Raw genomic sequence first — 115,343 nt, forward strand, 5'->3', positions numbered from 1 at the left:
CTGTCGTACGAAACTTACGTCGACGGAACAGATCCCGCGCCGACCCCCGTAGTCGCCGCCGAGGACGAACACCGATCGGCCGGGCAGCCATGACCCGAGCGTCGACGAGTGAGACATCGACCCAGCCCGCCCCGGCGCCCGAGGGAACGGAGCGTCAGCGCGACGGAATCATGGCGCTCCTGCGCCGCGTCCCTCTCGACGTGTGGTTCGAGCCGCTCATCATTCTGGTCATCGGCATCGGCTATTTCCTGTGGTACCGGTCGACGACGCTGACCCCGACCGAGCAGGCCTCGCTCGGCTGGGACAATCTGCAGACCACGATTCTCGAACACATCCGGCTGACCGTGGTGGCCACGCTGATCGTCGTGGTGGTGGCGATTCCGCTCGGCATCGCGCTGACCAGGCCCGCAGTGAAGCGGTTCGAACCCATCGCCGTCAATCTCGCCAACATCGGCCAGGCCGCGCCAGCGGTCGGCCTTCTCGTACTGTTCACCTTCTGGCTCGGCACCGGATTCCGCACCGCGATAGTCGGACTCGTCGTCTACGCGATCCTGCCGATTCTGCAGAACACCATCGTCGGGCTGCGGCAGGTGGATCAGCGAACGATCGAGGCTTCGCGTGGCATCGGTTACTCGGCGGCCAGGACACTGTTCCTGGTCGAGTTGCCGCTTGCGGTTCCGGTGATCCTCAACGGGGTACGTACCGCGCTTGTCATTCTGGTCGGCACCGCGACGCTGAGTACGTTCATCGGTGCGACCAGTCTCGGCACGCTGATCACCACCGGCGTCACCCTCTTCCTGCCGAAACTGCTCATCTCCGGCGCGATCCTGGTCGGGCTGCTGGCATTGATCATCGACTGGCTCGGCAGGCTCGTCGAGCTCGCTGCGACCCCGCGAGGTATCTCATGAGTTCGCCACGAACCCGTCTGGCCATCCTGGTTTGCGCACTCGCCGTCACGCTGTCGATGCTCGCGGGCTGCGGCCTGGTGAGTTCATCGGGCACCTTCCACGACGCCCGGCTACCCGACGGCGCACAACCGTTGGACGGCGCGGCAATCGTCGTCACCTCCAAGAGCTTCACCGAGGGCGTGTTGCTCGGCAAGATCACCGCGACCTATCTCGCCGCAGCGGGCGCTGATGTCACCGATCTCACCGGGGCGCCGGGTTCCGCCTCCTCACGTCAGGCCCAGCTCAACGACGATGCCGACGTGCTCTGGGAATACACCGGCACGGGTTGGGTCACTTACCACAACCAGACCGAGACGATCGCCGATCCCGACGAACTCTGGCAGCGCGTCCACGATATCGAGAAGCGCGAACACGATCTCGTGTGGCTGCCGCCTGCCAATTTCAACGACACCTATGCCTTCGGCGCATCGGCTCCGAATGCCGAACAGCTGCGGGTGAAGTCGCTGTCCGAGGTGGCTGCCCTCCCCGTCGAAGACCGAACCTTCTGTGTCGACGACGAATTCTTCAGCCGCTCCGATGGTTTCCTTCCGATGCTGGAGAAATACGGTATCCCCTACAACGATCCGAACGGTGTGCCTTCCGCCAACGTCACCCGAATGGATGCAGGCGTGGTCTACACCGCGACAGCCAACGGTGCCCCCTGCAACTTCGGAATGATCTACACGACCGACGGCCGGGTCAAGAACCTGAACCTGGTGGTCCTCGACGACGACAAGAAGTTCTTCCTGCCCTATAGCGGCACGGCTGTCGTGCGCGGCCCCGTCATCGAGCAGAACCCGGAGTTGCCCGCGCTGCTCGCCACCATCTCCGAGCGCCTCACCGACGAGCTGATGCAGGAACTCAACGGCCGCGTCGATATCGATGGTGAGGACCCCGCCGACGTCGCCTTTGACTGGCTGAAGAGCGAGAACCTGATCGAGCAGCCATGATCTGATCGGCGATCGGGCTCGATCACCGCGCGATTATTGCCGAGATCGGCGAAAAGAGAATTGTGGATACCTACGATCAATTCGCGCTGCGCGGTTGAAGAATCAAAATTCGCCTGGATGGTGCGCTGCCCTCCACGAGCCGTGGTCTTATCGTTTCCGTCCCGAACCCGGAGATCAACAATAACTGATACCCGGGATCACACTGACATTTCTGGGTTGATCGCCGACCCACGAAAAGAAGGACGGCTTACCAGTGCTGCGCACCCGAGGATCGCGGACCGCTCTATCCGCACTCGCATTGGCGGCGAGTATGTCACTCGCCGCACCGACGTCGACCATGGCCGCGCCGCGGCCCGCGGACGAGCCGATTGTTCCGTCGATCGCGGAAGGTGTTCCCTCCGAGATGCTCGCCGCACTGACCCCGACGATCGTCAGCGCGATCTCCGCCCCTGGCGGCATAGCGGGCGGAGGTTCCAGCGCGATTGTGGCCCAGGCACGGGCTCTGCTCGCCATCCCGGCCATCCCCGCGCAGGTCAAGGCGACTCTGGAGAAGGTCATCACTTTCCTGGACGGTAGCGGTGGCGGTGGTCCCGACCTGCCGCCGTCGGACGGTCCGCGGATCGCCCAGTTCCTCTACCCGACCATCGGCAAGGGCTGCATCGGCCCCACCTCCGATTCGATCGGCACCGCGCTCGCCGTCCCCGGACCGGCCGACCTGCCGCCGCCGGGGCCCCGGGCTGGACAGACCGCCTTCGTTCTCACCGCCCTCGGCACCAAAACCCCTACGGCCGTGCAGAATGCGCCGCTGACCGTGCAGTGGGTCAACCTCGACAACCGCCGGTCCGGTGTGCAGACGTTGACCACCGCGGCCGAGATCAACGCCGATGGCCCCGCCACTCTGACGACCATCTCCGAGACCGGGTCGGGTCGTGTCGCTGCGGTGATCTCCGGCTCGCTCACCACCACCGCCGCTGATTCCACTGTCCGGACCTGCACGTTCGCCCCGACCGTCGGGTTCTTCTCCGTCGCTTGAGCCGACACCACCCCTTTGGAGTTGTTCGACCTATGAAGTTTGCCGTTTCCGGCATGGCCAGTAGCCTGGCCGGCGCGACCCTCGGGGGGATTGCCGTGCTCGGCATCACCGCTGGTGTGCAACAGAATTCGATCCCGGAGCCCGAGACGGTTGCCGATCCCGGCTCATCGCAGCTGGGCGATGTCGCCTATGGCAGCCGATGAGCAACGCGCGCAGGACCATCGCCTGCCTGCTCATCGGCGTCGGCGCGCTACTGCTCGCCGCGGCGGTCATGGTCCCGACCTACACCGTCGGCAAGGTGGCCAAAACACCGCTGGACCTACAGGTCACCACGATCGCCAAGAGCGTGCCCGGCGAGGAAAGCCGTGTCCTGGACGCTAGATCACTCACCTCGCCCGAGGGATCAGCGAGGATCGACACCGACGTGCCGATCGTCTCGCAACGTTTTCTCACCGTCGAAGAACCGTCGGGTGCCGATCAGATGACGTTGCAGGCTGGCCAGACGTTGCGCCGCGACGACCGCGACGGCGACACCGGCCTGCTCACCGCCTCCGTTGACCGCGTCACCATCGACCGCAGGACGGGCGAGCCGATCCCGGTGTCCCCCAACGGTTCCATCGCCCTCACCGTCGACAGATCGGGCGATTCGGTCGCCGACCCATCGCAGCGCGCGGGACTCCAATACCGCTTCCCGATCGGCACCGAGAAGAAGTCCTACCCGTACTTCGACCTCAATGCCCGCGCCACCTACGACATCGACTACATCGACGAGTCCGAGGTCAACGGCGTGCCTGTCTACCACTTCCGCCAGACCATCCCGGTCACGAACATGTGGGATGTTTTCCCCGCGGCGACCAACAAACTCACTCTGCCCGCCGCCAAGTGGGGCCTCGAGGGCGACGAGCAGGTCACGATGACCCGCTTCTACACCAACACCCGCGATGTGTGGGTCGAGCCGAGAACGGGCGCCATCCTCAAAGGCGGCGAGCAGCTCCATTTGTACTACGGTCGCAGCGCCGAGCGGGTCGATGTGACCGCGCTGAAGGCCCATCTCGTCTTCGACGAGGACACCATCGACGCCCAGATGGCCGTCACCCGGGACAGTCTCGACAGACTCACCCTGTTCGGACGAACCCTGCCGATCGGTGTGGCAGTCGTCGGTGGCACAGCCCTCCTCACCGGCATCATTCTCGGTGTCCGCAGCGGTATATCTCGCCGCCGTCGCGGAGTGCGGTAAGGCGGCGGTCTCAATAGCTGCGCCGGTCCCAGGCCGCGACGAACCCGGCCCTTGGGCCGGTCCGCGGCCTACCGGGAGACGCTGGCGCGGCCGCGGAGGGCGCGCTGACGGTCTTCCAGAATCGTGCTGCGACGCTGGACCATTGCCTCGGCGGGGCTGCTTCCCGAGGTGAGTGCGCGGTAGACGGCGGCGGCATCTTCGAGCGCGTCGCGGGCACCGACACCGGCGGCCGGGGTGATCGCGTGGTCGGCGTCGCCGATGAGCAGGATCGGTAGCGTCGGCTGCGCGGCGTTGTCGAGAGGAACATTGCGCGCATTGCTGACGTGGACGTCATCGGTCTGTGCGAGCAGGGTGCCGACCGGGTCGGTGATCGACGGTGTGGCCCGCACAACGGTGTCCGCCCATTCTCTTATGGGGCGAACGCCGAGGTCGTCCGGGCCGTCCAGCGGATCACTCGCTATCCGGATGAACCAGTGGGCGGGGTGGCCGGGTCGCCAGATGTGGCCGAAGGTGCTGGCTGCCGCGCCGGTGGCGTCTTGCTCGGCGAAGAAGTGCAGTTTGTCGGGCTCGCTGTCCAATTCGGCTGGGCTGGTGGTCATTCCGTACAGCACGATGTCGCCGGCATGGACCGGGGGCCGATCGGGCTCGAGGCGGGACCGGATTACGGAATCTATCCCGTCGGCGGCAATGACGATGTCGTCGGTGGTGCTCGTCGCGCCGTCGCCGTGCCGGATCAGGCATCCGCCGGATTCGTCGACGGACACGTCGGTAACGGTGTGCTCGTACCGGAGATCAGCGCCCGAGGTGTCGAGGAACTCGTTGAGCACCGTCATCAGCGAGCTGCGCAGCCAGAAGCGGTGACCGCGGCTCATGGCGGCGCGGCGGCCATCGCTCCCGACGTATTCGAGTGCATGGACCGGGGCGGAGGCTTGCTGCACTGCGTCGTCGGCGACGCCCAGATCGTGCAGGACCGAATGACCGCGTTCGTCGATGAACAGGAACGCGCCGCCCATCGCATCGCGTGGCCGCCGCTCGTACACCGTGACCGGGGTACCGCTGCGGGCGAGGGCACCGCCGAGGACCGTCCCGGCGATACCTCCGCCGATGATGGTGACCATTCGAATCTCCTAGCCGGGGTTGAGTCGAGCGTCGAAGAGAGAGCCAGAAAGGGCGAATGTGCTCGATCACTGTGGTTCCGAGCTCGATTCGCACGTAGCTGTCACAGTAGCTGGCCCGTCCGCTGGTCGCGGCGGATCAGCAGCCACCGCGGCCGCCGTCTGCGATCGGTGCGGGCACAGACCGCCCCCCTTGCTCGGCTCCGCTCATCGGCTGCGGTTCGCGACGGCCTGCGGGGTCGCGGGAGCATTCGGGCCGGAAACACCGAAAACAGTCCCCGAGGCTGCCCCGGAATCGAACCTGCCGCCCCTGCGCGAATATTGGTTCACATGTGGCGACCGCCGGTGACCTCCGCGACCGTCCCGGTCATGTAGGAGGAGAGGTTGCTGGCATAGAACAGGGCAACCGAGGCAACCTCACTGGGCTCACCCGCACGCTCCATGGGGATCTCGGCCATCTTCGCCTCCCACGCCTTGGCGGGCATTGCTTCGGTCATCGCGGTGCGAATGAGCCCTGGCGCAATGACATTGACGCGGACACCGAGGTGCGCCACTTCCTTCGCGGCGGCCTTGGACAGTCCGACGATGCCCGCCTTGGCCGCGGAGTAATTGGTCTGGCCGACGAATCCGACCTTTCCAGAGATGGACGAGAGGTTGATGATGGAGCCGCCGCCGCTCTCGCGCATGATGCCCGCGGCCAGCCGGGTGCCGTTCCAGCAGCCGCGCAGGTGGACCTGAACGACATCGTCGAACTGCTGCTCGGTCATTGTGCGCATGGTCGCGTCACGCGTGATGCCCGCGTTGTTCACCATGACGTCGAGCGATCCGAAGGATTCGGTAGCCGCCGCCAGCAGAGCCGCAACATCGTCGGCGGAGGTGACATCGCATCGCATTCCGATCGCGCGAGTTGGCAGTGACGCGGCGGCCGCCTCGGCTCCGGCCTCATCGAGATCGCCCATGACGACGCGTGCACCGTGTTCGGCGAAGGTGCGGGCGATCGCCAGGCCGATGCCCTTGGCTGCTCCGGTGATCACGGCGGTGCGGTCGACAAGCATGATGGTCCTTTCCTTGGCGGACAACGATGTCGAAGTGCTCAGCGCGAATCTCGGCGGATCACGAGGCTCCCCGCTGCTGGGCGCGGACCAGACCACCACCGATGATGAGACGCTGGATTTCGCTCGTGCCTTCGTACAACCGCAACAGCCGGACGTCGCGGTAGATCCGCTCGACCGCCACGCCACGCATGTATCCCGATCCGCCGTGCACCTGCACCGCGAGATCGGCCACCTTTCCGGCCATCTCCGTACAGAACAGCTTCGCCGCGGAGGGCGCGATGCGTCGGTCGCGGCCGCTGACCCACGCCCGCGCCGCCTCCCGGACCATCGCCCGACCTGCCGCCACTCCGGTGTATTGATCGGCGAGCATCGCTTGGACGAGCTGGAATTCGCCGATCGGCACCCCGCCCTGGGAAACGTTCGCGGCGTAGGCGACCGATTCATCGAGTGCCCGCTGGGCTTGGCCCACCGCGAGCGCTGCGATGTGGACTCGACCGCGCGCGAGCGACGTCATCGCCGCCCGGTACCCGGCTTCGGCGTCGGCACCGACCAGCGCATCCGGGCCGACGCGAACGCCATCGAACGTGACGTCGGCGGTGCCTGCACCCTGCTGTCCCATCTTGGCGTCCTTGTCCCCAACGCTGACCCCCGCCGTGTCCGCGGGGACCAGGAACACCGCGATACCGTTGCCCGCTTCGGGCGTGGGGCGGACGCGGGCGAAGACGACGAACAGATCCGCCACCGGCGCATTGGTGATGAAGCATTTGGAGCCGTCGATCACCCAGTGGTCGCCATCCGCGCGAGCGACGGTGCGCAGACCTGCCGGGTTCGATCCCGCCCCCGGTTCGGTCAACGCGAAGGCGGCGGTGATCTGCCCTGCGGCCATGCCGGGCAGCCAGCGAGCCTGCTGCTCGGCGGTGCCGAAACCGACCAGGACCTGGCCGGCAATACCGTTGTTCGTCCCGAACATCGAGCGGAACGCCAGCGAGGTATACCCCAACTCCATTGCGATCTCGACATCCTGGACCAGGTCCAACCCCAGCCCACCCCACTGCTGCGGCAGGGCATAGCCGAACAAGCCCATCTCGGCCGCCCGCGCCCGCAGGTCCTCGGGGATCGCGTCGGCCGCCTGGATGTCCGACTCACGGGGTGCCACGCGCGTGCGGACGAAGTCAATGACCTGGGCGAGAACGTCGGCGAAGACATCGTCCGGTACGTCGGGATTCATGACCACCACTATCGCCTCGGCGATTACCTTCGGTCCAATACTTGATCGACCAGCCAGTGATACCTCATCTGTAATAATGACCGTGAGATGGACATAGGTCAGATACGCGCGTTCCTCGCCGTCGCCGAAGAATTGCACTTCGGACGCGCGGCCGAACGCCTGCATATCGCTCAACCACCGCTCAGCCGCACGATCAAGCGGCTCGAACGGGAACTCGGCACCACGTTGTTCGATCGCAACACTCGTTCGGTCACCTTGACCGACAGCGGCAAGGCCTTGATCAGCCCCGCAAACGATGTACTCGACGCGGCGCGCAGGGCGCAGGCCGCGGTGCGGTCCGCCGACGACGGTGACGTGGGCCTGGTGCGCATTGCCTTCGCCGGAGTATCGACCCACCGTCTTCTGGCACGGCTGGCCCGCGTGGTCCGGTCCGAGCGCCCGGGTATCGAGCTGGAATTGTCCAGCCAGAACTTCGCCCAACCCGCGATGAGGAAACTCCTCGACGGCGAGACCGATCTCGCCCTTGGCCGATGGGACATCGTGCCGCCCGAAGTCTCCGCCCGAGTCGTCATGCCGGATTCGCTCGTCTTAGCGGTGGCCGACACGCACACGTCGGCCGCTGCCGGCCGGATCTCCATCGCCGATGTCGCCACGGAGCCGTTCGTGGCCTTGCCACCACATGAGGGTTCGGTCCTGTCGGACCGGCTACGGCGCCTGGCGGGTGAACACGGCTTCGTCGCCGACATCGTCCAGATCGCACCCGACACCCAGACCGCGCTGGCCCTCGTCAGCGCGGAGGTCGGCTGCCACCTGACGCTCGCGTCGGTGGCGGGCAATGTCACCGATCCACACGTGGTCTTCCTCCCTCTCATCGACAGCACGCCCGATGTCGACCTCCGCGTCGCCTGGCGCACCGCCGACACCAGTCCGGCCCTGCGCGCAGTCCTGCAGGAGGTCATGAACCTGGACCCGGGCCTCGTCGCCGATGTTGGTTGACATCCCGAAGTCGCGACGCGAATATTCGGCTCACAGAAGCACATATCCGCATCGCAACGACAGCCGAGGAGTCTGGTGACCGAAAGCACGGGCGGATCCGCGACGTCACCGCCGACCGATCGCGTCGTCGGGATCATAGAGTTGCTGGCGTCCCTCGATTCCCCGGCGACCTCCGCCGATATCGCCGACACACTCGGCCTGAGCCGATCGACCGCGGGCGCGATCCTCACCTCACTGCGCGAGCACGGCTGGGTCAGCAGGCTCCCGGACCTCCGGTACACCGCGGGTCCGGCCCTCATTGCCGCGGCCGATAAGGTCCGCGACGGATTCAGCGCACCGAGCGGTATGGCCGGTCATCTCGAAGCACTCGCCGCCCGCGTCGGTTGCGGGGCGGCGATGAGTCTCGTCGAGGCAGATCAGCTGACGTTCATCGCCGTCACCAGGGGAATCGGCCATATCCCGGCCGGTGTCGAAGTCGGACTGCGGTTGCCGTTGCAGGCGCCGGCCGGCGCGACCGTTGTCGCGCTGTCGGACAGCACCGTTCAGCGTCAGTGGCTCGCCGCCACGGCACCCGGGCGTCGAGAGGGCTTGGCGGCGGCGCTCGACCAGATCGCCGACACCGGATTCGCCGCATGGGGCGCCGATGCCGCCGATCTGCATCGGATCGACGTCCTCGGTCGCGTGGTGGCGCATCTATCCACGAACGCCTCGAACCAGCCATTGCGGGAAGAGGTCCACGCCTTGATGGGCGAGACCGGCGGCCACCTCTACACCACCGATACCTGGCATTCCGAGCGCGATCTGCCGGTCAGCTACATGGCCGCAGCCGTGCACGATCGCGCGGGAAAGCCATTGTGGGAGATTCAGATCAGCCCATTGCGCACCTCGGTGTCCCTCGCCGAGCGGCACCGCTACGTCGAGGAACTCAGCGCAACGGCTCGCGCGCTCAGCGACTGGTCGCCACATTCCGGACACGCTCGATGAGGTCTTGCCCGCAGCCCACCCGGTCTTCTACCGTGTAGCTCCATGCGACTAATCGGATCGTTCGATTCGAATATTCGCATCCGCGCGGTTTCGTGGATGGCGAACCCACGCAATGACACTCAGGGAGTACCCATGTTCGACAGACTGGGCCGCGCCGCCGCGAACGCCGCGCTCGCCATGACCGCATTACTCACCATCTCCACCGGATCGGCCACCGCGGCTTTCGGTTCGCTACCACCCGCCAACCCGCACCTCGGCCCACTGGGTACGGCGACCATGCACGGCGACGCCGAATCCTCCGATGCCACACCGTTCGCCGGACCGGGCCCGGTCAGAGTCGACAGCGACTTCCGCGAACTCGCCGCCGCCTGCCCGACGATCCTGCAGGGCGCCGACGGCATGCCGCAGGCGTTGTGCACGAAGATTCTCGGCCGGTCACCGAAGGTCTTCCTGCTCAATCCGAACAATGGCCAGCCGCTCGCGTCGCTGGATCTGGAGAAGGGCAGCCTGCTCGGCGGGGTCTATGCCTACCTCGACAACCACGACCGCATGGTCACCGTCGACGGCAGCGGTCAACTGCTGCGGATCGCGCACCGCAAGGAGGGCCTGTTCTGGAAGGTCTTCGTCGAATCGAGAACCGATATCGCCCAGGCGGTCACCGGCCACTGCGGTGGTGGCGACTGCGATGCGGTCAGCTCGGTCATGCCCGATTTCGACGGCCGGGTCTGGTTCGCCACCGATAACGCCGCCGCCGGATTCTCCGACCCGGCAACAGGTACGGCCCGTTCGATCGTCCTCGGGCCCGGGGAAAAAGTCGCCAACAGCATCTCCAGCGCACCCGAGGGCGTGGCGATCGCCACCACACACGCGTTATATCTGGTCGATGTCGACGCCGCAGGAAGTCCGCGAGTGGTGTGGCGCAAGGCCTACGATCGCGGACCCGCGCGCAAACCCGGCCAGTTGAGTTGGGGCACAGGAGCCACTCCCACATTCTTCGGCCCCGGCCGTGGCACCGAATATCTGGCGATCACCGACAATGCCGTGCCCAAGGAGAATCTGCTGGTATTCGACACCGACACCGGCAACCAGGTGTGTTCGGTGCCCACCGTCGACGGCACCGAGAACTCGCCGATCGGCTCGGGTAACAGCCTGTTCGTCGCCAGCACGTACGGCTACCCGTACCCGGCAGTCCCCGAAGGTGCGGGTCCAAGTCAACCTGCCGACGCGAAGTTCACCGGCGGTATGGTGCGCGTCGACGTGTCGGGTTCGGGATGCACGGTGGTGTGGACCAACGACACCAAGTCCGCGGCAGTCCCCCGCCTGTCGGTGGCCGACGGCAAGATCTACACGATCGCGCGGCGACCGACTCTGCCCAACAACAGTTCCGATATCGGCGACAGCTACCACTACACCGTCATCGACGCCGCCACCGGAAATGTCGACCACCGCGAGCTCATCGGCGCGACCCCCCTCCATGACACGCTGCAAATGGTCGGCACGATCTCACCCGACCGAACCCTCTACCAGGGCACCATGACCGGACTGTTCCGCATCGCCCCCCGCTGAAACCAGGCCGGCCGCCTCCCGAACATCGTTACCTGGGCGCGGGCTGGAAGAGCTCGACGAGATTGCCGGCAGGGTCGGCCAGCAGGATCTGACGCCCACCCGGCCCGCTGACGAGTTCGCTACGGAAGGTGAGGCCCGCGGTGCGTAGCCGGCCGATCTCGGCGTCGAGGTCGTCGACGACGAGTTGGATGCGGTTGCGGCCCGCGACGCGTGCCTCAGCAGGAGTTGCGCGAGCACCGGAACTGGACGGCCCCGACAGCAGCAGTTCCAATTGCCCGCGAGCGACGGCAGCGAATGCGGGCGCGGCGTCCAGTTCGACGGTGAAGCCGAGATGAGTGGTGTAGAACTCGACGGCCGCGCCGACGTCGTCGATCAGGTAGCGAAAGCGGGCGCGGTCGGTGGGGGCGGCGGTCATGATCGTTCTCCTCGGACAGTCGTTGCAGCGATTGGAATCCGATGTGTGAGTCGAGTTCGGTTGCCAGGCGGCGGAACTCCGGAAGCGGGACCGGCCGTCGAACGAGATGGCTTTTCACGACCTCGGGACGGCGGACTGGGAACACGAGCCGCGTAGCGGCGTATTCGGAGCCAGGGACGCTGCTGATCAGCGAGTGCCGCCGGAAGTGGCCGCCTGCTGTACATCTGCTCACCCTGAGTCTAGCGGCTCCTCAGCCCATCGACGCCGTACGGAGACCCCTGGCCGAGGACCATCAACGGGGGTCGCGCGTGGTCAGCAGATGAGGTTGACCACTGAGCCAGGGGCGAAGGATACGTGCACGTGGTCGTAGTGGTTCGCGGTCGGGCTGCCGCGGTTTTCCATGTAGGACCAACCGTTACCGTCGTTGTAGCGCTGCTGCCAGATCACGTAGGTCACGCCGAAGCGCTCGCGGTTGGCCAGGACGAATTCCGCGATCGCATCGCCGTGCGCGGCGTCGGTGGTCATGAAGTCCAGGGCGAGGCCTGCGCCGTGGTCGTCGTTGCCGCGGCCGATGGCACCGCCGATGTCGGCGACCGCGAAGGTCTTCCCGATCAGGTTGCCGACCTGAGCAACGTGGGGGCGGGCGCCAACGAGATCTGTCGAACATTGGACGTGCTGGGTGGCCACTTTGGCCAACAAAGGCGGTTGATCGGCGGCAACCGCTGGCAGCGCAGGTCGCGGCTCGGGTGGCGGCGGCGCGGTCGTCGGTGCGGGGGCGGCGGCCACGGCGGCCGCCTGTTGCGCATCGACCGCCCCGGCCGCCTGAGTACCCGGGGTCGGCCCCATGGTCGCCCAGAGGACCGCCATGCCTGCCGTCGCAGCGCTTCCCGCAACCAAGGGAGCAAACTTTCGGGTTGCGGTCGGTTTGCGATGTTGACCACGCATGAACTCGACCACCGCCTACTCTCGGGAACAGATCACGGATACATTACGAAATGGTCGCGCAAATGTCACGCCGACGGTTCTGATGGGTTTCAGCGGTCGGCCTCGTTCGTTTCCGGCGGGTCGTGTCCTACCTGGGAGTACGCTCACACGCGTCTGCGTGGCGGTGACCGTATGGAGGTCGGCGATGGAGGTTTTGCTCGGAATCGGGACGCGCAAAGGGTTGTTCCTGGCGCGCAGCAAGGACGGTCGGTCGAGCTGGGACGTGAGCCCGCCGCAGTTTGCTGTGGCCGATGTGAAGGCCCTGGCGATCGACACTCGACGGGAGACGCCGCGCCTACTCGCGGGCGTGCTGAACAGCCATTTCGGGCCGACCATGGTGGTCAGCGACGACCTCGGTGAGACATGGACCGAGCCGGACGACGCACCGCTGGCCTTCCCCGAGGACACCGGAGCCGCACTGGAGGGCGTGTGGCAGATCGCTCCTGCGACAGACGCCGAACCGGACGTGGTGTACGCCGGCGCCGAACCGGCGGCGTTGTTCCGCTCCACCGATGGCGGCAGGACATTCGAGCTGATCAGGGGACTCTGGGACCATCCGCACCGTCCGCAATGGGAGCCGGGCGGCGGCGGGCTGGCCTTGCACACGGTCCTCCCACATCCGACGGATAGGCAGCGGATCGCGGTCGCCATCTCCACCGGCGGGGTGTATCAGAGTTCCGATGCCGGGGCCTCGTGGACACCGACGAACAAGGGTGTCACCGCCGACTTCATGCCGGGCGAGCTGCCGGAATGGGGACAGTGCGTGCACAAGGTCGCAGTGGACGCCGAGACCCCGAGCACCATGTACCTGCAGAACCACGGTGGCGTCTTCCGGACGACCGACGACGGCGTGAGCTGGCAGCACATCGACGGCGGGTTGCCGCCGTCCAACTTCGGCTTCCCGATCGTCGCGCACCCGCGCCGCGCCGGCGTCATCTACACCTTCCCCCTGGTCGCGGATATGGAGCGATTCCGATTCCCGCCGGACGCAACCTGCGCGGTCTACCGCAGCGAGGACGGCGGCGAGACCTGGTCGGCAAAGACCGAAGGGCTCCCGCAGGTGCCGTTCTGGGCTGCGGTCATGCGCGATGCCATGTGCGCCGACAACGCCGACCCGACCGGCATCTACTTCGGAACCCGAAACGGCGAGGTCTATTGCAGCGCCGACGAAGGCGAGCACTGGCAGCTCGTGGCCGGCGAGCTGCCGGACGTGTTGTGCGTGCGCGCGGCAGTCATCGGATAGAACGCCATGGCCCGCGTGCACCTGCCGTCCATGCTGCGTCCGTACGTCGACGGCGAAAAGGAACTCGACGTCGACGCGACGACGCTGCGCACCGTCTTGGATGCCCTGCGCGACCGCTCCCCCGCGCTGGAACGCCGCCTGCGTGACGAGACCGGCCGATTGCGCCGCTACGTGAACTTCTATATCGGCGACGAGGAATGCCGAACGCTCGACGGCCTGGATACACCGGTCGACGCGGGCACCGAGGTCATGATCATCCCCGCTGTCGCGGGCGGTTAGCACGGATCAGATCAGTCGCGCAGCAAGGCGTTCGGCGTTTATGTAGGCGATGGCCTCGATCGTCACCATGGGGTTGACACCGGAGGACGTCGGGAAACAGGAGGCATCGGCGACTACGATATTGGGCACTTCCCAGGTGGTGCCCTCGGGATCGGTTGCGGCAGTCTCGCGGGAACCACCCATCCGGGCCGATCCCATGATGTGCAGCGCAGCCATCGAACATTGGCCGGGCCCGTACCCGGCGCCATCGCCGGCCGCGACGAAATCGGCGTGCGAGCCGCGAGTCCCGGGTTCGTACGAAACGCCCGCCTGGTGACCGGAGAAGATTCGCCGCGCACCGGCGGCCTCGAGAATCTGTGCCGCACCGCCGATTCCGGTGCGTAGATGCGCTCGGTCGCGGGCCGACAACGTGTAATGGACGACCGGTTCACCGCTACGGTCGACGGCGACGATGCCGTGGTCGCGGTCGCGGGTGATGACGCCGACCACGCCGGTGTGGGCGAGTTCGAGCATCGTGGCGCGATGCGCCTCGGCACCGCGCCAGTTCATGAATCCGACCGCGAGCCCGGGCTGGACCGGCCCGGTCTCGTAGATGACGCCGTACCCGTCACCGTCCAGGTTCTGGTGGTGGCGGCAGATGCGTGCCTGTAGCCCACCTTCCCATGGTCTGATCTCCTCGGCGAACACTCCGTACACCGCGGCGGCCGGATGCAGACGCAGATACCGCCCGATGTTCTTGTTGCGTAGACCCGAGCGCCGCAGCAGCGCCGGAGTCTGAACCGCACCGGCGCACACCACGACCGCGCGGGCACGAACATCAATCCGCACGCCCTGCGACGTGACTGCCGTAACTCCTTCCGCGTGACCGTTTCTCACGTCGATCCTGCGGACGTTCGCGTCGACGACTATTCGTGCGCCGCGACCTGCGGCATCGTGGAGCCACGTCTTGGTAACCGATTGCTTGGCACCCAGTCGACAGCCGTACCCGCAGCTGCCGCAGTCGGCACCGGCATCGCAGGCATCGGATACATTGCGCGACAGGGTGTCCATTTCCCAGCCAAGCGCGGTGGCGCCGCGTTCGAGGACGGCGTCACGAGCCGACAAGGGTGATTTGTCCCGGTTCACACCCAGCCGCTGTTGTACGGCGGCAAGGGCCTGATCGAATTCAGGTGCGGTGAACTGGGGTACGCCCAGATCGGCCCATTCCGCGCGCACATCATCGGGGGTGGGCAGTGAGGTGCTCCAGTTCACGACCGTGCCGCCGCCGAGACAGGTGCCGGCCGCAAGAGTGAGTTGCCCTTCAGCCGTGGTTTGCGGTCCGGGCGCGTAAAGGCGCAGCAGCCCGTCCAGCTCGCCGGCGCCGAAATCGGCGTCGTCGTAGTAGTCGCCGCGTTCGAGGACCACGACATCCAGTCCCGCCTCGGCCAGCACCGCGGCCGCGGTTCCGCCGCCTGCACCAGAACCGACGATCACTACATCACAGCTGAGGGTCGACGGTTCGGTTGTCCGCAGCGGCGTGAGTGCGGCCGGCGGAGCAGTCGGCAGCGGGCCGGGCGGGGCGGGATAGCCCATCTGCTTCCACAGCGGATTCACCCCTGTGGGGCCGGGGGTGACGTTGTAGGAGAGCAACGCCGCCGACTTGAGTGCCTGGAACAGCGTGCGCTTGGCTGCGATCCGGGAATCGCCCAGCCGCAGTAGTGCCTGTTCCCGTTCGGCGGGCGACAGGGCCGAGAACCGCCTCGGCCCGCTACCCGAGAGCATGCCGAAAAGCCGTGAGTCCCACAGGTTCAACAGCATGGCCAGTTGCTTGGTCTCAGCCTCGCGCGGGTTGCGGTCGAGCATCCGAAAGACCGTGTCGACCGCACCCAGCTCGGTCGCCGACGGCAGCGCCGACCCATCTCCCGGCGCGAACGTATCGCAGATCATGCCGAGCGCCGCGCGCTGTGTTGCTGTCGGCTTCACACAAGTCCCTTCGTCACGATGGGTGAGTTCTACCACCTGACTAGAATTCTCGCTAACTTATCGCGGGACGGCGCCCGGCTGCCTGTATTTCGCGAGTTCGATGCGGGCGACGACGCCGCGATGCACTTCGTCGGGGCCGTCGGCGAACCTGATCGCCCGACGGCGCCCGGGCCTTGTGTCGTGCTGCCAAGGACCACTCGCACGGGACCGGCGACCGCCTCTCGCGAAATCTCATCTATGGCACCTGGCTCGACCGCGTCTACGCCGCGACCGGCGGCCGTACCCACGCACCGCTGCTCCCCCTCGTATCCCGCGTACTGCGCACCCTGCCGCTGCGCAATGCCTATGACGCCGTGCTCGTCAGCCATCATGCCTTCGCCACCCAGGTGGTCTTCGCGACCGACGCCCCCGTGATCGCCTACGTGCACAGCCCCGCTCGCTGGGCGTGGGACCGCGCATTCCGCGCGCAGGAGGCGGGTGGCCGGGCAGGCCAGTTGGCCTTGGCCGCCCTCGGCAGGCTGGCTCGGCACGCGGAAACGCGGGCAGCACCGCGCCTGACCCTGGTGCTCGCCAACTCGCGCGCGGTGGCCGATCGCATCCGCGACTGGTGGGGCCTACCCGTCATCGTCATCAACCCACCTGTCCGGCTCGACCGCTTCTCACCCGCCACCGACATCCCCCGCGAAGACTTCTTCCTCTTCGCGGGCCGACTGGTTCCCTACAAACGCCCCGACCTCGCCATCCGCGCCGCCCAGGATGCCGGCTGCCGGCTGGTCGTCCTCGGCGACGGCCGTGCGCGCTACTACCTCGAGACCATCGCGGGCCCCGAAACCACCTTCCTCGGCGCAGCACCCGACGAGATCCTGCTCGATATGTATCGCCGCTGCCGGGCACTCATCATGCCCGGAGTCGAAGACTTCGGCATCGTCCCGGTCGAAGCGATGGCCTGCGGTACCCCCGTCCTCGCCATCGGCGCGGGTGGCGCGCTCGACACCGTCGTTCCTGGGGTCACCGGCGAACATCTGGATCTCGGCTCGGATTCCGCCGTTGTCGCCCGACTGGCCAGGGCCATGCGGGACTTCGACCCGACCCGCTATGACCCTCCCGCGATCACGGCACACGCAATGATGTTCTCTCCCCATACCTTCCGCGCGAAGATCTCCGCAGCAGTCACAGGCCAGTGCCCCGATTCTTTCGATAGCTCTGTGGACGACCTGCAGTCGCCGCCATTGCGAGAAACAGGATCCTGACCACCACAGACGGCCGGCGACTCGGCGGGAGGACCCCGCTCACGGTTGGGTGCGGTCACTCGATGGGTCGATGAGGATCTTCGCGTGCCGTTCGGGGTCACCGAGCGCGTCGAAGGCATTGGCCACGCCGTCCAGCCCGACCGTGCCGGTGACGAACGGCGCGACATTGATCTTGCCGTCGGCGATCCAGTGCAGGGTCTGCCGGAATTCGGCGGGGTCGTAGCCGAAGACGAACCGTAGGTCGACCTCCTTGTTGATCGCCACCGATGGCCGGAACGAGTCGGGCGTCATGCAGACGCCGACCACAACGACGCGGGTCAGCAGTGGTGCCGCGGTGACGATCTGCTCGATCATGCCTGGCACGCCGACGCACTCGAAAACGACCGGTCCTCGTGGAGTCGCGCCGAGTTTCCCCGCGGCCCGCAGGACATGCCACCACGGCAGATACGGCACGCGGCGCAGCTTGTCCATCGCGGTGATCCCGCGATCTGCCAGGCCGATCGACTCGGTGAGGTAGCGGCTGCTCTGGGCGAACGACGACCAGGGCGACTCGGTCGCAGGATCGACCACGATATCGGCACCGCAGGCCTTGGCGAGTGCACGGCGTCCGGCCGAGAAGTCGCTGGCGATCACGGTGCGGACGCCGGTCGCCTTCAGCATCGCGATCACCCCGAGTCCGATCGGTCCGCAGCCGATCACCACCGCTGTATCCTTCGCGCCGACCTCACCTCGTCGCACGGCATGCAATGCGACCGCGAGTGGTTCGGTCAGCACGGCGGCGTCGGCCTCGACGCCGTCGGGCACCCGCATCGACATCGACTCGGTCGCGAGCACCTGCTGTGCGTAGCCGCCGGACGCCTTCTCCGAGAGGCCGGTCAGCTGGATCTCGCCGTCGCGCCTGATGATCGGCAGTGCGACCACTCGGGTGCCGAGCGGCCATTTCTCGCGACAGCCCGGCCCATATCGGGCGACCGTGCCGCAGAACTCGTGGCCCAACACCACGGTGTGGCTGCTGCGCATGAAGTCGTGGTAGCCGACCGCCGCGACGTCGTCGGCGGTCAGGTCGGCATGGACCCTGGCATGCAGGTCCGAACCGCAGATCCCGCACCGCTCGACGTCCAGCAGTACCTGCCCCGGTCCGGGCACCGGATCGGGTACCTCGGCGACCTCCAGCTGCGATTCATGACACGTGACGGCGCGCATGAGGTGAGCGTAGGGGAATTCCGGCTGCCGAGGCACTCATCGACCGCAACGCGATTTCGGCGGATCCGGTATCGACCGTTTGTGCAAGTGACCAAACTGATGAACGGGAGTTCGTCGGATTTCGGATACCGGACGGGGATGGTCGCGTTATCTACTGGGCACCCGCGTGATCGCAGCGGCGCGATCGGCCGGCCGAAACGAGGGTAGATGTTCGAAGATTCCAGGGTGGTTCGGTTCACCGCCGTATCGTTGGCGGCGTTGTGCGTCACGGCCGCCGGGGCAGGCGCCGCGGATCCGCTTCCGCCGTTTCCGCCGGATCAGAACCAGTTGCCGTCGCTGCCCACCGAGCCGCAGCTCTACGACATGCTGCCGATTCCGGTACCCGCCGAGGACCCCTGGTACAACGATCCGCCGAACCTCGCGGACTACGCGCCCGGCGAGATCATCCGGTCCCGAACCGTACAGACCCGACTACTCGGCATTCCCTTCCCGGTCGATACCCGACAGCTGCTCTACCGAAGCAATGACGTCCACGACAACCCCATCGCCACGGCCACCTCGGTGATCACCCCCGGGATCCCGTGGCACGGCAGCCCCCGCCCGGTGATGTCGTTCCAGGAGGCGATCGATGCCACCGACTCCGCCTGCAACCCGTCCTACACCTTGCAAACCGGGACGATGAAGGAGGCTGCGCTGGCGCAATTCTGGCTGGCGCAGGGGTTCGCGATCAACGTGCCCGACTTCGACGGAAAGTTCAACACCTTCAACACCTACGATGAGGGCAAGATGGTGTTGGACGCCCTCCGGGCGATGAAAAACGAACCGACACTGGGTCTTACCGATTCCGGAATCGCGCTGTACGGGTATTCCGGTGGCGGTTCGGGCTCGCTGCGCGCGGCAGAGCTCCGCGAAACCTATGCACCCGGTGTCCGGCTGCTCGGCACCGCGGTCGGAGGCATGCCCGCCGATCTGATGGCGCAGGCGCGTTACGCCGTCGAACAGCAGCCGGGGCTCACGGGAATCAGCAACTTCACCATGTGGCTGGGATTCGCCGCCCTGTCCCGGGAGTTTCCCGACGCGTTCGATGCCGAGGAACTGCTGACCGAAGACGGTCAGCGCATTCTGCAGGAATTCCAGAGCCGCTGCGTCTACACGGTGGCATTGACCGGCATGTATCGCCCGATCAGCGACTACTTCCAGCCCGGGAAATCTCTCGAGACGTCCCCCGAAGTCCAGGCCGTCCTCGCCTCACAAAGCCTCGGCAAACATATCCCGGACACCCCGGTCTTCTGGTGGCACGGCATCTGGGACGAACTGATCCCGCCCGCCGCCGTTCTCCCTGTGGTCGATGACTATTGGCGCCGTGGCGCCGATCTGCGGTTCTACACCATGCCGCTGCCCGAACACATCGTGAACGCCGGTGCTGGCTGGCCGCCTGCGGTCGCATGGACGAGTGCCGTCCTGCGCGGGCTGCCACCCGGTCCCCGCCTCAAGGCCGACTTCGAGCTGCCCGGGAACTAGCACCGCATCCGACAGTGTCGGTGCACCTGGCACGACACTCCCGATGCCCCACTGCTCAGCATTCCTTCAGGCTGCCGGTCGGCGCAGACCGCGGTTCGGTCGCTGCGTCGTGGACCGGCAGACCGGGCTGATGGTCGGCGACGGGTTGGCGGCCGTCCGCACCGGATGCTTCGTATTGACGAGGCGGAGGTCACCGCCGTAATGAGCCAGAACCCGATGGTCCATGACCGCCCGCCACACGGGCGGCACCGCTGCCAGAATGATCATGCTCGCGTATCCGGCCGGCAATTGCGGCGCCTGATCAGAGCTGCGCAAGGTCTGGTATCGGCGTCCCGGATTCGCATGATGGTCGCTGTGCCGTTGCAGATGGAACAGGAAGATATTGGTGACGAGGCGGTCGCTGTTCCAGCTGTCGCGCGGCGAGCATCGAACATAGCGGCCGTCCTCGCGGCGTGCGCGCAGCAGACCGTAATGTTCGACGTAGTTCACCGTCTCCAGCAATCCGGCACCGATCACCGCCTGCAATATCAGAAACGGAACGATCTGCGGACCGTAGAGCAGGACCAAGGTCGCGAACAAAATAACGCTCATCAGCCACGCCTGCACCAGGTGATTTCCCGGGCTGAACCAACGTTTTCCCTTGCGGGACAGACGTTCCCCTTCCAGGGCGAGCGCCGATCGGAATCCGCCGATCATGCTGCGCGGCAGAAATTCCCATAGCGACTCGCCGAATCGTGCACTGGCTGGGTCCTGCGGCGTCGCCACGCGCACATGGTGTCCGCGATTGTGCTCGACAAAGAAGTGCCCGTATCCGGACTGGGCCAGTGCGATTTTCGCCAGCCATCGCTCGAGATGCTCGGCCCGATGGCCGAGTTCGTGGGCGGCATTGATCCCGATACCCGACACCAGCCCCAGTGTGCAGGCGAGGCCGAGCTTGTCGATGACACCGAGTTGCGCACTCGACCACAGATACCCGGCGATGAACAGCCCGCAGAATTGGATGGGCAGGAACAGGTAGGTGCACCATCGGTAGTAGCGATCACTCGACAGCGCATCGTAGTCGTCGTCCCGCGGATTGCTCCCATCGTCTCCCACCATCACATCCAGCAGCGGAATCACCACGAGCACGATGATCGGGCCCAGCCACCAGAACAACCGCAGGCCCGTCAGGGTCACGAGCACGACCGGAAGGACAGCACACCCGGGGGCGATCAGCCCGAGCAACCACAGATACCGCTTCGGGTCACTGACCCCTGTGTTCGTGAAGATCTTTCTAGCAGGAGACAAACGACTTACCCATCGTGAACATGGCCATCAAGAACAGCGCCCCCGCTCGGGCGATGGGTCAGGGCAGATTCCCGCAGTTGTTCGGCGCGGGAGCACCCGCCAGCCGGTCGATGACCCACTGATGCGACGAGCTCAAGGCGGGGAAGAACGACAGCACGTGGGTCCCGGCGATCCCCGACAACGGCGACGTCGCCGGATCCGCGTTCAGCTCCACGATGGCGCCCTTGCCGCACCAGTCGGCCGCCGTCGCGCGAACCGGCCCGAACGGCGCTCCTTCGTCGTTGACCGCCTGCGAAATACGCACCGGCACCGATGGACTCATTCCCCCGACGCGCTGTTCGGCGAACGCTGCTCGGAGCGCCGGCGAACGATCGATCACCGCGGTGAGCGGTTGACCGCTCGTCGTCCACTGGGACGTGTGTGGGTGATTCTGAGCAATACCGAAGGCTACGGCGCATTTGACCGATGAATCCCGAAGAATCGACTTACCGGTCTCGTTCAGTTCGGCGTCGAGTACCGGTCGAGTATCGGGGTAGTCGGCGGCGATTCCGTTGAGAATCCAGGCGAACGCGGGGGCGAAGGCCGGCCGCCCGTCGTTGTGCGCGATCACCGACACGTCATCGACCACCGCGCCGCCGACATAGGCACCCTTCACGTTCAGCTCGGGGGCATAGCTGCGCTGCAGCTCGGCGGCGGCCGCCGACGCCATGCCACCTTGGGAATATCCGTAGAGCACGACCGGCGAGCCGCCGTGCAGGCTGGTTCCGGGCAAACGCAGGGCCGCGCGTGCGGCATCCAGCAGCGTGTGGGCCTGCGACTTCCGGTTGAGGAAGTCGTGCACCGCCGGGGTGCCCAAGCCGAGGTAATCGGTGACGACGACCGCCATCCCTCGTCCGAGCAGAGAGTAGATGGCGAGGACGTCGTACTCGACGCTCGCGTCGAAAGGTGCTTGGAACTGAACTAGATTCGACAGCCCCTTCGATGTTGCGCACTGGTCGCCCTGCCCCTTCGACCCGCCGGCGTAGGCGATCAGCGGCCGCTCACCAGGACCGGTCCACGGCTGGGACGGCTCGAGGTAGGTCGCCACCGCAGCTGCGGGGTTGCCGTGGGTATCCGAGCTCACATGCATGATTCGCGTTGCGTTCGCCGGAATCGGGCCGGCCCCTCCCGGGACCGACACGGCAAGGTTCGCGTGTTCGGCCCGGACGATCGTGCCCGCCCCACCCGGCAGCGGAGCAGGAGGCACATAGAAATCGGCTGCGGCCACCGGCGCGGGATCGGCCGAGACGGCGGGCGCGGCGAGCACCCCACCCCCGGCCATCATCATGGGTCCGGTCAATACCGCAGCGAACTTGAGTACTCGGCTCCGCACGATCGATCCTTCCGTCAACTGGGGAAGTTCACACATCGAGAAAATCGGATACAGCATCGAGATCAGCAACTATAGATAGCAGATCCCGATGTGAGGTGGACAACAGGGGTTATTGATCGGCAAGACCTCCTCGTACCGCGTGTTGCCGCGCTCCGGTGTTGCCGCGCCACAACCATGACACGTCAGACATCTCGCCCTCGCGTTCTGTTCGAATAGGGTTGCCGACTACCGCGCGCCGCGGAATCGAAGAACGGCACCGGTGTCGAGATCGGTCAATGTCAGCACGTCCCGGTCGACATCGGCTCGGGCCGCGCCTTGCATCAACGCCCACAGCTCGGAGTGATCCCGATACGGCAGCCCCGCACCATCGGAGTCGCCGTGCGCCCACTCCCACCGCCGGTCCGAGAACATCAGAATCCGTTGTGCGGCAGTCTGTTCGATTGCAACGATCGCACTCCCTTCATCCCACTCGCAATCGAGATGGAATCCGCTCACCCCGGCGGCACCTTCGGGATCAATCCGCAATATCGTCTTCGCCGCGATCTCCCGACCCGCACCGCTCGCGGGTTCGATCCGGTATAGCGCCCAGTCCGTGCCACGGAGCGAGACCTCCGATTCCGATGTCACGTCCGGCCATGGATCGTTCGCCGGTACGGCGGCCGCGACCCCTGGTTCGATTACACTTGCGGCGATACCTGCCGCGAATATCCCACCGACAACCATGGATATCGGTTTCATGCGAAGAACCTATAACACACCCACCCCGAAATTGGTGAAGACGCCCCGCCAGATCGCGCTTGTCGGGGTTCACCAGCCGCGGTGGCGGACCTTACGTCGACGGTGGTAGAAGACCTCCTCGAGCGAGACCGGGTCGAGCACCTCGGTGATCCGCGCCAGGCGGGTGTCGTACCGATGCTCGTGAATGTGGCGGTGCAATCCGCCGCGACGCTCGGGCGGCAGTTGTGCCCAGATCGCGCCGATCCGGTCCTGCTGCTCGGTGGAGGATTCGGCGATCAATTTCAGTAGTGCGGGCCAGCAGTGTGCGTCGGTGGCGCTGGCCGGTAGCGACGCGACCGTCTCCTCGGACAGCCCTGCCAACAACCCGGCAATGTAGCGTCGCGAGGGTTCATTCAGCCGGGTGGACAGCGCGAACAGGCCCCGCCAGCTGTGCGGGTCGTGGCGCCGGTCCAGAGCCCGGACCACAGTGGCGAGCACAGCGGCGTCGGCGAATACCGGATTCCCGGCCAAGGCCCAGTGCGCGAACGGTGTGAGGCGCCCGAAGATCGTCAGCAGCTCCGGCACGGCCCGCCCGGACAGAGCCGTGCGAATGAACCTGCCGACCGCGGGCGCGGAGCCGTGCCCGAAAAAGATGTCGCCGACGTTCTCGACGACGTCGGGCTCCCAGCGACAGAACACTGCAAGCATCGCGTGCTGCAACGCCGGCGGGCCGGCCAGGACCGTCTGCATCATCCGTGGCACCCGCTGTCGGGGACCGGCGAGCAGTTGACGGACGATCGCGCTGAGGGTGTCCGCGGAGTACGCGAAGGCAGCGGTGAAGATCAACCCCGCGTCGTCGTCCACCAGCTCCTCTACCGCCGAGACCATCGGTGGAGTTGCCGCGGCCAGGAAGCCCGCGGCGGTCACATAGTCACCGCGGCGCAGAATTTCGTTGAGGATACTCATTGCCGGGCCCGGTGGCGCGACATCGACGAGCTCGGCGAACACCCGTGGATCCAGGTAGGGAGCGCAGTCGGCAGCGTAGGTGGCGTCGAGCATGGACACCGCTTCGGCCGCCTTCTTCAGGTGGTCGACGCCGATCGCGCCGGCCAGGCGACCGGCAACCATAGGCGGCACCAGCCGCTGTACCAGCGGGATTCCGATGCTCAACGGCACGATCGGGACGAGCAAACTGGCACGGCGGAAGGTTTCGGTGTGCTGGTCGAACAGGACCCGCATCATTCGGTCCTGTAGGTGATGCAGCTGGTCTGCGCCGAGCCGAGCCAACGGCGCCAGATGCTGTGGCGGCACCTGCAATGTGCGGGCCAGGACCACGAGTTGGGTACGGGTGACAAGGTCGGTCTCAGACATCGTCCTAGATGTCCCCGAACATGATCTTTCTGGTGATGGCACGCAGCGGACGCGGCAGCGCGCTGAGCGTCGTATCGATCGACCGGCTCAGTGCGACGACCTCACGAGACTTGGCCTCCCGGAACAGCATCAGCAGGTCCCGGGTTTCGGCGTCGGTCAACAGGTCGAGCGGGGGCAGCGGCCCGTCGAGTTCACGTGCGAGGTCGTGTCGGGGCGTCATGGATACTCCTCGCGGTGAACGATTGCCAGACCCATGACAATGCAGTCTCGGGTCGTACGCGTCTCGGGGTTTCGCGAATTTTGTGTATTCCCACGAACTGTGGGCGCCGGTTGGTGTTCCATCGCCTGGGCGGGCCGCGTCGCCGCGCACCGCGACTGCCAGGACCTCGACCGGACTACTTCCCCGAACCCGCAGCGCCTTCTCCCCCGCCGCTGCCGTCCACGACCGGATAGTCCTCCACCTGCGCAACACCGGCTCCGCGCCCTCCAAAGCGTAATTACGGTCAATAAATGTGCCATTGACAACTGGCACATAAGACAGTGACACTCACTGCATGGCAACAACAAGGTCAACGGCGACCTCACAGTTGGCGACAGCAGTACCGACAGCACCTACACTGCGGTCGCGGCTGGCGCTGGTGTCAGGGCGCTACCTCATACGCCCGATCAACTGCGCTCTGCCGCACAACCGATGGGGAATCCACGCGGCACGCGGGTTGGTTGCCGCGATCATGGCCGTCGGCGGGCCCACGCCGCCGGGCACACAGGTGACGCAGGTACGTTCCGGGCAGGTGCGGGGTGAGTGGGTCTGCGCCGCAGGAGTCGAGTTCGGTGACCGGGCGATCTACTTCGTGCACGGCAGCGGCTATGTGATCTGCTCCGCGCGCACACATCGAGGACTGGCGGCGCGGTTGTCGCATGAGACAGGACTGCCGGTGTTCGTCATCGACTACCGGCTCGCACCGGAGCATCTCTTCCCCGCAGCCGCCGACGATGTCGCCGCCGGATACCGCTGGTTGCTCGGAAACGGTTACCGGGCAGCGGACGTGGTCATCGCGGGCGACTCCGCGGGTGGACATCTGACGATGGACCTGCTGCTCGAGAATGCCCGAACCAGCATTGCCCAACCGGCCGGAGCCGTACTGTTCTCGCCGCTCATCGACCTGTCGTTCCAGCTCGCCGAGCACCACCAGCGCCGCGGCACCGAAGCCATGGCATCGGCTCGGGTGGGCCGGAGGGCGGCCGAACTGTATATCGCGGAGTCGGCGGCCGATTCGCCGCGATTGCAGTTGACGATCCCGCCCGGCACGGCGCTACCGCCGCTGTTCGTGCAGGCCAGTGACGCGGAAATGCTGGTCGGTGACGCGATACGGCTACGGGATATGGCGGTGGCCGCCGGTGTGCCCTGTGAGCTCGAGTTGTGGCCAGGGCAGATCCATGTCTTCCAGGCGCTGCCGTTGATAGTGCCCGAGGCCGCGCCCGCGCTGCACCGGGCTGCACATTTCGTCACCGACTCGCTGGCCGGATCCGCGGCCTCGACCCGGGAGCGAGTGAGCTGATCATGTGGGGATGGAGTGATCTGCTCGGCGGCGGAAGTCGCCGCACTCATGGCACGAAAGCCGTGGTCACCGGAGCTGGGAGCGGTATAGGGCGGGCCTTCGCCCTCGAACTCGCCGCACGCGGCGGCCAGGTGGTGTGTGCCGACATCGATAAGGAACGCGCTGATCAGACGGTGCGGTTGATCGAACGTATCCACGGCGGGACTGCGCATGCGATCTTCTGCGATGTCTCCGATCGCGCCGATATGGAAAGCCTTGCGCTGCATTCCGAACTGCTGTTCCAGGGACCGCCGACGCTGGTGATCAACAACGCCGGCGTCGGAATCGGCGGTAGTCCGGTGGGCGAGATCGGTCTCGACGACTGGCAGTGGGCGCTGGCCATCAACCTGTGGGGTGTGGTGCACGGCTGTGAGTTGTTCGCACCGCAACTGCGGGCGGCAGGGCGTGGCGGCATCATCAATGTCGCCTCGGCGGCGGGTTTTGCCGCCGCGCCGACCATGGCCGCCTACAACGTCTCCAAGGCGGCGGTCATGTCGCTGTCGGAAACGTTGGCCGCCGAGATGTCGGGCAGCGATGTCGCGGTCACCGTGTTGTGCCCGACCTTCGTCAAGACGAACGTGGCGCGCGACGGTCACATCAGCGCCGCGTCGATGGCTCTGGCCGAATCTCTCATGCGCTGGACGGGTTTCTCACCCGAACACGTCGCCAGGATGACCCTCGACGCGCACGACCGCGGGCGGCTTTATGTACTGCCCCAACTGGACGCGCAGCTGATCTGGCTGCTCAAGCGACAGTTTCCCACCCTCTACACCCGCGGTCTCGGCGCACTCACTCGCCTGCTCCCGCAGCAGGATTCGCCCTCCGGCGCCACCGCGACCACCGACACCGAAAAGACTGGAGTCTGAGATGGCTTTCAACTTCGACGATATGCTGGCCAAGATCAAGTCCCGGCAATGGGCGCTGGCCGATATCGACTGGGAGGCCCCTGGCGCCGAACTCATCGACCCCGAACTGCACGCCAAGCTCGAGCCGTTCATGGCCGATCTGATGTGGATCGAGAACGTCGGTGCCCGCGGGTTCGCCGCCATGGCGAAAAAGGCACCAACGGAGACACTGCGGGAGATCTACCGCTACTTCCACGCCGAGGAGCAGCGGCACGCCAACGCGGAGCTGGCGCTGATGCGCCGGTGGGGCATGCTCGACGGCGACGAGATCCCCGAGCCGAATATCAACGTCAAGTTGGTGATCGACTTCCTCGACAAGCACGCCGACGGCATGTCTCTGTCGTTTCTCGGCACAGTCATCCCGATGCTGGAGGTCGCCCTCGATGGCGCGCTGATCAAGTTCGTCACCGACGAAATCGACGACCCGGTCGCGCAGGAGGTGTTCAAGAAGATCAATGCCGACGAATCCCGGCATCTGGCTACCGATTACGCTGTCATGGAGCTGCTCGGCCACTCCACCGCGCGCACACTGCTCATCGACCTGGTCGGCGGCTGGATCAAGCCGTCGCTGCTCATCGGGCTGCTCAGCTATGTGCCGCTATTGAACAAGATGCGTGACAATATCGTCGAGATGGGTGTGGACGAGGAACGCCTGTATGCGGCCATGCGGCGATTCAAGGCCGTCGGTGAACGCACTCCGATCGCCAACCGCGTCCCCATGTACCGGATCGTCAAGATGCACAGCGACTGGGTGATCAACCGGGACCACCCCTACCATCTGGTGGCCGATGCCCTGGTCAAAGTGACCGCACGCATTCCCGATCGTCTCCTCGGACCACAGCCGACGTGGTCCAAGGAACTCACCTACGAGCCGGTCGCATGAGCGCCACCACGCCACTGGATGTGGCGATCATCGGCGCCGGCTTCGCGGGTATCGGCACCGCGATCCGTCTGCGCCAGAAGGGCATCACCGACTTCGCGATCTTCGAACGCGACACGAAAGTCGGCGGTACCTGGCGCGACAACACCTATCCCGGCGCGGCCTGTGATATTCCGTCGCGGTTGTACTCCTACAGCTTCGCGCCCAACCCGTACTGGTCGCACACCTACTCCGGAAGTCCCGAGATCCTCGACTACATCGAGTCGATGGTCGACGAGTTCGGCCTGCGGCCCCGGATCAGGTTCGGGCACACCGTCACCGGGGTGACATTCGACGAGACGAGCGCCCTGTGGAATATCACCTTCTCGGGTCGGCGGCGCACGGTCCGAGCGCGCACCATCGTCATCGCGTCCGGCCCGTTGTCCAATGCGAGCTTCCCCGCAATTCCGGGGATCGAGGACTACCAGGGACACAAGATCCACAGTGCCCGCTGGGATCACGACTACGACTTCACCGGTAAGCGGGTCGCCGTGGTTGGCACCGGGGCCAGTGCCGTGCAGATCGTTCCCGAACTCGTACACCGGGCCGAGACGGTAAAGGTTTTTCAGCGGACGCCAGGCTGGGTGTTGCCGCGGGTGAACCGTTCGACGAACGAGCTCACCAAACAGCTCTACCGTCGACTGCCGGTGACCGAATCGCTTGCCCGCCAGGGGTGGTTCTGGGGGCATGAATCGGTAGCGCTCGGGGTTGTCTGGAACACGCCGCTGACGCGGGTCGTGGAATCGGTGGCCAAGCTGCATCTGCGCACCCAGGTGCGGGACCCATGGCTACGCCGCCAGCTGACGCCGGACTTCCGGGCCGGATGCAAACGTCTGCTGATGACCAGCGATTTCTACCCGGCGTTACAGCGCGCGAACTGCACCCTGGTGACCTGGCCGATTGCCCGCATCAGCGAGCACGGTATCCGTACCGCCGAGGGCATCGAGCATCGCTTCGACTGCATCGTCTTCGCCACTGGTTTCGATGTGTCCAAAGCCGGCAGTCCCATCCCGGTCACCGGGCGCGACGGGCGGGTGCTCGACGAGGAATGGAGTAACGGCGCTTACGCGTACAAGAGTGTCGCGGTCGCCGGGTATCCGAATCTGTTCCTCACCTTCGGTCCCAACTCGGGGCCAGGCCACAATTCGGCGCTGGTGTACATGGAGGCGCAGATCAACTATCTGACCGACGCCATCGGCATGATTGTGCAGCAGAACCTGCGCACGCTCGAAGTGCGCCGCGATACACAGGACCGCCACAATGCGCGCCTCCAGAAGCGACTGTCCGCCACCACGTGGAACTCCGGATGCCGCAGCTGGTATCTGACCGAGGACGGTTTCAACGCCACCATGTTCCCCGGTTTCGGCACCCAGTACGTCCGGCAACTGGCCGCCGTCGATACCGACGACTACATCCTCACCTCGGCGGCCACGTCATCGGCGATCCCCAGAGACGATCATGCCGTGGTGCCGCTCGGTTAGTTCCGATGTGGGTCGTCGCGTCCATGCCCCGTCGCAATGGGCATGGACGCACCGGGCAGTCGGGCACCCGCTCCTCCGCACAACGCCTCGTCGAACATCGACCACGACTTTGTACAGGTCCTCTTGCCAGTAGAGCGTTCATTCCAACAATCCACTATTAACTGAATACAGATATGGCTGTACTATCGGAGCCATGGAGACCGTCCTGCACACCGACGCGCTGTCCCGTTTCGGACACGCCCTGTCCGACACCACCCGCACCCGCGTCCTACTCGAACTCCGCGATGGTCCGGCCTATCCGGCGGAGCTGGCCGACAAGATCGGCGTCACACGCCAGATTCTGTCCAACCACCTGGCCTGTCTGCGCGGATGCGGCCTGGTCGTCGCGGTCCCGGAGGGTCGGCGTTCCCGCTACGAGCTCGCCGACGTCCGGATCGCCGCCGCCCTTGGCGATTTGCTGGGGCTGGTCCTCGCGGTCGACCCGGCTTGCTGCCCGGACTCCGACACCGAGGGGTGCTGCTGATGACCTCGATCGGCGTGCCCCAGGGGCGGCCTTCCGCAGTCCGGACCGGGCCGGACCCCGCCCGTAAGGCATTGCTGGCGCGCCGGATTCAATGGTTTGTCGCCGCCACCATCACCTACAACGTGATCGAGGCGATGATCGCCCTCGCCGAGGGCACGCGGGTGTCGTCCACCGCATTGATCGGGTTCGGCCTGGATTCGGTGATCGAGGTGTCCTCCGCCGCCGCGGTCGCCTGGCAATTCGCCGGGCGCGATCCGCAGAAGCGGGAAAAGATCGCGCTGCGGATCATCGCGTTCTCCTTCTTCGCCCTCGCCGCCTATGTCACCGTCGACTCGATCCGGGCGCTGCTCGGCGTCGGCGAAGCCGAGCACTCCACCGTCGGCATCGCCCTGGCCGCCGCCAGCCTGGTCATCATGCCGGTCCTGTCGGCCGCGCAGCGCCGGGCCGGGCGCGAACTCGGATCTGTTTCGGCAGTGGCCGATTCCAAGCAGACCCTGCTGTGCACATACCTTTCGGCGGTGCTACTGGTCGGATTGCTGCTCAACAGCCTGTTCGGCTTGGCGTGGGCTGATCCGATCGCAGCCCTGGTGATCGCGGTGATCGCGGTCAAGGAGGGCCTCAACGCCTGGAAGGGCGACACCTGCTGCCCGGCACCACCGATCAGCCTCGACACCGCGCCCGCCGACTGCGGTGACGACTGCTGCACCACCGGGAAGGACCGCTGATGTCACGTATCCCCGCACCCGCCCGTACCCGCTACCACCAAGAGATGCGGGCTGCGAAGACCGCCATCGCGACAGAGGAACGGTGGTCGCACCTCGAGCGCGCACACATACTGTCCCAGCCCGACCCGTGGCTGCACACCCGTAACCACGTCGCCATGTTCGCCCTCGCGGTGCGCCAACGCGACCGTCGCGAAGCCCTCGGCCAGATAGTCCGGATCGTGGTCGCCGCACCGGGTTCCCTGTCCGGCCACTCCCCGGCGGGCAACACCGGCCGAGCCGACGCCGGTTTGCGGCAGGTCATGCCGATACCGACCGACCTCGACGCCCTGCTCCACCCGACAACTACGGCGCGGCACCGGTAGCGCCGCTCATTCCGCCCACTCGGGTGAGATCAGGTAGCGTGGTTGCCGAACCAGCGGGCGAGGTGGCCGTTCAGGCCCTGTTGACGTTCGCCGATCCAGGCGACGTGACCGTCGGGACGGAGCAGCACGGCCGGAACATCCAGTGCCACAGTGGGATCCGCTATGAGATCGACTCGGTCCGACCACCCTTCGACGGTCAGGCGTCCGGTGCGGTCGAGTACCAGGCCGCGGCCCTTACGCAACCGGTCGTATAGCCGGCCCTGTTTCAGGTCGATATCGTGCATGCGCCGGCCGAGCAGATCGGGTCCCTCACCGAAGTCGTAACGGATATCGATTGCGGTGATCTTCTCGATCAGATAGCGGTTCACCTGCTCGAAGACCATGAGTTCGGTGAGCAGCCTACGCACGGCCCGCGGGCCAGGTTCGGTGGACAGCAGTTGCGTCTGGGCGCGGGTGTTGTCCAGGACTGCTTCGGCGACCGGACGACGTTCGGCTTGGTAGCTGTCCAGCAACGTCTGCGGCGCCCGGCCGTGGATCTGTCCGGCCAGTTTCCAACCGAGATTGACCGCGTCCTGGATCCCGAGATTGAGGCCTTGGCCGCCGATGGGCGGATGAATATGGGCCGCATCGCCTGCCAGCAGCACCCTGCCGACTCGATAGCATTCGGCCAGCCGGGTCGCATCGCCGAAGCGCGACAACCAGCGCGGGGAATGCACACCGAAATCGGTTCCGGCGATGGCGCACAATGCTTGTCGGAAATCTTCGATGGTGGGATGTTCCGCGCGCGCTTCGTCGACTCCCACGGCCGGCACCACGACGCTGTAGACCCCTGCTTCGAACGGCCGCACACTGAGTCGCCTATCGGTCGCGCCGAGGTCGGCCACCATGGCGGCGATCCGCTCCTGCGGCACACTCACTTCCATCTCACCCATGAGCGTGTCGTTTCGCGACGGCTCTCCGGGGAAGCCGACGCCGAGCAGTTTGCGCACCGAACTACGCGCGCCGTCACAGCCGACCAGATACCGCGAACGCAGCCGCTCCCCATCGGCCAGTTCGACGGATACGCCCTCGTCGTCCTGATCGACACCGACCACCGCGCAACCGCGCCGGACCTGTGCACCCAATGCGATCGCATGGTCTTCGAGCAGCTGGTCGATGACCGGCTGCGGGATGCCGAGCAGATACGCGTATGCGGAATCCAGGCCTTCCGGCGGAGGTGCCGGGATGGCGGCGAAGATACCGCCGACCGGACGTTGTCGCCCGCGTTCGAGGAGGCGATCCAGCAGTCCGCGCATCGCCATCAGTTCGAGGCTGCGGATGTGCAGACTGACTACGCGGACCATCGACGACGCGGGCTCGGTTTCCTTCTCCAGCACGAGTACCCGCACATCGTGCAGCCGTAGTTCGGCCGCCAGCATCGCACCGGTCGGCCCGCAGCCGGCAATGATCACATCGAACATGAACCATCCATTCGCCCGGTTTCGCCGGGGGTACTTGTCGTCGGGCACGGCGGCGTGTGCACGCCTCCACATACTTCCGGATTTCCGCAGGTCCTGGCACTGGACGCCTATTGTGCGGCGCACTCGGACCGTGCCGCAAGCGATATATGGTGACAGGGGTATCCGCCCTGATCCGATGCAGTGACCACCCGCACCAGCTGTCACAAGCGACGCTCATGCGGCGTCTCATGCCGACCTGAACATCTCAGCGACATCGAAGGAGGGTTATGACACTGTCTGTTGTGGTCGGCGCGGGAGGTGTCGGGACGATCACCTCGCAGCTGCTCGCCGACGCCGGGCATGAAGTCCGCCTGATCACCCGCAGCGGAAGCGGCCCCGAGGACTCACAGATCCGCTGTATCGCCGCGGACGCCACCGACACCGGGCGGCTGATCGAACTCACCTCCGGAGCCCTGACGCTGTTCAACTGCGCCGCCCCGCCGTACAACCGCTGGCGGACCGATCTGCCACCGCTGTTCCGGGCACTGCTGCGGACCGCCGAAGCGACCGGTGCCGGCTACGTCATGCTCGGCAACGTCTACGGGTACGGCGCCCCCGATAAGCCGATGACCGAGGACCTGCCGATGGCGCCCAATTCGGTCAAGGGTGAGCTGCGGGCCCAGGCCTGGCAGGAGGCCGTGGCAGCACACGATGCGGGCCGGGCGCGTGTCACCGAGGTCCGGGCCAGTGATTTCCTCGGCCGAGGAGCGCAATCGAACTTCGGGATCATGGTGGCGCCCAAGGTTATTGAAGGAAAGACTGCCTTGTTTCCGGCAGACCTGGATGCCGAGCACAGCTGGACCGGCACCGCCGACGCGGCCCGTGCTCTCATCGCGGTCAGCGAAGACGACCGCGCGTGGGGCCGAGCGTGGCATGTTCCCACCAACCCGCCGATAACTCCGCGTCACCTGGCGGAGCGGCTCGCCCTGATCGCCGGTGCTCCCCCGGCGAAAGTGCGCCGCATGCCGGGCTGGATGCTCCGGGCGGCCGGTCTGGTCTCACCGATCGCCCGGGAGCTACCCGAGGTGCAGTATCAACTCCAGCGCCCGTTCGTCCTCGACTCGGCCCTCACCGAGCAGACGTTCGGACTACGCCCGTCCCCGCTCGCCGAAATCCTGGGCGAAATGACGATCAACGAATAATCCGCAGTGATCAGCGTGAAGGTGACCGAGCCGGGTATCCGCGCAGCATGAAGCAACGACCCGAGGAGGCAACTCATGGCTAGTCAGCTCATCCGGCTCGGCGCGGCGGCGGCGATCGCGTCCGCGGCGGTCATCGCGAGCGCAGGGCAGGCCGCCGCCCAACCGACCAGTGTGACGATCAACGGCAATATGCAGGTCATGGGCATGAACGTGCTCCATGTCGACGCACAGGGCGCACCGGGCAACCCCACAACCGGCACGTATGTCGCGACCGCCAAGTTGGGGAACATGACGCTGCCGGTCCGTGTCACCGGACCGGTCACCTGTATGACGGTCAAGGACAACACCGTCTCGCTGATCTACCCCATCACCACCACCGAACCGGTCATGCTGTTCGCGCCGGATTCGATGGCCATCCAGATCACCGTCACCAAGGGCCAGGACGGTGAGCCGAACCGGATCGGTTACGGCGTCCCGATGCCGACGAACTCCTTCCGCGGCTGCGAACCAGGTCAGACGCCGTTGATCTTCGACGGGACCATAGACATCCGCTGATTCAGCACCCGCGTCCAGGAGCCCTGGACCGTGCTCAGCACCGGTCGACGTGACCCGGTGACAGCCATCCGCGTCGATTCGAACCGGCCGAGTGGGCGGCGAACCGATCTCGGACACGACGCCGATGTTGCCTTCTACCTCGCACATACCGGACTAGCGTCCTTCATATGAGTGGCGTCAGCGATCCACCGGGCAGCGACAACACCGAACACGAGCCGACTGTCGACGCCGGCGCGACCGACCACTCCGCCCATCCATCACATCCGCAGGCGGGCCGCGGGTCGGTCAACACACCTGTCTTCCTCGTCGCCGCCGGCCTGGTCCTCGCTTTCGCGATCTGGGCGCTGGCCGCACCCGGCAGTGCCGAGACCGTCGTCGGTGAGGTCAAAACCTTCATCTCCACGTGGTTCGGCTGGTGGTACTTCATCCTCGCGACCGGCATCGTCGTACTGGTCGCGTTCCTCGGCATCAGCAAGTACGGGCGCTACCGGCTGGGACCGGAGGAATCGCGGCCGGAATACAGCCTGTTCACCTGGACAGCGATGCTGTTCGCCGCAGGCATCGGTATCGACCTGATGTTCTTCTCGGTCGCGGAGCCGGTCTACAACTACCTCTACCCGCCCCTGGGCCCCGCCCAGACCAATGAGGCGGCCCGCGCGGCGACGACCTGGACGATCTTCCACTACGGGGTCAGCGGCTGGGCGATGTATGCCCTCATGGGTGCCGCACTCGCCTATTTCGCGTTCCGGCACAATCTGCCGCTCACCATCCGCGCCGCCCTCTACCCCATCTTCGGCCAGCGGGTGCACGGCCGGTGGGGCGATGCCATCGACGTCGCCGCGGTACTCGGCACCATCTTCGGCATCGCCACCTCCCTCGGCATCGGCATCGTGCAGCTCAACTACGGTCTCAACGAAATGTTCGGCATCTCCCAGGGCAAGGCCGCCCAGATCGGGCTGATCGCGCTGTCGGTGATCGTCGCGACGATCTCGGCGACCTCGGGCGTGGACCGCGGCATCCGGCGATTGTCGGAACTCAACGTCATCATGGCGATCGCTCTGCTGATCTACATCCTGGTGGCGGGCCGCACGGACTTCCTGCTCAACGCGCTCACCCAGAACGCCGGTGATTACGCAGCTACCTTCCTTGACCGAACCCTGGACACCTTCGCTTGGGAACGCAATCCGGAAACGGCCAATGAGCCGACCGCCTGGCTGGACGCCTGGACGCTGTTCTTCTGGGCATGGTGGGTGGCGTGGGCGCCGTTCGTCGGACTGTTCCTCGCCCGCATCTCGCGTGGCCGCACGCTGCGCCAGTTCGTCTTCGGCGTCCTGGTGGTGCCGTTCAGCTTCATCCTGTTGTGGATCTCGATCTTCGGCAACAGCGCACTCGACGTCGCGCGCGACGACCCCGAGTTCGCCGCCACGACGGCCGAAAAAGCAGAGGTCGGTTTCTACTCACTGCTCGAGCAGTACCCCGGCGCCCCACTGCTACTCGGTATCGCGACCATCACCGGCCTGTTGTTCTATACGACCAGCGCCGATTCCGGTGCGCTCGTGATGGGCAACTTCACTTCGAGACTGCCCAACCCGATGGCCGACTGCGCAACGGGCACCCGCATCTTCTGGGCGGTGGCCATCGGCCTGCTCACCCTGTCGATGTTGTTCGCAGGCGCGGGCGGATCCATCACGACACTCCAGAACGCCACCATCATCATGGGACTGCCGTTCTCGTTCATTCTCGCCCTGATCGGCATCGCCTTGCTGCGCTCGGTGCGCAACGAGTCCTACAAGCTCGACAGCTACCGCACCTCGCTGCCGAATGCCATCGCGGCCGGGCGTGGTCCCTCCGATCTCGGCAGCTGGCGTCGTCGGCTGCTCGCCACAATCAGCTACCCCGGACCTGCGGCGACACGCAGATTCATGGCCAATTCGGTGAGTCCCGCTATGCGCGAGGTCTGCGACGAGTTCACCCGCGCGGGCGTGGCCGCGACCCTCGACGAATCGGAGCGCACCGAGGGCATGCCCACCTCGCGGCTGGTCGTCGACCAAGCCAACGAGCCCCGCTTCGAGTACTGCGTATGGCCGGTGTCGGCGCCGACACCGACGTATGCGGTACGCGCACAACGTTTCGAGGACCGATATTTCCGCTGCGAGGTGTACCTTGCGGAGGGTTCACAGGGCTATTCGCTCAACGGCTACACGCGCGAGCAGATCATCGGCGACATTCTCGACCAGTACGAACGCCATCTCGGCTATCTGCATCTGCGGCGCTCGGCGACCGAACATCATGAGCCGAATCCCGGCGGCGCCGACACCGACAGCGATCCGGAAGGGAGATCCACCGCATGAGTTCCACCCTCTATATCGACGGCGCCTGGACCGCCGCCGCATCCGGTGAAACACGCGAAATACGTTGTCCAGCAGACAATTCCCTTGTCGGTGTGGTCGCGGAGGCCGGGGCCGCCGATACCGAGGCAGCCATTGCCGCCGCGCGCCGCGCGTTCGACGACGGACCCTGGCGTCAGACGTCGGCCGCCGAGCGCGGCGACCTCTTGTTGAGGGTCGCCGACGTGATCGACGCCCGGCGCGACGAATTCGTCCGCGCCGAGACCCTCGACACCGGTAAGCGGCCGTACGAGTCCGATATCGACATGTCCGATATCGCGAACTGCTTCCGGTACTTCGGCAAACTGGCAGCCGACGATGCCGGGCGCGTGGTCGATGCGGGTTCTCCGGACGTCGATTCCCGGATCATCTACGAGCCCGTCGGGGTGTGCGGGCTGATCACACCGTGGAACTATCCACTGCTCCAGGTGGCGTGGAAGGTGGCGCCCGCATTGGCCGCTGGCAACACGTTCGTCCTGAAACCGGCGGAGTTGACACCACACACGTCCATCCTGTTGATGTCGGTCCTGCACGAACTCGGTGTGCCGCAGGGCGTGGCCAATCTCGTACTCGGCGCCGGCGGCACTGCCGGCGCACCGCTGTCCGCACACCCGGATGTGGATCTCGTTTCCTTCACCGGTGGCCTGATCACCGGCAGAGTCATTGCCCGCGAGGCGGCGGCGACGGTCAAGAAGGTGGCGCTCGAACTCGGTGGCAAGAACCCGAATGTGGTCTTCGCCGACGCCTGTGACACCGACGAGCGGCTGGCTGCCGCAGTCGACAATGCGCTCAATGCGGCGTTCCTGCATTCCGGTCAGGTGTGTTCGGCGGGTGCGCGGCTGGTCATCGAGGAGAGCGCGCACGACCGTTTCGTCGACGAGCTGGTGCGCCGCGCCGAGCAGATCCGGCTCGGGCTGCCGTTCGATCCGGGGACCGAGACCGGCCCGCTCATCTCCGCCGCCCATCGCGACAAGGTGCATGCCTATGTCGAGCAGGCCCGCGCCGAGGGCGCCGTCATCCGCACCGGCGGCGCCTTCGCCACCGGCGACCAGGGTTCGGGCAACCTCGATGACGGCTACTTCTACCCACCGACCGTCATCGACCGCGCCACCCGTGAGATGGCGTGCGTGCACGATGAGGCGTTCGGGCCGACGGTCACCGTCGAGACGTTCACCACCGAAGACGAGGCCGTCGCGATCGGCAACGACACCGACTACGGCCTGGCCGGCGCGGTGTGGTCCTCTGATGCCGCACGCGCACGCCGTGTCGCCGCCCGGCTGCGACACGGCACCGTATGGGTCAACGACTTCGGACCGTATCTGCCGCAGGCCGAATGGGGCGGGTACGGGCATTCGGGGATCGGCCGCGAGCTGGGGCCGTCCGGGCTGCACGAGTACCGCGAAGCCAAGCATGTCTACGAGAACCTCCGGCCTGGCGTCACCGGCTGGTTCGCCGACCGGAAGGAGCAGTAGTGAACGAATACGATTACGTGGTCGTCGGCGGCGGGTCCGCCGGGGCGGCGGTCGCGGCCAGGCTCTCCGAGAACTCGTCGGTGACGGTCTGCCTGCTCGAGGCCGGTCCGAGCGACGTCGGCGACGAGGCGATCCTGCGGCTTGACCGCTGGATGGAACTGCTCGAATCGGGCTACGACTGGGACTACCCCATCGAGCCGCAGGAGAACGGCAATTCGTTCATGCGGCATGCCCGTGCGAAGGTGCTCGGCGGATGTTCCTCGCACAACAGCTGTATCGCCTTTTGGGCGCCGCGCGAAGATCTGGATTCCTGGGAGCGCGACCACGGTTGCGCCGGGTGGGGTTCGGAGTCGGTGTATCGGCTCTATCCGCGGATCGAGACCAACGACGCGCCCGGCGACCATCACGGACGCAGCGGTCCGGTGCACATCATGACGGTCCCGCCCAACGATCCGTGCGGGGTCGCCGTGCTCGATGCCTGCGAGGCAGTCGGCATCCCGCGCGCCGAGTTCAACTCGGGTACGACCGTCATCAACGGGGCCAATTTCTTCCAGATCAACTGCCGATCCGATGGAACACGTGCGTCCTCGTCGGTCAGCTATCTGCACCCGAATCTGGACCGGCCGAATCTCACTGTCCTGACCGGTTCGTGGGCGAAGAAGATCGTGATCGAGGGCGGGCGGGCCATCGGGGTCGACATCACCGACAACGCCTTCGGCCGCACCACCCGGATCTCGGCGGACCGCGAGGTCATCGTCTGCGCCGGTGCGATCGACTCGCCGAAACTGCTCATGCTGTCGGGTATCGGACCCGCGGATCACCTGCGTGAGAACGGGATCCCCGTGCTGGCCGACTCCCCCGGTGTCGGTGCGCATCTCCAGGACCATCCCGAGGGTGTGATCGGTTTCGAGACGACGCGGCCGATGGTGCGTAGCTCGACCCAATGGTGGGAGGCGGGCATCTTCACTCCGACCGTCGACGGACTCGACCGCCCGGATCTGATGATGCACTACGGCAGTGTGCCGTTCGACATGCATACGCTGCGGCAGGGATACCCGACCGCCGAGAACACCTTTTGTCTCACGCCGAATGTCACCCACGCCCGTTCACGTGGCACCGTCCGGCTGCGCTCCTGCGATTTCCGCGACAAACCGCGCGTCGACCCTCGCTATTTCACCGATCCCGACGGTCACGACCTGCGCGTGATGATCGCGGGCCTGCGCAAGGCCCGCGAGATCGCCGCGGCCGCACCGCTGGCGGAGTGGGTGGCACGCGAGCTGTACCCGGGCCCTGGCACCGAATCCGACGCAGAGCTGGCCGACTACATCCGCCGCACCCACAACACCGTCTATCACCCGGCCGGGACGGTGCGGATGGGCGCCGCCGACGACGCGATGAGCCCCGTGGATCCGCAGTTGCGGGTGAAGGGCGTCGAGGGCTTGCGGGTCGCCGACGCCTCGGTGTTCCCTGAGCACACGACGGTGAACCCGAATATCACCGTCATGCTCGTCGGGGAACGCTGCGCCGAACTCGTTGCCGACGCCCGGTAGCGGTCGGTGGGACGGCCGTTCGCCTACGTGTGGTGGCCGCCTCCGACGAGGTCGGCGAGCACCGCGGCCTCGCTGATCTCGATGTCCTTGGTCGCGGTGAGCAGGGTGAGCATCCGGCGTGCGGCGAGATCTCGGAGATGATCGAGTTCCGCCGCACACTCGGAGTCGGAGAGTTCGGCCCGGTAGCGGCGGCTGAACTCGTTGAAGCGCGCCGGTTCGTGGTCGTACCATTTCCGCAGCTCGGTCGAGGGGGCGATCTGTTTGCACCATTCGTCGAGGTGGGCACGTTCCTTGCTCATACCTCGGGGCCAGAGCCGGTCGACCAGGACGCGGGTGCCGTCATCGGGTGCGGGATCGTCGTAGATCCGCCGGATCTGGACATGCGGTGGCGTGTTTTGCATCGCCAGTTCTCCCTTCAGGCGGCTGACGGTGGTTCCCTGGTATCGCCGAAAGGTGTGGTCCGGTACGCCGAACCTGCGCGCTGTGCGTCCCTCAGCCTAGCGACCCCCGCAGGCCCGGCTCAATAGCTCACTGTCGCATCGCTCCATTCGAAGCAGCCGGTGGCATGCCTGGTCGTCGTGGTGCCCCGCCGCAGTTCGGCCGTGACCCTTCCCTGTGCGCCATTGGTGAAATGTCCATCGCCGCTGCCGGATTCATATCTCATCGGGTCGATCATGACGGTCTTCCGGCGAGATACCGTGTCACAGATGATGTCGTAGGCGTAGCCGGGACCGTGCGGCGGCCCACCGGGGTGCTCGCTCGGCGATTGCGCGCCTTCGTAGGCGTATACGTGCAGGGTGTCGGCTTCACCGTCGGCGCAGCTGTAGGTCACGGTGACCGCGAGGGTCCCTGCGCTGTCGTCCGCACCGTCCGGAGCGTGCACGAAGGTGACATCGTCGATGGCTAGTAGCCCGCCGTAATCGGCAGCGGCCGGGCTCGACCCGGCCTGCGCAGCGACGCCGGACAATATCGCGATCATGGCAGCGGTCCACGCGACGCCGCGCAAGCCAAACATGTGATGCCCTCCACGAGTACCAACGATGTGGTCCGCACCTCGACGGCACGAACCTGCTACGACATTCGTCGCCGATACCTCGATGGATCGGTCTGCGCCTACCTTCTCCCCAACAGCCGCCCCCATAGCGCGGCAGCGCCCTTGCGGCCCTTGTCAACCGGGTCCACGTCCGCGGCGGCCACAACTTCCGGTGCCGGCATCTCCTCCGCGGTCGGCGCCGCCGGCCGTTTCACCGCCGACCACCCCATGGGTTCGGTGGGGACATCAATGAGGATGGGCAGCACCACTGTCGGTTCATCGTCGAGATCGGCACGCAGCTGGGTGAAGAACGCCTCCAGTGAGCCGTATCGGCCCGTCACATCGTCGACGAAATCCAGCACCGCCGACCGTGAACGCATCATTTGCATCGCTATCCCTCCATTCGACTCCACCACACCCACCGGCCTCGTCACATCGTCGGAACGAGGCAATACACGAATACGCAAGCAGGACAACAGTTCTCAGTAAGGCCCGCTGATGTCACATCGATACCGCAGAGGACGACCAGATCTCCGCCCCCTGGATGCCGCGCAGCGGCTGATCCCACTGTAGCCACATATCAGCAAATTCGCCTCGTCGCCGCGAGAGTGTCGACTCGATCCGGTCGACACAACGGCCGAATCGGTGCACCACAAGAAGACTATCCAGCCGTAGCGACGGCACTGCCGGTATCGTCGAAGTTCACAGGCCCACCGCCGAAGCCGTCTGGCGATCATTCAGCAATCAGGCTCGCGAACTCGCGCCGACCACGCGTCACCGGATCGCACCCCGGGATGTCCGGAAGTCGGCCAGGCACTTTCGCCGTGGGGTCGACTCTACCGACGTGTCCCGGCCAATGACGTCCCCGATCTCGTTCGATTGTGAGATCGTTGGTTCGACCACCCGATGGGCGGTGCGACACTCCGGACACGTGGAACCACTTTTCAGGAGGAGCAAGCATGGTGAGCGCAGGTGGATACGACCCTCGGTTCGAATCGGCCGCCGGAGTCAAACCCGGCGGACTCGGCAAACGCGCCGCAGCCCGGTTCGTCGACTGGATCCTCGCGGCGATCATCGGCGCGATCTTCTTCTGGCTACTGAACAAGGCCTGGGACACTCCGGACTGGGTTTCCATTCTGCCCGGCGCCGGATTCGGATTCTTGTACTTCCTCGGCTTCGAGGTGGCTACCGGATCCACCCCCGGCAAGAAGCTGCTCGGACTGCACGTCAATGGTTCGGGGGGCGCACCGAAACCGAGCCTCAAGGATTCGGCGGTCCGCAACGCCTACATGCTGCTCAACCTGATTCCCTGCATCGGCCCGGTGCTGTGGTTCATCGCCGCAATAGCGATCGCCACCACGATCAGTTCGAGCCCAACCAAACAAGGCTGGCACGACCGGATGGCCGGCACACAGGTCATCGACGTGTGAGACCGAGGTGAGCCGGATCAGGCGATTGACTGTCGGTGACGGGTGATAGAAACACGGATATGGCTTTGAACTGGAAACTCGTCATCGACAGTCGCAATGCGGCAACACTTGCCGACTTCTGGGCGGCCGCCCTGGAGTACGAGGTCGAAGATCCCAGCGCGCTCATCGACCACCTGCTTGCCGCCGGTCAGCTCGGTGAAGACGCGGTACTCGAACATCGCGGACGCAAGACCTTCCGCGGTTACGCCGCGATCCGGCACCCCGACGATCCGTTCGACGAGCTCAGCGGCGTCGGCCGCGGGCGTCGGCTGCTCTTCCAAGACGTACCGGAGGACAAAACCGTCAAGAACCGGCTACACATCGACGTGCACAGCGAGCCGGACGGCCTCGACGCGCTGGTGGCCCGACTCGAAGGGCTCGGCGCGACCCGCGTGCGCGAGTTCGACCGCGGTCCCGCCGGGCACTGGTGGGTGATGCAGGACCCGGAAGGGAACGAGTTCTGCGCGGCATAGTCCGTCGAGCAGCTGCCGGATTCGGCCCCACCGGGGTGGCCGGGTGCGCTTATATCGAGGGATGGATCTGCAGACGATCGCGGACCGGATCGCCATCGGCGATCTGCTGACCCGCTATGCCCACGCCGTCGATACCAAGGACTGGCAGCTGTACCGCACCGTGTTCACCCCGGACGCCCATATCGACTACACGACGGCCGGCGGTCCGGTCGGCGACCTGGACACCGTGGTGACGCAGCTGTCGGTGGCGCTCGAATTATTCTCCCGCACGCAACATTTCGTCTCGAATATCGACGTGACGCTTCGCGGCGACAGCGCCACGGTGCGGGCGATGTTCTTCAATCCGATGATCGTCTCCACGGGCAAACAGTTCTTCTGCGGCGGCTGGTACAACCATGAGCTGGTCCGTACCGATGATGGCTGGCGCAGCAACCGGCTGATCGAGGATTCCGCGTGGTTCGACCGGCTGGAGCAGGCCTTCAGCTGACCACAGGCCAGGCAACGATGGCACGAGGACGATTCGGCAAAACTAGAATTCGTTCTTGTCATCCGCGGCAGGTCGTGCCACGCTCGGCCGATGGACCTGGTCGCACTCGAAGCCCTCCGCGCACTCAAATACCGGTACTTTCGCACGCTCGATCTGAAACTGTGGGACGAGTTCGCCGATACCCTCGCCCACGACGTCGAAGGCCGGTACGGCACCCATGCGCTCGGCGAGCCGCTGGCTCTGAACGGCCGTGCGGCCGTGGTGGGATTCCTGCGCGACAATATGGGCGTTGGCATCGTGACCACCCATGTGGCCAACCACCCCGAAATCACGGTCGACGGCGACGAAGCCACCGGCAGCTGGTTGTTCGAAGACACCGTCATCGCGACCGACTACGGCGTGCTCATCCGGGGCTCCGGCTACTACACCGACCGCTACCGCCGCGATCCCGACGGAGCGTGGCGCATCACCGCCACCGGGTATGTCCGCATCTACGAATCTTCCCAGTCGCTCGCGGATACCCCGAGCCACCGGCTGCTGTCCAATATGTGGGCGCCGTCCGGGTCATCCTGAAGTCCACTGCGAATGGCCCGCTCGACATCGCCGCCGTTGGCGATCTCAACGTCGTATTCAGCGACGATCCTGGACCGCCCTAGCACCCGGAAGCTACCGTCGATCTCCTCACCCGATAGACAGGAGACGACCGTGACCCGGGTGTTCACCTCCCTCGACGATGTCCGTGCCGCGCTGAGCGAGCCGATCGGGCCCAGCGACCCCCTCATGGTGGATCAGGCGCGCATCACCGCGTTCGCTCAGGCAACCGACGACCTTCAGTGGATTCATGTGGATCCGGAGCGCGCGGCCAACGGGCCCTACGGTGCCACGATCGCCCATGGCTATCTCACCCTGTCCCTGCTTCCGCACTTCAGCCGGTCACTGTTGTCGTTCGAGTTCGGTTCCGCTCGAATCAACTATGGCGTGAACAAGGTTCGCTTCCCAGCTCCGGTGCGGGTGGGGACAGAACTCCGGGCGACGGTCACCGTTATCGATGTCGGCGAGTCCCCCATGGGTGCCCTGGTGACGACGAAGTATGTGATCGACGGCGGCGCGAGCAAGCCCGCATGTGTGGCGGAAACACTGGCCCTCATTGTCGCCTGATCGGCACCATGACTCGCACACCGGCCACAGACGCCCGCCTCGCTGTTTCCGGCTCGCACCGATAACCGTTCAACGGCGCTATTGTCGACATTGCACCACCGAGCGAGTGCGCACCTGATTCGTACAGAATCGAGGCCGGGAATGGCCGATATACAACCGACGCAGCGAAGCCCGTCCGCAGGAATAATCGCGGAACTGAATGCCGAGGGCTTCGAACAGGCCGAAGAAATCGGGCGGGGTGGCTTCGGTGTGGTGTATCGGTGCGCCCAACCCGACCTCAACCGCATCGTCGCGGTGAAGGTGCTGACCTCGGATCTGGATCCGGAGAGCCTGCAACGGTTCCTGCGGGAGCAACGTGCCATGGGCCAGCTCTCGGGGCATCCGCATATCGTCGACGTCTTCCAGGTCGGCACGACCCGCGGTGGTCACCCCTATCTGGTGATGCCGTATCACGCTCACGGGTCCCTCGAGCAGCGCATCCGTGATTCGGGTCCGCTCGATTGGGTCGAAACCCTTACGCTCGGTGTGAAGATTGCCGGTGCGCTCGAGGCGGCCCACCGTGCATCCACCCTGCATCGCGACGTGAAGCCCGGCAATATCCTGCTCACCGACTACGGCGAACCGCAACTGTCGGATTTCGGAATCGCACGCACCCTCGGAGATTTCCAGACCGCGGCAGGCATCATCACCGGCTCACCCGCGTTCACCGCACCGGAAATCCTGGAGGGTGACGCCCCCACCGTCGCTTCCGATGTCTATGGCCTCGGCGCGACGCTGTTCTGCGCACTGACCGGGCATGTGGCCTATGAGCGTCGGGCGGGTGAGCAGGTGCTTGCGCATTTTCTGCGGGTGGCAGCGCAGCCGGTCCCCGACCTGCGGCGCGAGGGCCTGCCCGATGACGTGTGCGCCGCGATCGAGCAGGCTATGGCCCGGGTTCCAGCCGAGCGCTACGAATCCGCCGCCGCGCTGGGTGAGCAACTCCGCGCTGCCCAACGTCACCATGGTCTGCCGGTCGATGAGCTGCTGCTGCCCGCCGATTCGACGCCACGGATCTCCGCCACCTCGCGGTCGACCCGGCCCCGTGGACGAAGCACCGCTCCCCCGACGCCGGGGACGAAATATCGACCACCGACCGCGGCCCGGACTCTCGTCTCCAGGAAACGGCTGCTGGATCAGCTCCGTTCGGGCGCGGGCAAGCGTATGACGCTCATCCACGCGCCCAGTGGGTTCGGCAAGACCACCCTGGCAGCACGGTGGCGCGATGAAATCTGCGAGGCGGGCGGCGCGGTCGCCTGGCTGACCGTCGACAGCGACGACGACAATGTGGTGTGGTTCCTCGAGCATCTCGTCGAGGCCGTCCGCGTGCCTCGGCCAGTGCTCGCGGCCGAGCTCGAGCAGACGCTCGAGGCCCATCCGGAGGAGCCGACCCGCTACGTCCTCACCACTCTCGTCAACGAACTCCACAGCGCCGATGACCATCTGACGGTCGTGCTCGACGACTGGCAGCGGATTACCGGGCCTGATTCGGTGGCTGCGGTCCGATTCCTGCTCGACCACGGCTGCCACCATCTGCCCCTTGTCGTCACCAGCACATCCACCGCCGACCTGCCGCTGAGCCGATTGCGCATCAACGGCGAACTCGTCGATATCGATGTCGACGCATTGCGTTTCGATGCCGACGAAGTTCGATCGTTCCTGGCCGAAGCAGGCTGCCTGCGGCCCGCGGTCGATATCGACGCCCTGACCCACACCACCGATGGATGGGCGGTCGCCTTGCAGTTGGCGGTCCTGTCCTTGCGCGCGGGCGAGGACCCGGCTCGACTGGTCGCCGACCTGTCCGAGCGCGCCGATATCGGCGACTATCTCGCCGAGAACGTCCTCGAAACACTCGATCAGGACACCCTGGACTTCCTGACCACGACCTCCATCTGTGGCAGGCTCTGTGGCGGCCTTGCCACCGCGCTCACCGGATCCGAGCATGCGCCGGCGACACTCGACGAAATCGAGCATCGCGGACTCTTCCTTGAACGCGTGGGCCCGGACCGCCAGTGGTTCCGATATCACCAGATCTTCGCCGGGTATCTGCGCCGCCGCCTCGAACGGGATCGGCCCCCGCCGGAGATCGACGCGCTGCACCTTCGCGCCGCGGCGTGGTTCGCGCGCCACGATCTGCTCAATGAAGCCGTCGATCACGCGCTCGCCGCCGGAGACCCGGACCACGCGATCGATCTCGTCGAGCAGGGCGCCTCCTATCTGCTCGAGCACGCCAATATGAGCATGCTGCTCGGCATATTGGCCAAGCTACCTGCGCTGTCGATCCAGTCGAGGCCGCGTATTCAACTCTGGGTGGCGTGGGTGAATCTGGTGCTGCGCCGCCCGAGCGCACCGGCCAGGGTCGTGCTGTCGCGCTTGACGGCCGCCCTCGACGAGGCAGCGGTGACCAGTGCCGAACTCGCCGACCTGCGCGCCGAGGCCGATGTCATCGACAGCGTCGCCGAGGTCTTCAACGACCGGATCGACAAGGTCGACCAACTGGTCGGGGACGTCCTGTCGCGGCCCGACGACTTTCCGCCTCGGGTCACCGGGGTGGCGGGCAATATCGACTCCTTCGCCGCGATCCACCGTTTCGAATTCGACGCCGCGCGGCGCAGACAGCGGTGGACAACGCCCTATCATGAGGCGACGGGTCCTTTTGTCCGCGTGTACGGGCGCTGTTTCGCCGGCATCGCGGCCCGCGAACTGTTGGACATTCCTGCCGCGTATGCGTCGTTCGATTCGGCATACGAACTTGCCGCCGAGACCATGGGCCAGCGAGCTCATGCGGCACGGCTGGCCGGCGCCCTGCTCAGCGAACTCCGTTATCTGACCGGCGATCTCACCGGCGCCGCGGAACTTCTGCCCGACAGCCGCGAGTTGGCCGCCGAAGGCGGCGGCCTCGTCGATGTCATGATCGCGACCTACGCAACCGCGGCGCGCATCGAGGCGGCGAACGGCGACACCGACGCGGCGGCGAAGCGGCTGGCGGAGGGCATGGACCTCGCCGAGCACCACGGGCTCGCCCGCCTGGCGGCCCGCCTGCGCAACGAGCGGATCCGGCTGGGGCACGGCGTCTCGGAGATGACGGTGCGGCAGTTGCTGCGCCCACGATCACTCGGTGGCGCCGACGGCATCGCTATCGTCACCGCCGAACTCGACGAAGACTCCGCCATCCGCCTGCTGTTGATTCGACACCAGCAGGACGAGGCACTCGACCGCGCGCGGACGCTGGCGGACGCCATCGATCCGGACCGTCGTCCGATGGCGGCGGCGGCGGCGACGCTGCTGCTCAGCGCCGCACTGCGCGCAGCGGGTGAGGTGGAAGAGGCCGAGCGGATCCGGGAGCCCGCCGCGGCCCGCTGCGTCGAGGTGGGACTATCCCAATTCCTGCTGGACTCGACACTCGGCCTGCCCGGAGACTGACCGACCGAACCAGGTCGAGTCCGCTCAACCATCGGTAGCCGTGCACATCCCTCGATTCCGATGTGAGGCTCCACCGTGCCAGGACAGCTCGACGTGCCCACCGGCCCATGCCGCTCGCATGAGCGTCCCGGGCAGCGGGACGGGACACGCGATTCTGGGTAACACTTGATTAGCGTCGCTAAATTATTGGTGCCTTATCCACAAAACGGAGGAGAGGTGTGGCGGCGACGCGAGAACGGACCGGTCGAATGACGTGGTGGAATCCGCGACTCGCGGGCGCCTATCGGGGACGCGTGCTGGTCACGGTGCTCGCCTTCGCCGGGATCCTCGCCGCCCTGATGCAGACCATCGTGATCCCCCTCGCGGCCCAGCTGCCCGATATGCTCGGCGTCGGCGCCGACAGCGCGTCCTGGGTGATCACCGCGACCCTGCTGACCGCCGCCGTGGTGACGCCGATCAGCGGGCGACTCGGGGACATGTACGGAAAGCGCCGGGTCCTGCTCGTCTGCCTGGCCATCCTCACCCTCGGGTGCGCGATCTGCGCACTGTCGAGCACGCTGTGGGTGGTGCTGCTCGGGCGGGTACTGCAGGGCACCGCAACGAGCGCGATCCCCTTGGGCATGAGCATTCTGCGCGACGAGCTGCGCCCGGTCCGGGTGCCGACCGCGATCGCGTTGATCAGCGCCACCCTCGGCGCGGGCGCCTCGGTAGGGCTTCCGGTCTCGGCCTTCGTCGCCCAGCACTTCGACTGGCATCTGATGTTCTGGTCCGCGGCCGCCATCGGCGTCATCGCCATGGTCGTGGTGCGGATCTTCGTGCCGGAATCTCCGGTGCGCACACCCGGGCGATTCGATTACGTCGGGGCACTCGGTCTGGCTACGGCGCTACTGTGTCTGCTGGTGCCGATCACCAAGGGTGCGGCCTGGGGGTGGTCGAGTGCGGCGGTGATCGTTCCACTGATGCTGTGTCCGGTGCTGGCGACCTGGTGGGTGTGGTACGAGACCCGCGCTGCCAATCCCGTTGTCGATATCGCGATCTCGATGTCACGGCCAGTGCTGCTGACCAATATCGCGGCGGTACTCGCCGGTTTCGCTATGTTCACCCAGCAGGTGCTCACGCCACAATTGCTCCAAGCCGACCCGAGCACCGGATACGGACCCGGCCGCTCGATCATCGTCGCGGCCCTCGCGCTCGCCCCCTCGGGTTTCGCGATGATGCTCGTCTCCCCCATCGCAGGTCGGCTGTCGAACCGCTTCAGCGCCAAGACCACACTCATCGCCGGGTTGTTGATTTCCTGCCTCGGCTACGCATGCGCCACTGTGGTGCCGTTCGGGGTGTGGCAGCTGACCATCGTGTCTGCGATCAACGGCGCTGGAGTCGGCCTGGCTTACGGCACGATGCCCGCCCTGGTCATCAGCGCGGTCCCGGAATCGGAGACGGCGGCGGCCACCGGATTGAACACCCTGATGCGGATGATCGGTTCCTCGAGTGCGAGCGCAGTGCTCGCGATGCTGCTCACCATGATCACCATGCAGACCGCGGACGCCACCGCCCCAGCCGAGATGTCGTTCCGGCTGGGTTTCGGCCTCGGCGGCATGGCAGCGCTCGCGGCCGTGGTCGTCGCCGCATACCTCCGCGCGGGCGGACACGGCAGGCGCACTGTCGACGTGGTCGAGGCCGCCGTGCCCGGATCCATGCCTTCCGAGTACCGGCCCGTTCGGGCATGAGGTGCTGGCACCCACGGCGACGTCGGAGTCAGCGACCCGCTGGTAGCTGCTCGGCCGGATAGACCGGCAGGTCGTCATCCCATGGTTGCCGAGAAACCATGTCCGCGACCCGCACTGTGCCGCTCTCGAATTCGCCGGTCGCCGCGTCGACGAGCCGGTAGCGCTGGGTCTGGGTGTGAATGGGCTGGGCGTCGAGCAGCACCACCCGCACCTCCCCTGGTTCGAATCCGCACCGCTCGTGCAGGGCGGCGATCAGGTGTTCGTTGTGCATGTGGCCGTCGCCGAAGTTCCAGCCGAGCGCGGTGGAGCAGATGCGTTCGCCGTCGGTGATGGTGTAGTCGGACTCGTCCTGGTCGGCCATGGCTCGGTGGGCCAGGGTGAACAGTGCCCTGCCGTGGGTGTTGAACGCGCGGAACGCATACCCCAGATAGAGCGGGATCTGCGCGGCCTCTTTACTGCCGTAATACCGTTCGAGCTGGGCGGCGGGCATGGCGGCGACGGCGATGATGCCCGCCCGGATCTTCGCCTCGGCCGAGGGCTTGACACACCACAGCGTGGTGTCCCAGTTCCCGGCGTAGTACCGCATTCCCGGCAGGAACGAAATCTTGGCCGGGAAGAGATTGCCAAGGATCACCACGCCCGCGATCACAGCGAACGACAGACCGAGCACCGCCGGGTTATTCGCATCGGCCAGACCGAGATCGGCATGGCCGACGAACAACGTCAGCACACCGAAGATCATGAAGACGTTCCACTCCAGCGGCACGCCCATCGGGATAGCCGCCAGGATCGTCAGATGGAAGCAGATCATCACGGTGGCGGCGATGGCTGTCGGCCACCCGCCGTGGCTGAAGAACAGCACCAGCGGCACACACAGTTCCACGACCGTACCGCCGTGCGCCAGTACCCGTGAGGGGCGGCCTGGCCGCAGGTCATCGGGAAAGCGCTCGAAGAACATCCGCTTGACGACCTTCGGACGCAACACCGGGTTGTTCGACATCATCGTCGAGACCACGAACGGAAAGTGCTTGTTCAGCTTGGAGATCGCCGCGCCCATCCAGATGACGACGAACACGATTTTCGCGGCGACGATCATGTCGACACCGGTGAACAGGAAAGTGACCGTGAGCGTCGCGTACACCTCACCGCGCGCGGCCAGGAAGATTACTTTGTCCCGGAGCCCGAGCACGGCGAGCACGGCCAGAATCGCCACGACTTTCCACGTCGGCAGCACACCCACCGTGGTATCGAGTGCCGGGATCGGACCGCTCCCGCCCGAGCACAAGGCCACCACGAGCAGCATCAGCAGCGCCCCGTACAGCGCGGCATCGAATGGGGTGCGTGCCGTACCCGCGGTGAGCGGCACACGACCCGGCCACGGTGGCAGCCGGATGGTGCCAGGCCGCAGCCAGTACAGGATCGAACCCATGGGCGGGAAGAACCGGTTGTTCAGCGGCCCGAAACCGCAGCCGAGCCCGAGCACCTCGAACAACATGGTGAACAGCACGACCTTCTGGAACACGATGGGTTCGGTCCACCACGACCCCACATCGGTGACGCCGTCGATGCCGGTGGTACTCACCGCGATCAGCCATGCGGCGAGGATGTAGAGCGCGATCTTGACGACATAGAACAGGTGCAGCGCGGCGGGCGTACCGAAACCCACCTCCGCCCAGTGCCTGGCCATCGGCCGGATCTTCTCCGACCTGGTGCCCTTACTCCATTCGGCATAGTCGACTACCGGCAGGTTGGGACGAAGAAACCCCATCACACGATCCGTTCTGTCTCCCAGAATAAGAACGTGTTCTACTTTAGCGGCCGTCCTCGCCGCCGTTCGCAGATCAACAAAACGGTCAGCTCTTGACCAGTTCCAGCTCCGGTTCCTCGGGCTCCTCCGAGCCGGGCGGCTCCTCGGTGTCGTCTGCCCGGTTCGGCAGCAACACCGCCACGACGATGATGAGCACCGCCAGCGCCGCGGAGACACCGAAGGCCAGCCGCATTCCGTCGAGGTGAGCGGTCGTCGCATCGACGCCGTCGTCGATCAACGAGCCGCTGCGCGTGGACATCACGGTCACCACGAGCGCGGTGCCGAGCGCGGCCGCGACCTGCTGCAGTGTGCCGAGCATGGAACTGCCGTGCGCGTACAGGTGCTGTGGAAGCGCACCGAGGCCGAGGGTGAAGACCGGAGTGAACGCCGCGGCCAGCGACGCCATCAGCAGGATGTGCAGGCCGAGCAGCTGCCAGTACGGTGTGCTCATCGAGATCTGGGTGAACCCGGCCAACGACACCGTGATGCCGACCGACGCCGGAATCACCAGCGTCCGTCCACCGAACCGGTCGAACAGGCGCCCGATCGTCGGACCGAGCAGGCCCATCGCCATCCCACCCGGCATCACGAGCAGACCGGTGCTCAGCGGACTGAGCTCGCGCAGATTCTGCAGGTACAGCGGCAGCAGGATCATCGACCCGAGCATCGCCAGGAACGCGATGGACATGAAGATCAATGACTTGGTGTAGGTGCCCGACAGCAGAATGCGCAGATCCAGCAGCGGGGTGCCGGTGCGCTGCAGCCGCAGCTGACGCCAGACGAACACGCCGATCAGCGCGATTCCGGCGGCGACGATCAGAGCCGGGGTGGTGACGCTACCGGTTTCGAAGCGGCTCAGGCCGTACACCAGGCTGCCGAATCCGAGGGCGGCGAACGCCACACTTGACCAGTCGATCGCGCCGGCCTCGGGCTCACCCACGTTCTCCAGCCGCCGCAGGCCGAGCCAGGTGACCAGCCCGGCGATCGGCAGCACCAGTACGAACAACCAGCGCCACGAACCGATCTGCAACACCAGTCCGGACAGGACCGGGCCCATGGCGGGCGCGACCGAGATGGCGAGGGTGACATTGCCCATGACCCTGCCGCGGTCGCGTTCGGGCACCACCGTCATCAGCGTGGTCATCAGCAGCGGCATCATCACCGCGGTACCCCCAGCCTGAATGACGCGCCCGATCAGCAGTATCGCGAACGTCGGGGCGACTGCCGACAGCGCCGTGCCCGCGAGGAACACTCCCATCGCGATCGCATAGGCCCGCCGCGTGGTGACCCGCTGCAGGAACCATCCGGTGACCGGGATGACCGCGGCCATGGTGAGCATGAATACGGTGGACACCCATTGCGCCGAGCGCTCGGTGATGTCGAGATCGGTCATCAGCCGCGGAATCGCGTTGATCATGATGGTTTCGTTCAGAATCACCACGAAGGTCGCCAGCACCAGCAGCCGTATCACCGTCGGCGTCCGCTGCCCTTCCTTCCGGCGGGCGGATTGAGCGAGGGGCATCGGGGGTACCTCCGGTAATCGTGAACAGAGCGGTGTGGCCGATAGCAGCCACACCAGATCAGACGAGGACCGCCCGATCGACTCATCGGTCGCGGCCCGATCGATCCCGGCGTCGCCGTCCGCGATTGCTCGTTGTCGGCCTCGCCGCGCCTTCTCGGGCTCACCGACAAGGAAACAAGCTAAACCACACTCGAGGTCAAGTCACTCGATTTTTCGCGGGATCAGCCGCGCGGCTCCCGCAGCATGGCCGCCAGCTGGCGCGGAGTGGCGGTCGGCAGATACGCGCGCGAAATTGCCACTCCGATGCGCGGGAGGTCGGCTTCGTCGCGGAAGCACAGGTATATGCCCACATAGCGCGGGTTGAACTTGGTCTTGAAGTGATGCAGTGAACGGAATCCGTAGAACGGTTCGAGCGCGGCGCCGATGAGGTCGAGCCCCTTGTCGATCCCGCGGATGTCCCCGGAGTCCTCGGCGCGGGCAAGGGGGGCGCCGGACAGCGAAACGAACTCTGCCCCTTCTTCTTTGAATGCCAGCGCTGAACGCGCGATGAGGAATTCGATGGTGTTGTTCGCGTCGGGCGTTGTGCGTTTGCGCATCACATCGAGGGTCCATCCGCGAATCCGCTCCCCCGCGCCGTAGACCGGCAACCAGGACAGCACGGCTTGGACGTTGTCGCCGACGCCGACGGCGAGCGCGACCCGGACCTCGTCGTCGAGGGCTTCCTCGACGGTGCCGAGGGTGAAACCCATTTCGGGCAGGCCCTTCTCACCGACCCATTGTTCGGAGATCTCACGGACCTGGGTGAGTACCCCGCCGGGTTGCTCGGCGAGCCTGCCGAGCACGAAGGTGGTGCCCGCCTTGTCGGCCTTGTTCATCGCCGACCGGATCTTCTGCCATTTCTTACCGGCCAGTTGCAGCTCCGGCAGGTCGATCAGGGTGTCTTCGGCGATCTGCAGGGCCCGCCACCCGAGCTGCCGGGCCACCGTCGCGGTGTCCTCGGAGACGGAGAACAGGCACGGGATCATCGCCTGCGATTCGGAGAAGGCCCGGAAATCGTCGATGACGGCCGCCGATTGCGCGGGTTCGCATACCGGGTCGGCCAACGCGATCACGACACCGGCATGGCGCCGGAACCCGATGACCGCCTCGCGCCCCCGCGGAAAGAAGTAGTCGATACCGTCCCAGGTGATCATCCACGACATGGTGCTGCCGCCGAGTCGGCGAATCAGCGATCGGGCGTGGCCGGCCGGATCGTCGGTCGGCTCGCCGCCACCGACGACCGTCCGGCGCCGCGGCACTGTGAACGCGCTGCGACCGGCGATCAGCAACACCGCTTCGCCCGCCCACAGCAAGCCGGTGCCCGCGGTGACCGCGCCGAGGCTCTCGTAATCCGTGGTGACGACCAGGACCACCACCAGCATCGTTGCGATGACGGCGAACAGCGCGTACAACAGCGTCACCCACCACGCCCATCGCCTGCCGCGGCGTAACTGGTCGGCCAACAGGCCTGCGACGACAACGGTCAGCACCGGCGACCACCACGCGTCGTCGGAGGCGGAGGTGGGACCGAATGGTCCGTCGCCGGGGACCAAATACACCGTCACGTGTACCAGGGCGATGAGCCACAGGCCGATCGAGGCCACCAACCGAGCCTCGCGGTTGGTGCGCGGGCGTATCCCCCGCTCCTGACGCGCATACCACCGCTCCCCCGCGAAGACGAAGACGACGAAGGCGATCAGGTGCGCCACATCGGCGAATCGGCCGAGGAACAGGAACGACACGATGACGTAGCCGTACAGCACCGCGCGTCCCCGCAGCCGCCACGGCGAGGGCACGGTCGCGGTGGCGACCGCGAGAACCGCGATCACTGCCGTTGTGCAGCCGACATCGCGCACTCCCGCCAGCTCGACCGCCCATGGCCAGTTGGTCGCTTCGGCCGCGACGATCAGCCCGCACGCGCCGAGCACGCCGATCAGCTGCCCAGAGACCGCGACAACGAGGGTGGCGCGCGTCCCGAGCCGCCACTCGCCGATGCCGAAGGCCGACGCGACCAGCAGAACCATGGACACGTACTGCCCCGGAGTCGGCCCGAACCACGGCCCGAGCAGGAGAGTGAGCCAGCGGCCGTCCCGGAGGGCGGGGACGCCGTAGGCGACCGAATCGAACCAACCGGCCTCCGAGACTGCCCGCCAGAATCCCTGGGAGACCAGGCCGGTGACGATGAGAACGACACAGACGACAACGGTCAGCGGGAAACGCCTGGCCCCGGCAGCTCCACGGCGCAGAAACCCAATGATCCGATCGCCGCCGGTGCGGCTGGATTCGGCCAACTCAGCTGTCACGGCTGCGCCTCGGTAGCGGGCTTGCTGACCTTCGACACACCGGGCAGCCGTGCCGCATTGCGGCGGATCGTGCGCGCCGAAGCCGATCCGCCCACGAGATAGGCCACCATCGCGACGATCACGCCGATGACCAGAACGATGCTCAGCGTGCTCCACAGGGGTTGAGCAACGGTGTCGAACACTGCCGCGGCCGCATCCGGTGAGCGGACGGCTTCCCCGAGATGATCGAGATACAGCGAGCGAACGAACTGGATGGCGAGCGCGAGCACCGCCATCGCCACTGCGACTGCCACTCCAAGCGTTGCCGTCGCCCGACGGCGAGAGCCGGTGGGCGCGAGGGCGATCGCCGCTGCTGCGGCGAGCAGCGTCACCCACGGCAGGACGCCTGCCGCACGGTCGAGGGCGTCTACTGCACGTCGTGCCTTGGCCAGTTCGGGTGATTGCGCCAGCACGAATTGTGTATCGACCTGCGGGATACGTTCGGCGAACACGAATCCACGCTCCAGCAACCGAGCTTTGGCCTCGTCGATGATCGGGGCCAGCGAGATGCTGATCGTCCCGCTGTCGTCGATGTCGACCGCCGCGATCCGCGTGTCCCCGGTCAATACGGCAACGATGTTACGGTGGGCGGCGCGGTTCGCCCGGCTCCAGAGGTCGGCGAACCGGTCGGAATCGATCAGCGAGGCGACCGTTTCGTGCACGAAATCCTCCGCCTGGTCTGCGATGACGGGCGTCAGGCCTGCGATGACACGTTCACGCCGTTCGCCATCGGCGGCCACATCGGCCAACGCTTGCGAGACCGCCGCCTCGATATCGATTCTGGTGACGATCTCCTCGGTGACCCGATCGGTGAGAGCGGCTGTGACCGCCGGGTCCGTCGCCAGGGGTGCGACGGTGTCGACATAGCTGTCGGTGTCGAGAATCGCGCTGTGCGCGACGCGAGCCAGCACCGTGGCCATCGCCAGGACGCCGGTCACGACGAGGAGCACGATCACGGCGGTCCAGCGCAGGCGGTGCCTGGGCCGAGGGCCAGCGGCCGTGCGCGGCCCGCCGGAATCTGTGCGCGAGTTCGTGCGCTCCGCGCCGTCGTCGGGCACCTGCCCCGCACTGTTATCGGGCGAGGTGCTGCCGGTATCCGCATCCGCCATGACCGATCCTGCCGATTGTCATCGTGTATGGCCGTAGACGTGTCGGTTCACTCTGACACGTCCGCGACCCCCGACAACAGCATCGCGCGCGGCGAGCCGTTGGTCCTCACCCGTGGAGGATGATCGCGGCATCACGACAGCGCGTTGGCCGGCCTGCTAGGTCCTGGCCGCCGGGGACGGTGTGGCCGGGATGCCGAGGATGTCGAGAAAGGCGGTCGCCGCGGGGGTGCGTGTGGTTCGGCCCCAGACGACGTACTCGACGCGTGTCGGCCCGTCGGTGACCTCGATGGTCACCACACCGCTCAGGTGCGGCACCCAGAGCGAGGGAAGCATGGCGATACAGAGGTCCTGGCCGACGAGGCGGGCGATGTAGTCGGCGGAAGTGACTTCGAAGGCGACATCACGTTCCAGCCCGGCCGCCGCGAAGGCGAGGTCGGATTGGGCGCGTCCGGCCGTTCCCGGCGGAAGGTCCACGAAGACCTCCGAGGACAGTGTGCGCATATCGACCTCCGAGGCGTCCGCGAGTCGATGCCCCGGTGCGACGACGGCGACGAGCCGATCGCGGGCGAGTTCGTGCGCGGCGACTCCCTGGGGTTGCGCGGTGGGCGGCAGCCCGAGGAACGCGACGTCGAGGGTTCCCTGTTCGACGTGCTCGGCCAGACCTTCGCTGGCGCCCACGCGCAGGTTGATGCGCACGTGCGGGTACCGCAGCCGGAACTCACGCAGCACCGTGGGCACGTCGACCGCGGCGACCGATGGGATCAGGCCAACGGCGAGCCGTCCACGGATCTCACCGACGGCCGCAGCGACTTCGGCGGCCGCACGGTCGGCGGCATCCAGGCATTGCCGGGCGGCAGGGAGGAACGCTTCGCCCGCGGGTGTCAGCCGCACCCGGCGGCTGGTGCGCTCGAACAGTCGCGCGCCGAGTTCCCTTTCCAGGCGCGCGATCTGATGGCTGAGGGCCGATTGCACGACAAGGCATCGTTCGGCGGCGCGGGTGAAGCTGTTCGTCTCGGCAACGGCGAGGACATAGCGCATCTGCTGAAGCTCCATCCATCAATCGTGAATCACGATCGTTGCAGTGACAAACATGTGTTGGATTCATTGATCGAATCCGGGTGAGATAGTGAGCATGAAAAGCTCAGCAGCGGAGCTGGTTTCCACCGGACCAGCCACCGGCCCAGGCTACGGAAACCTGCCTCTCACCGCACTGACAGCGCTCACCCCTATCACCTGGGGGACGACCTATGTCGTCACCACCGAACTCCTCCCGCCGGGACATCCGGTATTCGCGGGGCTGCTGCGCGCGCTGCCCGCAGGCCTGATCGCGCTGGCATTCACCCGGATGCTGCCGCAAGGCTCCTGGTGGTGGAAGGCAGCCACGCTCGGTGTGCTCTACATCGGACTGCCGTTCCCGCTGCTGTTCCTCGCGGCCGAGCACCTGCCCGGCGGCGTCGCCGCGACCCTGGCGGCAGCGCAGCCGCTGGCAGTGGCGCTGCTGGCCGTGCCGGTGTTACGCGAAAGCCTGTCGGCGTGGCGGCTGGGCTGGGGGTTGATCGGCGTCCTCGGCGTCGGCCTTGTGGTGATCGGGCCGAGCGCGGGCCTCGACACCGTCGGTGTCGTCGCGGGCGTCGCGAGCGCCGCATCGATGGCGCTGGGTCTGACGCTCACCAAACGCTGGGGGCGCCCGCCCGAGATCGGGCCCACCGCCTTCGCGGGCTGGCAGCTCACCGCCGGTGGCCTGTTCCTGCTGCCCATTACGTTCCTGGTCGAAGGCCCACCGCCGGCGATCGATGCGCATGCGGCCCTCGGCTACCTCTGGATGGGCTTGGTGGGCGGTTTGTTCGCCTATGTCGTGTGGTTCCGTGGTATCGGCGCATTGCCGGTCACCTCGGTGGCGGTGCTTGTGCTGCTGTCCCCGCTGGTGGCGGCGATTCTGGGTGCGGTACTGCTCGGTCAGACCCTCGGCCCGATCCAACTCACGGGATTCGTGCTCGCGCTCGCCGCAATCGTCGCGGGCCAACTGCCCGCACCTGGAGTTTCTCCGCTGACATCGAAAGGAAGTACCCGATGAAGATCGCCGTTGTGGGCGCCGCCGGCATGGTCGGCTCGCGCGTCATCACCGAAGCCGCGAGCCGCGGCCATGAGCTCGTCGCGGTCTTCCGGACCTCGCGGCAGGCCGACCTGCCGCCGGGAGTGGTCGCCGTCGCCGGTGATGCGAACGACTCCAGCCAGATGGCCGGATTCTTCGAGGGCATCGACGCGATCGTGGCCGCGGCTCGCCCCGCCCCCGGACACGAACACGCCGTTACCGCAACGACCACCGCCCTGCTCGACGCGGCCGCCGAGACCGACACGCGCATTCTCTTCGTCGGCGGCGCCGCCCCCCTGTCGATACCGGGCACACCTGACCTGCTGGTTCTCGACAGCCCTGACCATGTGCCCCCGCACATTCGCGCCATCGCCGCGGCCGGCGTCGCGCAACTGGACACCTGCCGCGCCCATCCGGCGAGCTGGGTCTATCTCAGTCCACCGGCGATCCTGGAACCCGGCCGGCGCACCGGGCGGTACCGGCGCGGAACCACCACCCTCCTCACCGACTCCGGCGGTACGTCCCGGATCTCCGCCGAGGATCTGGCCGTCGCCGTGGTCGATGAACTCGAAAATCCCCGTGAAGACATTCATTTCACCGTCGGATACTAGGTGGGACAACGGCACGTCCTCGCCCCGACAACGACGGAGGGCGCAGTGCATCGACTCTTCTACACGGCAGCCGTATTCGCTTGTCTCGCTGCAACTGTGCTCGTACCGGCGCAGGCGGGCGCACAGCAGCCGTTCCCCACCACGATCGACCTTCCCGCCGGTTTCCAGCCCGAAGGCATCGCGATCGGCGCGGTGCCCGTGGCCTACTTCGGTTCGCGAGCAGACGGCTCCCTCTACCGTGCCGACCTGGCGACCGGACGCGGTTCGGTCTTCAGCCGCGGGCCGGGCACCCCCGCGCTCGGCCTCGCCATCGACTCTCGGGGCCGGCTGTTCGTCGCCGGAGGCACGGGGGGCCATGCCCGCGTGGTGGATGTCGACACCGGTGCCGTACGGGCGAGCTACCGGCTCGGCACGCCGCCGGACACTTTCGTCAACGACGTGGTGCTCACGCCCGCGGGTGCGTGGTTCACCGATTCCCGCACACCGGTGCTCTATCACCTGCCTATCGGCCGCGACGGCGCGCTGCCCGCCCCTGAGGCGGTGGTGCGGCGACCGCTGACCGGCGACATCGGCTACGTACCCGACGCGATCAACGCCAATGGCATCGTTCGCACACCCGACGGCACCGGGCTGATCATCGTGCAGTCGGCGACCGGGCAGCTGTTCAACGTGGACCCCGCGTCGGGTGCTACTGAACGGATCGATCTTGGCGCCGAGACAGTGCCAAGCGGTGATGGGCTGCTCCGGCAGGGCAACACCCTGTTCGTCGTGCAGAACCGGCTGAACACGATCGCTGTTGTCACCCTCGATGATGCGGGAACGACCGGCACCGTGGAGCGGCGCGTCACCGACCCGCGTTTCGATGTCCCGACGACCGTCGCAGCCTGTGGTGGACGGCTGTATCTGCCGAACGCCCGGTTCACCACGCCACCGGAGCCGACCACCCCGTATACCGCAGTCGCCGTCGAACGGCCCGGATAGCGCAGCGGGTTATCCGGGCCGGCGTAGGCCTCGGGCTACCCGGGCCGCAGGACGGTTGCCTCGTCCAGAGCCCGTTGGGACACTTGCGGGTGCCGGACCAGGCAGGGTAGCGATGGTTCGGCATCGGTACCGACCGCGGGAGTGCTCATGGCAACGGCCAGCGAGAAAGCAGAACCGGACGGCCAGGAGCCGTCGGGGTGGCAAGTGCTCGGCCCGCTGATGGATCTGGTGACTCCGATGGCGGTCCGGGTCGCTGCGACATTACGTCTGGCCGATCACCTACGGGAGGGACCGCTTCCCGTTGAAGAGCTGGCCCGTCTCTCGAGTACCGATGCCGATGCGCTCGGCCGCCTGCTCCGGCATTTGGTCTGCCACGGCATGTTCACCGAGCCGAGCCAAGGGACGTTCGGGGACAACGACATCGCGGCTCTGTTGCGCACCGATCACCCGGCGACGATGCGGGCCTACCTCGACCTCGACGGGTTCTTCGGGCAGATGGATATCGCGTTCACCGGGCTGCTGCACACCATCCGCACCGGACAACCGGCCTGGGAGAGCGTGTTCGGCGCGCCGTTCTGGCAGTACCTTGACCGTGATCCGGCGATGGGCGCCTCCTTCGACGCGGCGATGGCGATCGGTATGGAGCAGGCGGCCGACGAGGCCAACGGCTACGACTGGTCCGCCGCGCGGCACGTCGTCGATGTCGGTGGTGGGACCGGGACCATGCTCGCCGCGGTGCTCGAAGCCAACCCAGGGGCACTCGGCACCCTGGTCGATCTGCCGGAGACCGTCGAGCGCGGCAGGCTGAAACTGGCCGCGCGCGGGCTGGCAGGCCGTTGCACGTTCGTCGGGCAGAGCTTCTTCGACCCGTTGCCCACCGGCGGCGACGTCTACGTATTGTGCCGCGTGATCCACGACTGGGACGACGAGCGGGCGGTCACGATCCTGCGCCGCTGCGCCGAAGCCGGCGGGGACACCGGCCGTGTGGTTCTCATCGAAGGCTATGACTCCACGGGTGATCCGGCCGCGTTCGCGGAGATGAACTTGCGCATGCTCGTGCTGTCCGGGGGCCGCGAACGCAGTATCGAGGCGTACACCGCCCTGGCGGCCGAAGCGGGCCTTTCGGTGGCGGGGGTTCATCCGACACGCCTCGGCCATCTCGCCATCGAATGCGTCCCTTGCTGAACGAGCCACGACGGTCAGGAGCCGACCACAGCGCCTACGGTGCGTGCGGGCTCGATCCGGAAGACGGGGCAGCGGGGCGCTGCGGCGGCGAACGCTTCGGGATCAGCGGATTCGACCGCACCGGAGTTCAGCATGAAACGCACCCCGTGCGGCACCTCCTGCGGGAACGCACGCAGGATCGGCTCGCGTTCGGCCACCGGCAGTTCGATCAACGAGACCCGTTGCTTACGACGGCCTTTCGCGAGAACACCCCATCCCGCGGCGCGGGCGTTGCGCACCCAGTCCGCATCCTCGAACCCACCGACCACGTAGGTGCTGCCGTCGACGGTCAACGGGGACACCGGGGTGGTGCGCAGGGTTCCGGTCTTACGGCCGGGCACCGACAGCACCCGCATTGTGCCCACGGCCAGGCCGACTCCTTGCAGCGCTATCACCACCCGGTTGAACGGCTTCAGCCGCCGCCGCATCCGATCGTTGCCACTGGTCATGATCTACTCCTTCTCGCCGTCGGAACTCGGATCGACGTCCGGCCACGACATACCGTGGTCGATATCGCGCGCGACGCCGTCGAGCCAGTCGATTTCAGCGGCCCGCTGGTGCTGGAGGAACTCCGCCTCCAGGAGCACCGCCCGTGGCACTCCGGACGAATGCTCGGCGACCATCCGCGCGGTATCGGCGTAATCCTCGCGCAATCGCTGGGCGCGCAGCCGCAACAGCCGCGCCGCCGCCTCGGGGCCGAGTGCGGGTAGATGAGCCAGTGCGGCAACGAACCGCGGATACTCGTTGACCGGTTCGGTGAGCATCTCTGCCAGCAGCTCGTACAGCAGGGCTCGGCCGGACTCGGTGATCTCGTAGACCGTGCGTTCCGGCCGGGAACCCGCGCGCGCTGTCCCGAGCTGACGCACCAGCTCGGCCCGCTCGAGCCTGCCGATCGCGTCGTAGAGCGACCCACCGCGCATCTTCACGACATCGTCGACATGCCGCTCGCGAATGGCAATCTTCATCTCGTACGGATGCCGCGGCCGCTCCGCCAGCAGTGTGAGCACCGCCAGCGTCAGCGGAGTATGTAGCGCACGCAGTTCCCGAGCCACCGAATCTCCCTAGTCGAGCTCGTCTAGTCGAATTCGACTATAGCGCGCTACTCGCGATGCCGCCGCCCCATCCCGGCGAATGTTCGCACCCCCAGGGCCACCCGCGATCACAAAACTGAAACACGTTCTTGCTGGAGCCGCTCCTGTTGGCTAACATCCCGTACACCTGTCCAGACACATGCGACGTGCTTGGACGCTTCGACACCGTGGCCCCTTTCACCGGGGTGGCGGTGCCACGCGCCGAGGCCGATCCACCTCGGCGGACCCGAAGGAGTGCACACATGACCGGCTCTGTTTCCCTCGGCGACGCCTTGCGTTTCGGCATCGTGTTGTTCACCAGCGATCGCGGAATCACACCCGCCGCCGCGGCGCGAGCAGCCGAAGACATGGGGTTCCACTCCTTCTACGTGCCTGAACACACCCATATCCCGGTGAAACGAGAGGCCGCCCATCCGCAGACCGGTGACGAGTCCCTCCCCGACGACCGCTATATGCGCACCCTCGATCCCTGGGTGGCATTGGCGACGGCGGCGGCGGTCACCGAGCGGATCGAACTCTCGACCGCGGTGGCCTTACCGGTCGAGCACGATCCGATCACTCTGGCCAAGACCATCGCCTCGCTCGATCATCTATCGGGTGGACGGGTGGTGCTCGGTGCCGGATTCGGCTGGAACACCGATGAACTCAGCGACCACGGGGTGCCCGCGAACAAGCGACGCACCGTATTGCGGGAGTATCTGGAGTCCATGGCCGCGCTGTGGTCACAGGAAGAGGCCGAATACCACGGGGACTACGTGGATTTCGGGGCGAGCTGGGCGTGGCCGAAGCCGGTGCGCGGCTCAGTGCCCGTGCTGATCGGCGCCGCGGGGACCGAGCGGACCTTCCGGTGGATCGCCACCTCGGCCGACGGCTGGATCACCACACCGGGAGAAACCGATATCTCCGACCGGCTGGCGTTGCTGCGCAAGATCTGGACCGACTCCGGCCGCCCGGGAAACCCGCGCGTGGTCGCACTCGACATCAAACCGAATGCCGAGCGGCTGGCCGAATGGGCCGAATGCGGTGTAACCGATGTGCTGTACGGGCTGCCGGACAAGCCGGAGCCCGAGGTCGTCGCCTATTTGGAACGGTTGTCGGACAAGCTCGCCCATATCGTCGCGCCGACGGCAAATTGACGAAGGCCGGGGCCGCACCCGGTGCGGCCCCGGCCCTCCCCGCCGCGGATCACATACCGGGCACCCCGCCGCGGAACAGCGTGGGGTCGCCCAACCGTTGCCCGCCGTCGATCACCATCACCTCACCGGTGATCCAGCGCGCCGCATCGGACACCAGGAACGCGACCGCACCGGACACATCGTCCGGCTCACCGATCCGGTCCAGCGGGGTGGCCGCCGCGACCAGCGGCTCATGCTCTTTCCACAGCGCTTCGGCCAGCTTCGTCCGCACCACGCCGGGTGCGACCGCATTGACGCGCACTTTCGGCGAAAGCTCCAGTGCCATCTGCCGGGTGAGATGGATCAGCGCCGCCTTGGACGCGTTGTACAGGCCGATATTCGCCTCGAAACCGAACCCGCCGATGGAGGCGGTGTTCACCACGGCGCCACCGTGCTCACCCATCCAGGCCCGGGTGGCCAACCCGGTCCACAGGATCGGCGCCCAGAGATTCACATCGAAGGTCTTGGCGAATCGGGCGTGATCCTGGTCGATCACCGGCCCGAAAGCCGGATTTGTCCCCGCGTTGTTGACGAGGATATCGATGCTGCCGAAACGTTCGAGCGTGGTGTCGACGCACCGGCGGGCCGCCTCTTCGTCGACAGCGTGCGCACCGATACCGAGCGCCTTCGAGCCGATCTCGGCGGCGGCCGCCTCGGCGGATTCGCTCGAACGCGATGTCACCACAACATTCGCTCCTGCCGCGGCGAGTGACTGCGCGATGGCGAGGCCGATGCCGCGCGAGGCTCCGGTGACGATGGCGGTGCGTCCGGTCAGATCAGTTCCGGTCATTGTCAGTTCTCCCCCGCCGCGTCGCGGTACTTGCGCAGCTCCTGCTTGGCGATGGCCCGCTTGTGCACCTCGTCCGGCCCGTCGGCCAGACGTAGTGTGCGCAGATGCGCCCATGCCATGGCGAGCGGGAAGTCATCGGTGACGCCCGCGGCGCCGTGCACTTGGATGGCCCGGTCGACGATCCGCAACGCGATCTGCGGCGCGGCCACCTTGATCGCGGCGATCTCGGTACGCGCCTCCTTGTTGCCGACGGTGTCCATCAGGTAGGCCGCCTTCAATGTGAGCAGCCGGATCATCTCGATCTCGATGCGCGCTTCGGCGATCCAATCCTGGATATTGGCGTTATCGCTGATCGGCCTACCGAAGGTCACTCGCGACCGCGCGCGCTTGCACAGCAATTCCAACGCACGCTCGGCCATGCCGATGGCTCGCATGCAGTGATGGATGCGGCCGGGTCCGAGCCGGGCCTGACTGATGGCGAAACCCTCCCCTTCCCCTTTCAGGACGTCCTTGGTTGGCACCCGCACATTGTCGAAATCGATCTCGGCATGGCCCTCGCGGTCCTGATATCCGAACACCGGCAGCCCGCGCAGCACCGTGACACCTGGCGCGTCGATCGGCACCACCATCATCGACTGCTGGCGATGCGGCGCCGCCGACGGATCGGTCTTGCCCATCACGATCATCACCTTGCAGTTCTTGTGCAAGGCGTTGGAGGCGAACCACTTCCGGCCGTTGAGGACGTACTCGTCACCGTCGCGCACCATCGACAGCTCGACGTTGGTCGCGTCGGAGCTGGCCACCGCGGGCTCGGTCATCGCGAAGGCCGAGGCCATCGTCCCGTCCAGCAGCGGCTTCAGGTACTTCTCCTTGTGCTCGTCACTGCCGAACAGGGTGAAGACCTCGATATTGCCGGTGTCGGGCGCATTGCAGTTGCACGCTTCCGAAGCCAGCGGACTGCGGCCCATGATCTCGGCCAGCGGCGCGTATTCGAGATTGGTCAGCCCCGGCCCCCAGTCCGGATGCGGGTGGAACAGATTCCACAGGCCGCGCGCACGGGCCTCGGCCTTGAGTTCCTCGAGGATCGGCGGCTGGAAATGCGGATCGCCGGAGGCCCGCATCTGCTCCTCGTAGACGGCCTCGGCCGGATATACGTGCGAATCCATGAACTCGAGCAGATCCTGCCGGTACTTTTCGGCGCGATCCGAGATCTCGAACAGCGACATCTGACCTCCTGTCGACGGGTGATCCGACCGTACTTGAAACCGGCGTCAACTTCAATTAGGCAGCGGGTGAATTCCTCGTACGAATACCGGGCGGCGATGTCGGATCTGGGAGGTGGTGTTCGTGGAAGGGATGAGCGACGCTCACCGGAGCGTCCATGACCGCAGGAGTGATCATGAAGCTGACGACCGTCACCAACGTCTCCGTCGATGGTGTGATGCAGGGACTCGGTTCGTCCGAGGAAGACCGCAGGGGCGGATTCGAGCGCGGCGGATGGGCGATACCACTGTTCGACGACGAGCTCGAGGCCTTCCTCGGCCGGATATACCAGCGCGCCGATGCATTCCTGCTCGGGCGCTGGACCTTCGAGGTTTTCGCCCGTTCCTGGGGCGCGATCGAAGAGATGATGAACAGCCCCATCGGGCGTGCGTTGAACACCCGTCCCAAGTACGTGGTATCGACCACGCTCACCGACCCACAGTGGGCCGATACCACCGTCCTGTCCGGTGACCTCGCGGCCGCCATCCGCGAGCTGAAGGCCGGCTCGGAGGGTGAGCTGCAGGTGCACGGCGGCGGCACCCTGATCCGCTGGCTGTTGGACAACCACCTCGTCGACGAGATCACCCTGCTCAGCTATCCGGTGATCCTCGGCCAGGGAACCCGGCTGTTTCCCGCCGCCGGCCCGGATACAGCACTGGATCTGGTCGACTCTCAGGTCACATCGAAAGGGGTGACCATCCAGGTCTACCGACCCGACGGGCGCCCGCAGTACGCGACCCCGCCATCCACCGCCGCGTCATAATTGTCCCGAACCCGCACAGGAGAAGATCGTCAGATGCAATTCCTGGTTTCCGTGATCGACGAGCGAACCGGCTCCGCCACCCCGGACGAGATGGCCGCCATCCGTGCGTTCAACGAGCGGCTCGTGGCCGAGGGCCACTGGGTTTTCGCCGGCGGCCTCGATGCGCCCGGCACGGCCACCGTCATCGATAACCGGGGCGAGGAGGCGTTGTTCACCGACGGCCCCTTCGTGGAGTCGAAGGAGTACCTCGCCGGCTTCTGGATCATCGAGGCGCCCGACCTCGACACCGCGCGCGAACTCGCCGCCGAGGGGTCCGAGCACTGCCACCGCAAGGTCGAGGTCCGGCCGTTCCTCGCCGAGTGAACGCGACCGACGTCCGGCTGGCGATCGCCCGGGCCCACCGCGCGGAGTGGGCGCGGGTGGTCGCCGCCCTGGCCAGGCGTTTCGGTGACCTCGATATCGCAGAGGAGGCCGCCGCGGAAGCGTTCGCCGTTGCCGTCGAGCGCTGGCCTGCCGACGGCATACCCCCGAACCCCGGCGCCTGGCTGACGACCACCGCCAACCGCAAAGCCATCGACCGGATCCGGCGGGAGAACAAACGCGGCGACAAGCACAAGGAGGCGCTGCTGTTGTCCGACGACGACCCGCCCGAGCCGCTGGGGGCCATCGACGACGAACGGCTGCGGCTGATCTTCACCTGCTGTCATCCCGCGCTCGCCATGCAGGCACGCGTGGCGCTGACCCTGCGCATGGTCGGCGGCCTCACCGTGCCCGAAATCGCCCGGGCCTTCCTGGTGCAGGAGAGCGCGATCGGGCAGCGGATCACCCGCGCGAAGGCCAAGATCGCGGCGGCTCGTATCCCGTATCGGGTGCCATCCGCAGCGGATCTGCCCGCCCGGGTCTCCGGTGTGCTGGCCGTCCTTTTTCTCGTTTTCAACGAGGGCTATTTGGCGACCGGTGCCGGCACCGATCCGGTTCGTGACGACCTGACCGCCGAAGCGATCCGGCTCACTCGCCTCCTTCACGCCCTCATACCCGAGGACGGTGAGGTGGTCGGGTTGCTGGCGCTGATGCTGCTCATCGAGGCTCGCTGCACCGCCCGGATCTCGCCGGGTGGCGAACTGGTCCCGCTCGACCAGCAAGATCGCGGGGCCTGGGACACCGTGCTGGTCGCCGAGGGGCATCGGCTGGTCCGTGAGCGCCTGGCCTCCGGTCAGGCTCCTGGCCGCTACCAGATCCTCGCCGCGATCAACGCTGTGCATACCTCCGCTCGCGACGTGCGCGATACCGATTGGTCGCAGGTCGTCGCGCTCTACGACCAGCTCGCCCGCCTCGACTCCTCCCCGATCGTCGCTCTCAACCGTGCCATCGCCGTCGCCGAACTCGACGGCCCGGAGGTGGCGCTGGCGGCCGTCGACCGGCTCGAGGACGCGCTGGGCGGCTATCACGCCTACCACGCGACCCGCGCCGACCTGCTGCGCAGGCTGGGCCGCAGCCAGGACTCGCGCGAGGCCTACACCAGAGCCATCGAACTGGCGGGCAATACCGCGGAGACGGTCTACCTGACCCGCCGCCGCGACCAGCTGGGCTGACGCACGGACACCAACCAGCAGGAGCGCTATGCCTTGGTTGGCATGCGCAGAGCGTTCACCCACAGCCGCGTAGCGGTGTAGGTCAGCTCGTCCATCGTCACCGGCGGGTCGTCGGGCGCGATGACGAAATGGGTGAACGCGAGCCTGCTCACCATGCTCGACAGCGCACGGGAGGCGAGCAGCGGGTCCAGCTCCGGGTCGGCGAGGCCGCGGCGTTGCAGATCGGCGATGCTGCGGGCGTTCCGCTGGATGAACGCATCCCCACGCCGCTGCCGCAACTCGGCGAATTCGGGGTCGATCGTGGCGACCTGCTCCAGCAGCGCCATCAGCTTGGCATTGCGTTTGTAGGCCTCGAAGTAGGCGCGATTGCTGGCCTCGACGATGCCCGCGGGGTCGTCGTCCTCCGGTATGTGTGGCATACCGGGGTGCATCATGTCTTCCTGCGCCACCTCGAGCACCGCGGCGAAGATCTCTTCCTTGCTCGCGAAATAGGTGTAGAAGGTGCCCGAGGAGCATTTGGCCGCCTGGGTGATGTCGATCAGCCGGGTCTCGAGGTAGCCGTTGCTTTCGAAGACTTCCCGTGCGGCGCTGACCAACGCGGCGCGTGTGCGCAAACCACGCTGCGTCGAGGGCAGTTCACGCAACAGGGAGGTGCGCGCCATCGACGGCGCCTGCGCGTCGTCGGCGTCCGTGATCAGCTCTCCCATGCAGCATTTATACCGCTCGACGCCATCGAGACGATATCGGCGACCCCGTCGGCGGGTCAGCCGCGGTTGTTCATGATCGCGGCGTAGACCCGGTAATTGCCGACCAGCGGCACCACCTCGAGCAACTGTTTCACCGAGAAGTGGCGGCGCAGTTCGGTCCAGGTGCCGTCACTGATGAAGTACTCGGTATCCAGCTCGTCGACCGCACGCAGCAGCGCCGCCTGCGCAGGCGTCGCATCCGGACCGTCGGGCCCGGCGGCGACGACGGCGGCCGTCTCCGGATGGGCAGCCGAGCGCATAGTCCATTCGCCGACCGGACCGACCCGCCACAGCATCCGCTGGATGGCGAGCTCCCGGTCGGCAGGTCCGAGCTTCATCCGTCGCGCGGCCACACCGTCGATGCGGCGCACGATCCATGCCGTCCACGGGTGGTTGAGCGCGAACTCCGCGGTGATCTCCGGATCGTGTGGCACCCAGATGCGCGGGCCGGACGGCGGTGTGACCGTGGTGATCTCGGCGGGTTGCGGCGCCAACGGCCGATCCTTACGCGGGCGGCGTGGCCGTGCGGGCGATTGTCGCGACGCGCGGGGTTCGAAGTCGAACAGCTCCCCCGGCGGGCAGAAGTTGTTGACCATGGCCAGCACCTCGTACATAGCGCCGACCGAGTACAGCTCCCGGTACTGGCGTGGCGACAAGTAACCGAGCAGCCGCTGTTTGGTGGTCTCGGAGATCAGTTGGTCCTCGTGCAGTTCGTCGACGGCGGTGAGGATCGCAGCCTGGCGATCGTTCCACAGCGCCGCCGACGGGCCCTCCTTGATCGCAACCAGGTAGTCCGCGTCTTTGCGCAGGACTTTGGCGGTGAGCACGTGGTTCTCCCATTCGAACCGGCCACCGCAGTTCCAGCTGCCACGCAGCGCGATCAGTTCCCAGTCCGCGACGGGCAGGATGGGGTGCGCGATTGCCAGCAGGTGGATGTTGTTCACCAGCATGGTCCAGGTGCCCATAATGGTGAAGTGGTGCAGTACCGGCACCACGATCTCGGAATTGGGCGGGGCGAACCGCCACGGCAACGGGTTACGCAGTCGCGGGCTGCCCGGCCGCGACCATCCCAACTCGACCTGCTCGCTCATCGCCGGATCACCCTCTCATTGTTCATCGTCGAATGTCGTTGCCACAGCGCTCAGTTCGGTGCGGTGGGGTCGGGTACATGCTCGGCGGCCGCGATTGCCTCGGCCAGCAGATTCGCCGTCGAGGTGAGCTGGCCTTCGGTGTGCTCGGAGGTGACGAAGAAGCGCAGCCGCTCCTGCCCGGCCGGGACCGCGGGCGCGGAGATATTGCCCGCGTACACCCCCTGTTGCAGCAGCGAGGATGCGACGAACCCGGAGCGGATCTCGCCAGGCACGATCACCGGGATGATCGGAGTCCCTTGGGAATCACCGAGATTCACCCCACGTTCGGCCAGCATCGCGGTGAACAACTTCGCGTTCACCCACAGGCGCGTCAGCCGTTCCGGCTCATCGTCGAGCACGTCGAGGGCGGCCAGGGCGGCCCCGACCGCCGATGGTGCTGGACCGCCGGTGAGCATCGCGACACCGGGCGCGGCGGCCTTCATCGCGCCGATCAGATCGGCGTCTCCGGCGATGAATCCGCCAACACTGCCCAGGGCTTTGGACAGGGTTCCCATCCAGATGTCGACGTCCTCGCCTGCCATCGCGTAATGCTCACGGATGCCGCGTCCGCGCGCACCGAACACACCAAGCGAATGCGCTTCGTCGACCATGACCGCGCAGTCGTACTCCCTGGCGATGGCGGCCAGCTCGTCCACCCGGCCCACCGTGCCATCCATGCTGTAGTGGCCCTCGACCACAACCAACGCTCGGTCGAAACCGTTGCGCGACATCCGCAGCACGGAACGCAGGGCCTCGGGATCGTTGTGCCGGAAGGTGATTCGCCGACAACCGGCCCATTGAGTGCCGGAGACGATGCTGCCGTGGATCAACGCGTCGCACACCGCGACGTCACCGTCGCCCATCAGGAACCCGAGCACACCGGCGTTGGTGAGGTAGCCGCTGGTGGTGATCATGGCATCACCGACCCCATACCAGTCCGCCAGTCGTTGTTCGAGTTCGCCGTAGAGGGCGATCTCGCCGGCCAGGATGCGGCTCGCCGACGCCGAGGCGCCGTACCGGTCCAGGGCTGCCTTCGCACCCGCCACGACCCTGGGATGGTTGGCCAGCCCCAGATAGTTGTAGGCGCTGAAGTTCAGCAATTCCCGCTCGCCCACCCGCATCGTCGCATCGTTGGCGCCGGTGCGCAGGAGGAACAGTGGGTTGGGCATACCGGTCTGCTCGTACAGACCGGCGATCGCCGCCTTGCGCGCCACCATCGCCGCCACCTCAGGATGGTCGACGAAGTGGCGGCCGGGTCCGCGGCGTCTACGCGGAGCAGACGCCGCGGCAGGACGTACTTGGGTGGCCGGGGCCGTGGGCCGGGCCGAGCCGGAAGCGGCGGGGGTACCGGTGCCGGTGCCGGTGCCGGTGCCGGACAACAGTTTCCGGGCCAGATCGCGCGCCGACTCGGTCATGCGGGCACCTCTTCCGTTGCCGTCGCTGTCGGTTCGGTTGCGGCGAGTGCGGCTGCTCGCGAGCTGCTCCCCTCGACGATGAATGCGGCGACCTTGGCACCCGCCTGTTCGAGGGTGAAGGTGCGTCCCATCTGCAGCGAGGCCATATCCACGCCGAGCGACTTGGTGATCAGGGCGCCGAACTCGACCGCCATCAGCGAGTCGAGACCCAGCTCCGGTACCGGGACGGTCAGGTCGATCGATTCCGCGGACACGCCCATCACCGACGCGAGCTGCTCGGCGAGCATATGCGCGACCACATCATTGCGTTTGCCCTCGTCGAGGTCGCGTAGGGCGGCCGCCAGTTGCGCGGCGGCCGAATCGTCCTTGGCCGCGGCCGCGATCTGGGCTTCCACCCGGCCGGTCATCCCGAAGAACGGCGCGGTCGCATCGACCTTGCCCCAGTCGATCGGGAAGATGGCACCGTAGTGGTGCAGCCCCAGCTTCAGCGCTTCCTCGAGGTACTCGGTGCTCTCGTCCATGTCGATGGAGTCGAAACCGGTGTTGCGCAGGTAGCGCGCCAGGTTCTCATCGGCCGCGGCCATACCGCCGCCCGACATGTGACCCCAGCCGACGGCCAGCGCTTTGCCGCCCTTGCGTACGACCACATCGGCCACCGCCTGGAGGGTGAGGTTCGCGGCGGTGTACGCGTACTGGCCGACGCCGCCGAAGATGGCGCTGCCGGAGGAGAAGAGCACGAACAGGTCGAGCTCGGCGCCCGCGGTGGTGAGCCCGTGCAGCAGAGCCCGCACACCATCGACCTTCGGGCGGAATACCGAAGCGAGACTGTCCCGATCCATCACCGAGATGCGCTTGTCGTCCACCACACCCGCGGTGTGCAGCACACCCCGCAGTGGATGTGCCGCGGTGTGGGCCCGTGCGACGACTGCCGCGATGGCCTCCGGGTCGGTGACGTCGACCCGTTCGGTGGTGATCTCGATACCCTGGTCCTGCCAGATCGCCAGCTGCTGCTTGGCGGCGTCGCTGGTGGCGCCGCCGCGGCCGAGCAGGTTCAGTCGCGTCGCGCCCTTGGCGACCAGCCAGCGCCCCATGGCCAGCCCGAACGCACCGAAACCGCCGGTGATCAGGTATTGCCCCTCGGGATCGATGGTGACCTCGGGAATCTGCGGACGCACCAGTGGCGCTTCGTCTTCCAGGTTCAGCGCGACCCGGCCGATCTTGCTCGACCGTGCGACCTCCTCGAACGCCTTTGCCACATCCGCGGTCCCGTAGGACTCATACGGCAGCGGGCGGTAGGTGCCCGCGGCGATGGTGGTGTAGCTGCGCTGTACCAGCTCGACCGTGGCGTGCCTGCGCAACGCCAACATCCGATCCAGATCTATCGAGTGGTAGGAGACGTTCTTGTCGAAGTGACGCAGGTCGAGCATGCCGCCGGTGTAGATGTCGGCCTTACCGACCTCCACGATCCGGCCGAATTCCGCGATGGCCTTGAAGTTCTGGCGCAGGATCTCCCCGGGTGCCGAGCTGATCACCACGTCGGCACCGCGGCCGTCTGTCAGACCGAGCACGTCGTCGACGAAGTTCAGCGACCGCGAGTTCAGCACGTGATCAGCGCCCTGCGACAGCACGTACGCGCGCCGCTCGTCGGTGCTCGCGGTGCCGATCACGTATGCGCCGTGGGCTTTCGCGATCTGAACGGTCGCCGCACCGACACCGCCCGCGGCACCGTGCACCAGCACCGTCTCCCCCGGCTGCACCCGCGCCAGTTCCAGCAGCGAATGTTCGGCGGTGGCGAAGGCGGTGGCATTGGTGCAGTGCGCCGGATCCACGTCCGGGGCCAGCCTGCGCACCAGATCGGCGTCGGTGGTGTGGAAGCGGCTGATCATGCCCTTGGAGCCGAGGCTGACCTGGTCACCGACAGCCACATGCTCGACCTGCGAGCCTGCCCGCACGACGGTGCCGATTCCTTCCATGCCCGGTGTGGTGCCGAAGAAGGTGCCAGCGAGCTCACGTTCGGTGAGCACACCGATCACCTTCAACGGGTCCTTGTAATTGAGCCCGACCGCCCGGATCCGGATCTCGACCTCGGTCGGCCCGGGTTCGCGACGATCGCACCGCCGCCAGCCCAACCGCGACAGCACCCGCGATTTCGGCAGCTCCAGGGTGAAGTTGGCCTCCGGATCCTCCAGCGGCACCGCGTCGTCGAGCGCCTCGAGCCGGCCGGGCAGCGACGCATCGACCACCGTCACCCAACGCAGGCCGTTGCGCAGGAACACCTCGTCGGAGTGGTCGTGGGTGAAGGCGCCGCCGATGGCCAACTCGGCAGCCAGGTCCGCGTCGCTGGTGCCGGCGTCGACGTCCACCAGCCGCCACCGCAGCCGCGGCTGCTCGTTCAACAGCACGCGACGGGCACCGGCGAGCGCCGCATGGCTCGGGTTCGGCGCGATATCGTCCTGCGGATGCGCGAACGCGTGCTCAGTGATCAGGGTGGCGTGGATCGAGCCGTCGCCGATGATCGACACCTCGGCTGCGCGCTCCTCCAGCCAGACCTCGAGGAAGCCCTCGAGCATCACCGCGAGCCTGCGCAGCGTCCAGAGGTTGTCCATGTCCGGGTATTCCGAGCCCGCGACGACCACCACGTGTACGCGGTCGACACCGTCAACGGCGGCCGCGGCACGCACGCGCTCCAGCATCACGGTCTCCAGGTCCCCGCGCGCCGGATCATCGACGGTGATGATCTCGGACCGTTGTGCGGTGCCCGCGACTTGCGTCGCCCGGCTGCCGACCTGCGAGCCGAGTTCGATGACGAGGGTGAACGCGGTCTCGGGGTCGGGCAGTCCGCTGCGGTCGACCGGATCGCGCATCTCCCAACGGTCTTCGTAGAAGAAGTCCGTCATCCGTTGCACCGCACTGCGTCCCGGCGCGATGGAGCCGAATCGCATCCCCGCGATCCGCACGACCAGGTTGTGTTCGGCATCGAGCAGATCGATATCGGCGCCCGGCTCGCCGTCGGTGTCGAGCCGGGCGACCACGATCACCTCGTCCGGGATCTTCGCAAAGGCCCGTACCCCGTCGACGCCGACCGGAACCATAGCCCCGTCCTGGGAATTCGCGGTCCCCGCCAGCAGCGCCGCGACACTCTGCAGCGCCGCGTCGACCACACACGGGTGCGCCAGATGGCCGGAATCGCGGGCGATACTGCCGTCGAGAGTGGCCAATACGGTGGAATCGGCGATCCGCACCGACGTGGCGCGCTGGAAAGCCGGACCATAGGCCAGACCACGCTCGGCGAGCCCGGCGTAGAAGGCGGCCGGGTCGATGTCGAGCATGTCGGCGGCGTCGGGCAATTCCACCTTCGACGGTTCGAACGTTCCGGTGACCAGTCTGCCGAGGGCGTGGACGGTCCAGGTGGCCTCGGCGGCGCCCCGCGAACGGATGGTGAACCGCTGCGTCGACTCCTCCACGGCAAACTCCACCACGGGCGCCGCGCCGTCGGCGATGATCAGTGGCGCCACGAAGCGCACATCTTCGACCGCGACGTTCGCCGCTTCGGTCCGCAACGCGGCAGCACTGAGCGCCGCATCCAGATACGCCGCGCCGGGCAGGATCCGCGCCCCCCCGACGACGTGGTCGTCCAACCACGGCAGCGCAGCAAGGCTCAGCCGCACCGTCCACGATGCCGGATCCATCAGATCCGGGTCACCGAGCATCGGGTAGCCGCCCGGTGTGCCGTACTTGGCCTGTGTCAGCCCCGGTAGCTCGTTGTGCAGCACCGTCCGCTGCCACGGGTAGCGGGGCAGGTCGATGTGTGGAGTCACCGTGTGACCCGCGAACAGGGCGTCGATATCGAGCACACCCGCGGTGTAGAGGCCGCCGATGGTCTGCCGGATGCTCTCGGAGTCCACCTGTTTGCGGCTCAACGTCGCGATGCTGGTGCCGGCCTCACCCGCTCCGATCAGGATCTCGCGGATGTTCGCGCCGAGCACCGGGTGCGGGCCGACCTCGAGGAATATCCGGCTGCCCGCGCCGACCAGACCGGTGATCGCGTCGGCGAACCGCACCGGCTGACGGACATTGGCGCACCAGTACTCCGCGTTCCAGTCCCCACTGGTGACTCGTTCGCCGGTCACCGTCGAGTACAGCGGAAGCACCGGATCCGACAGTCGCAGGTCCGCGAGCACCATGCGCAGCTCGTCGAGGATCGGCTCCATGAGGTAGCTGTGGTAAGGCACCTCGACGTGTAGTCGCTTGGCGAAAGTGCCCTGCGCGGTGAGCTGTTCGGCGATCGCATCGAGACGGGCCGCGTCACCGGCGAGGGTGACCGCGTTCGGGCTGTTGATGGCCGCGACGTCGACGCGGTCGTCGCCGTCGATCAATTCACGGGCCGCCTCGGGCGCCAGCCCGACGGCCAGCATCCCACCGGTGCCCGCCGTCGTGGCCTGCAGCCGCGCCCGGTGGTAGCTGACCAGCAGAGCGTCCCGCAACGACAGCATCCCCGTGACGTAGGCCGCCGATACTTCGCCGACGCTGTGCCCGACCACCGCGGCCGGGCGCACACCGAGTTCGGCCAGCAGAGTGAACAGCGACACTTGCACCAGGAAGTTGGCAGGCTGCGCCACCGCGGTGGTGGTGACCTTCGATTCCTCCTCCGGGCGCAGCAGTTCCTCGACGATGGACCAGCCCGAGATCTCCTGGAAGACCGCGTCGATCCGTGCCGCCTCGTCCGCGAAGACACCCTCGGACTGCAATAGTTCGCGGCCCATGGCCCACCACTGCGGACCCATACCGGTGAACACGAAGACCGGCTCGTCGACCTTGCGCGGGATCACCTTGGTCGCGCCCCGGCCCTCACCGCCGGCGAAATCGACCAGCGCGCGCACCAGCTCGGTATCGTCGCCGAAGGTCAGCGCGGTGCGGAAGACATGGTGCTGGCGACGCGTCCACGCCGCCTCGGCGAGGTGGCCCGGCTCCGCTCCGTCGGCAATGCGCCCGGCGAAGCCCCGGGCGAGATCGCGGGCGGCCTGCTCACTGCGCGCCGAGATCGGCAGGACACCGAAATGCTTCGGCTCCGTCTGCGCGGCCGCCTCGACCGGGCGGTATTCCTGGAGGATCGCATGAGCGTTGGTGCCGCCGTAGCCGAAACCGTTGACCGCCACCGTCATCCGTTCGACCTCGGGGCCGACCGGCTGCGCGTCGAGCTGAATCTCGAGACCGAGCTCGTCGAACGGGATATCCGGGTTGGGCTGGTCCAGCCAGCCCTGCGGTGCGATGGTGCGATGCGCGATGGCCAGCGCCGACTTGATGATGCTCGCGACACCGGAGGCCGCTTCGGTGTGGCCGAGCTGTGCTTTCACCGAGCCGACACCCAGCGGTCCGGTGCGCCCCTCGACCTTGCCGTAGGCCCGGCCGATGGCCTGCAATTCCAGCGGGTCGCCGACCGGCGTGCCGGTACCGTGCGCCTCCACATAGGTGATCTCGTGCGGTGCCAGTCCGGCGCGACGGGTGACCTTCTTGGCCAGCTCCTCCTGCAGATCGGCGTTCGGCACTGTGATCGCGGTGGTGCGACCGTCCTGGTTGGCGCCGGTGGCCTTGATGACGGCGTAGATGCGGTCGCCGTCGCGTTCGGCGGCCTCCAGTTTCTTCAGCACGACCATGCCCGACCCCTCACCGCGACCGTAGCCGTCGGCGGAGGCGTCGAACGGCTTGCTGCGGCCGTCGGCGGCGAGGAAGCCGCCTTTACACATCGAGACGAACGGTTCCGGCTGCAACAGCATGGTGACGCCACCGGCCATGGCGACCTCGCAGTCGCCGCTGTCGAGGGCCTGGCACGCCAGATGCAGTGCGATCAGCGACGAGGAGCATGCGGTGTCCACGGTGACGGCCGGACCGACCAGATTGAGGGCGTAGGCGATGCGGTTGGACAGCATCGTGTACGAAGCGCCGACCGCGGTGTGCATATCGACGAACGGCAGTGCCTCACCCGCCATCGACACCGCGAGCTGGTCCATGGTGAAGGCACCGATGTAGACGCCGATCGACTCGCCCGCGATCTTGCCGGCGATACCCGCATCGTCCAGGGCTTCCCAGGCGATTTCCAGAATGAGGCGCTGTTGTGGGTCCATCGCTGCCGCCTCGCGCGGCGAGATGCCGAAGAAGTCCGGATCGAACTGCCAGGGATCGCCCGTCATGAAGGCGGCGCGCTTGGTGTACATGCGGCCGGGAGTGCGGCGATCCGGATCGTAGTAGCGGCGGTAGTCCCAGCGTTCGGCCGGAATGTCGACCACGCCGTCGCGTTTGTCGACGATGAAGTCCCAGAACGATTCCGGAGAATCGATTCCACCCGCATAACGGCAACCGATTCCGACAATTGCGATATCAGACACGAAGACTCCTCACCCACATCGAATAAACCCCTGAGACCCCCCGATACGATCGGCGAAACCCCTCACCTCCGCCGTGCTGTTCAACCGCCCGAGCGCATATGTCAGACGTTCGCGCCGGCAGCCTCTCGCATCATGACTTTCATTTCCGGGCCGTCGCGGCCGATCGTGGTCTCACCGACTCGGCGACCACCGAGTGCCGCATAGAAACCGACATTGTCTTCTTTACAGATCCCGTACAGCGGAACGCCTTCCCGGTCGGATCGGTCCCGCAGCGAAACCATCAACGCTTTGCCGACGCCCATGCGCTGCGCGGCCGGCTCACACCCGAGGTAGACCACGAAATTGTGCGGTCGGACCGGCGCAACCCGCTCGAGCGCGTCGTCGACGGCCATGCCGCGTGGGGTCGCCGATCCCATGGCCCACAGGAATTGCGGCCCGGATACCATTTCACGCCACAGGCTCTTTCGATATCCGGCCGGATACCAGAGAATGGCGCCGACGATGGCGCCGTCACGCACCGCGATTTCCGCCCCCCCGGAGGGTATGAAGCGGTATTTCAACATCACCCTGAGCATGCGCGGCGCATTCCGGCGTCGCACCGCTTCCGAGGGGAAGACGAACTCTTCGATCGGATCGTCGTGTTCGAATGCCTCGGCGACGACGCGCGTGATCTCATCGATATCACCCACGGTCGCCGGGCGAAGAACGATCCCGGCGGACTGAACCAACACTGTCCCTTAACAATTCGCACTGAGCCCGACCACGTTGCCGGACGCTACTCGCCAGTACGTTACCCGATTCTCCCGCCCGCTACTCCTCGGGAGGTTGTGGCATAGAACAGCTCCACAGAGAGTTGATTCGGTAGATCACATAGCCTAAGGTGGCGAAACTCTCGCGGTACAAATCGTTTTCATTTAACTGATACCGATGGTTACACTTCCCAACCTTGGGGAGACTTCGCGCTTCTCCTGGCAGAGCCGAGCCGGTGGCCAATTTTGATGCTCAATAAACATTCATAGATGCGCATATCAAAGTACCCGCACATACCACTCCCTCTGCATTTGGCTCGGGTGGTAGTGTCCGATGCCCCACGCGTGCGCGTCGCCGCGACCGCCGGGATCAGTTGTCGTACGACGCGACGCCGACCGGGCCCGAGGCGACGCAGACATCGAGTCCCGCGGTTTCAGTGGCGATCCGGAGGGCGGATCCGCTGCCGATGACGCGAACGAAAACGGTGTGCAAACCCTTCTGCACCGGCACCGTGACCTTGTCGCCGTGTTCGAAGGCCAGGGTGACCAGTCCATCACGTCCGGCCAGATAGTTCAGCTGCACGGTCCATTTGTGCGCGAGCATGGGGCCGTCCAGCAGCAGCCGCACCGGCTCGGCGCCCTGCACGCGATACCCGCACCCAGAGTGTGGCCCGGGGCGGATATTGCGGTTCCACCAGACCTGCGCGTCCACGATGTCACCGGTATCGGTGATCATCCGCAGCCGAGGCGTGGATTCGGCAAAGGTGCCGGGGCGGGCGATCGGTGAGAGCACCTGGCTCGCGAGGTTCTGCGGATACGTCGTGGGGTTCAGCACGGTCCACGGCACCTCCTGCTCGAGCAGCGGCGCGTCGAGCGCGCCGAGTTCCGATGCGACGGTGCTGAGATAGCGCTCGGTCGTACCGGCGGACCAGGAACGTACGTAGGTGATGGTGGACCACGAACTACTGACAGTGAACGCGACTACTGCCGCGACCACCACAGCGCCCCGCGGACGGGATACCTGCTCCGGCCTTCTCCGCCGCGCGCACAGCATCAGCGCGAATGATGCGGTGAGTACGACGGCCATATCAGCCAGATAGCGAAGCGATTGCATGAGTTCGTCGACGGTATTCGGACCGCCGCGCGCAAGCGCCACCGGCACCAAGGCGACCGCGAGATATGTCACCACGATCAGCCACACAGCGGCCACGCGGGGCCGCGTTCGGATCGACCACACCACGATCGCCACCAGCACGATCCACGACACCGCGACCGCGGCGGACGACGGGATCGCCCACGGCGCGGCGGGCAACCAGCGCTCCCACCCCCACGGACCGCCGGACAACGCGGGCACCACCCCGAGTGAGGTCGCACTGTGCACCAGGCCGGCAAGATCACCCGGCTCGCTGCGTGCGGTGGCGATATCGACGACCACCAGGTAGGCAACCAGCCAACAGCCGAGCACCAGCGCCGAGCCGATCCACAGCGGCGCACCGCGTCGCGCCACCTCTCGCACCGCGCCCCGCTCGCCCACCACATATCGCGCCATGGCCGCGACGGCGAACGCCACGAACGGTACGACCACGGACTTCTCGAAGAACAGCAGCCCCACCACCAGCACCGCCACACCGGTCACCGCATACCGGCGCCGGCCGGTGCGCACGAGCAGCACCGCATCGGCGATCACCCAGGCGAGCGCGAACTGGAGCGGGAGGGCGTTGAGCGCTGCCGACCACCAGGAGAACGCGGGCAGTGTCAGCGGACAGAACAGATAGAAGATCAAGGGCACCAGCAGCATCCGGCGCGGACCGAGTAACACAACCAACATGCGCAGCACCGCCACCGAAGCCGCTGCCTGCCACACCAGCATGGTGAGCGCCGGACCGGCCCATGCGAGCGGCGCGATCGCCGTGACCAGCCACGCGGTGGCGAACGCGGCAGGCATGAAATGGCCGTCGTGGTCGTACAGCAACAGCTTCGCCGACCACAACGATTCGCTGCCCGCGCGGCCGATCAGGATCAGGTCGTCCCAATAGAGATACCCCGCCCCGGCGACCCAGCCGCGCAGCACGAGCTGCCCCGCGATCAGCAGCGAAGCCATGATCAGCACACCTGGCCATCGGATCGCCGGGAACGCCGAGGTCGGACCGTTCGCCCGCACCGGCTCCGCACGTTCGGCAGGCTCCAGTAGGGCGGCCCGGGCGGTATCCATGGCACCCCAGGGTAGCGTCGCCCACGCCACTGGACGCACGACGAACAATCCGCCGGTGCGGCGATACCGAATTCCCTGAGCAGTCAACGGTGGCGATGATGGCGTTCGATATGCAATAGTGCGATCGCAATTCACCGATTGGCCAGCGGAGGGGCGCACCTGCGGCGATAATCCGATTGTGGGACAGACTCTCCGAGACTTCGATCCACATCCAAGGTCCATGGTGACGCGCGGCAACCGACCAGGCTTCGGCAGCCGCCCTCCTCGTCGCGCGCCGGAACCATTCCACTCGGAGAGCGGCTCCAGCCGACCGCTCGGCGGCATCTCGCGGCGGGCCGAGGTCCCACTCCTCCGAGATCACCCGACATTGATCGGCCGAACGGACCCGGCGCGCGCCCGATGAGCGATGACGCCGCCGACGGCCACCGCGAGCGAAAGGCATGCACCGTGAATTCATGGTCGACAGCACGTCCCTGGATACCGGCCGGGAGTCCCCGTGGCCGAACAGGCCCGAGCGCGGGAGGACGCTAGGGCAGAGGCGGGCAAGCGATGGAACGTCACCACTCGATCTCCGGAGCGTCCGACAACGACACCACCTGGGCTGCGGCCCTCGACCCGGCACGCCTACCGACCGCGCAGGATCTCATCGATGCCCTGCACCGCAGCGATACCGGCGGCGCGTCGACCGACCGTCATCCGGTCACCCGCTGTGCGCGGTACCTCGCGTCGCTGCACCCGTACACCGCATCCGATGACACCACCGCGACCGGACCACAACGCGATTCGCTGATCCACGCGATCGACGTGTGGACCGAAAACCATGTGCCGCAACATCGCCGGGGAACGGTGCTGCACACCGAAACACTCGGCACCGTGGTCGACCGGATCGTGGCCGCCTATATGCGCGTGCAGCACCTCAAGGCGACCGGTCCGCTGCACCGTACGGGCGTGACCGATGCCGAACACCGCCTCGCGCAATTGGTGGAGAGCTATACCGGGCTGGTTCAAGAGGTGTCGGCCGGGGTCCGGCGTCTACCCACCCATGCCGCGCGGGCCGACGGGGCGTGATGACAGGAATTATCGACCACAGACTATAGCGCCAGCTGCCGAAGTCTCCTCCTGCGCATTGTCCACATCTATAGTTACTGGATGACTCCGGAACTTCGGCATCTGCGCTACCTGATCTCGGTGGCCGAACACGGCAACTTCAGTCGGGCCGCGGAGGATCTGCACCTATCGCAGCCGACGCTGTCGCAGCAGATCAAGCAGCTCGAGCGCATGGTCGGTAGACCACTGCTCGACCGTGGCGGGCGAACGGTCCGGCTCACCGACGCCGGATCCGCCTACGTCCGCCACGCGCGGCGCGCATTGCGCGAGGTGGCTGCCGCGGAGCAGGCCGTGCACGATGTCGCCGACCTCACCCGCGGCTATCTGCGCCTGGCCGTGACGCCGACGTTCACTGCCTATCTGATCGGTCCACTGGTGGCGGATCTGAACGCCCGCCACCCCGGCATCACCGTCGAGCTGACCGAGACCACGCAGGACAAGGTCGAAACCGGATTGCTCGCCGACGAATTCGATCTGGGCATCGCCTTCGCGCAGCAACACCTGCCCGGCGTCGAGGCGACACCGATCTACGCAGAAACACTTGGTCTGGTCGCTGCCCCGTCGGATACGCCGCGGCCGCCGCTGTGGGTCGACGAGTTGGGCGGTCTCGACCTCGCCCTGCTCAGCGGCGGATTCGTCACCCGCAGGCATATCGACTCCTATCTGCGCGGACACGGTGTCGAACCGCGTATCGTCGTGCAGGCCAACTCGATCCAGGCGGTGATCGAGGTGGTACGCCACACCTCGCTGGTGACGGTGCTCCCCGACGCGGTCACCGACGACCATCCCGAACTCACCCGCATCCCGATCCATCCCCCGCTGCCCGCGCGGACGGTGGCGATCCTGCGCCACACGGCCGCCCACCGCAGCGCCGCCTCCGAAGCGTTCACCGCCGTGGCACTGGAGTGGGTGGGTGCGCGTGACTACCTGCCGCCGACAAACGAGGGCCCACCAGCGCACTGACGGTCAGTCCAGCTCCGCACGTGCGCGCTCGGCACGCTGGACCCGCCGCTCGGCCCGTTCGAGTTCGGTCGCGGCCGCGCGGGCAGTCTCGCGGGCGGCACGTTCGGCGGTGCGGGCGAAGCGATGCTGTTCCTCGGCAGCGGTTAGCTCCTCACGTAGCCGGTTGAGCCGGTCGCCGGTCTCACGCAGCCGGTGCTCGGCGTCGGCGGCGTCGCCTTCTGCCGAGTGGAGGTCGGTGCGGGCGGATTCCGCGTTTCGGCGCGCCGCGTCGAGTTCTTCGTCTGCGGCTTTCCTTCGCTCGGCCTCCTGGTCCTCGCGTTGCCGTGCGCGATCTCGACTTCCCCGGCCATCTTCTGTGCCACGCTTGCGCGCCAGGCGCCCCTCATCGGTCTCGGTGTCCGGCACCGCGGCGAGTGCCGGAGCAGCCTCGCCGAATCCTTCGTAGCTGGCGGCCTTGGCCAGGGTGCCGCTCCGCACCTGATCGGCGACCTCCGGGTCGGCCAGCGCGGCCGTCAGCGTGGCGGCGACTTCACGGAGCACGGGTTCGCCGACGGGTCGATCATGCTCAACAGCCAGCTCCCCGGCGCGTGTGGCCACTGCGCTGACTACGTGCTGCCGCTGCCGGGTCAGCTGACGCAGATCGTCGCCGGACAGTGTGCGCTGTGCGTCGCGTAGCGCCGCGCCGAGCCGCAGGAGCGCGTTCACCTCGTCAGGGGCGCCGCGGGCCAGCAGGTTCACCGTCCACGCGGCGACGGTGGGTTTGCGCAGGTCGGCGACCGCGGCGGCCAGTTCTCGATCGCCTGCGTCCTTGGCTTGCGCCGCTCGGTCCTTGCGCGCCGCGACGAACTCGCCCGGGTCGAGCCCGTACAGTTCGGCCGCGATCTCGCTGAGCCTCATACTCGACGAGCGTAGCGAGCGGAGCCGGCTAACCGGTCTCGGTGGGGCCGGTGTCGTCGAGCGGCTGTTGCAGCAGGATGGCGGAGGCCTTGGCGACGACCTCGTCGCGGGTGCGGCCCTCGTGTTCGGCGGCGATGACGTATTTGCCGACCGCCAAACTGAACGCCATCAGGCTGCGGGCCTCGATCTCGTCGGGGTCGGTACAGAAGGTGCCCAGCAGTTCTCGCAGATAGCCGATGCGATAGTTGTCCACCCGACGCAGCCGTTCGGCCACCTCGTCATCGCGTCGGGCCCAGTCGCGAACGGCGAGGTCGATGGGGCGCAGCCGGTCGTCGGAGAAGGTGAGCACACCGGCCCGCCGGGCCTTGGCCCGTGCGTCGCCGCCCTCGCGCTCGACCCGCTCGCGAACATCGAAGGTGCACTCGTGCTCCCAGGTGTCGAGCATCTCCCGCAGCAGTGCCTTGCGGTCGGCGAAATGCCCGTAGAACCCACCCTTGGTGACACCGAGGGACTGGGCGAGCGCTTCGACGCGAACCGCGTCCGGCCCGCCCGATGCGAGCGCACGCAGGCCCTGCTCGATCCAGCTGGCCTTCGGAGTTCGGGTGACGGCGACCATGCCTTCAGTATCGCCGACGCCGTTGACAGCACCGACAGGAACGCTACGATTATCGTATACGGCGCCGTATACATGAGACATTCTGCCACATCAGGACATTGCGCACCCGCCCGCGCAGTGGCTGGTGTCGCCACACAGATGGAGACTCGACGATGCGACTCCCGATGAGCGCCCACACCTCCCGCCCCTGGCGGATCCACGACGTAGCCCCGGACTTCACGGTCGAAGATGTCTGGGCGTTGCCCACTCCGGGCGGACCCGATGAGTTCCCGCGGCTGCTCGCGATGCTCACCGCACCGGATCGGGAGAACGGCACATCACCCTCACTGATCTACCGGGCGCTGTTCGCGATCCGCTGGAAACTCGGTGCCGTGCTCGGCTGGGACCGCGACGACGCGGGTGTCGGCGCCCGTGTCCCCAGTCTGCGCGACCGTCTGCCCGATGATCTGCGTGACGGACCACGCGGACCCGAATTCGATTCGGTGCCCTTCCAGCCCGTGTTCCTGACCGACGACGAATGGGTCGCCGAGATGGCCAATCGCACGGTGCACGCCCTCATGCACATCAGCTGGGTAGCCGATGGCAGTGGCGGCTACCGCGGACAGATGGCCGTCATGGTCAAACCCAACGGCGTGTTCGGCCGCGCCTACATGGCTGCGATCCTGCCGTTCCGCTACCTGCTGGTCTATCCCCCGCTCATGCGGATGTTCGAACGCGGATGGCAACGCAGCGGCCGGATCCGGACTGCGGATTGACCCGGGAAATCCACTGGGCGAACCGTATTCGCTCTGGTAGGTGTGGTCCGGTGACCATTCCCGATATCGTCTCCACTCGCTCGGCGGCCGAACAACTCGCACGTTCGTGCGCGGACGTCGTCGGTACGGCGACCCGCGCGGTGATCCTGCACGGTTCGCTGTCGACCGGCGATTTTCGCCCCCGACGCAGCGATATCGATCTGCTGCTGATCAGCGACAGCGAACTCACCGGCGAGCAACGCGCCGCACTGGAGGTGTTGGTGCGGCAAGCCGAGATGGGAGCCGCGAGCGGAGTCGACCTCCACGTCATTCTCGCCGATGTCGCCCGCATACCGACCCCGGCCCCACCGGCTGAGTTCCATGTCGGCCGCTACGACGGGTCGTCGCTGGGGGTGGAGGTGCAGCCACCGGTCGCGGCCGACCCAGATCTGCCCGCCGAGCTGTCGATGGCCCGCCAGGACGGCCTGGCTCTCATTGGGCAGACACCGGACCAGGTGATCGGCCCGGTGCCGCCGGAGTGGATTCGTGACCGTAGCCGCTACTGGCTGCACACCTGGCGCACGCTCACCGATGACACCGAGAGCGCCGCGCTCATGGTGCTCACCGCCTGCCGAAACTGGTATTTCGCCGAGACCGGACGCCATATCGGAAAGGCCGCGGCCGCCCGATGGGTGCTCGATCGGGACCCGTCGCTCACCGCAGTGCGGCAGGCACTACATCAGTATCTCGACGACCCGGGCGCCGGCATTGATCCGGACGGGATCGCCCGGGTGCTGGACACGGTGTTGCGCGAAACCGATTGAGCGCCTTGGTCAGCCGCGGCGCTGCCACCACCGGCGCTTGCCGGATGCGGATACCGGTGGCTCGACGGCCGGGGAAGACTGCGCCCGGCGGGCGGGCGCACGGTCGGCCCGCCACCGGGTGACCACCTCGTCGGTATCGACCGGTGCGATCGGCACATGCGGTGGGGTCGGAGTACGCACCCACCGCACGATCCGCTGGTTGAGTTCGGACACCGCGGCCCGCACCGCACGCTCGGAATCCAGCTCTCGCACCGTCTCTCGGATCTGCTCGATATCGCGGCGCAACACCAGCGACTCGGGCAGCATTCCGTCGGCTCGCACGCCTTCACGGCGCAGGTAGTCGCGCAGCCACCAGTCTTCTTCGACGCTGGTGCCCGCACCGGGAATAGGCTTACCCGCGCCCGGCAGCTGCGAGAATTCGCCGCGCTCGTCGGCTTCGCGGACCTGTTTGTCGATCCACGATTCGAAGGTCAGATCGGGCGGTTTGCGCTCGGTCATACCCTCATCGTACGGAAACCGCCGACCGGTCAGCGTGGTCCGGCGAGGATGACGGGCCTGCCGTAGCGGGGCTGGGTGGGTCGGTTGCTGTGTGGGAACAGGGCGCGGAAGCGGTCGGCCTCGGTCACCGCGACCGGCACCGGGTGGCTCAGCACGATCCATTCCACGCCTTCGGTACACGGCGGCGTGGTCAGCGAGCCCTGATAGCGGAACTGGGCGAGGTCATCGGGCAGGAAACGACGCGGATCGATGCGGCCGATGCTGCGGGTGGCGCCGGGATGGTCCGGCGGCGTGGCGAGCACGGCGTCGAAGGGTGAGCCGCCCTCCTGCGCGCGCAGCAGTACCGCGAGGACGGCCGGCCTGCCGTTGGAGTCGGCGTGCACGAAATGCAGTTCCATCGTGGCGTCGGCGCCGTCGACGGTGTGCTCGCTGGGCAGATGGAAATGGAACTGGGTCAGTGCGAACGGCTTGCCGTCGACCAGGATGCGGTTTCCGGCGGGCACGTTCGCCTGGATGGTGTGGCCGTTGTTCACCAATTCCGCCGACGGGATCGGCCGGTAGTCGATCTCGATGTGATCGGTCGGATGCAACTGGCTGTGGCCGGGCAGGTCGATCGGCGACTGGGCGTGACCGCTGCGGCAGGTCACATAGTGGCTGTCGAGATCGGCCCAATGGTCGGGGCCTTCTGCGTCGTAATCCCAATGGGGATCTGCGGCGCGGGAACCGGAGGGCTCGGAACCGCCGCAACCGGAGACCGCTAGCAACGCCAGCGCGGCAAGCGCACCTCGGCGATTCAGGACGGCACGAACAGGACGAGGGACAGTGTGCGAAACCGACACCGGTGCAGCTCCTTGCCACGACTCAGCCACCGGCCCGGCGCCACCCGATGCGGGCGGCGGCGGTCGACGCGTCCGGGGACGGCAGCACGATCACAGTGCGCGCACACCGAAGCCGACCGGTCGACAAGTGAGTCGAGAATGTCCGATTAGCACCGAATATCCCTTTGACACTGCCGATTTCGCGTACACGCGGGGTGTCAGGCTAAGCCCGCGACGACAGCTGGCGCCAGAGCCGCCCCGGCGATATAGGTCACACCGCCCGTGCAGGGCTCAGGCAGCAGCAGCAGCGGTCCTCAGCATCCGCAGCACCACATCCGGGTCAGCGACATCGACGACCAGCCGGGTGAAATCTGTTCCGGCGAGCTCGATGCGGACCCCGCTACCGTCGAAGCCGGTGTCCCAGAACTCCTTGCGACCTTTGCCGCGGAAGGTGCCTGCCGCGATCACACCGGGGAAGAACGTGCCGGGCGCGCGCACCCAGGGCGGGCGCAGGTCGATTTCGGCGGGAACGACAGCGGTAACGGCGGACAGATCGAAACTGATCTGATCGCGCAGCGCCAGCAGGCGGTGCGCACCGAGCACATGAACCGTCACCGTCGTACCCGTGACCTCGAGCTCGACCATCCTGCACCTCACTATCGCCGAGAGTGTTTGCTCATTTCAGGATGACGGTCGTGCCTGGTCATAGCCTGTGCCATTCCTATGAGTTCTCTCAGGATCGGGTCGGGGCTGTGCGGCCGGATCCACGCCGGCCGCCGTCCCCAGCCGTTCGGTGTCGCGAACGGGTGGTCAGGTCTGCAGGAATCGGACGATGTCGCCGACGAACTTCGGATGCGAGACCACGCCCATATGGCCGGTCCGCGGATACAGGATCAGCTGCGCGTCCGGGATGCCCTCGGCTGTGCGGCGCAGCGATGCGGTGCTGTAGAACGCATCACGCTCCCCCGCGACCACCAGGGTGGGGACGGAGATCTCACCCAGGCGTTCGGTGACGTCGAAGCCGTCCTCGGCGAGCAGGAAGTTGTGGGTGTCGGCCGGCACTTTCGGCCGGGCCAGCGGATCGAACAGCCACATCGCCGCACCCAGCATCCGGGCACCCACCGGGTTGACGACGGTGGCGGGTGCCATGTGGTGCAGGCCCCGCCTGCCCGCCAGTACCGCCTCGGCATAGCGGCGCTGACCGACCCGAGCGGCCGGATCCAATCGCGCGGCGGAGGACACCACGACCAGCCGTCGCACCACCGCCGGATGGTCGGCGGCCAGCTGCAAGGCGATCGAGCCGCCGGACGAGACGCCGAGGACGTCGACCGGCTCGCCGAATTCCGCCTGTAATGCCTCGGCGTGCTGGGTGGCCAGATCGGCCATCGTGGCGCCTGCCGCTGTCCCCGGCGCCCGGCCGACCGCGTACACCCGGAATCGCCGCGCCAGGCCCGCGAGCTGCTTCAGCTCCGACTTGCGCATCCAGCCGGTCGGGTTGGCGTGGTCCGGGGTGAACCAGCGCAGCAGCACCAGTGGCCGCCCGCTCCCGAACGCCATATAGGGCATGCCGTGCCGCAGGGCACCTTCGGTTACCTCGAGCGCGGTGCCGTCCGCCCGTGCACTCATCATCAGCTCCGATCGTCGAATCGCCGTTGATGTCGACGCTAATCGCGTCGACATCAACTGGCGATGACCTCAGAGGTCATGCGTTTCGTGACGTCGCTATCCGAGCAGACCGCCGAACATGCCGCCGGTGTGGCCGGCTTCCTGCCCGCCACCGGTGCCGCCGAGCAGACCACCCGGCGGCAGTTCCGACGGCTGCACGATGACGAAACCGCGGCCGGAGAACGCGAGCGTGGTGCCTTCGCCGGTGCTTCGACCCATCAGCCTGCCGAGGCCGAACGAATCGTTGCGTTTGATCCCGGTCTGCAAGCTCGACGACCAGGCGACCGCTGCCTGCGGGTCGGCGTAGGTGGGCTGGTCGACGTTGAGCACCACCGGTGCGCCGTGGCTGGTGATGGCGATCCGGCCGCGGCCGGTGAACACGCAGTTGAACAGACCGGCGTTGCTCGCCATCCCCGCGGCGCCCTGCACCCGTCCGATGTTGTAGGTCAGTGTCGAATCGAAGGCCAGCACGTTGGCGCCGTTGATGGTGAGACCGTCGGAGCCGTCGAGATCGATGGTGTGCACATCGGCGGCGCTGTTGGCCAGGAACAGATCGCCACGCCCGGTCACCTTCATCAGCGGTACACCCTCGCCGGTGAGCCGCTGCTGGATGGCGCGGCCGATTCCGCCCGAGCCGAGCGCCTGGAATTGCAGCTCACCCTGGTAGGCCACCATCGACCCGGCCCGCGCCATGACCTCGCCGTTGACGGCGGCCTTGATCATCTTGCCGCCCTGTTTCTGGATGCCGGCGCCGGAAACCTCGGCGTGGCGCGGATCGAACAGATCGCTGTGCATCGGCAGCGCTCCTTGCTGGGACGAGAACGTGGACGGTGCCGGCTGGGCGGTGCCGGTCGGCTGGTGGTGCGGCGCGGGGGCCGCGGGCGGTGGATAGGGCTGCGGCGCGGCAGGGTACGCGGCAGGCGGATACAACTGGGCGGGCGGATAGGGCTGCCCGGGCGGCACCTGCCCGCCCGGGTGTCCGGTGGGCGGGTAGCCCGGCGCAGGCGGGTACGGCTGCTGACCGGCAGGTGGGTACTGCTGACCGGCAGCGGGCGCAGGGGGTGGATATCCGCTCGCCGCCGGTTGGGCGACCACGGTGGGGTCGGTGCGCGAGGGCGCGACGATCGTCGGATCGTTGCGCGAGGATGCGGCAGGGGCCTGGGGTGCGGGCTCGGGTTCATCGTCGACGTTCACCCCGAACGCGGTCGCGATGCCTGCCAACCCGTTGTCGTAGCCCTGGCCGACCGCACGGACCTTCCAGGCACCGCCGCGACGGTAGATCTCGACACACACCACCGCCGACTCGGTGCTCAGGCCGGTCACCGGGAAGGTCAAGGTGCCCGCATCGGAGGCGATACTCGCGACCAGCGAACCGGCGGCGGTGAAGGTGGCCGGCCCGGAGCCGTCGAGGCTCGCGGTGACGACGACGCGGTCGACATCGCCGGGCAGAGCGCTGGTCTGGACATCGACCATATCGCCCGCGCCGCGGCCGTGGCGGTACACGACGCCGGGGCCAACAGGCTGGTTGAAGAACACGAAGTCCCCATCGGCGCGGACGCGACCGTCGGTGCCGAGTAGCAGCGCCGAGACGTCCACCGGGGTCGAACAGGTCACCGTCACCGTCATCCGATCCGCGGGCGCCGGGCGGTTCTCACCGCGCGCGAGGGCATTCACCGGCGACCACCTCGCTCGCGGCCGATCCCTGCGAAGGACATGCGTTTCACGGCGTCGAGTGTGCCGCGCCCGCGCCGCCCGCGCCACTTCCGGCTCCGGAGTGGTCCGCTACCGGCCGGTCAAAAGGTCTGCCACGTCGGCTTGTGTTCGAGCGCGTACCGGTAGTAGTCGGCCAGCCGCAGTCCGCTCGCCGCGGCCTCATCGATGACGACGGTGACGTGGCGGTGCAGCTGCATGATCGAGGCCGGGCAGACGGCGGCCAGCGGACCTTCGACCGCAGCCGCGATGGCGTCGGCCTTACCGGCCCCTAAGGCGATCATCACCAGATGACGCGCCTCGCCGATGGTGCCGAGGCCCTGGGTCAGCACATGGTGCGGGACCGAATCGGGGCCGTCGAAGAAGCGGGCGTTATCGGTGCGGGTCTGTTCGGTCAGCGTCTTGACCCGAGTGCGCGAGGTGAGCGCGGACCCGGGCTCGTTGAAACCGATGTGCCCGTCGGTGCCGATTCCCAGCAACTGCACATCGACACCACCGGCGGCGGCGATGGCGGAGTCGTAGCGTTGGGCTTCGGCAGCGATATCGGCCGCCTCGCCGTCCGGGCTGAATACCCGCACGGGATCGAGATTCACACGGTCGACGAATTCGGACCGGATCACCGAGAAGTACGACTGCGGATGACTTTTCGGCAAGCCGACGTATTCGTCGAGCAGAAACGCCCGGCAGTCGGAGAAGTCCAGGTCCTGCTCGCGGTGGCGTCTGACCAGCTCCCGGTAGCTGCCGAGCGGGGAGGATCCGGTGGCGAGGCCGAGTGTCGCGGGGCCGCGACGCACATAGCCCTCGACGATATCGGCGACGGTGTTCGCGACATCCTGCTCGCTGGGCCGGATCACGATTTCCATGCGGTTCCTTCCGTCTAGACGGGTACACCGCCGGTGATCACACGGCGCACCCGCAGGGTGGGGTCGGTGACGACGACATCGGCGCGGTAGCCGGGTGCGAGGGTGCCGCGCTCGGCATCGAGCCCGAGCACCGCGGCCGGGGTGCTGGTGGCGGCGGCCACCGCGTCCGCCAACGGCACGCCGGCGCCGACGACGGCGTGGCGCAGGACGTCGAGCAGGCGGGCGGTGCCGCCTGCGATGGAACCGGCGGATCCGCCGGCGGTCACCAGTCGCGCCACTCCCCCGTCCACCCGGACTTCCAGCGGGCCGAGCCGGTAGTCGCCATCGCTCATTCCCGCCGCCGCCATCGCATCGCTGACCAGCGCGATGTGTGCCGGACCGACCGTGTCGAAGACCATGGCGACCGTCTCCGGCGCGAGATGCACGCCATCGGCGATCAATTCCACGACCAGCTCGCCGCGACCGGCCGCGGCCAGGCAGGCCGCGACCGGGCCGGGTGCGCGATGATGCAGCGGCGGCATGCCGTTGAACAAATGCGTCGCGGTCAGCGGCGCGCCGGCGGCTTCGGCGATGCGGGCGGTGGTGGTCGCCGCGTCGGCGTCGGTGTGTCCGAGGCTCGGCAGGACGCCGTGCGCGCGCATCGCGGCCAGCAGACCGGTGAAGTTCGCCGTTTCCGGGGCCAGCGTCATCGAGCGGACGGTACCGCGTGCGGCCAGGCAGATCCGCTCGAACAGCTCCGGGTCGCCGGGGATGATCGCGGCGGGATCCTGTGCCCCGCAACGCACCCGGCTCAGGAACGGGCCCTCCAGGTGGATGCCGAGCAGTTCACCCTGCTCGACCAGATCGGCGAGCACTGCCGCCTGACGCAGCAGATCGGCAGGCGGGGCCGACACCAGGCTGCCGAGCAGGCCGGTGGTGCCGTGCGCGCGGTGATGGGCCGCCGCGCGCCCGGCCCCGGAGATACTGGTGTCGGGGAACCCGGCGCCCGCACCGCCGTGGCAATGCAGATCGATCAGGCCGGGTAGCACGATCGAGTCACTCGGCGGCGGAACCGGCGCGGTGCCTCGATAGTGCGCGGCGGGCCCGACCCAGGAGATGAGATCGCCGTCGAGGACGACCACACCATCGATGATGTCACGGCGGACGGCGCTGGCCACCGCGTCGGAGGCACCGATCACCCGTCCCCGCAGTAGAACCCCGGCCCCTGCGGTGTCGGAAGTGTTCATGCCGACTCGTTGAGCGCGGCGGCTTTCCGCGCGGCCTGCGGTGCGCGCGCCGCACCGGCCGCGGCGCGGCACTGCTCGATCTCGGTATCGGCCAGTGCCGCACGTACTCTCGCGAGAGCGGGCAGGGTCCGCACCACGACCGGGCGGCCGTCGAAGCGTCTCAGGATCTCGGCGGCGCCGCCGACCACCGCGCCCGCACGTGTCTCGAGATCGGCGGCCACCGTGTCCAGAGCCGAACGCGCCCGATCGAGTTCGGTGGCGACGGACGTACCGACCGGATCGCCGGCGGAGGTCTCGATCGGGGCGACGAAGCTCGGCCACGGCGCACACACCACACCGGGACTGACGCCGAGCCCCTCGATGATCTGCTCGGATTCGGGCATCAGGCGGCGTCGAGGTCCGAGGCGAGCACACCGACCAGACTGTCCAGCACGCGATCGGCGCCTTCGCCCTCGGCTCGCAAGGTCACTTCCGTGCCGTACTCCACGCCCAGGGTCATCACCGCCAGCATGCTCGCCGCGTCGACCGGGTCACCGGCGCCGACGGCGATCGTCACCGGGACGCCCGCAGCGCCCGCCGCCCGGGTGAACGTGGCGGCCGGTCGCGCGTGCAGCCCGACCTTCGATCCGACGACAACAGTGCGTTCAGCCATGGTCAGTTATCTTCCAGTTTCTTCGCGGTCTCGTTCTCGACCTCGGCCACCATCGGCGCGTCGGTTCGGGTACCGGCTTCGGCGGCAAGCGCGCGGGTGGCGGCTTCCTCGCCGGTGTCGAGCATTTCGGCGTCGGTTTCGGCTTCCCGGCCCGGGGTGCGCAGGTTCCATTTCTTGATCACGACACTGAACAGCAGGTAGTAGATCACCGCGTACCCGAATCCGATGGGAATCAACAGCCAGGCGTCGGTGGCCTTGCCGAAGTTCAGCGCGTAGTCGATGAATCCGGCCGAGAAGGTGAAGCCGTCGTGGATGCCCAGCGCATTGACCAGCGCATGCGAGGTGCCGGTGAGGATGGCGTGCACGACGTACAGCGGCCATGCCACGAACATGAAGGAGAACTCCAGCGGTTCGGTGATGCCGGTGACGAACGCCGTCAGCGCGGTGGAGAGCATGATGCCGCCGACGAGCTTCTTCTGCGACGGCCGTGCGTTGCGCCAGATGGCAAGGGCGGCCGCAGGCAGCGCGAACATCATGATCGGGAAGAAGCCCGTCATGAACGTGCCCGCGGTCGGGTCTCCGGCGAAGAAGCGATTCAGGTCACCGCGCACGATCTGGCCCTGAGCGTTCTCGTAGTCGCCGATCAGAAACCACAATGTGGTGTTGAGGATGTGGTGCAGCCCCGTGGGAATGAGGAGCCGGTTCGCGGTGCCGTAGACCCCGCCGCCGAGGACCGAATTCTCGGCGACGGTTTCGCCGACCCAGGTCAGTCCGGCGTTGAACAGCGGGTACACGAACGCCATCAGCACACCGACCACGAGACCGGTGACCGCGGTGAGGATCGGGACGAGCCGCCTGCCGTTGAAGAAGCCGAGGTAGTCGGGCAGTGTGGTGCGGTAGAACCGCTGCCACAGCAGCGCCGAGAGCAGGCCCATCACAATACCTGCGAGGACGCCGTAATCGATCATCGCCTGCGCGCCCTTGGGGTCGGTTTCACCCTCGAGCACGATGGGCGACATGGCATCGAAGACGCCGTCGACCACCATGTAGCCGACGACGGCGGCCAGCGCGGTCGACCCGTCGGCCTTCTTCGCCCAGCCGATGGCGATTCCGACCGCGAAGATCAGTGGCAGCCAGGTGAAGACGGCCTGGCCCGCGGCCGAAATGACGCTCGCGGCACTCGACAGCGCCGAGAACCGGCCGAGCAGGTCGTCCTGACCGAGACGCAGCAGGATGCCCGCAGCCGGCAGCACCGCGATCGGCAGCATCAGGCTGCGCCCGAGACGCTGTAGCCCGGCGAATGTCGCCGATTCCTTTTTCGGGCTGTCTACGACCGTCATATCGACCTTCTTCGTACGCCGGTGACCGGCGATTCGGCGTGGTGGACGCACCGGGGCACGCTCGCGCGGTTCCGGAATGAACTGTTGTTAACCAAGAAACCAACGGGTACTGTCCGGTCATAACCAGTTGATAGTTTTACCAGGTGGGGGCCGAATGTCAACCGGCAAATATGATCCAGGTAACACAGCCTTGCCCACCTTCCGGCACGGCATACACGCCAACAAGGGAGAACATATGTCCACAGCGGACGCGATCGTCAGCGGTCTCGGCGGCGCCGAGAATATCGTCGAGATCGAAGCCTGCATCACGCGGCTGCGTACCGAGGTGAAGGACGGCGATCTGGTGGATGAGGCCGCGCTCAAGGCGGCGGGCGCGCACGGCGTACTGAAATCCGGTTCGGTGGTCCAGGTCGTGGTCGGCCCGGAGGCCGACACACTCGCCGACGATATCGGGGACCTGCTGTGAGCGTCTCGGTGTCGGCGCCGCTACCGGGGCGCGTCCTGGCGTTGGCCGAGGTGCCCGATCCGGTCTTCGCCGATCAGCTCGTCGGGTCCGGTGTAGCGATAGATCCGGCCCGCGATCGCGGCCCGATCGCGGTGATCGCGCCGATCGCGGGGAAGATCGTGAAGTTGCATCCGCACGCCTTCGTGATCGTCAGCGCCTCGGGAACCGGAGTGCTCGTGCATCTGGGCATCGACACGGTGAAACTGGCAGGCGAGGGGTTCACGCTGCTGGCCGCCGAGGGTGACGAGCTCGCGGCTGGTGCGGCGATCGTGCGGTTCGATCCGACCCAGATCGACGGCACCGGATATTCGGCGGTCTGCCCGATCGTGGTGATGGATTCGGCGCGGAATTCGGTGGCCGCGCCCGGTGTCGGGACCGATGTCGATTCCGGTGCGCCACTGTTCGATTGGACAGCCGCCTAGCGACGCAGCCGGGGCAGGACGTCGTCGCGTCCTGCCCGCGGCGCGTTCAGCGCGGCATGCGCTCGTGCCCGACCTCCATCTGTAGCTGGTAGCGGTCGGAGCGGTACCAGCTCTGAGTGTGTTCGACCGCTACCCCACCGCTGAACGAGGTTCGGTCGAAATGCAATACCGGCGCGCTTTTCTTGACTCCGAGCAGCGCGGCGATCCCGGTATCGGCGGCGGTCGCGTTGACGGTCTGGGTGGCGCGTTCGATCGGCATTCCATAGCGCTCCGCGCTGGTCTGATAGATCGACGCGGTGAGATCCACCTCGATCAGCCCGGGCAGCAGTCCGGGATGGAACCAGCCGTCGTCCACACTCACCGGTTCACCGTCGGCCAAGCGCAACCGCTTGATGTGATAGGCCTCGGCACCCTCGGCCAGGGCGAGCGCGCGCCCCGAAGCTTCCGGAATGACGCCTTCCTCGGCGATCAGGACCACCGTCGTCGGTTGATGCCCTTGGGCACGCATCTCCTCGGTGAACGAGGCCAGATGCAGTGTCGACTGCACCGGCCGATGCGCGACGAAGGTGCCCTTGCCGCGCACCCGGACCAGATGGCCCTCGTTGACCAGCTGACCGATCGCCTCACGCACGGTGATCCGGCTGACGCCGTAGTCGTGCATCAGGTTTCGTTCGCTGGTCATCAGATCGCCCGGCTGCAACTCACGGGTGCACTTGTGCAGCAGGATGGCCCGTAGCTGCTCATGTTTGGGGATCGCACTGTCACGCAGCGGCACGGGCATCACAGCGGCTCCTTCGTCGGGGACCGGCGGCAACACTCACGGCGGGAACGTGAGGTCCCGACCGGTACGGTCCGGTTATCCCGAGCGTACTCCCACGCGGCGCCGCGCAACATCCGATCGCCGGCGTCCGCCGGGCGGGTGCGGAACCGATGACCGGCCCCGCACCCGCGGCGATCAGCTCTCGACCGCGACCGGTTCCGGTGTGACCACTTGGGGCGGCCGCGCTCGCAGCAATACCAGACCGAGCACCGCGGCCGCGACGCTGAAGCACGCACTGATCCACGCGCCGGTCGACATGGCCTCGGTGAAGGCTGCCTTCGCCGGTTCGGTGTAGCCCAGTTCGAAGGCCGCACCGATGGATTCGCGCGCTGCACCGGGAGCGTCGGCAGGCATGTTCGCGGTGAACACCCCGGCAAGCACACTGCCGAGAATGGCGATGCTGACCGCCATGCCGACCTGCTGCAACGTGTCGTTCATGGCCGAACCGACACCCGCGTGTTCGAGCGGAATCGCACTCATGATGGCCGCATAGGCGGACGGTCCGGCCAGGCCGCCACCTATCCCCATGATCAGCATGCTCACCAGCACCGCCACATACCCGGTGCCGACCGCGAGCACCACGAATGCCACACCCATCACCAGCAGACCGCTCACGATCAGGGTCTTGTTGCTGAGTTTCTTACCGAGCGTGGCGCCGAGACCGTTGCACACCGCGGCCGCCACCGCATACGGCAGCAGCGCAAGACCTGCCTTCATCGGCCCGTAGCCGAGCACGAATTGCAGGTACTGGGTGAGCATGAACATGATCGCGCCCATACCGAACACCATCAGCAGCAACGTCAGGCAGGTGCCGGTGAAGTCCCGATTGCGGAACACCCCCAGCGGCAACATCGGATGCTCGGACCGGCTCTCCCACACCACGAATGCGACCGCCGACACGACGGCGAGGCCGATCACCCCGAGGTTCCATTCGCGCTCGATGATCACATACACCGCCGACACCAATGCCAGGATCGATAGCAGCACGCCGACCACATCGACCGGCCGCTGCTCTCCTGTCGATTCCGGCATCAGGATCAGCGCGGCGACAATCGCCAGGATCGCGACCGGGATATTGAGCAGGAAGACCGAACCCCACCAATAGTGCTCGAGCAGGAAACCGCCGAGCGTCGGGCCGATGACGATGCCGACCATCGACACCGTGGTCCAGGCGGCCATGGCGAGGCGACGCTCGTCTTGATCGAAGGTGGTCATCAAGATCGACAGAGTCGACGGCATCAGTAGCGCCCCACCGACTCCCATCGCAGCCCGCGCGAGGATCACCTGCCACGGTTGGGTGGCCAGCACCGCGGCCAGCGAGGCCACTCCGAAGACGGCGAGGCCGAGGATCAGCATGCGGCGGCGCCCGAACCGGTCCGACAGGCTACCCGCGGTCAACAGCAGGCCCGCGAATACCAGGACATAGGCGTCCAGGATCCACTGCACGTCCGACGGCGTGGCCCGCAGTTCCCGGATCAGCGACGGGATCGCCAGGTTGAGCACGGTGCCGTCGATCATCAGTACCAATAGGGAAAGACAGAGGACCCCCAGAATCCACCAACGGCGGGGGTCTCGTACAACGTTCGATTCCACTCGCACAGCGTACGAGAAACTCGCACGGTGTGCGAGTGAATATAGAATGATGGGGTGACCAAGCAGTTCAGCACGGTATGGAGCCGGGAACCCCGCCAACCGAGGTCGTCCGGGCTGCGCCGCGAACAGATCGTGGCGGCGGCGGTCGAGATTCTCGATGCCGAGGGCATGTCCGCGCTCAGTATGCGTAAGCTCGGCGCGCGGCTCGACGCGGGCGCGACCAGCCTCTACTGGTACGTGGCGAACAAGGATGAGCTGCTCGAGCTCGTGCTCGACGAGTTCTGGGGCATGGTGCGGGTGCCGGAACCGGACCAGATGTCCTGGCAGGAGGTGGCAACCGCGTTCGCCTACAACCTGCGGGACACCATGCTGAATCACCCGTGGGTCGGCGGCCTCATGGGGTACCTGCCGAGCATCGGGCCCAATTCGCTGCGGTTGAGCGATCGGCTGCGCCGCACCTTCGTCGGCGCCGGATTCCTCGGTAACGATGTCTATCTCGCCACCGGCACCCTGTTCTCCTTCGTGCTCGGCCAGGTACTGCCCGCGATCGCCTGGAAGAACACCTACGGCGACGGCGAGATCGATACTTCGAGCGTGATGCCCGTACTAGAAGACCTCGGCGCCGACTATCCCGACCTGATCGACGACTACCGCAACACCGTGCCCGCCGACCCTGCCACGGCCCGCGCGGTGGCCTTCGACTTCGGCCTGATCTCGGTCCTGGACGGACTCGAGGTGCGTCTGCGCGGCGGAGTGAGCGCCGGATCGCCTGCCGAACCCGACCACTCCAGAGCACACAATTCTTCGGACGGTTCGTGAGCGCGAGTTGCGCTCCATGCGCCCGAGTTTCGGTGCGCTAGTCTCCCGCGGCGTATTCGATGAGGATCGCCGCCAGGAATTGCAGGCTCTCGGCCGGCGACAGCGCCTGGACGCTGAGCTGATTCATCACCGACATGTACAGCTCCACGTCGTGGCGCTTCTCCATGTACAGCGAGCTGGTGAGCTGCTCGGTGTAGACGATGTCGGGGAGTTCGGGTTCAGGGAAACGCAGGATGCTGAATGGTCCGCCCGCCGCAGGATGGCCGCCGGCCGAGTACGGCAGCACCTGGATGCGCACATTGGCCAATTCGGAGATGTCGATCAGATGCTTGATCTGCTCACGCAATACCCTCATACCGCCGACGGGCCTGCGTAGCGCGTTCTCATCAATGACCGCCCACAGCGTAGGTGCGGCGCGGCGGTGCAGAATCTTCTGCCTTCGCATCCGGACCGCGACCCGACGCTCGGTCTCGTCGTCATTGCCGAGCATGATGACCGAGCGTGCGTAGTCGGCGGTCTGTAGTAGCCCGGGAATGAACTGGGCCTCATAGGTGCGGATCGTGGTGGCGGCCTGCTCCAGGCCGACGTAGGTCTCGAACCATGCGGGCAATAGGTCGCTGTAGCTCTGCCACCACCCCGGGTCATTGGCCTTACGGGCCATGTCCAGATAAGGCTCGCGCTTCTCGTCGTCGACGACGCCGTAGAGGGTGAGCAAATCCCGGATATCGCGTTCTTTGAAGCCCGTGCGTCCCAATTCGAGCCTGCTGATCTTGGCGTGCGATCCACGGATGGCGTCCCCCGCCGCCTCCCTGCTGACACCGCAGCTTTCCCGCAGCCGACGCAATCTGCTGCCGAGCGCGATCCGGATCACCGTCGGACCACGTTCTGCCACAAGCAGTTCCACGTTGTCGCTGTTGTCCTGGTCGTTGGTCATGGACCGCCTCTGGCCGATAGTGGATAGACCGCGATCTGCCCGGTCACACCCACCGGCTCCACCGCGTCGGTTGGAGATCCTACTCGCTCCCGCGGCGAAACCACCGGAGCCCGTTACCCGTCGGCGATCGTCATCGCATGGCGCCCGGCGTCGCCATCGACGCACTCTGACACAGACTGGTCGGTCGATGAATTGTGCGCCGCGTCAGCGGGTGTGGACCGAATGATCCGGCAACGACCGAATTGCGTGGATTTTACAGCGGGACAACGGCATAACTTCTTCTCGATACCGCGCGCCACCCTTGCCCGGTGCGTACAGTCACACCCATGGGAGCCGACGGGAGAGGAGCCCCATGATGCCGATGGACGACGATGATCTCGGTGGGCGTGTCGATCCGGACACGCCGAGCATCGCCCGCGTCTACGACTACGGACTGGGCGGTTCGGACTGGTTCGAGATCGATCGCAAAGTCTATGAACACCTACTCACCGTGGTGCCGAATCAGAACGCGGTCGGCGCGGCCAACCGGCGCTTTCTCGAACGCGTCGTGCGCTATCTGACCAGCCAGGCTGGCATCACGCAGATTCTCGACCTCGGCAGCGGTCTACCGACGCAGAAGAACACACATCAGATCGCCCAGGAGTTGGGCACCGAAGTGATGGTCGTCTACGTCGACAACGACCCGGTGTGCGTGCGTCGCGGCAAGGAACTACTCGAAACCAACGAGTACACCCACTTCCTCGATCTCGATCTCACCGAGCCCGCCGAGGTTCTCGGCCACCCCGCGGTGAACCAGTACCTCGATCTGAGCAAGCCACTGCTGATGATGCAGTGCGGCACCTTGCATCACGTCGACGACGACCGCGACCCGGCGGCCATCATGGGCGAATACGTCGACGCACTCGCGCCCGGCTCCTTCGCGATGATCAGCCACTTCTTCGATCCAGGCACCGAAGACGACGAACTGCACCAGCTGGCCCGCCGCGCCGAACGGGCCCTGCACGACGAAGGACTTGGCACCGGCCGCTGGCGCACCCGCGAGGAACTGATGCCGTACTTCGACGGACTGGAGCTACTCGAACCCGGGCTCGTGCCACTCGACGACTGGTGGCCGTGGGGTCCCGACGAGCGCGAGCGCGTTCCGGACGAATACCTGATCATCGGCGGCGTCGGCCGCAAACCGTAGTTCTGTTCCCTTCACCCACACCACGACACAGGAGGACCGATGTCAGCGGACGCCGACACGACCGCACAGATCACCGAGCAGGAAGTCCGGGATAAACTCTCCGGCATCCTCGCCACCACCAGCATCGATCTCGCCACGTCCAAGGACGGCGTCAACTGGTGCTCGAGCGCGTTCTTCGCCCACCTGGACGACGACCCGTTCCGGCTCACCCTCATCCTCGAATCGGGCGGGCGCACGCTGGAAGCATTGCGCGCCAACCCGAATGTCGGCATCAAGGTGGTCAGTGGCGGATTCGTTGATCCATTCGCCCAGGGCATGGGCACCATCGAGGTGCGCGGTGCGGCCGACCGGGAGGAAACCTTCCAGGCGCTGGTCCAGAAGGAGCCGATGATCGAGCCGTTCTTCGCGACGCCGGTGGAAGCGCTGATCGTGCATGTCGACTGGTGGCGGATCACCCACATCGGTGGCGGCTGGCTGCCGGGCCGTCGGCTCGATCGCGTCACCACGGCCTGATCCACGGCCGCGCCTTCGGTCGCGGCCGCACCCGGGCCCGCGGAGGACGCGAATCTTTCGTCGGCCGAATGAATCCGGAGCCATTGCCGGGAAGCTCACCGAACCCTACGCTGGGTGAGCTGGATCACAGCTACTGCTAGAGAGAGGTACCCGATGTCCCAACCCGCTCCCCAAACCGGTGTTCGCGCTCCGGTCGGTGTGGACACCACCCGAGCGAGCATCGCGCGCGTCTACGACGTGAGCCTGGGCGGCAAAGACAATTACGACGTCGACCGCGCCGCCTTCGACCAGATCCTGAAGGCCGCGCCCCGGCAGCGCGACGTCTCCAAGATGAACCGGCGGTGGCTGCACCGCGCCACCAGGTACATGGCAGGCACCGCTGGCATCGACCAATTCCTCGACATCGGTGCGGGATTGCCGACGGTCGGCAACACCCACGAGATCGCCCAGAGCCAGAATCCGCAGGCCACCGTCGTCTACGTCGACAACGATCCGGTGTGCAACGCGCACGGCCGGGTACTGCTCGAGCAGAACGAGTACACCCATTTCGTGCCCGCCGACCTGACCCAGCCGAACACGCTGCTCCAGGACGACGAGGTGACCAAGCACCTGGATATGACTCGCCCGATCGGGCTGATCCTGTGCGGCATCCTGCATCACGTGGACGACGAACTCGATCCCGCCGGCATCATGCGCCAGTACATCGACGCGCTGCCGGCCGGTTCCTATGTCGGCATCACCCACTTCTGGAACCCGAACGACGGTTCCGAGCTCGCCGATCTCGCTGTGCGCTTGCAACACCAGTTCACCGAGATGGGACTCGGATCGGGCTGGTACCGCACCAAGGAAGAGGTCGCCGGCTACTTCGGCGATCTGGAGATGGTCGAGCCCGGCGTTGTCGAACTGGAACAGTGGTGGCCGATGGGTCCGCCGGTGCGTGAGCCGTTCCCCGAGGAGCGCCTCATGATCGGCGGCGTCGGCCGCAAGCGCTGAGCACTACGGCCACAGCGGGTTCCGTAGTCGTCTGCGCGGAACCCGCTGCGACCCATGCGGAACCGATTTCGTCGGTACGCTGACACCATGATCACGCTCAAAAAAGAAGACGGTGCCGCGGATCTCAACGGCATCACCAAACTGAGTGTCGGGGTGAGCTGGGACCCGTCCGCGGGTGCCAGCGGCGGCGCGCTCGGCTGGGCGCGCCGCAAGCGAGGCGTCGACCTGGATCTGATTGCCATCCTCATGCAGGGCTCGGAGCCTGTACGGTTCGCCGGCCTTGATTCGCTCGATCCGCTGGGCAATGGCTCGGTGCTGCACTCCGGCGACGAGCAGACCGGTGCAGCCTCCGGCGACGACGAGGCGGTGCAGGTCACCTTCGGTGACGTGCCCGGTGGTATCGACGCGATCGTGTTCGTCGCGGCGGCGTTCAAAAAGGGCTCCAGCTTCGAGAAGGCGAACAACATCTCGTTCAAGGTCTACGACGCGACCGGCGGCGACAGCCAGCAGGTCGCCGACATCTGGCCGTCGCTGCTCGGCGCCGACAATGCCAATGCCGTCGCCCGCGCCTTCCGCTCGGGTAATAGCTGGCAGCTGGAAGTACTCAACCGCAAGGGCAAGGTCAAGCAGGGCGATAAGCAGGCCCTGCTGCGCTTCGCCATACAGTGATCCGCGCCTGGTGACGGAGCAGTTTCAGCTCCGTCACCACGAGGGATCGTCGGCGTAGGTCGACCCCGCCGCGCCGCCATCAATGACCGAATCCGACGACCGTTATGCCGTCTCGTCGTCGATACCGAGCCCGAGATGCTCGATGTGATAGACGGCTTCGTCCAGCAGCATCGCCACATGGCTGTCGTACAGCCGGTAGATCACGCTTCTGCCCTGCCGCGAGCCGGTGACCAGACCCATCGCGCGCAAGAGGCGCAGCTGATGCGAGACCGCGGACTGTTCCATTTCCACGGCGTCCACCAGATCCCCTACCGAGCACGGTCCGTGCCGGAGCCGGGTCAAAATGCGCAGCCGGCTCGGTGTCGCGAGCGCTTGCAGAGTCGCCGCGACAGTGGCCGCCGAGTCGGCGTCCAATTGCGCGGGCGGCGTGGTTCTGCCCTCGACTCCGTGTCCCACGAGATCACTGTACCTTGCGGGATTACATGAAGACATGTACATGTATTCCTGTAGTTCTCCCATGGCGTCGATCTCGAACGGAGCATCCCGGATGACCATCTCCCCGTTGCTGGATCGACCGCAGATCGCTCCCGCGCCGCGGCGGCGGTCGATCCGCGCGACGGTCTGGACGCTGCCGGAGGTGCGGTGGGCCGCCGCGGCCACGGCGCTGTTCGTCGCAGGTGCGGCGGCGCAGTGGACCGGTGCGCCCGAATGGTTGCACTGGTTACTGTTCGTGGCGTGCTACCTGGCCGGCGGCTGGGAGCCGGCACTGGAAGGTGTGCGTGCGCTCCGGAACCGCAGCCTGGATGTGGATCTGCTGATGATCGTCGCTGCGATCGGCGCCGCCGCGATCGGGCAGGTGGTCGACGGCGGACTGCTGATCGTCATTTTCGCGACCTCCGGCGCATTGGAGGCGGTCTTGACCCACCGCACCGCCGAAGCCGTCCGTGGGCTGCTCGACCTCGCTCCTGATCGGGCCACCGTCATCGACGAGAACGGTGGTGAACGGCTCGTCGACGCACACACCCTCACGGTGGGCAGGCTGATCCTGGTGCGGCCCGGTGAACGCATCGGCGGCGACGGCATCGTCGAATCGGGAATGAGCGAGGTCGACCAGGCCTCGATCACCGGCGAACCACTACCGGTGACGGCCCGGCCGGGCAATGAGGTCTTCGCGGGCACCATCAACGGGACAGGCACGCTGCGGGTCCGGGTTCACCGCGCCGCAGCCGATTCGGTGGTCGCGCGCATTGCCGCCATGGTGCAGCAGGCGTCCGAATCCAAGGCCAGAACACAATTGTTCATCGAACGCGTCGAGCACTGGTACTCCACCGGCGTCGTCATCGCCACCCTGGCCGTACTCGGCATACCGCTGGCCGCGGGCTCGGCGCTTCAGCCAGCACTGGTGCGTGCGATGACCTTCATGATCGTCGCTTCGCCGTGTGCGATCGTGCTCGCGACCATGCCGCCGCTACTGGCTGCCATGGCGAATGCGAGCAGGCACGGCGTGCTGGTGAAGTCGGCGGTCGTGATGGAGCAGTTGGGCCTCGTGGACACAGTGGCCTTTGATAAGACCGGAACCCTCACCGAAGGCAGCCCGCAGATCGCCGGAATCCACACCCTCACCGACGATGTCGATCCCGAGCCGATGCTCGCGCTTGCGGCGGCGGCCGAGCGCAACAGCGAACACCCCATCGGCGCCGCCATTGTCGCTGCCGCCCGGCAGCGCGGGCTGCGGATCTCCGAGGCCACCGAGTTCGATTCGCAGCCGGGTCGAGGCGTGCGGGCCACCGTCGACGGCCGGTGCATCGAGGTGGGCAGCCCAGCTCATCTCCTCGAGTCCGCCGAGACCGCGACCCCCGCACAGGCGCTCGTCGACGCACTGGAATCGACGGGAGTGACGGCAGTGGTCGTCACCGTCGAGGGCTCCCCCGCCGGCGTCCTCGCCGTGACCGACCGGCAGCGCCCCGCCGCGGCTCAGGCGGTGGCCGACCTCACCGGGCTCACCGCGCACGCCCCGGTCCTGCTGACCGGTGACAACCCTCGCGCCGCCACTGCGCTGGCAGGCTCGCTCGGCATAGTCGACGTCCGGGCAGGCCTGTTGCCCGAGGACAAGGTGGCGGCGGTGCGTGGACTCAGCGAACGTGGCCGCCGGGTCGCGGTCGTCGGCGACGGCGTCAACGACGCACCCGCGCTCGCCGCCGCACATAGCGGTATCGCCATGGGGCGCACCGGATCCGATCTGGCGGTCGACACTGCCGACGCGGTGGTCGTCGGCGATGATCTCCGCACCGTCGCGGCCGTGATCGCGCTGTCGCGGCGCGCCCGCCGCATCGTGGCGGCGAACCTGACCATCGCCGGGGCGTTCATCGCGACGCTGGTCACCTGGGATCTGGTCGGCACGCTGCCGCTGCCACTCGGCGTCGCCGGGCACGAGGGCTCCACGGTGATCGTCGGGCTGAACGGTATGCGACTGCTCACCGATCGCGCGTGGCGCGACGCGTCCCGGCCCGGCGACGCATGAGCGCTCACCGGGCCGGGTCGTAGTGCGCAGCGGTCAGCTGGCCGATCGGTCTTCCGGGGAATCCTCCGGCGTCTCTTCCACGGGTTCGGTCACCAGCTCGAATTCACCGTCGTGCCGCTCGGTGCCCTGGAGCACCGCGCCGACGACCAGCTGCACGCCGAGATCCTCCCGCTGGATGATCGGGTCCGCGCGCAAATCGCGATACAGCGACACGCACATGAAGGCCATCACCACCATGAACGGCAGTGAGACCACGGTCGTCAGCGCTTGTAGTCCGGTCAGCGCGCTGCCGAGATTGGATGGGTCGGCGATGACCAGCATGATGGCCGCGACCGCACCCGTCGCGGTACCCCAGAAGATCACCGTGCCGCGGGACGGCTCGATGCTGCCCTTCTCCGACAGCGTGCCCATCACGATGGACGCGGCATCGGCACCGGAGACGAAGAAGATCGCCACCAGCAGCATCACCAGCCCGGCGGTGACCGAGGCGATCGGATAGTGGTCGAGCAGGTGGAACAGCGCGAAGTTCTCGTCCACCGAGCCATCGGCCTCGGTCAGGTCACCGGTCTCGCGCTGCTGCTGGATACCCGCCCCACCGAAGATCACGAACCAGATCAGGCTGACCACGCTCGGGACCAGCAGTACGCCGGTGACGAACTGACGGATGGTGCGGCCGCGGCTGATTCGCGCAATGAACATGCCAACGAACGGGGTCCAGGAGATCCACCAGGCCCAGTAGAAGATGGTCCACTGCGACAACCAGCGCTCCATGTCCTCGCCGCCACTGACCCCCGTGCGCGAGGCCATGGTCGGCAGCATCGAGACGTAGTCGCCGATCGCGGTGGGCAGGAAGTTGAGCATTACCAGCGTCGGCCCGCAGATGAACACGAATGCCGCCACCGCTAGGGCGAGCACCATGTTGATGTTGGACAACCATTGGATACCGCGGTCGATACCCGAGACGGCGGAGATGATGAAGGCGACGGTCAGACCGGCGATGATGGCGACCAGACCGACCTTGCCCATGGCGTCGATCCAGCCGTTGAATTCCATACCGGCGCTGATCTGCAGTGCCCCGAGGCCGAGCGAGGCGGCCGAACCGAACAGCGTCGCGAAGATCGCCATCATGTTGATCGCCTGGCCGCCGATGCCATCGGCCTTGCGACCGAGGATGGGCCGGAAGACCGAGGAGATCAACTGGGAGCGGCCTTTGCGGAATGTGCTGTAGGCGATCGCGAGTCCGGCGACCGCGTAGATCGCCCAGGGATGCAGCGTCCAGTGGAACAGCGTGGTCGCCATCGCGACCTCCGCGGCTGCTGGGCTACCCGGCTCGGCGGTTCCCGGGGGTGGGCTGACGAAATGCGAGAGCGGTTCGGCCACACCCCAAAACATCAATCCGATGCCCATACCGGCGCTGAACATCATCGCGATCCACGAGACCGTGCGGAATTCCGGTTTCTCACCGTCGGCACCGAGCGGGATCTTGCCGTATCTGCTTGCGGCCAGCCAGATCACATACACCACGAAGACCGTCGCGATGAGCACGAACAACCAACCGGTATTGCTGATCACCCACGACTGCGCGTTACCCGCCGCGGTGGCCAGGCTGGTCCGGTCGATGATGCCCCATGCGACGAATGCCAGTGATCCGACCGCGGTGACGCCGAAGACGAGGCGGTCCAGTCCTGGCTTTGCTGGTGATCTTCCAGCAACCCGATGCACCTTAGCCTCGGTGTCCCGGGAATTTCTGTCGGCGCCGATCGACATTGAATCGGAGTCCTTTCAGATCGCGAACGACCGCTGTCGGGCGCTCGTTCTTGTCCCGCAGCAACCGTACAGCGTCACACCTGCGCCGCGCCGTCCGACACCTCCGGCAACCGCGTGGACGCAGCTGATCGGGTATACCCGAGCGGACTCGGCGCGAAACCCCACGCCGTGCCGCGCTGGGGCCCACCCCGCAGACGGGTCCGCTACGCCCCGGTGAAAGGACCCCGATCAGGGCGTCATGGTGTGGCGGTGCCGGAATGGCCCGGCAGCACGCAGACCGCGTCGAGTCCGAGGACGTGATTGAGTCGGCCGAACGCGAGCCAGGAACCGATGCTCATGCTCAGCTCGACGATCTCGGTCTGGCTGTAGCAGGCCGACATTCGTGCCCAGAAGTCCTCGTCGAGATTGTGGTGGTCGAGCACGTAGCGTTCGGCGTATTCGGCCGCCAAACGGGTACGGTCATCGAAAACGTCGGTGGTGCGCCACTGCGCCACGGCATCGAGGAAGCCCTCCTCGACTTTGTCACCGTCCCGTTCAGTGCGCCAGTCCAGGCAGAACAGGCACCCGTTGAGCTGGGCGATGCGCAACCGCGCGGCCTCGAATTCGCGTAGCCCGAGGGTTGAGTGGGAGTACACCGCGAGCGAGAAGTTCGAAGCGGCAACGCCGATGCCGGGGACCATTTCACCCCAGACGTAGCCGATGGGGTCCTTACCCTCCGGAATGTCGATTCTCATATGCGGTTCCTTCCGAGCCTGCCCACCGCGGGACGCAGCGGGATATCGAGCGCGTCATAGATTCCGGGCTCCGCCGCGGTGAGCCAGTCGATGGCGGCGACCAACCGTCCGACGGCGGTCGCATTGCCGCCGGCCGCGTAGTTGCCGTCCTCGTCGGTCGCTTCGACGGTGACCTCGATGCGCGGGCGACCCTCGACGATCACCCGATGTGCCCCGATACCATTGGGCGGCGCGGGCCAGTCCGGCGCACAGGACGGGTGGATCCGGGTGATGTGTTCGATGACGATCGCCGGCTCCCCCTCGACAATCCCCTGGACCTCGAATCGCATGGCGCCCTGGGACCCCGCCGCGAATTCACCCATCGCAGCGGTAGTGATGGTGGTGTCGAGTTCGCGGCGGGCAACGGTCTCGCGGATCTCGTCGAGTTCGACGCCGAGCGCCCGCGCCATGAGCCGAATCTGGCCGCCCCACACCATCGTCGGCACGCTCGGTGCGACCATGGGCGGGTCGTAGTCCATCGGTTGGCCCATCCCGACGAGGTAGCGGACCGAATCGGGCTGGTCGTAGCTGGAGTAGTCGAAGATCTCCTGGCATCGGATGCCGTCGACGACAGTGCCGAGACCGCTCATCAACAGTGGCAGGACATCGTTGCCCCAGCCCGGGTCGATACCGGAGACGAACAGTGACCCTCCGCCCGCCTCGACCGCGGCGAGGACCTTGTCGCGCTGTTCGGTCGGCGCGTTGCGTGCGTCGTAGAAGGCGTAGAGCGCCGGTGTGACGACGACCGCGCCCGCGTCGATCGCGGCGACGATATCGGCGAGCGCGTCGTCGGGGCGGATTTCGCCGGAGGCGGCGTACACCACGGCCTGGGGTTTCGCGGCCAGGGCTGCCGCGACATCGGTGGTTGCGGCAATGCCGAGCTGCTGGTCCATACCGGCCAGCTCGCCCGCGTCACGGCCGGCCTTGTCGGGGTTGTGCACGATGACATCGGTGAGTTCCAGCCCCGGATGCGCCGCGACTGCGCGGATGGCCGCTCGGCCGACGTTCCCGGTGCCCCACACCGTCGTGGAGATCATCGCGCGAGTCTAACAAGCGCTTGGTTGATGGGAGGGCGTTTTCGCGAGCCCGCCTCGCTCGTACGGTGACGAGGGTGACCACTTTCCGAAAGGCCGATTCGGAGACTCCTGCGGACTTCTATCCGGCGGAGGCCGCGGGACTGCGCTGGCTCGGTGCGGCCGGGGCACCGGTGGTGCAGGTGCTGTCGGTCGACGCCGGGCACATCGAGTTGGCGCGGCTGCCGCACGGCCGGGCGTCGGCCGAGAGTGCGCACCGGCTGGGTGCAGCGTTGGCGAGGATGCATGACGCCGGGGTCGATGGCGCTGGATTCGGTTGCCCACCTGCCGGTTTCCGCGGGCAGATCTTCATCGGCAAACGCCCGATGAGCAGTGTCGAGTACGACCGATGGGGTGCGTTCTATGCCGCCGAACGGGTGGTGCCGTTCCTGGCCATCGCCTATGACGCGGGCAGTGTCGATCGAGCCCAATGCGCCGATATCGAGCGCGCGTGCGCGGTGGTGACCGATGGCCGCTTCGATGATGGCGAGGCACCGTCGCGGATCCACGGCGACCTGTGGAACGGCAATGTGGTGTGGACCGGCGAACAAGCGGTGATCATCGACCCGGCCGCGCACGGCGGACACCGGGAAACCGATCTGGCGATGCTCGCGCTGTTCGGCTGCCAGTACCTGGACCGGATCATCGACGGGTACCAGTCGCGACATCGGTTGGCCGACGGCTGGCAGGAGCGGGTGCCGCTGCATCAGCTACACCCGCTGGCGGTGCACGCGGCCGGGTACGGCCCCGGGTATGGGCAGGCACTGCATCGGGCGGCGTTGGACACGTTGCGGCTCTAGGCGTGTTCATGCCGGGTCGCGGCCGCATGCCGGAACGGGACCGCGTACACCCTTCGAACCATCCCGACGTCACAGGCCCAGCCGGGCAGGACCGCCGAGCTCCGGCAGACGTGCCACGGTGCGGGGGTCAGTGTTCGGCGCCCGGGCCCGCACCGGGGCTGCTCACCGGATGCCGTCGAGCGCACGCCCTCGCCCGGCGGCGTGATCGATGAGGGGTGTCGATTCCTCGTCGTGGGCGGGCGGGGCGGTCGCACGCCACGCTTCGACCACACCCGGTACGCCGTCCTGCACCACATAGCTCGCCCGGGTGTGCATGGGCGCGCCCGGCCGCTCGACGTAGGGCATCACACGAAAGTCGGCGCGCCACAGCCGCTCATTCACTTCCACCCGGACGTACCCCCGCTGCCCGTTGTAGAACTTCAGATCGGGGTTGGCGGCGAGCAGTTCGTGGCCTCGCGCCGGCAGATCTACCCCATCGCCGCCGCTGGTGATCGAGGTTCCGGTGAACTCGGCGGCCACCACGTCGGATTCGGGGTCGGCGGCGTCGCGGCGCAGGTCGGCGGCATAGTTCTCGTGGCGGTCGCCGGTGAGCACCACCAGATTGCGGACCTCACGGTCAGCGGCGGCACCGAGGATCGCGGCGCGTTCGCTCGCGTAGCCGTCCCATGCGTCAGCGGAGACGGCGACACCTGGTCCGGGATCGTGGTCGGTTCGGCCCATCACCACCTGATTGCCGAGAATATGCCAGCGTGCGGTCGAGCGGGCGAATCCATTCAGCATCCACTCGCGTTGGGCACTGCCCAGAATGGTGCGGTCGAGAGCTCGCGCATCCGCGCAACCACCCACGATCTCGCCGCCGCACGCCTGCCGGGTGCGGTACTGGCGGGTGTCGAGCATGGTGATCTCGGCGAGTTCACCGAAGCGGTAGCGCCGGTGCAGGCGCATATTCGGCCCGGACGGAAGCTGCGCCAACCGCAGTGGCTGATGTTCGTACATAGCCTGGAAGGCGGCCGCGCGACGGCGCAGGAACACCACGCGCAGTGCATCGATGTCGACCCTGGTCGCGGCGGCGTCACCGGCCCAGTCGTCGTCGACCTCGTGATCGTCCATGGTGACCAGCCACGGGAATGCCGCATGCGCCCGGCGCAGTGGCTCGTCGGATTTGAACCACGCGTAGTGCAGCCGATATCCGGCTAGATCGCGGGATTCATGGCGCAGCGGCGAGGGCACCGGCGTGCCGCGACGGCGGCCGGTCAACGGATATTCGTAGATGTAGTCGCCGAGGTGCACCACCAGATCGAGATCTTCCGCGGCCATATGCCGGTAGGCGGTGTAGTGCCCGTCGTTCCAGGACTGACAGGAGGCGTAGGCGAAACGCAGCACCGAACCTGTCCCGGGCGCGGGTGCTGTGCGGGTGCGGCCCACCGGTGAGACCGCCGAACCGGCACGAAACCGGTAGAAGTACCAGCGTTGCGGGTCGAGTCCACCGATCTCGGGATGCACGCTGTGTCCGAGCGCGCGATCGGCCACCACCGCACCGCGGCGCACCACGTACCGGAACTGCTCGTCATGAGCGATCTCGTAGTCGACGGTCACCGGATGCTTCGGCATACCGCCGAGCCCGTCCGGAGCGAACGGATCCGGCGCCAGCCGGGTCCACAGCACCACACCGTCCGCGGTCGGTTCACCCGAGGCCACACCAAGGGTGAAGGGATCGCCGGTCCAGCGTGGCGCCCGGAACCGGGCGCCGGAGACCGCGCAACTTCCCGCCAGCGCGGCGGCCGACGCCACCCCACCGAACCGCAACAGCTGCCGACGCGACAGGCCCATGCCTCATGATGGGGGCGCCATATCGACGGCCACCCACCCGCGCGGTGACGGCACCGATGACATCGGGCGAACATTCGTCGTCGACGCGCCCGGCCGCGCGGTGGAGTCGTCGGATCGTGACACAACCGGCCGGTCCGCCATCCTGCGCTGTGATCTAATGCCGTTAGCCGAGCGAAAGCTGACGCCCTGATCGCGGATGCCCATTCAGTGCTCGACCATGCAGCGATCCTCCGAGGTCCACCGACCCGACCATCGCTGCGACGGCATTCGACCGATGCATTTCCACCCGGACGTCGGCGCGCACGATCCGACCGAACAGACGTGGAGGCGATCATGCTGCATACCGATATCCCGACCCGCGGCGAAATCCAGGCACTTGCCGCCACCACCGGCGCCTGGTGCGTCTCGATCTACACCCCCACCGAATCCGATACCGCCGACCCGGACAAGAACCGCATCGCGTTCTCCAACCAGGTCCGGCGGGTCCTCGACCTGGTCACCGACTCCGATGCCCGCGCCGCATTGGAAGAGGAATTCGACGACCTCATCGACGACGAGGAGTTCTGGCGCTACCAGTCACGCACCCTGGTCGTGCAGGCCACGCCCACCCGTATCCGCACCTACCGGGTACCGAATGTGCTCGGCGCCGCCGAAACCGTCGGCGACCGCTTCCATCTGAAGCCGCTGCTGCGCACGGTCACCTTCCCGCAATCGGCGTTCGTGCTCGCCCTCGCCGAGGGATCGGTGCGCCTGGTCCAGGTCAGCGCCGACCGCCCCGCCCAGGATGTCCGAGTGCCCGGCCTACCCACGAGCGCGGCCGACTACGCACGCAAGGCCAGCCTCAGCGACCGTGCCCCCAAGCGCCGCGTCCAGGGCGATGAGGGCGGCAAGATGCGGGTACGCCAGTACTCGCGAGCCATCGATACCGAGCTACGCGACATTCTGTCCGGGCGTGAGGTCCCGTTGATCCTGGCCGCCGCCGAACCCACCGACTCGCTGTTCCGCTCGGTCAACAGTTACGACGGACTGCTCGACGAGAGCATCCCCGGCAATCCCGAGCACCTGTCGGACCAGGAGCTGGCCGACCGCTCACGCGAGATCCTGGATCGCCATTACATATCGCAGCTGCACGAACTCGCCGCCGTCCTGGACAAGCGCCGCAGCGAGGGGCGCGCGGGCACCGATGTCGCCGATCTGGCGCGCGCGGCGACCTTCGGCAATGTGGACACGCTGCTGGTCGACATCGATGCCTCGGTGCCCGGCACCATCTCCCCCGACGACGGCACCGTCACCTTCGACGCAACGACCGGCACCGAAGCCCCCGGCATCCTCGACGAGATCTGCCGCCGGGTGCTGCTGTCGAGCGGCCGGGTCCTCGCGGTCCGCGCCGAGGACATGCCGGGCGGCGCGCAGGTCGCGGGCATCCTGCGGTACGCGCCGTAATCCGGGATCAGCCGGCCGGGTCTATATCGCGGGTGCGGAGCCTATTCCGAGCCGGTGAGCACCGCTCGCAACCGCTCGGTATCGGCGGGCGTCCAGCCGGGCGGTGGCAGGATCGCCGCCCACGAATCGGCGATGGCGGCGTGGAAGGTGTGCCCGTACCCGTCGGGGACATTCGTCGATACCGCCATATCGGCCGACACCTGCAAGAAGGTGACGATCGGGATCCAGCGGGTGCTGTCGAGGACGTCCTCGGCGCGTGGTTCACGCAGCCAATCCGGTTCCCGCAGCGCCAATCCCGGCGTCCACCAGGTGATCGGATCAGAGCCGTGCTGTAGATACACCACCCGCGGCCCCGGCCAGTCCGATGTGGGGCGTTCCAGATCGGCGGGCCGAGCGACGAACCGCACCGTGCGACCGTCCTGGAATATCGGCAGCACCTGCGGCGTGCCCGGATCGCGGCGCGTGGTCACGTCCCCCCAGACGACGTTGTTGCTCGTCGGCCCGACGAACAGTGCGCCGTCGGTGCGCGAGGTCAGATCCTGGATACCGGAGAACGCCGCTTCACCGCCGAACGAGCCGAGGCTCTCACCGAACACCACCAGTTTCGGGCGATCGTTCTCGGGCATCGTCGACCATCGCGCGTACACCGCCTCGAACAACGCCTGCCCGGCCTTCCGCGCCCGTTCCTGATCGACCAGGAACGACAGCCAGCTGGGCAGGTACGAGTACTGCATGCTCACCAGGGCGGTGTCGCCGTTGTAGAGGAATTCCAACGCCGAGGCTGTGCTCGGGTTGATCCAGCCGGTTCCGGTGGTGGTGGCGACACCGATGACCGCGCGGTCGAAGCCGCCGGTGCGATCCAGTTCGGCCACCGCCAATTCCGCCTCCTCGCGGACGGTCTCGGCCGAGGCCAGCCCAGTGTAGGTACGGATCGGGATCATCGCGGGGCGGTGATTGAACTCCGACAGTTGTTCCACGGTCGGGCCGTTGCCGACGAATATTCGGCCCTGCCTGCCGAGGGAATCCCAGGTGACCAGCGAACCGGGCCCACCGGAGCGTTCCGGCACGGTCGGCGGCGGATTGTCTGCGTCGGTTTCCTGATTGACCGCGGCGAAGGTGTTGTTGAGCACCGACATCGCCCCGTTCGCCACCACACCGTCCAATACCGCCACCGCGACGACCGCCACCAGCACCGCGCCGACGACGATGGCGATCCGCCGGGGCAGCACCCGCGCCAGCAGCCGCGCCACCCTCCCGGTCACCGCGACGACCGTGCGGGAGACGGCGATCACTACGACGAACACCACGATCGCCACCAGCACGATGACCGGATACGCCCACACCGACAGGCCGGAAACTCCCATCAGCGTGCGCAACTCGTCCTGCCAGCCCGCGAACCAGATCAGAACGAGCACCGTCCCGACCACGGCGAGCGCGGCGAGCGCCCAGTGCGTCACCGCCCTCGTCGGGCGGGCCTGCTCTCGATGCAGCATCCACCGGATGATCGCGGCCGCCAGCAGACCGAGCCCGTAGCCGAACGCAGCGGCCGCGCCGGTGACGACACCCTGGAACAGCGGTCCTCGGGGCAGCAGCGACGGCGTCAGCGACAACCAGGTGAGGATCAGCGCACCGACCTGTCCACCGAATCCGAGCCGGAACTTCCCATCGCGAATTTTCGGGGGGCCGGCGTTGCCCTCGGAATTCTCAGTGGTTTCCGTCGTCGCCGTCGCTGTCGTCACCACTGCCCCGTTCACCCCACGCCTGGAGTCGACACCCGTCGACAGTTCGACCACAGTATGGTTCAGATCGGCGCCGAACATGCGCTCATCGGCGCATGCCGCCCTCATGTCGGCTCCGCCGGTGCCCGACGCGGAGGGGCGCGTCGTCCGACGACGAGGTGGAGTGATGGACGCACAACTGCGCGAATGGAAAGACGGCGGACAGTATTTCGACTTCCTCGGTTTCGAGGTGTTCTATCGGGTCGCTGGCAGTGGACCGTATCTGCTGCTGATCCACGGCTATCCGTTCAACTCCTGGGATTGGGAACCGCTGTGGGACCGGCTCACCGCGCAGTTCACCGTGATCGCCCCGGAC

General features: G+C 66.8%; 106 protein-coding genes and 1 pseudogene (2 of these 107 cut by a window edge). 55 read left to right on the forward strand and 52 right to left on the reverse strand.

Features of this window, described 5'->3' with window-relative positions; all coding sequences use genetic code 11:
- The 6 genes from GV792_RS03075 to GV792_RS03100 all read left to right on the forward strand — a co-directional run.
- A protein-coding gene (locus GV792_RS03075; RefSeq protein ID WP_163822016.1) for an ABC transporter ATP-binding protein crosses the window boundary here: on the forward strand, window positions 1–93 show its 3' portion. The gene continues 1,185 nt to the left of window position 1, outside the view; the window shows 93 of its 1,278 coding nt (coding positions 1,186–1,278); its start codon lies beyond the left edge, outside the window; its stop codon occupies window positions 91–93.
- Window positions 94–170: 77 nt separating this feature from the next.
- Window positions 171–908, forward strand: coding sequence for an ABC transporter permease (locus tag GV792_RS03080; RefSeq protein ID WP_163822017.1), 738 nt, complete (start codon window positions 171–173; stop codon window positions 906–908).
- The gene (locus tag GV792_RS03085; RefSeq protein WP_163822018.1) at window positions 905–1,897 is read left to right on the forward strand and encodes a glycine betaine ABC transporter substrate-binding protein; all 993 of its coding nucleotides are present in this window, start codon (window positions 905–907) and stop codon (window positions 1,895–1,897) included. Before GV792_RS03080 ends, GV792_RS03085 begins: the two co-directional genes overlap by 4 nt.
- A 310-nt stretch (window positions 1,898–2,207) precedes the next feature.
- On the forward strand, window positions 2,208–2,930 hold the full coding sequence (locus tag GV792_RS03090) for an Rv1157c family protein (protein WP_175583858.1): 723 nt from the start codon (window positions 2,208–2,210) through the stop codon (window positions 2,928–2,930).
- A gap of 32 nt (window positions 2,931–2,962) precedes the next feature.
- Window positions 2,963–3,133: a DUF2613 family protein gene (locus tag GV792_RS03095; RefSeq protein WP_163822020.1), complete on the forward strand. Its 171-nt coding sequence runs from the start codon at window positions 2,963–2,965 to the stop codon at window positions 3,131–3,133.
- Window positions 3,130–4,167 carry a DUF3068 domain-containing protein gene (locus tag GV792_RS03100; protein WP_163822021.1) on the forward strand — a complete coding sequence of 346 codons (1,038 nt, stop codon included), beginning with the start codon at window positions 3,130–3,132 and terminating at the stop codon, window positions 4,165–4,167. The genes GV792_RS03095 and GV792_RS03100 overlap by 4 nt, the downstream gene beginning before the upstream one ends.
- Window positions 4,168–4,235: 68 nt before the next feature.
- Here the strand turns inward: GV792_RS03100 and GV792_RS03105 are convergent, their stop codons facing one another.
- The 3 genes from GV792_RS03105 to GV792_RS03115 form a co-directional block, all read right to left on the reverse strand.
- Window positions 4,236–5,285, reverse strand: a complete 1,050-nt coding sequence (locus tag GV792_RS03105; RefSeq protein ID WP_163822022.1) for an FAD-dependent oxidoreductase — start codon at window positions 5,283–5,285, stop codon at window positions 4,236–4,238.
- 323 nt (window positions 5,286–5,608) lie between these two features.
- Window positions 5,609–6,337, reverse strand: a complete 729-nt coding sequence (gene fabG / locus GV792_RS03110) for a 3-oxoacyl-ACP reductase FabG (protein ID WP_163822023.1) — start codon at window positions 6,335–6,337, stop codon at window positions 5,609–5,611.
- A 58-nt stretch (window positions 6,338–6,395) separates the two neighbouring features.
- Complete coding sequence (locus GV792_RS03115; RefSeq protein ID WP_175582983.1) at window positions 6,396–7,565, reverse strand: acyl-CoA dehydrogenase family protein; 1,170 nt, start codon at window positions 7,563–7,565, stop codon at window positions 6,396–6,398.
- An 87-nt stretch (window positions 7,566–7,652) separates the two neighbouring features.
- On the opposite strand from GV792_RS03115, the gene GV792_RS03120 reads away from it, so the two are divergent.
- From GV792_RS03120 to GV792_RS03130, 3 genes are all read left to right on the forward strand, one after another.
- Entirely contained in the window at window positions 7,653–8,561 is a 909-nt protein-coding gene (locus GV792_RS03120; protein WP_163822025.1) for a LysR substrate-binding domain-containing protein, read from the forward strand.
- Window positions 8,562–8,636: 75 nt separating this feature from the next.
- Window positions 8,637–9,545, forward strand: coding sequence for a helix-turn-helix domain-containing protein (locus GV792_RS03125; protein WP_163822026.1), 909 nt, complete (start codon window positions 8,637–8,639; stop codon window positions 9,543–9,545).
- A 132-nt stretch (window positions 9,546–9,677) separates the two neighbouring features.
- Complete coding sequence (locus GV792_RS03130; RefSeq protein ID WP_163822027.1) at window positions 9,678–11,111, forward strand: hypothetical protein; 1,434 nt, start codon at window positions 9,678–9,680, stop codon at window positions 11,109–11,111.
- Between the two features lie 28 nt (window positions 11,112–11,139).
- On the opposite strand, the gene GV792_RS03135 is transcribed toward GV792_RS03130, so the two are convergent.
- Together GV792_RS03135 and GV792_RS30040 are read right to left on the reverse strand one after the other, a co-directional pair.
- Complete coding sequence (locus GV792_RS03135) at window positions 11,140–11,526, reverse strand: VOC family protein (RefSeq protein ID WP_163822028.1); 387 nt, start codon at window positions 11,524–11,526, stop codon at window positions 11,140–11,142.
- A gap of 312 nt (window positions 11,527–11,838) precedes the next feature.
- Window positions 11,839–12,483 (reverse strand): hypothetical protein, encoded by a 645-nt coding sequence (locus tag GV792_RS30040; protein WP_309139068.1) that lies wholly within the window; start codon window positions 12,481–12,483, stop codon window positions 11,839–11,841.
- Between the two features lie 172 nt (window positions 12,484–12,655).
- Here GV792_RS30040 and GV792_RS03145 point away from each other — a divergent pair, with 172 nt between their 5' ends.
- Window positions 12,656–13,753 carry a WD40/YVTN/BNR-like repeat-containing protein gene (locus GV792_RS03145; RefSeq protein ID WP_163822029.1) on the forward strand — a complete coding sequence of 366 codons (1,098 nt, stop codon included), beginning with the start codon at window positions 12,656–12,658 and terminating at the stop codon, window positions 13,751–13,753.
- 6 nt (window positions 13,754–13,759) lie between these two features.
- Window positions 13,760–14,032 carry a MoaD/ThiS family protein gene (locus GV792_RS03150; RefSeq protein ID WP_163822030.1) on the forward strand — a complete coding sequence of 91 codons (273 nt, stop codon included), beginning with the start codon at window positions 13,760–13,762 and terminating at the stop codon, window positions 14,030–14,032.
- Between the two features lie 6 nt (window positions 14,033–14,038).
- On the opposite strand, the gene GV792_RS03155 is transcribed toward GV792_RS03150, so the two are convergent.
- Entirely contained in the window at window positions 14,039–15,994 is a 1,956-nt protein-coding gene (locus GV792_RS03155; RefSeq protein ID WP_178124413.1) for an FAD-dependent oxidoreductase, read from the reverse strand.
- 176 nt (window positions 15,995–16,170) lie between these two features.
- Here GV792_RS03155 and GV792_RS03160 point away from each other — a divergent pair.
- Window positions 16,171–17,244: pseudogene (locus GV792_RS03160) on the forward strand (glycosyltransferase); the annotation flags it as partial.
- Between the two features lie 39 nt (window positions 17,245–17,283).
- Here GV792_RS03160 and GV792_RS03165 read toward each other — a convergent pair.
- Window positions 17,284–18,447, reverse strand: coding sequence for a zinc-binding dehydrogenase (locus tag GV792_RS03165; RefSeq protein WP_163822032.1), 1,164 nt, complete (start codon window positions 18,445–18,447; stop codon window positions 17,284–17,286).
- A gap of 207 nt (window positions 18,448–18,654) precedes the next feature.
- Here GV792_RS03165 and GV792_RS03170 point away from each other — a divergent pair, with 207 nt between their 5' ends.
- Complete coding sequence (locus GV792_RS03170; RefSeq protein ID WP_163822033.1) at window positions 18,655–19,968, forward strand: lipase family protein; 1,314 nt, start codon at window positions 18,655–18,657, stop codon at window positions 19,966–19,968.
- A 66-nt stretch (window positions 19,969–20,034) separates the two neighbouring features.
- On the opposite strand, the gene GV792_RS03175 is transcribed toward GV792_RS03170, so the two are convergent.
- The 5 genes from GV792_RS03175 to GV792_RS03195 all read right to left on the reverse strand — a co-directional run bounded on the left by GV792_RS03175 (window position 20,035) and on the right by GV792_RS03195 (window position 24,935).
- On the reverse strand, window positions 20,035–21,192 hold the full coding sequence (locus GV792_RS03175) for an alkane 1-monooxygenase (RefSeq protein ID WP_175583927.1): 1,158 nt from the start codon (window positions 21,190–21,192) through the stop codon (window positions 20,035–20,037).
- A gap of 121 nt (window positions 21,193–21,313) precedes the next feature.
- On the reverse strand, window positions 21,314–22,627 hold the full coding sequence (locus GV792_RS03180) for a lipase family protein (RefSeq protein WP_163822035.1): 1,314 nt from the start codon (window positions 22,625–22,627) through the stop codon (window positions 21,314–21,316).
- 225 nt (window positions 22,628–22,852) lie between these two features.
- Window positions 22,853–23,365, reverse strand: a complete 513-nt coding sequence (locus GV792_RS03185; protein WP_163822036.1) for a hypothetical protein — start codon at window positions 23,363–23,365, stop codon at window positions 22,853–22,855.
- 69 nt (window positions 23,366–23,434) lie between these two features.
- Window positions 23,435–24,715 carry a hypothetical protein gene (locus GV792_RS03190; RefSeq protein WP_163822037.1) on the reverse strand — a complete coding sequence of 427 codons (1,281 nt, stop codon included), beginning with the start codon at window positions 24,713–24,715 and terminating at the stop codon, window positions 23,435–23,437.
- A 4-nt stretch (window positions 24,716–24,719) separates the two neighbouring features.
- Entirely contained in the window at window positions 24,720–24,935 is a 216-nt protein-coding gene (locus tag GV792_RS03195; RefSeq protein WP_163822038.1) for a hypothetical protein, read from the reverse strand.
- Window positions 24,936–25,269: 334 nt separating this feature from the next.
- Between GV792_RS03195 and GV792_RS03200 the strand changes: the two genes are divergently transcribed.
- From GV792_RS03200 to GV792_RS03230, 7 genes are all read left to right on the forward strand, one after another.
- The gene (locus GV792_RS03200) at window positions 25,270–26,274 is read left to right on the forward strand and encodes an alpha/beta hydrolase (RefSeq protein WP_163822039.1); all 1,005 of its coding nucleotides are present in this window, start codon (window positions 25,270–25,272) and stop codon (window positions 26,272–26,274) included.
- A 2-nt stretch (window positions 26,275–26,276) separates the two neighbouring features.
- Window positions 26,277–27,179, forward strand: a complete 903-nt coding sequence (locus GV792_RS03205; RefSeq protein ID WP_163822040.1) for an SDR family NAD(P)-dependent oxidoreductase — start codon at window positions 26,277–26,279, stop codon at window positions 27,177–27,179.
- Window position 27,180: 1 nt separating this feature from the next.
- Complete coding sequence (locus GV792_RS03210; RefSeq protein ID WP_163822041.1) at window positions 27,181–28,101, forward strand: ferritin-like domain-containing protein; 921 nt, start codon at window positions 27,181–27,183, stop codon at window positions 28,099–28,101.
- A complete protein-coding gene (locus tag GV792_RS03215; RefSeq protein ID WP_163822042.1) occupies window positions 28,098–29,618 on the forward strand; it encodes a flavin-containing monooxygenase in 1,521 nt (506 codons plus the stop codon). The genes GV792_RS03210 and GV792_RS03215 overlap by 4 nt, the downstream gene beginning before the upstream one ends.
- A 193-nt stretch (window positions 29,619–29,811) precedes the next feature.
- A complete protein-coding gene (locus GV792_RS03220; RefSeq protein ID WP_163822043.1) occupies window positions 29,812–30,141 on the forward strand; it encodes an ArsR/SmtB family transcription factor in 330 nt (109 codons plus the stop codon).
- A complete protein-coding gene (locus GV792_RS03225) occupies window positions 30,141–30,866 on the forward strand; it encodes a cation transporter (RefSeq protein WP_163822044.1) in 726 nt (241 codons plus the stop codon). The genes GV792_RS03220 and GV792_RS03225 overlap by 1 nt, the downstream gene beginning before the upstream one ends.
- Complete coding sequence (locus tag GV792_RS03230; protein WP_163822045.1) at window positions 30,866–31,228, forward strand: DUF3703 domain-containing protein; 363 nt, start codon at window positions 30,866–30,868, stop codon at window positions 31,226–31,228. The genes GV792_RS03225 and GV792_RS03230 overlap by 1 nt, the downstream gene beginning before the upstream one ends.
- Window positions 31,229–31,257: 29 nt before the next feature.
- Here the strand turns inward: GV792_RS03230 and GV792_RS03235 are convergent, their stop codons facing one another.
- The gene (locus GV792_RS03235; protein WP_175583859.1) at window positions 31,258–32,688 is read right to left on the reverse strand and encodes an FAD-dependent monooxygenase; all 1,431 of its coding nucleotides are present in this window, start codon (window positions 32,686–32,688) and stop codon (window positions 31,258–31,260) included.
- Between the two features lie 266 nt (window positions 32,689–32,954).
- Here GV792_RS03235 and GV792_RS03240 point away from each other — a divergent pair, with 266 nt between their 5' ends.
- From GV792_RS03240 to GV792_RS03260, 5 genes are all read left to right on the forward strand, one after another.
- Entirely contained in the window at window positions 32,955–33,869 is a 915-nt protein-coding gene (locus tag GV792_RS03240) for an NAD-dependent epimerase/dehydratase family protein (RefSeq protein ID WP_163822047.1), read from the forward strand.
- A 75-nt stretch (window positions 33,870–33,944) separates the two neighbouring features.
- Window positions 33,945–34,424, forward strand: coding sequence for a hypothetical protein (locus GV792_RS03245; protein WP_163822048.1), 480 nt, complete (start codon window positions 33,945–33,947; stop codon window positions 34,422–34,424).
- Window positions 34,425–34,591: 167 nt separating this feature from the next.
- Complete coding sequence (gene betT, locus GV792_RS03250) at window positions 34,592–36,775, forward strand: choline BCCT transporter BetT (protein ID WP_163822049.1); 2,184 nt, start codon at window positions 34,592–34,594, stop codon at window positions 36,773–36,775.
- Window positions 36,772–38,283 (forward strand): aldehyde dehydrogenase family protein, encoded by a 1,512-nt coding sequence (locus tag GV792_RS29485; RefSeq protein WP_163822050.1) that lies wholly within the window; start codon window positions 36,772–36,774, stop codon window positions 38,281–38,283. The genes betT and GV792_RS29485 overlap by 4 nt, the downstream gene beginning before the upstream one ends.
- Window positions 38,283–39,833, forward strand: a complete 1,551-nt coding sequence (locus tag GV792_RS03260) for a GMC family oxidoreductase (protein WP_178124414.1) — start codon at window positions 38,283–38,285, stop codon at window positions 39,831–39,833. The genes GV792_RS29485 and GV792_RS03260 overlap by 1 nt, the downstream gene beginning before the upstream one ends.
- 23 nt (window positions 39,834–39,856) lie before the next feature.
- Here the strand turns inward: GV792_RS03260 and GV792_RS03265 are convergent, their stop codons facing one another.
- The 3 genes from GV792_RS03265 to GV792_RS03275 all read right to left on the reverse strand — a co-directional run bounded on the left by GV792_RS03265 (window position 39,857) and on the right by GV792_RS03275 (window position 41,255).
- Window positions 39,857–40,234: a DUF488 domain-containing protein gene (locus GV792_RS03265; RefSeq protein WP_163822051.1), complete on the reverse strand. Its 378-nt coding sequence runs from the start codon at window positions 40,232–40,234 to the stop codon at window positions 39,857–39,859.
- Between the two features lie 119 nt (window positions 40,235–40,353).
- Window positions 40,354–40,848 carry a hypothetical protein gene (locus GV792_RS03270; RefSeq protein WP_163822052.1) on the reverse strand — a complete coding sequence of 165 codons (495 nt, stop codon included), beginning with the start codon at window positions 40,846–40,848 and terminating at the stop codon, window positions 40,354–40,356.
- A gap of 98 nt (window positions 40,849–40,946) precedes the next feature.
- Window positions 40,947–41,255 carry a hypothetical protein gene (locus GV792_RS03275; protein ID WP_163822053.1) on the reverse strand — a complete coding sequence of 103 codons (309 nt, stop codon included), beginning with the start codon at window positions 41,253–41,255 and terminating at the stop codon, window positions 40,947–40,949.
- A gap of 570 nt (window positions 41,256–41,825) precedes the next feature.
- Here GV792_RS03275 and GV792_RS03280 point away from each other — a divergent pair.
- The 7 genes from GV792_RS03280 to GV792_RS03310 all read left to right on the forward strand — a co-directional run bounded on the left by GV792_RS03280 (window position 41,826) and on the right by GV792_RS03310 (window position 49,639).
- Complete coding sequence (locus tag GV792_RS03280) at window positions 41,826–42,296, forward strand: RDD family protein (RefSeq protein ID WP_163822054.1); 471 nt, start codon at window positions 41,826–41,828, stop codon at window positions 42,294–42,296.
- A 59-nt stretch (window positions 42,297–42,355) separates the two neighbouring features.
- Window positions 42,356–42,808, forward strand: a complete 453-nt coding sequence (locus GV792_RS03285; RefSeq protein ID WP_163822055.1) for a VOC family protein — start codon at window positions 42,356–42,358, stop codon at window positions 42,806–42,808.
- A gap of 61 nt (window positions 42,809–42,869) precedes the next feature.
- Window positions 42,870–43,295: a nuclear transport factor 2 family protein gene (locus GV792_RS03290; protein WP_163822056.1), complete on the forward strand. Its 426-nt coding sequence runs from the start codon at window positions 42,870–42,872 to the stop codon at window positions 43,293–43,295.
- A 90-nt stretch (window positions 43,296–43,385) separates the two neighbouring features.
- A complete protein-coding gene (locus GV792_RS03295) occupies window positions 43,386–43,868 on the forward strand; it encodes a nuclear transport factor 2 family protein (RefSeq protein WP_163822057.1) in 483 nt (160 codons plus the stop codon).
- Window positions 43,869–44,000: 132 nt separating this feature from the next.
- Window positions 44,001–44,453, forward strand: coding sequence for a MaoC family dehydratase (locus GV792_RS03300; RefSeq protein ID WP_163822058.1), 453 nt, complete (start codon window positions 44,001–44,003; stop codon window positions 44,451–44,453).
- A 141-nt stretch (window positions 44,454–44,594) separates the two neighbouring features.
- Window positions 44,595–47,912: a serine/threonine-protein kinase gene (locus GV792_RS03305; RefSeq protein ID WP_163822059.1), complete on the forward strand. Its 3,318-nt coding sequence runs from the start codon at window positions 44,595–44,597 to the stop codon at window positions 47,910–47,912.
- Between the two features lie 248 nt (window positions 47,913–48,160).
- Window positions 48,161–49,639: an MFS transporter gene (locus tag GV792_RS03310; RefSeq protein ID WP_163822060.1), complete on the forward strand. Its 1,479-nt coding sequence runs from the start codon at window positions 48,161–48,163 to the stop codon at window positions 49,637–49,639.
- 28 nt (window positions 49,640–49,667) lie between these two features.
- Here the strand turns inward: GV792_RS03310 and GV792_RS03315 are convergent, their stop codons facing one another.
- The 5 genes from GV792_RS03315 to GV792_RS03335 form a co-directional block, all read right to left on the reverse strand.
- Entirely contained in the window at window positions 49,668–51,407 is a 1,740-nt protein-coding gene (locus GV792_RS03315; RefSeq protein WP_163822061.1) for a DUF3556 domain-containing protein, read from the reverse strand.
- Window positions 51,408–51,492: 85 nt separating this feature from the next.
- The gene (locus GV792_RS03320) at window positions 51,493–52,968 is read right to left on the reverse strand and encodes an MDR family MFS transporter (protein ID WP_163822062.1); all 1,476 of its coding nucleotides are present in this window, start codon (window positions 52,966–52,968) and stop codon (window positions 51,493–51,495) included.
- A 221-nt stretch (window positions 52,969–53,189) separates the two neighbouring features.
- Window positions 53,190–55,310 carry a bifunctional lysylphosphatidylglycerol flippase/synthetase MprF gene (locus GV792_RS03325; RefSeq protein ID WP_163822063.1) on the reverse strand — a complete coding sequence of 707 codons (2,121 nt, stop codon included), beginning with the start codon at window positions 55,308–55,310 and terminating at the stop codon, window positions 53,190–53,192.
- Window positions 55,307–56,458, reverse strand: coding sequence for a hypothetical protein (locus GV792_RS03330; protein WP_163822064.1), 1,152 nt, complete (start codon window positions 56,456–56,458; stop codon window positions 55,307–55,309). The genes GV792_RS03325 and GV792_RS03330 overlap by 4 nt, the downstream gene beginning before the upstream one ends.
- Window positions 56,459–56,614: 156 nt before the next feature.
- Window positions 56,615–57,511 carry a LysR family transcriptional regulator gene (locus GV792_RS03335; RefSeq protein ID WP_163822065.1) on the reverse strand — a complete coding sequence of 299 codons (897 nt, stop codon included), beginning with the start codon at window positions 57,509–57,511 and terminating at the stop codon, window positions 56,615–56,617.
- 79 nt (window positions 57,512–57,590) lie between these two features.
- On the opposite strand from GV792_RS03335, the gene GV792_RS03340 reads away from it, so the two are divergent.
- From GV792_RS03340 to GV792_RS03355, 4 genes are all read left to right on the forward strand, one after another.
- Window positions 57,591–58,532 carry an EamA family transporter gene (locus tag GV792_RS03340; RefSeq protein WP_163822066.1) on the forward strand — a complete coding sequence of 314 codons (942 nt, stop codon included), beginning with the start codon at window positions 57,591–57,593 and terminating at the stop codon, window positions 58,530–58,532.
- The gene (locus tag GV792_RS03345) at window positions 58,529–59,161 is read left to right on the forward strand and encodes an NAD(P)-dependent oxidoreductase (RefSeq protein WP_163822067.1); all 633 of its coding nucleotides are present in this window, start codon (window positions 58,529–58,531) and stop codon (window positions 59,159–59,161) included. Before GV792_RS03340 ends, GV792_RS03345 begins: the two co-directional genes overlap by 4 nt.
- Window positions 59,162–59,257: 96 nt before the next feature.
- Window positions 59,258–60,142, forward strand: a complete 885-nt coding sequence (locus tag GV792_RS03350) for an SMP-30/gluconolactonase/LRE family protein (protein ID WP_256673737.1) — start codon at window positions 59,258–59,260, stop codon at window positions 60,140–60,142.
- Between the two features lie 147 nt (window positions 60,143–60,289).
- On the forward strand, window positions 60,290–61,327 hold the full coding sequence (locus tag GV792_RS03355) for a methyltransferase (RefSeq protein ID WP_163822069.1): 1,038 nt from the start codon (window positions 60,290–60,292) through the stop codon (window positions 61,325–61,327).
- A 14-nt stretch (window positions 61,328–61,341) separates the two neighbouring features.
- Here the strand turns inward: GV792_RS03355 and GV792_RS03360 are convergent, their stop codons facing one another.
- Both GV792_RS03360 and GV792_RS03365 read right to left on the reverse strand, forming a co-directional pair.
- A complete protein-coding gene (locus GV792_RS03360) occupies window positions 61,342–61,815 on the reverse strand; it encodes a nitroreductase/quinone reductase family protein (RefSeq protein WP_163822070.1) in 474 nt (157 codons plus the stop codon).
- 3 nt (window positions 61,816–61,818) lie between these two features.
- On the reverse strand, window positions 61,819–62,418 hold the full coding sequence (locus GV792_RS03365) for a PadR family transcriptional regulator (RefSeq protein ID WP_309138575.1): 600 nt from the start codon (window positions 62,416–62,418) through the stop codon (window positions 61,819–61,821).
- Window positions 62,419–62,729: 311 nt separating this feature from the next.
- Here GV792_RS03365 and GV792_RS03370 point away from each other — a divergent pair, with 311 nt between their 5' ends.
- Window positions 62,730–63,593 (forward strand): LLM class F420-dependent oxidoreductase, encoded by an 864-nt coding sequence (locus GV792_RS03370; protein WP_163822233.1) that lies wholly within the window; start codon window positions 62,730–62,732, stop codon window positions 63,591–63,593.
- Between the two features lie 49 nt (window positions 63,594–63,642).
- On the opposite strand, the gene GV792_RS03375 is transcribed toward GV792_RS03370, so the two are convergent.
- Both GV792_RS03375 and GV792_RS03380 read right to left on the reverse strand, forming a co-directional pair.
- Entirely contained in the window at window positions 63,643–64,422 is a 780-nt protein-coding gene (locus GV792_RS03375) for an SDR family oxidoreductase (protein WP_163822071.1), read from the reverse strand.
- Between the two features lie 2 nt (window positions 64,423–64,424).
- On the reverse strand, window positions 64,425–65,648 hold the full coding sequence (locus GV792_RS03380) for an acyl-CoA dehydrogenase family protein (RefSeq protein WP_163822072.1): 1,224 nt from the start codon (window positions 65,646–65,648) through the stop codon (window positions 64,425–64,427).
- Between the two features lie 173 nt (window positions 65,649–65,821).
- On the opposite strand from GV792_RS03380, the gene GV792_RS03385 reads away from it, so the two are divergent.
- Genes GV792_RS03385 through GV792_RS03395 form a run of 3 tightly spaced genes read left to right on the forward strand, consistent with a single transcriptional unit; the run spans window position 65,822 to window position 68,040 of the window.
- A complete protein-coding gene (locus tag GV792_RS03385) occupies window positions 65,822–66,448 on the forward strand; it encodes a dihydrofolate reductase family protein (RefSeq protein ID WP_163822073.1) in 627 nt (208 codons plus the stop codon).
- Window positions 66,449–66,481: 33 nt separating this feature from the next.
- Window positions 66,482–66,811: a YciI family protein gene (locus GV792_RS03390; protein WP_163822074.1), complete on the forward strand. Its 330-nt coding sequence runs from the start codon at window positions 66,482–66,484 to the stop codon at window positions 66,809–66,811.
- The gene (locus tag GV792_RS03395; RefSeq protein WP_163822075.1) at window positions 66,808–68,040 is read left to right on the forward strand and encodes an RNA polymerase sigma factor; all 1,233 of its coding nucleotides are present in this window, start codon (window positions 66,808–66,810) and stop codon (window positions 68,038–68,040) included. The genes GV792_RS03390 and GV792_RS03395 overlap by 4 nt, the downstream gene beginning before the upstream one ends.
- Window positions 68,041–68,066: 26 nt before the next feature.
- Here the strand turns inward: GV792_RS03395 and GV792_RS03400 are convergent, their stop codons facing one another.
- From GV792_RS03400 to GV792_RS03425, 6 genes are all read right to left on the reverse strand, one after another.
- Window positions 68,067–68,747 carry a TetR/AcrR family transcriptional regulator gene (locus GV792_RS03400; RefSeq protein ID WP_163822076.1) on the reverse strand — a complete coding sequence of 227 codons (681 nt, stop codon included), beginning with the start codon at window positions 68,745–68,747 and terminating at the stop codon, window positions 68,067–68,069.
- A 56-nt stretch (window positions 68,748–68,803) separates the two neighbouring features.
- Complete coding sequence (locus GV792_RS03405; RefSeq protein WP_163822077.1) at window positions 68,804–69,877, reverse strand: carboxymuconolactone decarboxylase family protein; 1,074 nt, start codon at window positions 69,875–69,877, stop codon at window positions 68,804–68,806.
- Between the two features lie 50 nt (window positions 69,878–69,927).
- Window positions 69,928–71,331, reverse strand: coding sequence for an aminotransferase class I/II-fold pyridoxal phosphate-dependent enzyme (locus tag GV792_RS03410; RefSeq protein WP_163822078.1), 1,404 nt, complete (start codon window positions 71,329–71,331; stop codon window positions 69,928–69,930).
- The gene (locus GV792_RS03415; protein WP_163822079.1) at window positions 71,328–77,714 is read right to left on the reverse strand and encodes a type I polyketide synthase; all 6,387 of its coding nucleotides are present in this window, start codon (window positions 77,712–77,714) and stop codon (window positions 71,328–71,330) included. The genes GV792_RS03410 and GV792_RS03415 overlap by 4 nt, the downstream gene beginning before the upstream one ends.
- Before the next feature lie 101 nt (window positions 77,715–77,815).
- Entirely contained in the window at window positions 77,816–78,403 is a 588-nt protein-coding gene (locus tag GV792_RS03420) for a GNAT family N-acetyltransferase (protein ID WP_309138574.1), read from the reverse strand.
- A 430-nt stretch (window positions 78,404–78,833) separates the two neighbouring features.
- Window positions 78,834–80,675 carry a hypothetical protein gene (locus tag GV792_RS03425; RefSeq protein WP_256668550.1) on the reverse strand — a complete coding sequence of 614 codons (1,842 nt, stop codon included), beginning with the start codon at window positions 80,673–80,675 and terminating at the stop codon, window positions 78,834–78,836.
- Between the two features lie 549 nt (window positions 80,676–81,224).
- Here GV792_RS03425 and GV792_RS03430 point away from each other — a divergent pair.
- Window positions 81,225–81,743 carry a DUF4254 domain-containing protein gene (locus tag GV792_RS03430; protein ID WP_163822081.1) on the forward strand — a complete coding sequence of 173 codons (519 nt, stop codon included), beginning with the start codon at window positions 81,225–81,227 and terminating at the stop codon, window positions 81,741–81,743.
- An 81-nt stretch (window positions 81,744–81,824) separates the two neighbouring features.
- Window positions 81,825–82,745 (forward strand): transcriptional regulator CynR, encoded by a 921-nt coding sequence (gene cynR, locus GV792_RS03435; protein WP_163822082.1) that lies wholly within the window; start codon window positions 81,825–81,827, stop codon window positions 82,743–82,745.
- Window positions 82,746–82,748: 3 nt separating this feature from the next.
- Here the strand turns inward: cynR and GV792_RS03440 are convergent, their stop codons facing one another.
- Together GV792_RS03440 and GV792_RS03445 are read right to left on the reverse strand one after the other, a co-directional pair.
- Window positions 82,749–83,642 carry a hypothetical protein gene (locus GV792_RS03440; protein ID WP_163822083.1) on the reverse strand — a complete coding sequence of 298 codons (894 nt, stop codon included), beginning with the start codon at window positions 83,640–83,642 and terminating at the stop codon, window positions 82,749–82,751.
- A 28-nt stretch (window positions 83,643–83,670) separates the two neighbouring features.
- The gene (locus GV792_RS03445) at window positions 83,671–84,258 is read right to left on the reverse strand and encodes a TetR/AcrR family transcriptional regulator (protein ID WP_163822084.1); all 588 of its coding nucleotides are present in this window, start codon (window positions 84,256–84,258) and stop codon (window positions 83,671–83,673) included.
- A gap of 152 nt (window positions 84,259–84,410) precedes the next feature.
- On the opposite strand from GV792_RS03445, the gene GV792_RS03450 reads away from it, so the two are divergent.
- Complete coding sequence (locus GV792_RS03450; protein WP_163822085.1) at window positions 84,411–85,013, forward strand: DUF2867 domain-containing protein; 603 nt, start codon at window positions 84,411–84,413, stop codon at window positions 85,011–85,013.
- Window positions 85,014–85,063: 50 nt separating this feature from the next.
- A complete protein-coding gene (locus GV792_RS03455; RefSeq protein WP_163822086.1) occupies window positions 85,064–85,816 on the forward strand; it encodes an aminoglycoside adenylyltransferase domain-containing protein in 753 nt (250 codons plus the stop codon).
- 9 nt (window positions 85,817–85,825) lie between these two features.
- On the opposite strand, the gene GV792_RS03460 is transcribed toward GV792_RS03455, so the two are convergent.
- The 10 genes from GV792_RS03460 to GV792_RS03505 all read right to left on the reverse strand — a co-directional run bounded on the left by GV792_RS03460 (window position 85,826) and on the right by GV792_RS03505 (window position 94,588).
- Entirely contained in the window at window positions 85,826–86,314 is a 489-nt protein-coding gene (locus GV792_RS03460; protein ID WP_163822087.1) for a DnaJ family domain-containing protein, read from the reverse strand.
- 29 nt (window positions 86,315–86,343) lie between these two features.
- A complete protein-coding gene (locus tag GV792_RS03465) occupies window positions 86,344–87,153 on the reverse strand; it encodes a carbonic anhydrase (RefSeq protein WP_163822088.1) in 810 nt (269 codons plus the stop codon).
- 270 nt (window positions 87,154–87,423) lie between these two features.
- On the reverse strand, window positions 87,424–87,777 hold the full coding sequence (locus GV792_RS03470; RefSeq protein ID WP_163822089.1) for a hypothetical protein: 354 nt from the start codon (window positions 87,775–87,777) through the stop codon (window positions 87,424–87,426).
- A gap of 165 nt (window positions 87,778–87,942) precedes the next feature.
- A complete protein-coding gene (locus tag GV792_RS03475; RefSeq protein WP_256673739.1) occupies window positions 87,943–88,761 on the reverse strand; it encodes an alpha/beta fold hydrolase in 819 nt (272 codons plus the stop codon).
- Window positions 88,762–88,854: 93 nt separating this feature from the next.
- Complete coding sequence (locus GV792_RS03480) at window positions 88,855–90,471, reverse strand: AIM24 family protein (protein WP_163822090.1); 1,617 nt, start codon at window positions 90,469–90,471, stop codon at window positions 88,855–88,857.
- A 119-nt stretch (window positions 90,472–90,590) separates the two neighbouring features.
- Window positions 90,591–91,370: a glucosamine-6-phosphate deaminase gene (nagB, locus tag GV792_RS03485; RefSeq protein WP_163822091.1), complete on the reverse strand. Its 780-nt coding sequence runs from the start codon at window positions 91,368–91,370 to the stop codon at window positions 90,591–90,593.
- Window positions 91,371–91,384: 14 nt separating this feature from the next.
- A complete protein-coding gene (locus tag GV792_RS03490) occupies window positions 91,385–92,596 on the reverse strand; it encodes an N-acetylglucosamine-6-phosphate deacetylase (protein WP_163822092.1) in 1,212 nt (403 codons plus the stop codon).
- Window positions 92,593–92,979 (reverse strand): hypothetical protein, encoded by a 387-nt coding sequence (locus GV792_RS03495; protein WP_163822093.1) that lies wholly within the window; start codon window positions 92,977–92,979, stop codon window positions 92,593–92,595. The genes GV792_RS03490 and GV792_RS03495 overlap by 4 nt, the downstream gene beginning before the upstream one ends.
- Entirely contained in the window at window positions 92,979–93,248 is a 270-nt protein-coding gene (locus tag GV792_RS03500) for an HPr family phosphocarrier protein (protein ID WP_175583075.1), read from the reverse strand. Before GV792_RS03500 ends, GV792_RS03495 begins: the two co-directional genes overlap by 1 nt.
- 2 nt (window positions 93,249–93,250) lie before the next feature.
- Window positions 93,251–94,588, reverse strand: coding sequence for a PTS transporter subunit EIIC (locus GV792_RS03505; protein ID WP_163822094.1), 1,338 nt, complete (start codon window positions 94,586–94,588; stop codon window positions 93,251–93,253).
- Window positions 94,589–94,823: 235 nt separating this feature from the next.
- Here GV792_RS03505 and GV792_RS03510 point away from each other — a divergent pair, with 235 nt between their 5' ends.
- Together GV792_RS03510 and GV792_RS03515 are read left to right on the forward strand one after the other, a co-directional pair.
- Window positions 94,824–95,054, forward strand: a complete 231-nt coding sequence (locus GV792_RS03510; protein WP_163822095.1) for a glucose PTS transporter subunit EIIB — start codon at window positions 94,824–94,826, stop codon at window positions 95,052–95,054.
- Window positions 95,051–95,515 (forward strand): PTS sugar transporter subunit IIA, encoded by a 465-nt coding sequence (locus GV792_RS03515; protein WP_163822096.1) that lies wholly within the window; start codon window positions 95,051–95,053, stop codon window positions 95,513–95,515. Before GV792_RS03510 ends, GV792_RS03515 begins: the two co-directional genes overlap by 4 nt.
- A gap of 46 nt (window positions 95,516–95,561) precedes the next feature.
- On the opposite strand, the gene GV792_RS03520 is transcribed toward GV792_RS03515, so the two are convergent.
- Together GV792_RS03520 and GV792_RS03525 are read right to left on the reverse strand one after the other, a co-directional pair.
- Window positions 95,562–96,299: a GntR family transcriptional regulator gene (locus GV792_RS03520; protein WP_163822097.1), complete on the reverse strand. Its 738-nt coding sequence runs from the start codon at window positions 96,297–96,299 to the stop codon at window positions 95,562–95,564.
- 171 nt (window positions 96,300–96,470) lie between these two features.
- On the reverse strand, window positions 96,471–97,928 hold the full coding sequence (locus GV792_RS03525) for an MFS transporter (protein WP_163822098.1): 1,458 nt from the start codon (window positions 97,926–97,928) through the stop codon (window positions 96,471–96,473).
- Between the two features lie 54 nt (window positions 97,929–97,982).
- Here GV792_RS03525 and GV792_RS03530 point away from each other — a divergent pair, with 54 nt between their 5' ends.
- Window positions 97,983–98,747 (forward strand): TetR/AcrR family transcriptional regulator, encoded by a 765-nt coding sequence (locus GV792_RS03530; protein ID WP_163822099.1) that lies wholly within the window; start codon window positions 97,983–97,985, stop codon window positions 98,745–98,747.
- Window positions 98,748–98,784: 37 nt separating this feature from the next.
- On the opposite strand, the gene GV792_RS03535 is transcribed toward GV792_RS03530, so the two are convergent.
- Window positions 98,785–99,681, reverse strand: coding sequence for a helix-turn-helix domain-containing protein (locus GV792_RS03535; RefSeq protein WP_163822100.1), 897 nt, complete (start codon window positions 99,679–99,681; stop codon window positions 98,785–98,787).
- A gap of 352 nt (window positions 99,682–100,033) precedes the next feature.
- On the opposite strand from GV792_RS03535, the gene GV792_RS03540 reads away from it, so the two are divergent.
- The 4 genes from GV792_RS03540 (at window position 100,034) to GV792_RS03555 (ending at window position 103,042) form a co-directional block, all read left to right on the forward strand.
- Window positions 100,034–100,867 carry an SAM-dependent methyltransferase gene (locus GV792_RS03540; RefSeq protein WP_256671595.1) on the forward strand — a complete coding sequence of 278 codons (834 nt, stop codon included), beginning with the start codon at window positions 100,034–100,036 and terminating at the stop codon, window positions 100,865–100,867.
- A 39-nt stretch (window positions 100,868–100,906) separates the two neighbouring features.
- Window positions 100,907–101,380 carry a pyridoxamine 5'-phosphate oxidase family protein gene (locus GV792_RS03545; RefSeq protein ID WP_163822101.1) on the forward strand — a complete coding sequence of 158 codons (474 nt, stop codon included), beginning with the start codon at window positions 100,907–100,909 and terminating at the stop codon, window positions 101,378–101,380.
- 153 nt (window positions 101,381–101,533) lie between these two features.
- Entirely contained in the window at window positions 101,534–102,373 is an 840-nt protein-coding gene (locus tag GV792_RS03550; RefSeq protein ID WP_163822102.1) for an SAM-dependent methyltransferase, read from the forward strand.
- Between the two features lie 87 nt (window positions 102,374–102,460).
- Window positions 102,461–103,042 carry a TerD family protein gene (locus GV792_RS03555; protein WP_163822103.1) on the forward strand — a complete coding sequence of 194 codons (582 nt, stop codon included), beginning with the start codon at window positions 102,461–102,463 and terminating at the stop codon, window positions 103,040–103,042.
- 102 nt (window positions 103,043–103,144) lie between these two features.
- On the opposite strand, the gene GV792_RS03560 is transcribed toward GV792_RS03555, so the two are convergent.
- A complete protein-coding gene (locus GV792_RS03560) occupies window positions 103,145–103,498 on the reverse strand; it encodes an ArsR/SmtB family transcription factor (RefSeq protein ID WP_163822104.1) in 354 nt (117 codons plus the stop codon).
- 91 nt (window positions 103,499–103,589) lie between these two features.
- On the opposite strand from GV792_RS03560, the gene GV792_RS03565 reads away from it, so the two are divergent.
- The gene (locus GV792_RS03565; RefSeq protein ID WP_163822105.1) at window positions 103,590–105,563 is read left to right on the forward strand and encodes a heavy metal translocating P-type ATPase; all 1,974 of its coding nucleotides are present in this window, start codon (window positions 103,590–103,592) and stop codon (window positions 105,561–105,563) included.
- A 33-nt stretch (window positions 105,564–105,596) separates the two neighbouring features.
- Here the strand turns inward: GV792_RS03565 and GV792_RS03570 are convergent, their stop codons facing one another.
- The 3 genes from GV792_RS03570 to GV792_RS03580 form a co-directional block, all read right to left on the reverse strand.
- The gene (locus tag GV792_RS03570) at window positions 105,597–107,330 is read right to left on the reverse strand and encodes a BCCT family transporter (RefSeq protein ID WP_256668156.1); all 1,734 of its coding nucleotides are present in this window, start codon (window positions 107,328–107,330) and stop codon (window positions 105,597–105,599) included.
- Between the two features lie 236 nt (window positions 107,331–107,566).
- Window positions 107,567–108,064: a carboxymuconolactone decarboxylase family protein gene (locus GV792_RS03575; RefSeq protein ID WP_163822106.1), complete on the reverse strand. Its 498-nt coding sequence runs from the start codon at window positions 108,062–108,064 to the stop codon at window positions 107,567–107,569.
- On the reverse strand, window positions 108,061–109,140 hold the full coding sequence (locus tag GV792_RS03580) for an NAD(P)H-dependent amine dehydrogenase family protein (RefSeq protein ID WP_163822107.1): 1,080 nt from the start codon (window positions 109,138–109,140) through the stop codon (window positions 108,061–108,063). The genes GV792_RS03575 and GV792_RS03580 overlap by 4 nt, the downstream gene beginning before the upstream one ends.
- A 65-nt stretch (window positions 109,141–109,205) precedes the next feature.
- On the opposite strand from GV792_RS03580, the gene GV792_RS03585 reads away from it, so the two are divergent.
- On the forward strand, window positions 109,206–109,976 hold the full coding sequence (locus GV792_RS03585; protein ID WP_163822108.1) for a fructosamine kinase family protein: 771 nt from the start codon (window positions 109,206–109,208) through the stop codon (window positions 109,974–109,976).
- Window positions 109,977–110,138: 162 nt separating this feature from the next.
- Here the strand turns inward: GV792_RS03585 and GV792_RS03590 are convergent, their stop codons facing one another.
- Window positions 110,139–111,806, reverse strand: a complete 1,668-nt coding sequence (locus GV792_RS03590; protein ID WP_163822109.1) for an alkaline phosphatase D family protein — start codon at window positions 111,804–111,806, stop codon at window positions 110,139–110,141.
- Window positions 111,807–112,139: 333 nt separating this feature from the next.
- Here GV792_RS03590 and GV792_RS03595 point away from each other — a divergent pair, with 333 nt between their 5' ends.
- A complete protein-coding gene (locus GV792_RS03595; protein ID WP_163822110.1) occupies window positions 112,140–113,249 on the forward strand; it encodes a baeRF11 domain-containing protein in 1,110 nt (369 codons plus the stop codon).
- 41 nt (window positions 113,250–113,290) lie between these two features.
- Here the strand turns inward: GV792_RS03595 and GV792_RS03600 are convergent, their stop codons facing one another.
- Window positions 113,291–115,096: an alpha/beta hydrolase gene (locus tag GV792_RS03600; RefSeq protein WP_256673740.1), complete on the reverse strand. Its 1,806-nt coding sequence runs from the start codon at window positions 115,094–115,096 to the stop codon at window positions 113,291–113,293.
- Window positions 115,097–115,154: 58 nt separating this feature from the next.
- Here GV792_RS03600 and GV792_RS03605 point away from each other — a divergent pair, with 58 nt between their 5' ends.
- Window positions 115,155–115,343: the start of an alpha/beta fold hydrolase gene (locus tag GV792_RS03605; protein ID WP_163822111.1), read on the forward strand. Its footprint extends 780 nt past the window's final position; the window shows 189 of its 969 coding nt (coding positions 1–189); it begins with the start codon at window positions 115,155–115,157; its stop codon lies off the right edge, out of view.

The sequence above is a fragment of the Nocardia cyriacigeorgica genome, assembly GCF_010868145.1.
Taxonomy (GTDB): domain Bacteria; phylum Actinomycetota; class Actinomycetes; order Mycobacteriales; family Mycobacteriaceae; genus Nocardia; species Nocardia cyriacigeorgica_D.

Coding starts and splice junctions, on each gene's coding strand:
- GV792_RS03185 (WP_163822036.1), bottom strand. CDS start 23,365: ATGAAACCGATATCCATGGTTGTCGGTGGGATATTCGCGGCAGGTATC.
- GV792_RS03145 (WP_163822029.1), top strand. CDS start 12,656: ATGGAGGTTTTGCTCGGAATCGGGACGCGCAAAGGGTTGTTCCTGGCG.
- GV792_RS03595 (WP_163822110.1), top strand. CDS start 112,140: ATGCTGCATACCGATATCCCGACCCGCGGCGAAATCCAGGCACTTGCC.
- GV792_RS03240 (WP_163822047.1), top strand. CDS start 32,955: ATGACACTGTCTGTTGTGGTCGGCGCGGGAGGTGTCGGGACGATCACC.
- GV792_RS03345 (WP_163822067.1), top strand. CDS start 58,529: ATGAAGATCGCCGTTGTGGGCGCCGCCGGCATGGTCGGCTCGCGCGTC.
- GV792_RS03330 (WP_163822064.1), bottom strand. CDS start 56,458: ATGGCGGATGCGGATACCGGCAGCACCTCGCCCGATAACAGTGCGGGG.
- GV792_RS03565 (WP_163822105.1), top strand. CDS start 103,590: ATGACCATCTCCCCGTTGCTGGATCGACCGCAGATCGCTCCCGCGCCG.
- GV792_RS03470 (WP_163822089.1), bottom strand. CDS start 87,777: ATGGTCGAGCTCGAGGTCACGGGTACGACGGTGACGGTTCATGTGCTC.
- GV792_RS03165 (WP_163822032.1), bottom strand. CDS start 18,447: ATGCGCGCCGTCACGTGTCATGAATCGCAGCTGGAGGTCGCCGAGGTA.
- GV792_RS03150 (WP_163822030.1), top strand. CDS start 13,760: ATGGCCCGCGTGCACCTGCCGTCCATGCTGCGTCCGTACGTCGACGGC.
- nagB (WP_163822091.1), bottom strand. CDS start 91,370: ATGGAAATCGTGATCCGGCCCAGCGAGCAGGATGTCGCGAACACCGTC.
- GV792_RS03210 (WP_163822041.1), top strand. CDS start 27,181: ATGGCTTTCAACTTCGACGATATGCTGGCCAAGATCAAGTCCCGGCAA.
- GV792_RS03135 (WP_163822028.1), bottom strand. CDS start 11,526: ATGACCGCCGCCCCCACCGACCGCGCCCGCTTTCGCTACCTGATCGAC.
- GV792_RS03495 (WP_163822093.1), bottom strand. CDS start 92,979: ATGCCCGAATCCGAGCAGATCATCGAGGGGCTCGGCGTCAGTCCCGGT.
- GV792_RS03575 (WP_163822106.1), bottom strand. CDS start 108,064: ATGAGAATCGACATTCCGGAGGGTAAGGACCCCATCGGCTACGTCTGG.
- GV792_RS03100 (WP_163822021.1), top strand. CDS start 3,130: ATGAGCAACGCGCGCAGGACCATCGCCTGCCTGCTCATCGGCGTCGGC.
- GV792_RS03275 (WP_163822053.1), bottom strand. CDS start 41,255: ATGCAAATGATGCGTTCACGGTCGGCGGTGCTGGATTTCGTCGACGAT.
- GV792_RS03555 (WP_163822103.1), top strand. CDS start 102,461: ATGATCACGCTCAAAAAAGAAGACGGTGCCGCGGATCTCAACGGCATC.
- GV792_RS03400 (WP_163822076.1), bottom strand. CDS start 68,747: ATGGGAGAGCTGATCACGGACGCCGACGACGCGCAGGCGCCGTCGATG.
- GV792_RS03095 (WP_163822020.1), top strand. CDS start 2,963: ATGAAGTTTGCCGTTTCCGGCATGGCCAGTAGCCTGGCCGGCGCGACC.
- GV792_RS03405 (WP_163822077.1), bottom strand. CDS start 69,877: ATGAGCGAGCAGGTCGAGTTGGGATGGTCGCGGCCGGGCAGCCCGCGA.
- GV792_RS03235 (WP_175583859.1), bottom strand. CDS start 32,688: ATGTTCGATGTGATCATTGCCGGCTGCGGGCCGACCGGTGCGATGCTG.
- GV792_RS03510 (WP_163822095.1), top strand. CDS start 94,824: ATGTCCACAGCGGACGCGATCGTCAGCGGTCTCGGCGGCGCCGAGAAT.
- GV792_RS03545 (WP_163822101.1), top strand. CDS start 100,907: ATGTCAGCGGACGCCGACACGACCGCACAGATCACCGAGCAGGAAGTC.
- GV792_RS03105 (WP_163822022.1), bottom strand. CDS start 5,285: ATGGTCACCATCATCGGCGGAGGTATCGCCGGGACGGTCCTCGGCGGT.
- GV792_RS03285 (WP_163822055.1), top strand. CDS start 42,356: ATGGCTTTGAACTGGAAACTCGTCATCGACAGTCGCAATGCGGCAACA.
- betT (WP_163822049.1), top strand. CDS start 34,592: ATGAGTGGCGTCAGCGATCCACCGGGCAGCGACAACACCGAACACGAG.
- fabG (WP_163822023.1), bottom strand. CDS start 6,337: ATGCTTGTCGACCGCACCGCCGTGATCACCGGAGCAGCCAAGGGCATC.
- GV792_RS03600 (WP_256673740.1), bottom strand. CDS start 115,096: ATGAGGGCGGCATGCGCCGATGAGCGCATGTTCGGCGCCGATCTGAAC.
- GV792_RS03440 (WP_163822083.1), bottom strand. CDS start 83,642: ATGAGGCTCAGCGAGATCGCGGCCGAACTGTACGGGCTCGACCCGGGC.
- GV792_RS03280 (WP_163822054.1), top strand. CDS start 41,826: ATGGTGAGCGCAGGTGGATACGACCCTCGGTTCGAATCGGCCGCCGGA.
- GV792_RS03205 (WP_163822040.1), top strand. CDS start 26,277: ATGTGGGGATGGAGTGATCTGCTCGGCGGCGGAAGTCGCCGCACTCAT.
- GV792_RS03580 (WP_163822107.1), bottom strand. CDS start 109,140: ATGATCTCCACGACGGTGTGGGGCACCGGGAACGTCGGCCGAGCGGCC.
- GV792_RS03490 (WP_163822092.1), bottom strand. CDS start 92,596: ATGAACACTTCCGACACCGCAGGGGCCGGGGTTCTACTGCGGGGACGG.
- GV792_RS03430 (WP_163822081.1), top strand. CDS start 81,225: ATGGAACGTCACCACTCGATCTCCGGAGCGTCCGACAACGACACCACC.
- GV792_RS03120 (WP_163822025.1), top strand. CDS start 7,653: ATGGACATAGGTCAGATACGCGCGTTCCTCGCCGTCGCCGAAGAATTG.
- GV792_RS03390 (WP_163822074.1), top strand. CDS start 66,482: ATGCAATTCCTGGTTTCCGTGATCGACGAGCGAACCGGCTCCGCCACC.
- GV792_RS03475 (WP_256673739.1), bottom strand. CDS start 88,761: ATGATGAGTGCACGGGCGGACGGCACCGCGCTCGAGGTAACCGAAGGT.
- GV792_RS03295 (WP_163822057.1), top strand. CDS start 43,386: ATGGACCTGGTCGCACTCGAAGCCCTCCGCGCACTCAAATACCGGTAC.
- GV792_RS03190 (WP_163822037.1), bottom strand. CDS start 24,715: ATGTCTGAGACCGACCTTGTCACCCGTACCCAACTCGTGGTCCTGGCC.
- GV792_RS03080 (WP_163822017.1), top strand. CDS start 171: ATGGCGCTCCTGCGCCGCGTCCCTCTCGACGTGTGGTTCGAGCCGCTC.
- GV792_RS03090 (WP_175583858.1), top strand. CDS start 2,208: ATGTCACTCGCCGCACCGACGTCGACCATGGCCGCGCCGCGGCCCGCG.
- GV792_RS03590 (WP_163822109.1), bottom strand. CDS start 111,806: ATGGGCCTGTCGCGTCGGCAGCTGTTGCGGTTCGGTGGGGTGGCGTCG.
- GV792_RS03335 (WP_163822065.1), bottom strand. CDS start 57,511: ATGGAGCTTCAGCAGATGCGCTATGTCCTCGCCGTTGCCGAGACGAAC.
- GV792_RS03215 (WP_163822042.1), top strand. CDS start 28,098: ATGAGCGCCACCACGCCACTGGATGTGGCGATCATCGGCGCCGGCTTC.
- cynR (WP_163822082.1), top strand. CDS start 81,825: ATGACTCCGGAACTTCGGCATCTGCGCTACCTGATCTCGGTGGCCGAA.
- GV792_RS29485 (WP_163822050.1), top strand. CDS start 36,772: ATGAGTTCCACCCTCTATATCGACGGCGCCTGGACCGCCGCCGCATCC.
- GV792_RS03230 (WP_163822045.1), top strand. CDS start 30,866: ATGTCACGTATCCCCGCACCCGCCCGTACCCGCTACCACCAAGAGATG.
- GV792_RS03355 (WP_163822069.1), top strand. CDS start 60,290: ATGGCAACGGCCAGCGAGAAAGCAGAACCGGACGGCCAGGAGCCGTCG.
- GV792_RS03460 (WP_163822087.1), bottom strand. CDS start 86,314: ATGACCGAGCGCAAACCGCCCGATCTGACCTTCGAATCGTGGATCGAC.
- GV792_RS03340 (WP_163822066.1), top strand. CDS start 57,591: ATGAAAAGCTCAGCAGCGGAGCTGGTTTCCACCGGACCAGCCACCGGC.
- GV792_RS03425 (WP_256668550.1), bottom strand. CDS start 80,675: ATGGATACCGCCCGGGCCGCCCTACTGGAGCCTGCCGAACGTGCGGAG.
- GV792_RS03360 (WP_163822070.1), bottom strand. CDS start 61,815: ATGACCAGTGGCAACGATCGGATGCGGCGGCGGCTGAAGCCGTTCAAC.
- GV792_RS03550 (WP_163822102.1), top strand. CDS start 101,534: ATGTCCCAACCCGCTCCCCAAACCGGTGTTCGCGCTCCGGTCGGTGTG.
- GV792_RS03450 (WP_163822085.1), top strand. CDS start 84,411: ATGCGACTCCCGATGAGCGCCCACACCTCCCGCCCCTGGCGGATCCAC.
- GV792_RS03305 (WP_163822059.1), top strand. CDS start 44,595: ATGGCCGATATACAACCGACGCAGCGAAGCCCGTCCGCAGGAATAATC.
- GV792_RS03320 (WP_163822062.1), bottom strand. CDS start 52,968: ATGCCCCTCGCTCAATCCGCCCGCCGGAAGGAAGGGCAGCGGACGCCG.
- GV792_RS03385 (WP_163822073.1), top strand. CDS start 65,822: ATGAAGCTGACGACCGTCACCAACGTCTCCGTCGATGGTGTGATGCAG.
- GV792_RS03540 (WP_256671595.1), top strand. CDS start 100,034: ATGATGCCGATGGACGACGATGATCTCGGTGGGCGTGTCGATCCGGAC.
- GV792_RS03170 (WP_163822033.1), top strand. CDS start 18,655: ATGTTCGAAGATTCCAGGGTGGTTCGGTTCACCGCCGTATCGTTGGCG.
- GV792_RS03535 (WP_163822100.1), bottom strand. CDS start 99,681: ATGACCAACGACCAGGACAACAGCGACAACGTGGAACTGCTTGTGGCA.
- GV792_RS03315 (WP_163822061.1), bottom strand. CDS start 51,407: ATGGGGTTTCTTCGTCCCAACCTGCCGGTAGTCGACTATGCCGAATGG.
- GV792_RS03310 (WP_163822060.1), top strand. CDS start 48,161: ATGACGTGGTGGAATCCGCGACTCGCGGGCGCCTATCGGGGACGCGTG.
- GV792_RS03375 (WP_163822071.1), bottom strand. CDS start 64,422: ATGACCGGAACTGATCTGACCGGACGCACCGCCATCGTCACCGGAGCC.
- GV792_RS03115 (WP_175582983.1), bottom strand. CDS start 7,565: ATGAATCCCGACGTACCGGACGATGTCTTCGCCGACGTTCTCGCCCAG.
- GV792_RS03195 (WP_163822038.1), bottom strand. CDS start 24,935: ATGACGCCCCGACACGACCTCGCACGTGAACTCGACGGGCCGCTGCCC.
- GV792_RS03270 (WP_163822052.1), bottom strand. CDS start 40,848: ATGTTTGGCTTGCGCGGCGTCGCGTGGACCGCTGCCATGATCGCGATA.
- GV792_RS03130 (WP_163822027.1), top strand. CDS start 9,678: ATGTTCGACAGACTGGGCCGCGCCGCCGCGAACGCCGCGCTCGCCATG.
- GV792_RS03290 (WP_163822056.1), top strand. CDS start 42,870: ATGGATCTGCAGACGATCGCGGACCGGATCGCCATCGGCGATCTGCTG.
- GV792_RS03505 (WP_163822094.1), bottom strand. CDS start 94,588: ATGACGGTCGTAGACAGCCCGAAAAAGGAATCGGCGACATTCGCCGGG.
- GV792_RS03410 (WP_163822078.1), bottom strand. CDS start 71,331: ATGACCGAGTCGGCGCGCGATCTGGCCCGGAAACTGTTGTCCGGCACC.
- GV792_RS03445 (WP_163822084.1), bottom strand. CDS start 84,258: ATGGTCGCCGTCACCCGAACTCCGAAGGCCAGCTGGATCGAGCAGGGC.
- GV792_RS03220 (WP_163822043.1), top strand. CDS start 29,812: ATGGAGACCGTCCTGCACACCGACGCGCTGTCCCGTTTCGGACACGCC.
- GV792_RS03380 (WP_163822072.1), bottom strand. CDS start 65,648: ATGTCGCTGTTCGAGATCTCGGATCGCGCCGAAAAGTACCGGCAGGAT.
- GV792_RS03200 (WP_163822039.1), top strand. CDS start 25,270: ATGGCAACAACAAGGTCAACGGCGACCTCACAGTTGGCGACAGCAGTA.
- GV792_RS03500 (WP_175583075.1), bottom strand. CDS start 93,248: ATGGCTGAACGCACTGTTGTCGTCGGATCGAAGGTCGGGCTGCACGCG.
- GV792_RS03225 (WP_163822044.1), top strand. CDS start 30,141: ATGACCTCGATCGGCGTGCCCCAGGGGCGGCCTTCCGCAGTCCGGACC.
- GV792_RS03245 (WP_163822048.1), top strand. CDS start 33,945: ATGGCTAGTCAGCTCATCCGGCTCGGCGCGGCGGCGGCGATCGCGTCC.
- GV792_RS03085 (WP_163822018.1), top strand. CDS start 905: ATGAGTTCGCCACGAACCCGTCTGGCCATCCTGGTTTGCGCACTCGCC.
- GV792_RS03265 (WP_163822051.1), bottom strand. CDS start 40,234: ATGCAAAACACGCCACCGCATGTCCAGATCCGGCGGATCTACGACGAT.
- GV792_RS03570 (WP_256668156.1), bottom strand. CDS start 107,330: ATGTCGATCGGCGCCGACAGAAATTCCCGGGACACCGAGGCTAAGGTG.